The 115,343-nt window shown below is 47.4% G+C and carries 102 protein-coding genes, 1 tRNA gene, 1 other RNA gene and 1 pseudogene (2 of these 105 cut by a window edge); 76 read left to right on the top strand and 29 right to left on the bottom strand.

Annotated features, from left to right (window positions below; genetic code table 11):
- Positions 1-249, bottom strand: the 5' end (the start) of a protein-coding gene (locus tag EOPP23_RS20710; RefSeq protein WP_153767932.1) for a hypothetical protein. The gene continues 441 nt to the left of window position 1, outside the view; the window shows 249 of its 690 coding nt (coding positions 1-249); its start codon is at positions 247-249; its stop codon lies beyond the left edge, outside the window.
- 207 nt (positions 250-456) lie between these two features.
- Here EOPP23_RS20710 and pdxB point away from each other — a divergent pair, with 207 nt between their 5' ends.
- The 8 genes from pdxB to EOPP23_RS20670 all read left to right on the top strand — a co-directional run bounded on the left by pdxB (position 457) and on the right by EOPP23_RS20670 (position 7,498).
- Entirely contained in the window at positions 457-1,602 is a 1,146-nt protein-coding gene (gene pdxB, locus EOPP23_RS20705; protein WP_153767878.1) for a 4-phosphoerythronate dehydrogenase PdxB, read from the top strand.
- A 409-nt stretch (positions 1,603-2,011) separates the two neighbouring features.
- On the top strand, positions 2,012-3,043 hold the full coding sequence (locus tag EOPP23_RS20700) for a methionine ABC transporter ATP-binding protein (RefSeq protein WP_153767877.1): 1,032 nt from the start codon (positions 2,012-2,014) through the stop codon (positions 3,041-3,043).
- Positions 3,033-3,689 carry a methionine ABC transporter permease gene (locus EOPP23_RS20695; protein ID WP_153767876.1) on the top strand — a complete coding sequence of 219 codons (657 nt, stop codon included), beginning with the start codon at positions 3,033-3,035 and terminating at the stop codon, positions 3,687-3,689. Before EOPP23_RS20700 ends, EOPP23_RS20695 begins: the two co-directional genes overlap by 11 nt.
- Before the next feature lie 135 nt (positions 3,690-3,824).
- On the top strand, positions 3,825-4,643 hold the full coding sequence (locus EOPP23_RS20690) for a MetQ/NlpA family ABC transporter substrate-binding protein (RefSeq protein ID WP_153767931.1): 819 nt from the start codon (positions 3,825-3,827) through the stop codon (positions 4,641-4,643).
- Between the two features lie 269 nt (positions 4,644-4,912).
- Positions 4,913-5,548 (top strand): glutathione S-transferase N-terminal domain-containing protein, encoded by a 636-nt coding sequence (locus EOPP23_RS20685; protein WP_153767875.1) that lies wholly within the window; start codon positions 4,913-4,915, stop codon positions 5,546-5,548.
- Positions 5,549-5,713: 165 nt separating this feature from the next.
- On the top strand, positions 5,714-6,193 hold the full coding sequence (locus EOPP23_RS20680; RefSeq protein WP_370514845.1) for a ClpXP protease specificity-enhancing factor: 480 nt from the start codon (positions 5,714-5,716) through the stop codon (positions 6,191-6,193).
- Between the two features lie 95 nt (positions 6,194-6,288).
- Positions 6,289-6,891: an NADPH-dependent FMN reductase gene (locus EOPP23_RS20675; protein ID WP_153767873.1), complete on the top strand. Its 603-nt coding sequence runs from the start codon at positions 6,289-6,291 to the stop codon at positions 6,889-6,891.
- Positions 6,892-6,973: 82 nt separating this feature from the next.
- On the top strand, positions 6,974-7,498 hold the full coding sequence (locus tag EOPP23_RS20670; protein ID WP_194842697.1) for a rhodanese-like domain-containing protein: 525 nt from the start codon (positions 6,974-6,976) through the stop codon (positions 7,496-7,498).
- A 30-nt stretch (positions 7,499-7,528) separates the two neighbouring features.
- Here EOPP23_RS20670 and EOPP23_RS20665 read toward each other — a convergent pair whose 3' ends face one another.
- The 6 genes from EOPP23_RS20665 to EOPP23_RS20640 all read right to left on the bottom strand — a co-directional run bounded on the left by EOPP23_RS20665 (position 7,529) and on the right by EOPP23_RS20640 (position 12,830).
- Complete coding sequence (locus tag EOPP23_RS20665) at positions 7,529-8,146, bottom strand: type 1 glutamine amidotransferase (protein WP_194842696.1); 618 nt, start codon at positions 8,144-8,146, stop codon at positions 7,529-7,531.
- A 257-nt stretch (positions 8,147-8,403) separates the two neighbouring features.
- Entirely contained in the window at positions 8,404-8,787 is a 384-nt protein-coding gene (gene grcA / locus EOPP23_RS20660; protein WP_153767870.1) for an autonomous glycyl radical cofactor GrcA, read from the bottom strand.
- A 356-nt stretch (positions 8,788-9,143) separates the two neighbouring features.
- Positions 9,144-9,716, bottom strand: coding sequence for a BON domain-containing protein (locus EOPP23_RS20655; protein ID WP_153767869.1), 573 nt, complete (start codon positions 9,714-9,716; stop codon positions 9,144-9,146).
- A 20-nt stretch (positions 9,717-9,736) separates the two neighbouring features.
- On the bottom strand, positions 9,737-10,324 hold the full coding sequence (locus EOPP23_RS20650; protein ID WP_153767868.1) for a phosphoheptose isomerase: 588 nt from the start codon (positions 10,322-10,324) through the stop codon (positions 9,737-9,739).
- 273 nt (positions 10,325-10,597) lie between these two features.
- Positions 10,598-10,990: a YraN family protein gene (locus EOPP23_RS20645; RefSeq protein ID WP_153767867.1), complete on the bottom strand. Its 393-nt coding sequence runs from the start codon at positions 10,988-10,990 to the stop codon at positions 10,598-10,600.
- On the bottom strand, positions 10,956-12,830 hold the full coding sequence (locus EOPP23_RS20640) for a penicillin-binding protein activator (RefSeq protein ID WP_153767866.1): 1,875 nt from the start codon (positions 12,828-12,830) through the stop codon (positions 10,956-10,958). Before EOPP23_RS20640 ends, EOPP23_RS20645 begins: the two co-directional genes overlap by 35 nt.
- 147 nt (positions 12,831-12,977) lie before the next feature.
- Here EOPP23_RS20640 and rsmI point away from each other — a divergent pair, with 147 nt between their 5' ends.
- The 23 genes from rsmI (at position 12,978) to EOPP23_RS20525 (ending at position 40,821) form a co-directional block, all read left to right on the top strand.
- Complete coding sequence (gene rsmI / locus EOPP23_RS20635; protein ID WP_153767865.1) at positions 12,978-13,817, top strand: 16S rRNA (cytidine(1402)-2'-O)-methyltransferase; 840 nt, start codon at positions 12,978-12,980, stop codon at positions 13,815-13,817.
- A 65-nt stretch (positions 13,818-13,882) separates the two neighbouring features.
- An RNA gene (gene rnpB, locus EOPP23_RS20630) (RNase P RNA component class A) lies at positions 13,883-14,292 on the top strand.
- Positions 14,293-14,764: 472 nt separating this feature from the next.
- Positions 14,765-15,220, top strand: coding sequence for a division/cell wall cluster transcriptional repressor MraZ (gene mraZ, locus EOPP23_RS20625; RefSeq protein ID WP_153767864.1), 456 nt, complete (start codon positions 14,765-14,767; stop codon positions 15,218-15,220).
- Between the two features lie 11 nt (positions 15,221-15,231).
- The gene (gene rsmH, locus EOPP23_RS20620) at positions 15,232-16,161 is read left to right on the top strand and encodes a 16S rRNA (cytosine(1402)-N(4))-methyltransferase RsmH (RefSeq protein ID WP_153767863.1); all 930 of its coding nucleotides are present in this window, start codon (positions 15,232-15,234) and stop codon (positions 16,159-16,161) included.
- A gap of 16 nt (positions 16,162-16,177) precedes the next feature.
- The gene (gene ftsL / locus EOPP23_RS20615; RefSeq protein ID WP_153767862.1) at positions 16,178-16,474 is read left to right on the top strand and encodes a cell division protein FtsL; all 297 of its coding nucleotides are present in this window, start codon (positions 16,178-16,180) and stop codon (positions 16,472-16,474) included.
- Complete coding sequence (locus EOPP23_RS20610; protein ID WP_153767861.1) at positions 16,471-18,249, top strand: penicillin-binding protein 2; 1,779 nt, start codon at positions 16,471-16,473, stop codon at positions 18,247-18,249. The genes ftsL and EOPP23_RS20610 overlap by 4 nt, the downstream gene beginning before the upstream one ends.
- Before the next feature lie 83 nt (positions 18,250-18,332).
- Entirely contained in the window at positions 18,333-19,853 is a 1,521-nt protein-coding gene (locus tag EOPP23_RS20605) for a UDP-N-acetylmuramoyl-L-alanyl-D-glutamate--2,6-diaminopimelate ligase (RefSeq protein ID WP_153767860.1), read from the top strand.
- Positions 19,850-21,274 (top strand): UDP-N-acetylmuramoyl-tripeptide--D-alanyl-D-alanine ligase, encoded by a 1,425-nt coding sequence (gene murF, locus EOPP23_RS20600; RefSeq protein ID WP_153767859.1) that lies wholly within the window; start codon positions 19,850-19,852, stop codon positions 21,272-21,274. Before EOPP23_RS20605 ends, murF begins: the two co-directional genes overlap by 4 nt.
- 2 nt (positions 21,275-21,276) lie before the next feature.
- Positions 21,277-22,359 (top strand): phospho-N-acetylmuramoyl-pentapeptide-transferase, encoded by a 1,083-nt coding sequence (gene mraY, locus EOPP23_RS20595; RefSeq protein ID WP_153767858.1) that lies wholly within the window; start codon positions 21,277-21,279, stop codon positions 22,357-22,359.
- Positions 22,360-22,391: 32 nt separating this feature from the next.
- Entirely contained in the window at positions 22,392-23,744 is a 1,353-nt protein-coding gene (gene murD, locus EOPP23_RS20590) for a UDP-N-acetylmuramoyl-L-alanine--D-glutamate ligase (protein WP_370514844.1), read from the top strand.
- A complete protein-coding gene (gene ftsW, locus EOPP23_RS20585) occupies positions 23,744-24,937 on the top strand; it encodes a putative lipid II flippase FtsW (RefSeq protein WP_153767857.1) in 1,194 nt (397 codons plus the stop codon). Before murD ends, ftsW begins: the two co-directional genes overlap by 1 nt.
- Positions 24,930-25,997: an undecaprenyldiphospho-muramoylpentapeptide beta-N-acetylglucosaminyltransferase gene (gene murG / locus EOPP23_RS20580; RefSeq protein ID WP_153767856.1), complete on the top strand. Its 1,068-nt coding sequence runs from the start codon at positions 24,930-24,932 to the stop codon at positions 25,995-25,997. Before ftsW ends, murG begins: the two co-directional genes overlap by 8 nt.
- Entirely contained in the window at positions 25,987-27,435 is a 1,449-nt protein-coding gene (gene murC, locus EOPP23_RS20575; RefSeq protein ID WP_228550817.1) for a UDP-N-acetylmuramate--L-alanine ligase, read from the top strand. The genes murG and murC overlap by 11 nt, the downstream gene beginning before the upstream one ends.
- A gap of 11 nt (positions 27,436-27,446) precedes the next feature.
- Positions 27,447-28,451: a D-alanine--D-alanine ligase gene (locus tag EOPP23_RS20570; protein ID WP_153767855.1), complete on the top strand. Its 1,005-nt coding sequence runs from the start codon at positions 27,447-27,449 to the stop codon at positions 28,449-28,451.
- Entirely contained in the window at positions 28,423-29,199 is a 777-nt protein-coding gene (locus EOPP23_RS20565) for a cell division protein FtsQ/DivIB (protein ID WP_153767854.1), read from the top strand. Before EOPP23_RS20570 ends, EOPP23_RS20565 begins: the two co-directional genes overlap by 29 nt.
- Before the next feature lie 70 nt (positions 29,200-29,269).
- Positions 29,270-30,505: a cell division protein FtsA gene (ftsA, locus tag EOPP23_RS20560; RefSeq protein ID WP_153767853.1), complete on the top strand. Its 1,236-nt coding sequence runs from the start codon at positions 29,270-29,272 to the stop codon at positions 30,503-30,505.
- A gap of 58 nt (positions 30,506-30,563) precedes the next feature.
- On the top strand, positions 30,564-31,763 hold the full coding sequence (gene ftsZ / locus EOPP23_RS20555) for a cell division protein FtsZ (protein ID WP_153767852.1): 1,200 nt from the start codon (positions 30,564-30,566) through the stop codon (positions 31,761-31,763).
- 100 nt (positions 31,764-31,863) lie between these two features.
- Positions 31,864-32,778 (top strand): UDP-3-O-acyl-N-acetylglucosamine deacetylase, encoded by a 915-nt coding sequence (gene lpxC, locus EOPP23_RS20550; protein ID WP_153767851.1) that lies wholly within the window; start codon positions 31,864-31,866, stop codon positions 32,776-32,778.
- Positions 32,779-33,170: 392 nt separating this feature from the next.
- Entirely contained in the window at positions 33,171-34,106 is a 936-nt protein-coding gene (locus EOPP23_RS20545; RefSeq protein ID WP_153767850.1) for a M23 family metallopeptidase, read from the top strand.
- A gap of 349 nt (positions 34,107-34,455) precedes the next feature.
- The gene (secA, locus tag EOPP23_RS20540; RefSeq protein ID WP_153767849.1) at positions 34,456-37,185 is read left to right on the top strand and encodes a preprotein translocase subunit SecA; all 2,730 of its coding nucleotides are present in this window, start codon (positions 34,456-34,458) and stop codon (positions 37,183-37,185) included.
- A gap of 139 nt (positions 37,186-37,324) precedes the next feature.
- Positions 37,325-38,542 (top strand): bifunctional glutamate N-acetyltransferase/amino-acid acetyltransferase ArgJ, encoded by a 1,218-nt coding sequence (gene argJ, locus EOPP23_RS20535; protein ID WP_153767848.1) that lies wholly within the window; start codon positions 37,325-37,327, stop codon positions 38,540-38,542.
- Positions 38,543-38,695: 153 nt separating this feature from the next.
- The gene (locus tag EOPP23_RS20530) at positions 38,696-39,664 is read left to right on the top strand and encodes a Nudix family hydrolase (RefSeq protein ID WP_153767847.1); all 969 of its coding nucleotides are present in this window, start codon (positions 38,696-38,698) and stop codon (positions 39,662-39,664) included.
- A gap of 38 nt (positions 39,665-39,702) precedes the next feature.
- Positions 39,703-40,821, top strand: a complete 1,119-nt coding sequence (locus EOPP23_RS20525) for a hypothetical protein (RefSeq protein WP_153767846.1) — start codon at positions 39,703-39,705, stop codon at positions 40,819-40,821.
- 57 nt (positions 40,822-40,878) lie between these two features.
- Here the strand turns inward: EOPP23_RS20525 and yacG are convergent, their stop codons facing one another.
- Entirely contained in the window at positions 40,879-41,076 is a 198-nt protein-coding gene (gene yacG / locus EOPP23_RS20520; RefSeq protein ID WP_153767845.1) for a DNA gyrase inhibitor YacG, read from the bottom strand.
- Between the two features lie 62 nt (positions 41,077-41,138).
- On the bottom strand, positions 41,139-42,047 hold the full coding sequence (locus tag EOPP23_RS20515) for an outer membrane protein assembly factor BamD (protein ID WP_153767844.1): 909 nt from the start codon (positions 42,045-42,047) through the stop codon (positions 41,139-41,141).
- A 322-nt stretch (positions 42,048-42,369) separates the two neighbouring features.
- On the opposite strand from EOPP23_RS20515, the gene rluD reads away from it, so the two are divergent.
- The 5 genes from rluD to EOPP23_RS20490 all read left to right on the top strand — a co-directional run bounded on the left by rluD (position 42,370) and on the right by EOPP23_RS20490 (position 50,068).
- Entirely contained in the window at positions 42,370-43,329 is a 960-nt protein-coding gene (rluD, locus tag EOPP23_RS20510; protein ID WP_153767843.1) for a 23S rRNA pseudouridine(1911/1915/1917) synthase RluD, read from the top strand.
- 1 nt (position 43,330) lies between these two features.
- The gene (pgeF, locus tag EOPP23_RS20505) at positions 43,331-44,068 is read left to right on the top strand and encodes a peptidoglycan editing factor PgeF (protein ID WP_370514843.1); all 738 of its coding nucleotides are present in this window, start codon (positions 43,331-43,333) and stop codon (positions 44,066-44,068) included.
- Positions 44,069-44,140: 72 nt separating this feature from the next.
- Positions 44,141-46,708, top strand: coding sequence for an ATP-dependent chaperone ClpB (gene clpB / locus EOPP23_RS20500; protein ID WP_153767842.1), 2,568 nt, complete (start codon positions 44,141-44,143; stop codon positions 46,706-46,708).
- A 190-nt stretch (positions 46,709-46,898) separates the two neighbouring features.
- The gene (locus EOPP23_RS20495; RefSeq protein WP_153767841.1) at positions 46,899-49,118 is read left to right on the top strand and encodes a DUF748 domain-containing protein; all 2,220 of its coding nucleotides are present in this window, start codon (positions 46,899-46,901) and stop codon (positions 49,116-49,118) included.
- A gap of 146 nt (positions 49,119-49,264) precedes the next feature.
- Positions 49,265-50,068: a Cof-type HAD-IIB family hydrolase gene (locus EOPP23_RS20490; RefSeq protein ID WP_153767840.1), complete on the top strand. Its 804-nt coding sequence runs from the start codon at positions 49,265-49,267 to the stop codon at positions 50,066-50,068.
- Between the two features lie 76 nt (positions 50,069-50,144).
- On the opposite strand, the gene rnt is transcribed toward EOPP23_RS20490, so the two are convergent.
- Positions 50,145-50,744 (bottom strand): ribonuclease T, encoded by a 600-nt coding sequence (gene rnt / locus EOPP23_RS20485; RefSeq protein ID WP_153767927.1) that lies wholly within the window; start codon positions 50,742-50,744, stop codon positions 50,145-50,147.
- Between the two features lie 120 nt (positions 50,745-50,864).
- On the bottom strand, positions 50,865-51,902 hold the full coding sequence (pyrC, locus tag EOPP23_RS20480; RefSeq protein ID WP_153767926.1) for a dihydroorotase: 1,038 nt from the start codon (positions 51,900-51,902) through the stop codon (positions 50,865-50,867).
- Between the two features lie 346 nt (positions 51,903-52,248).
- On the opposite strand from pyrC, the gene EOPP23_RS20475 reads away from it, so the two are divergent.
- Positions 52,249-53,463 (top strand): argininosuccinate synthase, encoded by a 1,215-nt coding sequence (locus tag EOPP23_RS20475; protein ID WP_370514842.1) that lies wholly within the window; start codon positions 52,249-52,251, stop codon positions 53,461-53,463.
- An 87-nt stretch (positions 53,464-53,550) separates the two neighbouring features.
- Here the strand turns inward: EOPP23_RS20475 and EOPP23_RS20470 are convergent, their stop codons facing one another.
- The 6 genes from EOPP23_RS20470 to purM form a co-directional block, all read right to left on the bottom strand.
- Complete coding sequence (locus EOPP23_RS20470; RefSeq protein ID WP_153767839.1) at positions 53,551-53,931, bottom strand: group II truncated hemoglobin; 381 nt, start codon at positions 53,929-53,931, stop codon at positions 53,551-53,553.
- A 69-nt stretch (positions 53,932-54,000) separates the two neighbouring features.
- Positions 54,001-55,140, bottom strand: coding sequence for a membrane-bound lytic murein transglycosylase MltC (gene mltC, locus EOPP23_RS20465; protein ID WP_153767838.1), 1,140 nt, complete (start codon positions 55,138-55,140; stop codon positions 54,001-54,003).
- A 57-nt stretch (positions 55,141-55,197) separates the two neighbouring features.
- A complete protein-coding gene (gene gloA / locus EOPP23_RS20460; protein ID WP_370514841.1) occupies positions 55,198-55,605 on the bottom strand; it encodes a lactoylglutathione lyase in 408 nt (135 codons plus the stop codon).
- 197 nt (positions 55,606-55,802) lie between these two features.
- Positions 55,803-56,546 (bottom strand): DUF3108 domain-containing protein, encoded by a 744-nt coding sequence (locus EOPP23_RS20455; RefSeq protein WP_153767837.1) that lies wholly within the window; start codon positions 56,544-56,546, stop codon positions 55,803-55,805.
- Positions 56,546-57,205, bottom strand: a complete 660-nt coding sequence (gene purN / locus EOPP23_RS20450; RefSeq protein ID WP_153767836.1) for a phosphoribosylglycinamide formyltransferase — start codon at positions 57,203-57,205, stop codon at positions 56,546-56,548. The genes EOPP23_RS20455 and purN overlap by 1 nt, the downstream gene beginning before the upstream one ends.
- 95 nt (positions 57,206-57,300) lie before the next feature.
- On the bottom strand, positions 57,301-58,353 hold the full coding sequence (gene purM, locus EOPP23_RS20445) for a phosphoribosylformylglycinamidine cyclo-ligase (RefSeq protein WP_153767835.1): 1,053 nt from the start codon (positions 58,351-58,353) through the stop codon (positions 57,301-57,303).
- Positions 58,354-58,552: 199 nt separating this feature from the next.
- On the opposite strand from purM, the gene EOPP23_RS20440 reads away from it, so the two are divergent.
- The 4 genes from EOPP23_RS20440 to EOPP23_RS20425 are packed head-to-tail and all read left to right on the top strand — an operon-like array spanning position 58,553 to position 62,468.
- Entirely contained in the window at positions 58,553-59,635 is a 1,083-nt protein-coding gene (locus EOPP23_RS20440; RefSeq protein WP_153767834.1) for a DUF2066 domain-containing protein, read from the top strand.
- 7 nt (positions 59,636-59,642) lie between these two features.
- The gene (locus EOPP23_RS20435) at positions 59,643-60,710 is read left to right on the top strand and encodes an AI-2E family transporter (protein ID WP_153767833.1); all 1,068 of its coding nucleotides are present in this window, start codon (positions 59,643-59,645) and stop codon (positions 60,708-60,710) included.
- Positions 60,711-60,769: 59 nt separating this feature from the next.
- Positions 60,770-61,477 (top strand): DnaA regulatory inactivator Hda, encoded by a 708-nt coding sequence (gene hda / locus EOPP23_RS20430; protein WP_153767832.1) that lies wholly within the window; start codon positions 60,770-60,772, stop codon positions 61,475-61,477.
- 13 nt (positions 61,478-61,490) lie between these two features.
- Positions 61,491-62,468: a hypothetical protein gene (locus EOPP23_RS20425; protein ID WP_153767831.1), complete on the top strand. Its 978-nt coding sequence runs from the start codon at positions 61,491-61,493 to the stop codon at positions 62,466-62,468.
- A gap of 77 nt (positions 62,469-62,545) precedes the next feature.
- On the opposite strand, the gene EOPP23_RS20420 is transcribed toward EOPP23_RS20425, so the two are convergent.
- Complete coding sequence (locus EOPP23_RS20420; RefSeq protein WP_153767830.1) at positions 62,546-62,926, bottom strand: DUF2069 domain-containing protein; 381 nt, start codon at positions 62,924-62,926, stop codon at positions 62,546-62,548.
- A gap of 2 nt (positions 62,927-62,928) precedes the next feature.
- Entirely contained in the window at positions 62,929-63,270 is a 342-nt protein-coding gene (gene arsC, locus EOPP23_RS20415) for an arsenate reductase (glutaredoxin) (protein WP_370514840.1), read from the bottom strand.
- A 164-nt stretch (positions 63,271-63,434) separates the two neighbouring features.
- On the opposite strand from arsC, the gene EOPP23_RS20410 reads away from it, so the two are divergent.
- The 5 genes from EOPP23_RS20410 to EOPP23_RS20390 all read left to right on the top strand — a co-directional run bounded on the left by EOPP23_RS20410 (position 63,435) and on the right by EOPP23_RS20390 (position 69,912).
- Positions 63,435-64,694 (top strand): YihY family inner membrane protein, encoded by a 1,260-nt coding sequence (locus tag EOPP23_RS20410; RefSeq protein WP_153767829.1) that lies wholly within the window; start codon positions 63,435-63,437, stop codon positions 64,692-64,694.
- A gap of 254 nt (positions 64,695-64,948) precedes the next feature.
- Positions 64,949-67,789: a hypothetical protein gene (locus EOPP23_RS20405; protein ID WP_194842695.1), complete on the top strand. Its 2,841-nt coding sequence runs from the start codon at positions 64,949-64,951 to the stop codon at positions 67,787-67,789.
- A gap of 97 nt (positions 67,790-67,886) precedes the next feature.
- On the top strand, positions 67,887-69,071 hold the full coding sequence (gene purT, locus EOPP23_RS20400) for a formate-dependent phosphoribosylglycinamide formyltransferase (RefSeq protein ID WP_153767923.1): 1,185 nt from the start codon (positions 67,887-67,889) through the stop codon (positions 69,069-69,071).
- An 86-nt stretch (positions 69,072-69,157) separates the two neighbouring features.
- Complete coding sequence (locus EOPP23_RS20395; RefSeq protein ID WP_153767827.1) at positions 69,158-69,640, top strand: TlpA disulfide reductase family protein; 483 nt, start codon at positions 69,158-69,160, stop codon at positions 69,638-69,640.
- Complete coding sequence (locus tag EOPP23_RS20390; RefSeq protein ID WP_153767826.1) at positions 69,640-69,912, top strand: acylphosphatase; 273 nt, start codon at positions 69,640-69,642, stop codon at positions 69,910-69,912. The genes EOPP23_RS20395 and EOPP23_RS20390 overlap by 1 nt, the downstream gene beginning before the upstream one ends.
- A 44-nt stretch (positions 69,913-69,956) precedes the next feature.
- On the opposite strand, the gene EOPP23_RS20385 is transcribed toward EOPP23_RS20390, so the two are convergent.
- Both EOPP23_RS20385 and EOPP23_RS20380 read right to left on the bottom strand, forming a co-directional pair.
- Entirely contained in the window at positions 69,957-70,607 is a 651-nt protein-coding gene (locus EOPP23_RS20385; RefSeq protein ID WP_153767825.1) for a lytic transglycosylase domain-containing protein, read from the bottom strand.
- The gene (locus EOPP23_RS20380; RefSeq protein ID WP_153767824.1) at positions 70,570-72,285 is read right to left on the bottom strand and encodes a proline--tRNA ligase; all 1,716 of its coding nucleotides are present in this window, start codon (positions 72,283-72,285) and stop codon (positions 70,570-70,572) included. The genes EOPP23_RS20385 and EOPP23_RS20380 overlap by 38 nt, the downstream gene beginning before the upstream one ends.
- A gap of 149 nt (positions 72,286-72,434) precedes the next feature.
- Here EOPP23_RS20380 and EOPP23_RS20375 point away from each other — a divergent pair, with 149 nt between their 5' ends.
- Positions 72,435-72,851, top strand: coding sequence for an HIT domain-containing protein (locus EOPP23_RS20375; RefSeq protein ID WP_153767823.1), 417 nt, complete (start codon positions 72,435-72,437; stop codon positions 72,849-72,851).
- Between the two features lie 34 nt (positions 72,852-72,885).
- A complete protein-coding gene (locus EOPP23_RS20370) occupies positions 72,886-73,086 on the top strand; it encodes a SlyX family protein (RefSeq protein WP_153767822.1) in 201 nt (66 codons plus the stop codon).
- A gap of 191 nt (positions 73,087-73,277) precedes the next feature.
- Here the strand turns inward: EOPP23_RS20370 and EOPP23_RS21870 are convergent.
- Positions 73,278-73,490 (bottom strand): annotated as a pseudogene (locus EOPP23_RS21870) (cold-shock protein); the annotation flags it as partial.
- A 912-nt stretch (positions 73,491-74,402) separates the two neighbouring features.
- On the opposite strand from EOPP23_RS21870, the gene EOPP23_RS20360 reads away from it, so the two are divergent.
- Together EOPP23_RS20360 and EOPP23_RS20355 are read left to right on the top strand one after the other, a co-directional pair.
- Entirely contained in the window at positions 74,403-74,744 is a 342-nt protein-coding gene (locus tag EOPP23_RS20360) for an HU family DNA-binding protein (protein ID WP_153767821.1), read from the top strand.
- Positions 74,745-75,090: 346 nt separating this feature from the next.
- The gene (locus EOPP23_RS20355) at positions 75,091-76,347 is read left to right on the top strand and encodes an OprD family outer membrane porin (protein ID WP_194842694.1); all 1,257 of its coding nucleotides are present in this window, start codon (positions 75,091-75,093) and stop codon (positions 76,345-76,347) included.
- Positions 76,348-76,445: 98 nt separating this feature from the next.
- Here EOPP23_RS20355 and EOPP23_RS20350 read toward each other — a convergent pair whose 3' ends face one another.
- Positions 76,446-76,766 (bottom strand): hypothetical protein, encoded by a 321-nt coding sequence (locus EOPP23_RS20350; RefSeq protein ID WP_153767819.1) that lies wholly within the window; start codon positions 76,764-76,766, stop codon positions 76,446-76,448.
- 563 nt (positions 76,767-77,329) lie between these two features.
- On the opposite strand from EOPP23_RS20350, the gene EOPP23_RS20345 reads away from it, so the two are divergent.
- A complete protein-coding gene (locus EOPP23_RS20345) occupies positions 77,330-78,271 on the top strand; it encodes a porin (RefSeq protein WP_153767818.1) in 942 nt (313 codons plus the stop codon).
- Between the two features lie 159 nt (positions 78,272-78,430).
- Here the strand turns inward: EOPP23_RS20345 and EOPP23_RS20340 are convergent, their stop codons facing one another.
- Together EOPP23_RS20340 and EOPP23_RS20335 are read right to left on the bottom strand one after the other, a co-directional pair.
- Positions 78,431-79,645, bottom strand: a complete 1,215-nt coding sequence (locus EOPP23_RS20340) for an OprD family outer membrane porin (RefSeq protein ID WP_153767817.1) — start codon at positions 79,643-79,645, stop codon at positions 78,431-78,433.
- Positions 79,646-79,870: 225 nt separating this feature from the next.
- Positions 79,871-81,343: an OprD family outer membrane porin gene (locus EOPP23_RS20335; protein ID WP_153767816.1), complete on the bottom strand. Its 1,473-nt coding sequence runs from the start codon at positions 81,341-81,343 to the stop codon at positions 79,871-79,873.
- A 322-nt stretch (positions 81,344-81,665) separates the two neighbouring features.
- Between EOPP23_RS20335 and EOPP23_RS20330 the strand changes: the two genes are divergently transcribed.
- The 5 genes from EOPP23_RS20330 to EOPP23_RS20310 all read left to right on the top strand — a co-directional run bounded on the left by EOPP23_RS20330 (position 81,666) and on the right by EOPP23_RS20310 (position 86,892).
- Complete coding sequence (locus tag EOPP23_RS20330) at positions 81,666-82,166, top strand: hypothetical protein (protein ID WP_153767815.1); 501 nt, start codon at positions 81,666-81,668, stop codon at positions 82,164-82,166.
- Complete coding sequence (locus EOPP23_RS20325; RefSeq protein WP_153767814.1) at positions 82,163-83,647, top strand: hypothetical protein; 1,485 nt, start codon at positions 82,163-82,165, stop codon at positions 83,645-83,647. The genes EOPP23_RS20330 and EOPP23_RS20325 overlap by 4 nt, the downstream gene beginning before the upstream one ends.
- Positions 83,648-83,813: 166 nt before the next feature.
- A complete protein-coding gene (locus tag EOPP23_RS20320) occupies positions 83,814-84,062 on the top strand; it encodes an FmdB family zinc ribbon protein (RefSeq protein ID WP_153767813.1) in 249 nt (82 codons plus the stop codon).
- 142 nt (positions 84,063-84,204) lie between these two features.
- On the top strand, positions 84,205-85,986 hold the full coding sequence (gene aspS, locus EOPP23_RS20315) for an aspartate--tRNA ligase (RefSeq protein WP_153767812.1): 1,782 nt from the start codon (positions 84,205-84,207) through the stop codon (positions 85,984-85,986).
- Between the two features lie 159 nt (positions 85,987-86,145).
- Complete coding sequence (locus tag EOPP23_RS20310) at positions 86,146-86,892, top strand: YebC/PmpR family DNA-binding transcriptional regulator (protein WP_153767811.1); 747 nt, start codon at positions 86,146-86,148, stop codon at positions 86,890-86,892.
- Positions 86,893-86,936: 44 nt separating this feature from the next.
- Here the strand turns inward: EOPP23_RS20310 and EOPP23_RS20305 are convergent, their stop codons facing one another.
- Positions 86,937-88,394, bottom strand: a complete 1,458-nt coding sequence (locus tag EOPP23_RS20305; protein WP_153767810.1) for a hypothetical protein — start codon at positions 88,392-88,394, stop codon at positions 86,937-86,939.
- A gap of 426 nt (positions 88,395-88,820) precedes the next feature.
- Here EOPP23_RS20305 and ruvC point away from each other — a divergent pair, with 426 nt between their 5' ends.
- Positions 88,821-89,345 (top strand): crossover junction endodeoxyribonuclease RuvC, encoded by a 525-nt coding sequence (gene ruvC, locus EOPP23_RS20300; RefSeq protein WP_153767809.1) that lies wholly within the window; start codon positions 88,821-88,823, stop codon positions 89,343-89,345.
- A gap of 31 nt (positions 89,346-89,376) precedes the next feature.
- On the opposite strand, the gene EOPP23_RS20295 is transcribed toward ruvC, so the two are convergent.
- The gene (locus tag EOPP23_RS20295) at positions 89,377-89,922 is read right to left on the bottom strand and encodes a hypothetical protein (protein WP_153767808.1); all 546 of its coding nucleotides are present in this window, start codon (positions 89,920-89,922) and stop codon (positions 89,377-89,379) included.
- Positions 89,923-90,047: 125 nt separating this feature from the next.
- Between EOPP23_RS20295 and ruvA the strand changes: the two genes are divergently transcribed.
- The 14 genes from ruvA to queC all read left to right on the top strand — a co-directional run bounded on the left by ruvA (position 90,048) and on the right by queC (position 107,531).
- Positions 90,048-90,659, top strand: coding sequence for a Holliday junction branch migration protein RuvA (gene ruvA / locus EOPP23_RS20290; protein WP_153767807.1), 612 nt, complete (start codon positions 90,048-90,050; stop codon positions 90,657-90,659).
- Positions 90,660-90,692: 33 nt separating this feature from the next.
- Positions 90,693-91,973, top strand: a complete 1,281-nt coding sequence (locus EOPP23_RS20285; protein ID WP_153767806.1) for a protein kinase — start codon at positions 90,693-90,695, stop codon at positions 91,971-91,973.
- A gap of 74 nt (positions 91,974-92,047) precedes the next feature.
- Entirely contained in the window at positions 92,048-93,052 is a 1,005-nt protein-coding gene (ruvB, locus tag EOPP23_RS20280; protein ID WP_153767805.1) for a Holliday junction branch migration DNA helicase RuvB, read from the top strand.
- Positions 93,053-93,405: 353 nt separating this feature from the next.
- The gene (locus EOPP23_RS20275; RefSeq protein ID WP_153767804.1) at positions 93,406-96,921 is read left to right on the top strand and encodes a hypothetical protein; all 3,516 of its coding nucleotides are present in this window, start codon (positions 93,406-93,408) and stop codon (positions 96,919-96,921) included.
- Between the two features lie 233 nt (positions 96,922-97,154).
- Positions 97,155-100,397 carry a PAS domain-containing sensor histidine kinase gene (locus tag EOPP23_RS20270; protein WP_194842693.1) on the top strand — a complete coding sequence of 1,081 codons (3,243 nt, stop codon included), beginning with the start codon at positions 97,155-97,157 and terminating at the stop codon, positions 100,395-100,397.
- 118 nt (positions 100,398-100,515) lie between these two features.
- The gene (gene ybgC / locus EOPP23_RS20265; protein WP_370514839.1) at positions 100,516-100,929 is read left to right on the top strand and encodes a tol-pal system-associated acyl-CoA thioesterase; all 414 of its coding nucleotides are present in this window, start codon (positions 100,516-100,518) and stop codon (positions 100,927-100,929) included.
- 73 nt (positions 100,930-101,002) lie between these two features.
- Entirely contained in the window at positions 101,003-101,677 is a 675-nt protein-coding gene (gene tolQ / locus EOPP23_RS20260; protein WP_153767921.1) for a protein TolQ, read from the top strand.
- A gap of 12 nt (positions 101,678-101,689) precedes the next feature.
- On the top strand, positions 101,690-102,133 hold the full coding sequence (tolR, locus tag EOPP23_RS20255) for a protein TolR (RefSeq protein WP_153767801.1): 444 nt from the start codon (positions 101,690-101,692) through the stop codon (positions 102,131-102,133).
- A 5-nt stretch (positions 102,134-102,138) separates the two neighbouring features.
- Complete coding sequence (locus tag EOPP23_RS20250) at positions 102,139-103,020, top strand: cell envelope integrity protein TolA (RefSeq protein ID WP_153767800.1); 882 nt, start codon at positions 102,139-102,141, stop codon at positions 103,018-103,020.
- Positions 103,017-104,393, top strand: a complete 1,377-nt coding sequence (tolB, locus tag EOPP23_RS20245) for a Tol-Pal system beta propeller repeat protein TolB (protein ID WP_153767799.1) — start codon at positions 103,017-103,019, stop codon at positions 104,391-104,393. Before EOPP23_RS20250 ends, tolB begins: the two co-directional genes overlap by 4 nt.
- A 214-nt stretch (positions 104,394-104,607) precedes the next feature.
- Positions 104,608-105,168 carry an OmpA family protein gene (locus tag EOPP23_RS20240; protein ID WP_153767798.1) on the top strand — a complete coding sequence of 187 codons (561 nt, stop codon included), beginning with the start codon at positions 104,608-104,610 and terminating at the stop codon, positions 105,166-105,168.
- 136 nt (positions 105,169-105,304) lie between these two features.
- Positions 105,305-106,090 carry a tol-pal system protein YbgF gene (ybgF, locus tag EOPP23_RS20235; protein WP_153767797.1) on the top strand — a complete coding sequence of 262 codons (786 nt, stop codon included), beginning with the start codon at positions 105,305-105,307 and terminating at the stop codon, positions 106,088-106,090.
- Positions 106,091-106,200: 110 nt separating this feature from the next.
- On the top strand, positions 106,201-106,851 hold the full coding sequence (queE, locus tag EOPP23_RS20230) for a 7-carboxy-7-deazaguanine synthase QueE (protein WP_153767796.1): 651 nt from the start codon (positions 106,201-106,203) through the stop codon (positions 106,849-106,851).
- 8 nt (positions 106,852-106,859) lie between these two features.
- On the top strand, positions 106,860-107,531 hold the full coding sequence (gene queC / locus EOPP23_RS20225) for a 7-cyano-7-deazaguanine synthase QueC (RefSeq protein WP_153767795.1): 672 nt from the start codon (positions 106,860-106,862) through the stop codon (positions 107,529-107,531).
- 86 nt (positions 107,532-107,617) lie between these two features.
- On the opposite strand, the gene EOPP23_RS20220 is transcribed toward queC, so the two are convergent.
- The gene (locus EOPP23_RS20220) at positions 107,618-109,081 is read right to left on the bottom strand and encodes a M81 family metallopeptidase (protein WP_153767794.1); all 1,464 of its coding nucleotides are present in this window, start codon (positions 109,079-109,081) and stop codon (positions 107,618-107,620) included.
- Positions 109,082-109,264: 183 nt separating this feature from the next.
- Here EOPP23_RS20220 and EOPP23_RS20215 point away from each other — a divergent pair.
- The 3 genes from EOPP23_RS20215 (at position 109,265) to EOPP23_RS20205 (ending at position 112,185) form a co-directional block, all read left to right on the top strand.
- A tRNA-Lys gene (locus EOPP23_RS20215) sits at positions 109,265-109,340 on the top strand.
- Positions 109,341-109,469: 129 nt separating this feature from the next.
- On the top strand, positions 109,470-110,516 hold the full coding sequence (gene nadA / locus EOPP23_RS20210; protein WP_153767793.1) for a quinolinate synthase NadA: 1,047 nt from the start codon (positions 109,470-109,472) through the stop codon (positions 110,514-110,516).
- 214 nt (positions 110,517-110,730) lie between these two features.
- Positions 110,731-112,185 (top strand): coniferyl aldehyde dehydrogenase, encoded by a 1,455-nt coding sequence (locus EOPP23_RS20205; protein ID WP_228550816.1) that lies wholly within the window; start codon positions 110,731-110,733, stop codon positions 112,183-112,185.
- A gap of 72 nt (positions 112,186-112,257) precedes the next feature.
- Here EOPP23_RS20205 and EOPP23_RS20200 read toward each other — a convergent pair whose 3' ends face one another.
- Positions 112,258-113,712 (bottom strand): M48 family metalloprotease, encoded by a 1,455-nt coding sequence (locus EOPP23_RS20200; protein WP_194842692.1) that lies wholly within the window; start codon positions 113,710-113,712, stop codon positions 112,258-112,260.
- Between the two features lie 399 nt (positions 113,713-114,111).
- On the opposite strand from EOPP23_RS20200, the gene EOPP23_RS20195 reads away from it, so the two are divergent.
- The gene (locus EOPP23_RS20195; protein ID WP_153767791.1) at positions 114,112-114,342 is read left to right on the top strand and encodes a sulfurtransferase TusA family protein; all 231 of its coding nucleotides are present in this window, start codon (positions 114,112-114,114) and stop codon (positions 114,340-114,342) included.
- 11 nt (positions 114,343-114,353) lie between these two features.
- Positions 114,354-115,343, top strand: partial view of an AI-2E family transporter gene (locus tag EOPP23_RS20190; protein WP_153767790.1) — the 5' portion only. The gene runs 66 nt beyond the window's last position; only the first 990 of its 1,056 coding nucleotides appear in the window; the start codon lies at positions 114,354-114,356; its stop codon lies beyond the right edge, outside the window.

Below are 115,343 nucleotides of genomic sequence, written 5' to 3'. Positions count from 1 at the left end.
TAATTCCTGAGCCGGAACCAGCTTATTCAGCCATGGCACCATTGCATCAACCGTGCCGTCCTTTTTGAGTGCCCAGCACAGAATTTTCATACTGAACAGTTTGCCCGGATTGGCGTCGTTGCTGTAAAGCATTTCCAGACCATCAAACTCTGGAGCCAGCCTGATAATCTGGCTGTCTTCAGGTTCATCAACAGGTTTTTTGGTGAACAGATCAATGACATTAGTGTCGTTTTCCGGCTTCTTATCCATTAATGCTCCGGTCATGTTAGGCAGGGCTACTGATGGAGTTGAAGTGCTGTTGGCCCTGAATGTGTCTATCGGCAAACAGTGGTTTAGGTTTATTGAGTCAGGGATGGAAGTGCTGGAGCTGATGGCTCTGATTGAAAGGTTTGTGTGTGATTAGACAGAACGATAGTATCAGCACTTTGATGTATTCAGAGATACACTGATTTCATTATGAAGATTGTTGCTGACGAAAATATTCCATTGCTCCACGAAACCTTTTCCGGTTTGGGGGAGGTTGTAGCGCTGCCAGGAAGAAGTATTTCACCAGATGATCTGGTGGGAGCTGATGCATTACTGGTGAGATCGGTGACCAAAGTGAATGCTTCTCTGGTGACTGGTTCATCGCTGAAATTTGTCGGCAGTTGTACGGCCGGTGTGGATCATGTTGATGGTGATGCTCTGGCAGAGCTTGGAATCAGTTTTGCCAATGCGCCCGGTTGTAATGCCCGCTCTGTGGTGGAGTACGTTATTTCCGCTCTTGATGTGCTGGCTGAGCGGGATGGCTTTCGTTGGCAGGACAGAACGGTTGGCATTATTGGTAAAGGGCAGGTAGGTGGTCGTCTCTACGGTACGCTGGCTGGACTTGATGTTCAGGTCATGGCGAATGACCCTCTCTGCGAGCAAGTTGAGGGAGTTCAGTTTGTTGAGCTGGAAGAACTGATTCAGCGCTGCGATGTTATTGCTGTTCATACGCCTTTAACTAAAAACTGTGACTTTCCTTCCCATCACCTTATTGGTGAGGCAGAGCTTGATGCAATGAAGCCGGGCACCATTCTGATTAATGCAGGGCGTGGCCCTGTGGTTGATAACAGAGCTCTTCTGAAAGTATTAAAAGCTGGAAAGAATTTGAGTGCGGTACTCGATGTTTGGGAGCATGAACCGGAAGTTGATCCCGAATTATTGGCATGGGTGGATATTGGTACACCGCATATTGCTGGTTACAGTCTGGACGGTAAAGTGACCGGAACCGAGATGGTCTATCAGTCACTTTGTCAGACCTTTGGTTTGCCTGCCCGCGTCCGGTTGGGGGCAATCACTCCAATCCCGGTACTGCGAAAAATGATTTTTACTGAAGATGTGACTGCGGATCAGGCAGCAAGACTGGCCATGCGGGCGATTTATGATATTCGTCGGGATGATGCCAGGCTGCGTCAATCAATGAAGTTGCCAGAGGTCGAGCGAGCCGTTGCGTTTGATGTGATGAGAAAAAACTACGCTGAACGCAGAGAGTTTGGCACTCTTCGAGTCAGGGCGGGGCGTTGTACTGAAGCAGTGCGAAACACCTTGTCGGGACTCGGTTTGCAGTTGGTTGATTAGCGGCTTTGCTGGTTTTCACTGCAGTGTGCGGGTATTTCCACTTAGTACGAATGTGCTTTATATAAGATTGAATCGATGCTTGACTTCGATTCAGGCCTGAATTAATGTTCAGGCCATGCGCTGATTTGTCTTGGCTTGCGGGCGCACTAAAAATTCCGCTAAAAGAAGGGTTTACCGAATTCCGAAAAACCACTCTGTTAGCGCAGGGTGGTTTTTTTTTGCCTTTCAAAAAGAAACCATGAGACAGCTAAACCTGAACTCATGACTTTCCCGGCGCTATCTTCAAGACAAGCTCAGAACCTGACAGAAGAATCTTTGTCAGAAGTAATGACCCGTTTTTATTAAGAATGGCTGTCGTACTTGAACTCATGTACCAGAGTGAATTCAGGAAAAGCAGGCAGGAGTGAAGATGATAGAACTGAAGAACCTTACCAAGGTATTCAGGGCTGGTGGGAAAGAGGTTGCTGCTGTAGACAGTGTTGACCTGCAAGTACCGGAAGGCTCGATTTATGGAGTGATTGGCTCCAGTGGTGCCGGTAAAAGTACCCTTATCCGTTGTGTGAACCTGCTGGAACGACCGACCTCTGGAGAGGTAAAGGTTGATGGCCAGGATCTGACTCAGTTGTCAGAAGCTGAACTGCGCCAGGCGCGCCACAACATTGGCATGATCTTTCAGCATTTCAATTTGCTGAGCAGTCGCACGGTTTATGAAAATATTGCGCTGCCTCTGGAACTGGCAGGAGCGAATCGTAAAGCGATTGATGAAGCTGTTACGCCTCTGCTTGAGCTGACCGGTCTGAAAGATAAGCGTGATAACTATCCGTCACAGTTGTCCGGTGGTCAGAAGCAGCGTGTTGCTATTGCCAGAGCTTTGGCCAGCAAGCCTAAAGTGCTGCTGTGCGATGAAGCCACTTCGGCGCTTGATCCAAAAACCACGCGTTCTATTCTGGCACTGTTAAAAGACATTAACCGTGAACTGAAAATCACCGTACTGATTATTACCCATGAGATGGATGTGGTGAAAACCATCTGTGACCGGGTAGCGATCATGAGTTACGGCAAGTTGATCGAAGAAAACGACGTTGAGTCATTCTTCCTGAACCCTCAAACCGAGCTGGCGCGCGAATTTGTGCGTGATGCGATTAATGAGAAGCCTGTCTCTGAACTGGAAGACAGCTTTCAGCCTGAACCCTTCGCCGGCAGTCGACCTGTCATCCGTATCACCTTTGTAGGTCAGAAAGTAGCGCAGCCGTTGATTACTCAGGCGGCCAGAAAGTTCGAAGTGGACTTTAATATTCTTCAGGCTGATATCGAAGCGGTTCATGGCAACACCATGGGCTTTTTGATGGTAGAAGTGGCAGGTAAAGACGATCAGATTGAAGAAACTCTTAACTATCTGAAAGAGCATGTGCAGGTGGAGGTAGCCGGTTATGTCAGCTGATTCATGGTTACTGCTGGGTAAAGCATTGTGGGAAACCATTTACATGACCATGGTTTCTGGTGGTCTGAGTTTCCTGTTTGGTATTCCTCTCGGTGTGCTGCTTTATGTCACTCGCCCTGGTCGAATAAAGGAAAATGCGGCGCTGAATTCTGTGCTGGGCGCTATTGTTAATGCTGCCCGATCCGTACCTTTTATTATTCTGCTGGTGGCTATTATTCCTCTGACCCGCCTTCTGGTAGGCACATCCATAGGAACGACAGCAGCCATTGTGCCACTGACACTGGCAGCGATTCCTTTTGTGGCTCGTATTGCTGAAGGTGCTATTAATGAAGTGCCGGGTGGTTTGGTTGAAGCAGCTCAGGCAATGGGTGCGACGCCAGTACAAATCGTCAGTCGTGTATTGCTGCCGGAAGCGCGTGCAGGCTTGATCAATGGCATGACCATTACTCTGGTGACTCTGGTGAGTTATTCGGCGATGGCGGGCGCTATCGGTGGCGGAGGTCTTGGAGATCTGGGTATTCGCTACGGCTATCAGCGTTTTGATGGTGTGATCATGCTGGCAACGGTTGTTGTGCTGATTGTACTGGTGCAGCTGATTCAGTCAGTGGGCGACCGCCTGCAGAATCATTACGACCGTAGTCGTTAATTGAAAATCAGGTTTATGCGTTTATTGCCTGTTTCAGGCAGGCAAAAGACGATCAGATATTTATTTACGTGTGTAAACACACTTAACAGATTTTATTCATTCAGAAACTGAATGCATTTATCAGGAGAAGTAGAAATGCTCGCTATTAATAAGCTTAAAAAGTTCGCGGGAAGTTTGCTGGTTGCAGGCAGTGTTGTACTGGCCGGCTGCAGTTCACAAGACGATGGTACTGGTCCACTGAAGGTGGGTGTAATGGCGGGTCCTGAAGCGGACGTAATGAAAGTTGCAGCCCAGATTGCTGAACAGGATCACGGTGTAAAAGTTGAGCTGGTTGAATTTTCTGATTACATCTCTCCAAACGTTGCTTTGGCCGATGGCTCTATCGATGCCAATGCTTTTCAGCATAAGCCGTACCTGGATAGCATGATCAACGATCGTGGTTTTAAGCTGACTGCGGTGGGTAACACCTTTGTTTATCCGATTGGCGCTTACTCTAAAATGCTGAAAAATTTTGATGAGCTGAAGGATGGCGCAACCATTGCTATTCCTAATGATCCAAGCAATGAAGGTCGTACCCTGATCCTGCTGGACAATAAGGGCATCATCAAGCTGAAGGATATTACCAATCTGGAAGCAACGCCGGCAGATATCGCTGAAAACCCAAAAGGTCTGAAGTTTATTGAGCTGGACGCTGCTCAGCTGCCACGTTCACTGGACGACGTTGACGTTGCATTCATCAACTCTACCTATTCCGTACCAGCAGGTCTGCTGCCAAGCCGTGATGCGATTCTGGTTGAAGGTAAGGATTCTCCTTACGTAAACCTGATCGTATCCCGTGAAGATAACAAGGCAGACGATCGTATCACTAAGCTGGTTGAGTCTTATCACTCTCAGGCTGTAGAGAAAAAAGCAGAAGAGCTGTTTAAAGGCAGTGCGGTTGCTGGCTGGAAGTAAGTAAGTAGTACTTATTTAAACCCGGATGAAATTTATTTTTCGTTCGGGTTTTTTCGTATAAGACAGCTGTTTTTGACGGGTCGACAGGTGCAAAGCTGGTGCGCCAAAAGACTTGAGTGAATTTGTTACTGTTACCTTATTGACAAAGTTTGCTAATATAGTGCGTTATTTCCAGTTTCGACCCCATCTGCTTGCTCCTGTTAATACATGGTTTTCAGGAACAGAGCGGGTCGGGAAGTTTTTTCCTTTGCATGAGGCGGGGGTACTGCATGGCTGTAGTTGCCAAAAAGTCATCCATGATTTTTTTCTCGAACCCATCTGACCATTATTGTCACAGGGTTCGCATTGTTCTGGCAGAAAAAGGTGTTGCGGTTGACATTCAGGACGTTAACCCTGATAGCCTGCCGCAGGAACTGTCTGACCTGAACCCATACAACAGCCTGCCAACATTGGTAGACCGTGAGCTGGTTCTGTATGAACCAAGCGTAATGATGGAATACCTGGATGAGCGTTTCCCTCATCCGCCGCTGCTGCCAGTTTACCCTGTCAGCCGTGCCCAAAGTCGTCTGATGATGCACCGCATCCAGAAGGACTGGTGTGCGCTGGTAGACGTAATCATGGATCCTAAGACCAAGGATACGCCTGCGGCCCGTGCTAAAAAAGAACTGCGTGAAAGTCTGCTTTCCATCGCACCTATCTTTGCAGAAAAGCCATTCTTCATGAGTGATGAATTCACTCTGGTGGATTGCTGTGTAGCACCTATCCTCTGGCGTCTGCCAGCAATGGGTATTGAGCTGCCTAAGCAGGGTAAGGCCATTCTGGATTACGCTGAGCGCCTGTTCGAGCGTGAATCCTTCAAAGAAAGCCTGTCTGAAATCGAAAAAGAAATGCGCGATTCTCTCTAGGAGTCCGATTCTGAACGCTTAATTGAAAGGCATCTTTTATGAAGGTGCTTTTTCTTTATTGAGCTTTATGAATGTCTCTTTGGAAAATCGTCGAAATATCTGGCTAGAGTGTTATAGGAAGCAGATTGATTTTCTGCTTTCTGATGTTAGCCCGGACGGAGACAGATGATGACAATGACCAGCAGTCGCCCTTATATTGCCAGAGCCTTTTACGACTGGATTCTGGAAAATGACTGTACTCCCCATATTCTTGTTGATGCGACTCGCAATGGCGTTGAAGTGCCGGGTGAGTTCGTTAAAGATGGGCAGATTGTACTGAACATTTCCCCGACAGCCGTCAGAGCTCTGCATATGGGTAATGATGTTGTAACTTTTGATGGTCGTTTTGGTGGTGAAGCACTCACCATCGTAGTGCCTCTTGATGCATTGATGGCAATCTATGCCAGAGAAAATGGTCAGGGCATGGTGTTTGAAGTTGAATCTTATTCTGAAGCGGATGAGCAGCAGGAAGAGTTTGGTGAAGAACTACCGGGTTTGACAGCAGTTCCTACGGCTTCTGACAGCAGCTCAACTTCAACTGAAGATGACGAGCCTCCAAAACCACCAAGAAATACCGGACGACCCTCTCTTAAAGTGGTCAAATAGTCCATAAAAATAAGGCTGCCTGTAATGGTGGCCTTTTTTTTGGGCGATAGAATAGTCCTCTGAATCTAATAATAATTTCCAGGAATAAGTGTTCTATGAACCTAACCATTATCAGTGGTAGTCATCGTAATAATTCCCAGAGCACTCGTGTCAGCCACATCATGAAAAAGAGAGTGGAAGAACTGGCTCTTTTTGATGAAGTCAATGTACTCGATCTGGCTGATAATCCTTTGCCTCTCTGGGATGAATCTATTTGGGAAGGCAGTGAAGAGTGGAGAACACTTCTGGCCCCTTGGAGAGCTACTCTAAAGGCCAGTGATGCTTTTATAGTTGTGACGCCTGAATGGGGTGGTATGGTACCAGCTGCACTGAAGAATTTCTTTCTGATCTTTGGTGCCATTCAGCTGGGTCACAAACCAGCCATGATTACCTCCATCTCTTCCAGTATAGGTGGTACCTACCCGGTGCAGGAATTGCGCTCCAGCAGTTATAAGAATAATCGTATCTGCTACATTCCCGAGCATTTAATTATTCGTAATGTTGAGTCTCTGATGACGGGTGAAAAGCCGGAAGAAGATGAGTATTACAGTGCCCGTATTGATTACAATCTGAATCTGCTGAACGAATACTCAAAAGCTCTTAAGCTGGTTCGTGATTCCGGTGTGGTGGACCATAAGACCTGGTCTAACGGAATGTAAGTAGAGATTAATCTTCCGTGATTGAATTGACCTTAGCTGAGGTTTATCTAACCTGATGCGAAGGTCAATTTGGTTGTACTGTATGAAATTGAATGCTCTTCTATCTCTTCTCCTGACTGCAATAGTGGTTTTGCTCTCTGGCTGCAGTCACTTTAGGCCTTCCGGTGAGCGTCTGCAGGAAGCGGTCAGTATCAATCTTGCACGTCAGTCTGAAAATGCCGGCTATGGCTTGATCTCTACGGATGAATTGGCAGCGCTGTTTGATCAGAAAGAACCATTCTTGTTAGTCGATGTTCGCAAGCCAGGTGATTTTAGGTTGGGGCATATCCCGGGAGCGATTAATTTCACCTTTCCCAAAGACGTGATCATGTCAGGAGACTGGAGTGATTCTCTGATGAAGGGTGTGACCGAGCAGGACTTCCAAAAGTTGCTGGGTGATAACAAGGGAATGTTACTGATTTTCAGTTGTGGCAGGACGACTTGTGCCAGAGGACATAATGCGGCCATGTGGGCGGTAAGGCTTGGGTACCATAATGTATTCAGGCATCCAGGTGGTGTTGATGCATGGAAAGAGGCGGGTTTGCCTTTTGAAAAGGATGCTAAATAATCAGTTTTTGACTCAATTGAGTCAGCTTGGTTAGTAGCTTTGCTGGTCAGCCCAGGACAGGAAGTTATTAATCAGAACCCTGCCTGTTTCTCCTGAGGTTTCAGGGTGAAATTGAACGCCAAACATAGGGCGGCTTAAAATCTCAATAGCTTCGGTTTCATAGAACTCGGAATCTGCCAGCACTTTCATCTTCTTCGACGGCCAGATGCCTTCGCAATGGTCTTCAGAAAATGCAGGGTTGGCAGGCAGATTCTCAAACAGAAAGTGTTTGTGAAGCGTTCTCACAGGTTCAAACTCTCTTCTTTCAATATCCCGATAAACCCGCCCGCCATGGATAATAGCTAATGCCTGATGACCAAGACAAATACCCAGCGTTGGGATCTCCAGATTTTTAAGAAATTCGAACTGAGCCATCAATGATTGGTGTTTATCCGGGGAGTCTGTGAACAGGTGGGGGCCGCCTGAAATTATTACCGAGTGTGATTGCTCAAAAGGAAAGAGGTTACTCTCGACCAGTTTAATAGTGGTTGTGGGGTGTCCCGAGTCACCTATCAGTGTCACCAGCTCACTAACCTTGCTACTGCCGCAATCAATAATAATGACTTTTTTGTTGTGGCTGTGCTCATTAATGCTGTTGGTTGTCTGCATGGAGTGCCTTTCCATAGAAACCTGATTCTATAAGAAAAACATGAGAAGAAATTTAAGGCAAGAATGGATCGGCTTAGTGGAAGTCAGAGATTCTGAAGGAGAGAGTCATTTGCCCGCTTTTTACGGGCAAATGATAAATCAGACACAGTTTCTGTGTCTGCGTACTTTAAGTACCCGAACATATGAATACATAAGCTATATCCCCGCCACCGGCGGGGATATAGCCATTTAATATTCGATTACGTGCGTTTACACACTTACATTTCGTTAGTGAAAGTACGGGTGATCACGTCGCGCTGCTGTTCTGGTGTCAGGGAGTTGAAGCGAACCGCGTAACCGGAAACACGAATGGTCAGGGATGGGTATTTCTCAGGATTGGCTGCTGCTTCTTCGAGCTTCTCGCGTGACAGAACGTTAACGTTCAGGTGCTGTCCGCCTTCACGAACGGTCTTTTCTTCGAACGCCAGGTCAATATTACGGCTTTCAAACTGGCCCAGAGTTTCCAGGGAAACAACTTCGTCCTGCTTGAATTCGTCAGACTTTGCCGCAACCAGGCGCGCTTCGGAGGCTTCCTCATCCAGCAGCCAGATGGAGTTAACCAAAGCGCTGTTATCGCTGGAGGTGATTTGAATGCCTTTCATGTTAATTCTCTAACCTTTATTGATGTGATTTTCTTGTTGGGGTGTGCAGGCTGCATGTTAGCGAGCGAATTTAATCGCCACTTTTTGCAGGCCTGTTCGGTGAAAAACCAGTTTCATCATATCAATCCGGTTTCGTTGAATAACTAGGTATTGCTACTCTGAATCCAGTGTCGGAATTGGGGTGGGGGCGGTATTTTTACGGGAAAGGTGAAGTAGGCTTTTTAGTAGTGAGCATACTTTGTCCAGCTCGTACAAAGTATGCTCTTTTGGCTTAAAGCAATTTTTTATAAGCCATGTTTCATAAGTCGTGTTTAAAAAGCTGTGTTTGAAAAATAAGTCTGTGAGAAGCGTCGCAGTTACTTGATGTATTCAAACACCTTGATGATTTTCTGAACACCGCCTGTGTTGCGCACAATATCCACCGAAGTTTGAGCCTGCTTTGGGGATACCAGACCCATCAGGTAGACGGCACCTTGTTCGGTGTTGATCTTGATTCGATCTGCATTAATTACTTCACTTTGAATCAGTTTGGTTTTTATTTTAGTGGTCAGCCAGGAGTCGTTGCTCTGTTGCAGAATACTGGCAGGTGCGCCGATGGTCAGCTCGTTATAAACCTTACCCACATGATTTATATCTCTGACAGTAGTTTCTGCAAGGTCTTTCAGTTGACCGTTGGTAACTTGCCCTATCAGCAGGACAGTGCCATTGAAGCTAACTACTTTTACTCGGCTTTTATCGAAAGCCGGGTCCGCTTTCTTAATGTTGACACCGGCGATGGTTTCAATGGTCTGATCGTCTATCCAGTTGCCCCAGGACCTTTCGGTAGGATCGACCTGAATAGGGTCTTCATTGATGGTCTCAATGACCGTTGCGCAGCCGCTCATAAGGGTTAGCAGGCTGACCAGAGCCAGAGTGGTCAGTTTGTTCATAATATCTTCCCTTGAATGAATCAAAAGTCGCCGGAAAAAAGAATCTCGTCAATCAGATCACACAGGCAGTGTGTTACAAGTGTATGAACTTCCTGAATTCGCTGCAGGCTTTGTTCTTCTACGCGAATTTCCAGATCTTCAGACTGGAGCAGTCTCGACATATCGCCACCATTACGACCGGTGAGGGCAATCACCAGAAGGTCGCGGTCGTGAGCGGCCTGAATAGCCTGTACGACACTGGGGCAGTTTCCGGTCGTGGAAATGGCCAGCAGAATATCACCCTGTTGTCCCAGAGCTCTAATCTGGCGAGAAAAAACTTCGTGATAGCTGCTGTCGTTGGCAATGGCGCTGAGTGTCAGGCTGTCACCGTTAAGAGACATGGCTGGCAGAGAAGGGCGTTCTCGCTCGTAGCGGTTGGTCAGCATGGCGGCAAAATACTGGCTATCACCCGCAGAGCCGCCATTGCCGCAGCTGAGGATTTTTCCCTCATTCAGCAGGCACTGAACCATCACTTCCGCAGATTGAGCAATCATCGGCGGCAGAGCTTCGGCTGCGCGAATTTTAGCGTCTATGCTGTCCGAGAAGTGGCGGGTGATGCGTTCATGCATAACTCTTGGTCCTAAAATTTACCGGCATTGTTTCTCAAACTTCCAGCCGAAAGTTGACAGTTTTGGTGGTAATGCTGCTAAAACCTGCAGCAAGTTGATGTCAGCTTTCAAGGTTATTGATCTTACTATCAGTGACGAGTTGTTCTCACCCAGGAAATAACAACATTGTCTGATGAATCAAGGTCTGACAAATCAAAGTCTGATAAATCAAAACCAGAGCCTTAATACTGATGGAGCCAGTGTACTGACATATAGATTCTTATGTCCAAGTACTTACTGAAAAACTCCTTTCAACCATTCTATCGGTTTTTGGTGGTGTTCGTCATTGTTGCTTTGCGCAGAAGTCAAACAGACAAGGTCAAATCGACAGAATCTGTGGCTGAAAGCAGGGTGAGATTGCAGGAAATGCAGAGCGGTTTTTTCCAGTCGACGCTGTTTGGGTGCAGTAATGCTGCCAGATGCACCGCCAAACTCGCTGTTAGTTCTGAGACGAACTTCTATGAATACCAGACTTTCGCCGTCTAGCATAATCAGGTCAAGCTCGCCGTTACGGCAGGCATAATTTTTTGTGACCAGTTGCAGGCTCTGGCTCTGGAGAAAGTTCAGAGCCAGTTTCTCGGCTTGAGCGCCTTTACTGTTCGTCTTCTGCTTCAGTGTCCAGAACATGACTGCTGCTTTGCTTTGGAATAGGTAAAGGCTTCAGACGACCGTTACGGAACGTTTGCCATGGCAGTGAGCGTCGTACCTGTTGGTTACGGTCAATGCTGAGTTGACCGGTTAAACCGTTAACCTGACTGCCTGGCAGGAAAGTCAGTTGCAACAGGTGGGGGTAAATGTTGAAAGCGTCAGCACCAAGAGCATAAAGACTGCCGTAGTTGCCTGTTGCTGCTGGCCAAATAGACAGTACGCTGGATTTTATATCGTTCTGCTCGTAGGGAAGATCCCAGGGCATTACAGGGATGCGGAGCTTATCAAGATCCTGGTTTTTGCGGTCATAGGACCCAGAGTAAGCACTTGAAGTTGAGTAGACAGGTAGCTTGCCAGCAAACTGATAAGCCAGTGCCGGTTTCAGTTGGCGAGCTTCTTCCGGGTAAGACGGAATAAATATCATATCGACATCCTGGCGACGTCTGGCTTCAAATCCAAGCTTTTCACCCAGCAGACGATTCAGTTTTTTGGCTCTCTGTTGACTCTGATTAACCAGTAATAGCTCGCCTGCCAGTTGGCTGTATTGACTGTTTGGCTTGAAACGAATCTCGCTGACAATTTCGCCGTCTTCCTTCAGCCAGGCGTCCTTAAAACTGTCGACGACCTTGTCGCCCCAGCGACTCATGGGGCTGATAATGGCAACACGTTGGTGTCCGTCCAGTCGGCCTCTTTCTGCTACGGCTATGGATTCGTCTTCTGTGGCCAGACCAAACTCATAAAAATCTTCTTCCGGTGAGTCTGTATTCAGGCTATTTAGAGCCAGAATGGTCAAGTCTACCGGTGCAGAATGCTTTAGTAACTCAACGTTAGATTTATCCAGAGGGCCGATGATCATTTCTGCGCCTTCAGCGCTGGCAATCGTCGCAAGAAGACTGACATCCTGTTCAAAGGTATCCATAAAAACCAGTTCTGGAAGGTTGTCGCTACTCTGGCTTTTCAGTTTTTGATAATAGGCGGCGATGATGCCGTCTCTGACTGATCGTCCTGCCTGACCCAGTGGGCCTGAGGTCGGCAGTAAAGCAGCGATTTTCTTTGGCTGTTGGGCCGCTTTGCTCTGAAGCAGGGCAAGGTTTTCGGGAAGGAAGCGTTCAGCAGGGTGATCTTTCCACTGAAGTTTCCAACTGTTCAGGCCGCTGAGCTGCTGGTCAAGGGTGCGCCCGGGGTGATACAGCAGAGCCAGGTCAGCCCAGCCTTTTGTGATGGTGGAAGGTTGGCTAAGTAAAAGTTGGTTGATTCTGTCTTCCGGTGCATTCAGCAGCGTTTTCCAAAACTCGTCGTAATAATCGGAAGGTAGTTCCAGTATGCCTGTGCTGGTGAGGCTGGCCCACTCATCCAAAGCAGCGGTGAACTCGCTGAAGCGGTTATAGGCGATAGCTTTGAGAGTATGAGCGCGGTCAGTGATGGCCGTATTATTGCTATTGATTACAGGTTCTCTATCCAGCCAGAAGAAGATCTGCCAGTTCTGGTTGCTCAGGAAGGCTTGCTGAGCCTGCGCCAGTGCGTAGCGAGCCTGAAGGCTATCAGGAAGGTGTTCGAAGTCGATGCTGTCGAGAATTTCTCTGGCTCTGACAGGGGACTGGCTGAAAAACTGTTCGACGGCCTTGATTTTCAACCGGGCGCTTTCCGGGAAAAGGCTTTGCTCAGCTTTGAATAAAAGATCTTCAGCTGTTTCGGACTGACTCTCGGCAATCGGCAGTTTCTGGCCTGACGGTTTCTGGGGCTGGCTTGAGCAGCCGCTCAATACTGACAGAATCAGTAGCGTAGATATCAGACTGCGGGGAAATAAGTTCTGGCTCATAAATTCGGAGTCAACGACCTGAACGGTTTTTTTAATGGGGACATTGTATATTAATTTTTGTCGCTGGCTCTATTGTTCTGTACTTATCTTTTGTCTTGGGGGGTTAGAGAGTAGACTGCTCAGCATTTTTCTGCGGACTCTAATTTAATGTCTGAATCCATTCTCTATGTGGTCTCAACACCTATTGGCAACCTTGATGATATGACGCCGCGTGGTATTACGGTGTTGAAGGCTGTCGATGTGATTGCTGCCGAGGATACTCGTCACAGTCGTAAGTTAATGAATCACTTCGGTATTGAGACGCCCATGGTACCTTGCCATGAGCATAATGAAGGTTATCAGTCAGAACAGTTGGTGAAACGGTTGGCGGCTGGTGAATCTGTAGCTCTGGTCAGTGATGCGGGTACGCCTTTGATTTCGGATCCGGGCTTTGTTCTGGTCAGAAAGGTCCGTGAAGCAGGCTTCAGGGTCGTACCTGTTCCCGGCTGTTGTGCCTTGATTGCTGCGCTTTCTGTCAGCGGTCTGGCGACGGATCGTTTTTATTTTGAGGGTTTTCTGCCGGCAAAATCATCAGGTCGTAAAAAGCGTCTGGAAGCTATGGCTGCCTATACCCATACCTGGGCAGTCTATGAATCTACCCACAGAATTCTCGATAGTCTGGCTGACTTTAAAGAAGTGCTGGGGGCTGATCGTTATATTGTGCTGGCTCGCGAAATCACCAAGACCTTTGAGACAGTGCTGGCTGGCTCTGTGGAAGAAGTTGAATACATGCTGCAGGAAGACTCCAATCAGTGCCGTGGTGAGTTTGTTGTGCTGGTGCAAGGTGCTGAAGAGGAGAAAAGAGAAGAGGTCGACTCAGAAGCTCGCAAGTGGCTTGAACGACTTCTTTCAGAGTTGCCTCCAAAGAAAGCAGCGGCGATTGTTGCGGATATGACAGGCTACCGTAAAAAGCAGCTCTACGACGTTGCGCTGGAGCTTAAGGGCTGACTTTAAGGTTGTTGGTATTAAACCGGCTTGCAGTCACCACGGGCTTTCAGTAGTATTCGCGGCCTCGAGTTGGCTGGGCAGTCGCTGTTAGTTGATTGGTTATGTTAAATGACTATTCGCTGGTGGAGGAAAGTCCGGGCTCCAACGGGTAGGGCGCCAGATAACGTCTGGGAGGCGAAAGCCTACGGAAAGTGCAGCAGAGAGTAGACCGCCTAAGTCTTCACTTTGGTGAAGGCCGGTAAGGGTGAAAGGGTGCGGTAAGAGCGCACCGCATGACTGGTAACAGTTCATGGCACGGTAAACCCCGCCTGGAGCAAGACCAAATAGGGATCCTACAGGTGTGACCCGCACTGGATCCGGGTAGGTTGCTTGAGGTGTCTGGTGACAGGCATCCCAGATGAATGATTGCCCAAGCCTGTGTGTAACTTGTTATAGACAGGCTGGACAGAACCCGGCTTATAGGCCAACTCGATACTTTTTATCTGAAGCACCTTCCACCATTAATAATTGGAGGAGGGTGTTTTTAGAACTTTTCCACTGGGTCGTTCGGCCTGGTTTCAGATTGTGGATAATCGGTGGTTAACATCAGTTATGCACAGGCTGCATCAAATCCATGAAAGATTTATTCACACTGATTCTCATTTCAACAAGATTCTCTCAATAACTTCCCATCGTATTCTTTCTAAACTGTTTTTCTGTGCTTCATCCCTTGCTATTTATGACCGCGACCAGTCAACAGCTTGACGTTTGAGGTGAAAGCCACGCTTGACGTGGGTTTTGTGGATTTCTATAGTGTGCTTCAGTGGCATAAAGTGGATAAAAGTGGGTTGCAGTGATTTTAATGTGGATAAATAAGGTATGGATGACCGGTTTTCCACAGAGGCTTTTTAAGTGAAGAGCTAGAAGAAGTCATGCAATAAACCTAAAAAGATCAGGGAGTGTGAAGCTTGTTTCGTGGGGTCAATGCCATAAATCTCGACGCCAAAGGGCGTATGGCAATACCTACCCGTTATCGGCAGGTGTTAAGGGATCGCTGTGCCGGAAGTCTGGTAGCGACCATTGATACCGATGAACCCTGTCTGTTGATTTATCCGCTGGATGAGTGGGAAGCGATTCAGGCAAAAATTGAAGCACTCCCCAGTTTTCATCCAATGACCCGCCGAATTCAACGTTTGCTTATTGGCCATGCAACTGATGTTGATATGGATGCCAATGGGCGCGTATTAGTACCTCCCTTGCTCAGAGACTATGCTGGTCTCGACAAACGCAGCATCTTGCTGGGGCAGGGTAAAAAATTTGAACTCTGGGATGAGGGGCGCTGGAATCAGCGGCGCGACGATTATCTTCAGGAAGCCAGTGAATCAGGCGAGATTCCTGTCGAGCTGCAGTCCCTCTCTCTTTAGTGGGTTAATAGATGTCAGAAGTAAAAGAAGATCAGCACATTACCGTGCTGTTGAATGAAGCAGTTGAGGCTTTAGTGGTCAATCCGGAAGGCTTCTATGTAGATGGTACCTTCGGTAGAGGAGGTCATAGCCGGGCAGTTCTGGACAAGTTGTCTGAAGAAGGTCGCTTGCTGGGGATTGATAAAGACCCGCGAGCCATAGCTGTGGCCGATGAACTGGCAGGTAGAGAAAGTCGTTTCAATATCTACCACGGCTCTTTTGCTGATCTGGACAGTGCGCTGGCTGGTCAGCAGGTGGATGGCGTATTGCTGGATCTGGGAGTGTCATCACCGCAGCTGGATAATCCGGAGCGTGGATTCAGCTTTATGCAGGACGGTCCGCTCGATATGCGTATGAATACCACTCAGGGGCAGAGTGCCGCTGACTGGATCAATACAGCAGAAGAGCAGGAAATCAGTAAGGTGATCTGGGAATACGGTGAAGACCGTGGTTCTCGCAGAATAGCCAGAGCCATTGTGCGTGAAAGGGAAGAAGCTCCTATTACGACAACAAAAAGGCTGGCAAACATTATTGCTGGTGTCAGCTTTTCAAGGGAAAAGCATAAGCATCCGGCAACTCGGGCGTTTCAGGCGATTCGAATTCATATCAACCGTGAGCTGGATGATTTGATCGAATGTCTGGATAAGGCGCTGGAGATTTTGAAGCCGGGTGGGCGCCTGGTGGTGATCAGCTTCCACTCGCTGGAAGACCGAATTGCCAAGCGTTTTATTCGCAAGCATGCCAAGGGTGATGAACTGCCGCGTTGGATGCCGGTGACCGAGGATCAGTTGAACAAGCGAATGAAACCTCTGGGCAAAGCCATCAAGGCCAGCAAAGAAGAGGTGGATTCTAACCCTCGATCTCGCAGTGCAGTCATGCGTGTTGCAGAAAAACTGAACTGACAGGCGAGTTCGATAGATGGATTTACAGCCACTGAAAGCTTTGGTTAATGAGTCCAACAAATGGATAGGTTTGTTGCTCATGGCTGTACTCGTATCGGGCGTAGCGGTCAGCTATGCCGGGCATGAAAATAGACGATTACACAATATTCTCCAGCAGGAGCTGGATAAGAAAAATAAGGCTCAGGTGGAATGGGGGCGACTGCTGCTTCAGCAGAGTACTCTTACAGCCCCTGACAGAGTGGAAAAGATCGCAAGGAATGAGTTGGCCATGGAAGTGCCCGGCTCAGACCGCATTCAGGTATTAGCGCCATGAACAGGGAACGTACAAACAGCCGTACTACTGGCAGTAGTCGCAAAAAAGAAGATGAAGAAGTCTCTTTCAAGGGAAGGTTTCGCTTCATCCAGGCTATTTTTGTCATGCTGGGAATCATAGTGACCGGCCAGCTGGTTAATCTACAGATTCTTGATCGCCAGTTTCTGCAGGGCGAGGGTGACAAGCGTTCAGTCAGGAATGAGTCCATCCCGGCTCACCGCGGCATTATTTTTGATCGTAACGGTAAAATCCTTGCTGCCAGTGCGCCTGTTACTTCGGTGTGGGCAGATCCGGTTATTTTGCTGAACAGCAAAGAGCGGTGGTTTGAATTGGCCGATGCGCTTGATTTGAATCGAAACTGGCTGACTCGCAGGTTGAATCAGAAGGCCGCTGCCGGTAAACGATTCCTGCCTCTCAAACGCGAACTCACACCCGAAGAAGGTAAACTGGTTCGTAGTCTGCGCATCAAAGGTATTGTCATCCGGCCAGAACAGAAACGTTACTATCCAATGGGTGAAGTAACCTCTCACTTGATTGGTCTGACCGGACGGGATGATAAGGATGCTGGTGAAATTGGTAAGGAAGGGCTTGAACTGGGTTATGACCAATGGTTGACCGGTTCTAACGGCTCTCGTCGTATTCGAAAGGACCTTCTGGGTAATCTGGTGACAGAAGCAGAGTTGCTGGAAAACTCTCAGCCCGGTAAGGAATTAATGCTCAGTATCGATTCTCGCCTTCAGTATATGGCATATCGTGAGTTGAAAAGCGCAGTAAAAAAGCACAGGGCCAAATCAGGCTCACTGGTTATGCTGGATGTTCAGACTGGTGAGGTTCTGGCCATGGTTAACCAGCCTTCCTATAACCCAAATAATCGTGAAGAACTGAAGTACAGCCGTAACCGGGTTTTGACTGATGCTATTGAGCCTGGTTCAACATTAAAGCCTTTCACTGTCGCTGCAGCATTGGAGTCCGGAAAATATAATCGTTATACCCGTATTAATACCGGTGTCGGCTATATGCGTGTAGGCAGAGATTCAGTAAAAGATACCCATGGTTATGGTGTGATTGATGTTGAAACAGTACTGAAGAAGTCCAGTAACATCGGTGTGACCAAGATGGCTTTGAATGTTGGTGCTGATTCGGTGATGGATATGTTCAGGCGTGTCGGTCTTGGGCAATCACCTGGAACAGGCTTTCCGGGCGAACGTTCTGGTTATATCCCGTACAAAGATCGCTTCAGTGATATTGAAACGGCAACTCTGTCGTTTGGTTACGGCCTGACGGTTACACCAATGCAGCTGGCTCAGGCTTATGCTGTGCTGGGTGCAGGTGGTGTCCTTCGTCCTACTTCCCTGATAAAACGCGATGTGCCTCCAGCAGGTAAGCGTGTTATGCCCAAAGAAGTGGCTGATGAAGTACTGCAAATGCTGGGCAAGGTTGTTCGCAAAGGTGGTACGGGCTGGCGTGGGGCTGTGAAAAGTTATGACGTTGCGGCTAAAACAGGTACGGTCCGAAAAGTCAGTAACAGAGGGTACTCCAGTGAACGTTATATCGGGTTGTTTGCAGGGGTTGCGCCTCTGGAAAATCCAAGAATAGCGACAGTCGTAATCATTGATGACCCGGCAGGTAAAGATTATTACGGTGGTGTTACTGCTGGCCCTGTGTTCTCGAAAGTAAATGCACAGGCATTGAGAGCACTGGGTGTCAGACCACAGAAAGACAAGGTGTTGACAGCAGGTCTGGGTTTACAGAACCCTGCTGCACATATGAATTAAACGAAACATGTAAACGGTGTTTTGTATTGAGTGTGCAGCCCTGGCTTTTGCAAGTCAGGGCTGCTTTGGTAACAGGATGAAGCATGACTTCGTGTCAATTGTTGTCTTTGAATGAAGTATTGGTGGAGCTTGATCAGGCACCACTGAAGACAGACAAACAGATTACCGGACTGACCCTCGACAGCAGAAAGCTGGCCGGGGGTGAGTTGTTTCTGGCAGTACCTGGTTTCAGTGTCGATGGCAGGGATTATATAAGCAATGCCGTCAGTGCTGGAGCCGCCGCGGTGCTGGTAGAAGCAGATGGTTACAACGGGAAGCTAACTGATGGTCATTCTGAAAGCGTCTTTTTTATCAGTGGTTTGAAAGACAAGGTGGCATTTGTCGCTGATCGTGTATTTCGACAGCCTGCAAAGAAACTTGATCTGATCGGTGTGACCGGAACCAATGGTAAAACGTCTTGCTGCTGGTTTATTTCTCAGCTGCTTTCAAAACTGGAAACACCCTGTGCCGTTATGGGAACTATTGGTCAGGGAATTCCGCCAGAGCTGGAGCCTTGCCTGAATACCACTTCGGATGCAGTGGCTACTCAAGGTTTTATGGCTGGGCTGGTTGCAGAGGGTATTCCCGCCATGGCCATGGAGGTTTCTTCCCACGGTCTGGATCAGGGGCGTGTGGATACATTAAGTTTTCAGGTGGGCGTATTTACCAACCTCAGTCGTGATCATCTTGATTATCATCAGACTATGGAAGCTTACGCAGAGGCAAAGGCAAAACTGTTTGCTGATGGTCGTGCTCAGAAAGCGGTGATTAATCTTGATGATGCTTACAGTGAAATCATGCTGGCTGCTTGTGGGTCAGAAACTGAAGTGTTTACTTTTTCTACCTCGGATGCGAACGCTGATATCTTTGCCGAGCAGATTCAGCTGAATCAGAGTGGTGTTAATGCAGTTCTGAAAACCCCCTGGGGTGAGGGTGAGTTAAAGCTCAACCAGATGGGGCGTTTCAGCCTTGAAAATATGCTGGCAGTGATTGGCGCTGTTTGCAGTGTCGGATCTGATTTCCATAAAGTGCTGCAGTTGATTCCCGGGTTGTTGTCCGTACCTGGTCGTATGCAGCGAATCGGTGGTCAGGATAAGCCGCTGGTTATTGTTGATTACGCTCACACCTCTGATGCGCTGGCCAGCGTGCTGAACTCTCTTGCTGAACATGGTTCAGAAAACGTCACCTGTGTCTTTGGTTGTGGCGGTGATCGAGATCGAGGCAAAAGACCTTTGATGGCAAGGGCTGCTCTTGATGGTGCACAAAAAGTGCTTATCACCAGCGATAATCCCAGAAGTGAAGATCCAGAGCAGATTATTACCGATGCGATGACTGCTGTAAGAGAAAGTGATCAGCATAAAGTGACGTGTATTACGGATAGAGCTTCGGCCATTCAGGCAGCTGTTGCTCAGGCGAATAAAGGCGACATCGTTCTGATCGCTGGTAAGGGTCATGAGGACTATCAGGAAATTCAGGGGCGGCGAGTGCATTTTGATGATGTAGAGCAAGCTGAGCAGGCATTGACCGTTTGGCGAGCACCTGCTGTCAATGGAGGTGCTATATGATCCGCTCGTATTGCGCCAGTGAGATTTCTGAAGTCGTTAATGGTCGTGTTGTTGGTGATGATGTTGAGATTGCCGGTATCAGTATTGATACACGAACCATAAAAAAAGGTGATTTTTTTGTCGCTATTAAAGGGCCGAATTTTGATGGTCACGCCTTTGTAGCGAAAGCAGTCGAATCGGGTGCTGCAGCCGTTTTGGTTGATCATCAGCTTGAAGAAGTTATCACTACTCAGATTGTGGTGGCTGATACTCAGCAGGCGTTAGGGTTGCTTGGTCGTTTTAATCGGGACAATTTTAAAAAGCCTCTGGTGGCAGTGACTGGAACGTGTGGCAAAACATCAGTTAAAGAGATGCTGGCTGCGATTCTTTCGGAAAGAGGTAATACTCTTGCGACCAAAGGAAACCTTAACAATGCTTTTGGTGTGCCATTGACGTTGTTTGATCTCACCTCTGAGCATCAAACGGCTGTCGTTGAGCTAGGCACAAGCTCCCCCGGCGAAATTGATTACATATCCAGTCTGGCAAAGCCCGATATAGCCATTATTACCAATGCCGCAGAAAATCACCTGAAAGATCTGGTCAGCCTCGAAGGTGTTATTTTTGAGAAGGGTTTCATTCTTAAGCACATTAAGTCAGGTGGTGTGGCCATTCTGAACAGGGATGACCCCAGTTTTGAACTCTGGCAGCAGCGGGCTGCTGAAGATACGACGAGACATATACGTTCTTTCAGTCTTCAAAATACCAGTGCTGACTGCTATGCCTCGAATATTGTGTCAACTGACATGGGTATGACTTTTACTCTGAATATTAAGAGTAATGAGACTGTGTTACAGAAGTCGCTCACTATTTCATTTTGGGGCAATCATCAGGTTCAAAATGCCTGTTGTGCGGCACTGGCTGCATATTCTGTTGGATTGTCACTGGACATGATTGTCTCTGGGCTGGAAAATGCTCAGCCGTTTCAGAGAAGAGGTTCCCGATATCAGCTGTCAGAAAAAGAGCTGTTGATCGATGAAAGTTACAATGCCAGCCCGATTGCAACGCTGGCAGCCATTGACCAGTTGTCTGACTGTCGTGGTCGAACATTGATGGTGTTAGGCGACATGCTCGACCTGGGTGAGGTGGCGGAAGCCCGTCACCGGGATATCGGAGCCTATGCTCGAACGAAAAAGATAGATGCGTTTTATGGTTTTGGGGAGTTGACTCAATTGTCTGTTGCAGGTTTTTCTGAGAATTCTGCAAATGGACGTCACTTCGCTGATAAAGAATCCTTGTCGAACGCTGCAAAGAAACTGATGGCTGAGTGGCATCAGCAGGATGCGCAGCAGCTGGTCACCATTTTGGTGAAGGGCTCAAGAGGCATGGAAATGTTGGATGTCGTCCGATCCCTGGTGGGATCTGAATATAAAGGAGAGCGCTGATAATGCTGCTCTGGCTGGCGGACTTCTTGTCCCAGTACTACCACAGTTTTGCTGTGTTTAAATACCTGACTCTGAGAGCCATTCTTGGTGTGCTTACTGCACTGGGAATGGGGCTCTGGCTCGGACCTATTATGATCAGGAAGTTGAGCTATCACCAGATAGGGCAGTCTGTTCGTGATGATGGTCCTCAATCACACCTTAGTAAAGCCGGTACGCCTACCATGGGTGGCGCACTGATTCTGATCTGTATAGCAGTCAGCACGTTGCTCTGGGCAAACCTGTCAAACCGCTACATCTGGGTCGTGCTTCTGGTCACTATGATCTTTGGTATTGTTGGCTGGGTAGACGATTACCGTAAAGTGGTAGAGAAGAACTCCAGAGGTTTACCTGCTCGCTGGAAATTTTTCTGGCAGTCAGTAGCTGGTCTTGGTGCTGCGATATTTCTATATACAACAGCTCAGTCACCCGTTGAAACCAGTCTGATCGTACCTTTTTTCAAGAATGTGGTTATTGACCTTGGACCGTTCTTTATTGTGCTGGCTTATTTGACCATTGTTGGTACCAGTAACGCAGTGAATCTGACTGATGGTCTTGACGGTCTGGCGATTATGCCGACGGTGCTAGTGTCTGCAGCGTTAGCTGTTTTTGCCTACGTAAGTGGTCATGCAAACTTTGCTCAATATCTGCTAATTCCTTTTGTTCCCGGCTCCGGTGAGCTGGTGGTGTTCTGCGCCGCTATTGGTGGGGCCGGTCTGGCTTTTCTATGGTTCAACACATACCCGGCTCAGGTCTTTATGGGGGATGTGGGTGCCCTGGCACTGGGTGCAGCATTAGGTGTACTGGCCGTTATTGTTCGTCAGGAAATCGTACTGATTATCATGGGTGGTGTTTTCGTTATGGAAACCGTATCGGTGATTCTACAGGTTGCGTCGTTTAAATTGACTGGCCGCCGTATTTTCAGAATGGCACCGCTTCATCATCATTTTGAATTGAAAGGTTGGCCAGAACCGCGAGTTATTGTTCGGTTCTGGATTATTACCCTGATTCTGGTTCTGATCGGACTGGCATCACTGAAAATTAGATAATAAAAGCGAATAGCGCAGAGGCATAAATAGCAGTGGCAGAAATTATAGGTTCCAGTTGTTCCCGTGTTGTTGTTGGTCTTGGCAAGACCGGGATGTCCTGTGTCCGCTATCTGGCTGGTAAGAAACTGCCTTTTAAGGTGATTGATACCCGGACTAACCCTCCGGGTCTTGATGAGCTCAAGAATGAATACCCTGACGTTCCCGTTCATACTGGTAGTTTTGAGAAGAGCTGGCTGCTGGCCGCTGATGAAATTGTTCTCAGCCCGGGGATTGCTGTTGCTACGCCTGAAATTGCTGATGCTGCTGCAACGGGTGTCAAAGTTGTTGGCGATATCGAGCTGTTCTGTCGAGAAGTGAACAAACCGGTGGTTGCCATCACAGGTTCCAATGGCAAAAGCACGGTAACCAGTCTGTTGGGTGAAATGGCAAAAGCAGCCGGTATCAATGTCGCTGTAGGTGGCAATATTGGTGTGCCTGTTCTGGATTTACTTCAGAATGACACTATTGAGTTGTTTGTACTTGAGCTGTCCAGTTTTCAGCTTGAAACGACGCATTCTCTGAGAGCTACTGTTGCCACAGTGCTGAATCTCAGTCCTGATCATATGGATCGTTATGTATCCATGATTGAATATCATCAGGCCAAACAGCGAATTTATAAAGGTTGCAGCAAGGCGGTGTATTTTAAGCCTGATGCTCTGACAGTTCCTCTGTTGCCTCAGGCCACACCTGCTATCGGGTTTACCTCAGGGCTACCCGATCTGAACGACTATGGGCTGCTGACAGACAGTGACGGCATCTGGTTATGCAAAGGTGTAACTCGTTTATTGAACTGCGCCGAGATGAAGCTTCAAGGCCGTCATAATCAGACTAACGCTCTGGCTGCACTGGCTTTAGGTGAATCTGTAAATATTCCTCTGGAAGCCATGCTCAGTGCTTTGAAAGAGTTTCCTGGCTTGAGCCATCGTTGTCAGTGGGTGGCTGAAAAAGACGGTGTTGTTTGGGTTAACGATTCCAAGGCCACTAATGTTGGTGCTTCAGTTGCTGCTATTGAAGGGCTGGGTGAAGTCATTTCCGGCAAGGTTGTTCTGATCGCTGGTGGTGATGGTAAAGGGGCAGACTTCAGTCAGTTGAGATCCCCTGTACAACGTTATGTACGGGAATTGATCGTCATTGGTCGTGACGGTGAACAGATTGCTAAAACTGTAGAGGGTGCTGCAGATTGCAGTCACGCAGAAGGCCTTGCTGAAGCCATAGACAGGGCTCTGGCTGTTAGTCAGCAGGGCGATACTGTTTTGTTGGCTCCCGCCTGCGCCAGTTTTGATATGTTCAGCAGTTTTGAACAACGTGGCGATCAATTTGTAGTGCTGGTGAAGGAGAAACTTTGATGATTCTCCAGCAGCGGCTTCAGAGCGAATTTAATCTGGGAACCGGTGATTATCGGAGTTCTCTGGATATTCCATTGCTGGGTGCTATTTTCACGCTGATGGTGATTGGCCTGGTTATGGTCAGCTCTGCGTCTATGGAGATCGCTGACAGCCTCTATCAAAAGCCTCTGTATATTATCGTTAAACAGCTGGTTTTTGTGGCTGCCGGAATGGGATTGATGGTTGGAGCTTTGGTGCTTCCTGTAAAGGTGGTACACCGTTTCAGCTGGTTGGCTCTTTTCATGAGTATGTTTCTGCTGTTTGTGGTTCTGTTTACTCGAGAAATAAACGGCAGTACTCGTTGGATACCTCTGGGTATATTCAATCTGCAAGCTTCTGAAGCTGCCAAGCTGATGATTGTTATTTATATGGCAGCGTATCTCGACAGGCGCCTTGATGAGGTACGTACCAAATTCAGCGGCTTCTTCAAACCTCTGGTAATTCTTGGGACAGCTGCCTGCCTTCTGCTTCTCGAGCCTGACTTAGGGTCACTGGTTGTCCTGATGTCTGCGGCAATGGGGATGGTATTTCTGGCTGGTGCCAAGAAGATGCAGTTTGTAGGTATTGTTCTGGTGCTTCTGGCCTTGATTGCTCTGATGATTTATATCGAGCCTTATCGACTGGCTCGTGTGACATCATTTCTTGAGCCGTGGTCAGAAGAAAATCGATACGGCAGTGGTTTTCAGATTACTCAGGCCCAGATCGCTTTTGGCCGTGGAGAGTGGCTTGGGGTAGGGCTGGGTAACAGCCTGATGAAACTCTTTTATCTACCGGAAGCTCATACTGATTTTATTTTTGCCATTCTGGCAGAAGAGCTGGGGCTAATAGGAGCTCTGTTGGTGCTCGCTCTGACCCTGTTTATTGCCTGGCGTGCCTTACAGATAGGTCAGCGGGCAGAGCAGAAAGGCATGCTGTTTCATGGTTTTCTAGCGTACGGAATAGGCTTGCTCTACGGCACCCAGGCCTTGATTAATATGGGGGTGAGTACAGGATTGTTGCCAACCAAAGGTTTGGCGATGCCATTGATCAGTTATGGCGGTAGTAGTCTTCTGATTACCTGTATGGCGTTCGGTTTATTATTACGCATTGATTATGAACGACGGCTGCTAAATGTCGAACAGACAGATAAAGACGGAGGACGGCGAGATGCTTGATCGTCCTACCGTATTGATAATGGCTGGTGGTACTGGAGGGCATATCTTTCCGGCACTGGCTACCGCAGAAGAGCTGCAGAAAAAAGGCTGTGATATTCACTGGCTGGGTACTCCGAACAGTATGGAGGCAGAGCTGGTTCCCAAACATGGTATTGAGATTACTCATATACCGGTGACAGGTTTAAGGGGTAAGGGCATAGCCAGTTTGCTAAAAGCCCCTTTGAAATTAATGGTTTCTCTTTACCGTGTGATGAAAGTTATTCGTCGTATGAAGCCTGTCTGTGTTTTGGGAATGGGAGGTTATGTCACAGGTCCCGGAGGATTGGCTGCGCGCTTGATGGGTGTGCCCTTGATTGTTCATGAACAGAATGCCATTGCCGGCTTTACCAATAAAATATTAAGTAAAATTGCCAGTCGCACGTTAGTTGCCTTCCCTTCAGCGTTTCCGGAGAAACAATTTACTGTGACTGGAAATCCGGTACGAAACAGTATTTCTTGCAGTTCTTTGAATAGAGAGCCAGATGAACCTCTGAAACTGCTTGTAGTAGGGGGTAGTCGCGGGGCAATCGGTATTAATAAAGTTGTACCTGAATCTCTGGCTAAATTGTCAGGCAAGATAAGTGTCTGGCATCAGACCGGTAAAGGTAATGCTGATGAGGCAAGAGAACTTTATGAGAAGTGCGGCGTTAAAGGGCGAGTAGAGCCCTTTATTGATGATATGGCATCCGCTTATAACTGGGCTGATGTGGTTCTTTGCCGTTCAGGTGCTCTGACTGTTTCAGAACTGGCATTAGCGCAAAGAGCATCCATTCTGATTCCTTTTCCTTTTGCGGTTGATGATCATCAGACGGCTAACGGCAACTATCTGGTTGAGCAGGGTGCAGCACTGATGGTGCAACAGAAAAACCTAAGTGAAGAAAAATTGACTGAACTGTTGACTGAATTGTACAACCAGCCAGAAAAGCTGGAGAAAATGTCTGAAGCTGCCGGAAAGGTTGCTCACCCAAGAGCCGCCATTGAAGTTGCGGAACACTGTCTGGAGATTGCCAATGCAAACTGATCACCCAATGTCTTCAGTGGCTGCTGTTCCTGAAATGCGTCGTATTAAGAAAATTCACTTTGTTGGTATTGGTGGCTCGGGCATGTGTGGCATTGCCGAAGTGCTCGGTAATCAGGGTTATAGAATTTCCGGTTCTGATATCAGGGCTTCTGCGGTAACCCAGCGTCTTGAAAGTAAAGGTATTGAAGTCTTTATTGGTCATACCACCGCCAATATTGATGGCTGTGATGTGGTTGTGACCTCTACGGCCGTAGCGGAAGATAACCCGGAAGTGCTGGCTGCAAGAGAACGTCGTATTCCTGTTGTACCAAGAGCGGAAATGTTGGCTGAGTTGATGCGATATCGACACGGCATTGCTGTTGCAGGTACTCACGGTAAAACGACAACAACCAGTTTGATTGCTTCTGTGCTTGGTCACGGTGATCTGGATCCGACATTTGTGATTGGCGGTCGTTTGAATTCAGCAGGAACCAATGCCCGTCTGGGTGCCAGTCGAATTCTGGTGGCTGAAGCAGATGAGTCTGATGCTTCGTTTTTGCATCTGCAGCCAATGCTTTCGATCGTTACCAATATCGATGCCGATCATATGGCGACCTACGATGGTGATTTCGGTAAACTGAAAAAGACATTTATTGATTTTCTGCACAACCTGCCGTTTTACGGGCTGGCTGTGGTTTGTATCGACTGTCCTGTTGTTCAGGAACTGTTACCATTAATTAAACGTCGAACGGTCACCTATGGTGAGAGTGAGCAGGCCGATTATCGTGCCGTCAATATCCAGCAGGATGGTCTGATTACACGCTTTGAACTGCACCGTAAGAGTTGCCCTGAAAAGGCTTTGAATGTTGAGCTGAATATTCCTGGCAAACACAATGTCCTTAACGCTCTGGCTACTTTTATTGTCGCTGAAGATGAGGGCATGACCGATGAAGCCATCTGTGAAGGCCTGAAACAGTTCGAAGGTGTTGGTCGACGTTTTCAGGTGCAGGGGCAGTTTGATGTCAATGATGCCAATATTATGCTGGTGGATGATTATGGTCATCACCCGACTGAAGTTGCTGCAACAGTCAGTGCTATCCGGGATGGTTGGGAAGATAAACGACTGGTAATGGTTTATCAGCCTCATCGTTATTCAAGAACTCGCGACCTGTATGAAGACTTTGTTGATGTGCTTTCGCGCGTTGATGTGCTGTTGCTGATGGAGGTTTACCCGGCTGGTGAAGAAACGATTCCCGGTGCGGACAGTAAGAGTCTTTGTCGCAGCATCAGGCAGCGAGGTCAGTTGGAGCCGGTTTATGTGTCCGGCCCTGATGAAGTTGCAGGTATTCTTGAAGGTATCGTTCGTGATGGCGATCTGGTCCTGACGCAAGGGGCTGGCGACATTGGAGCATTGGCTGGAAAGCTGTCAAATGAGTTCGCTGAAGGCAGGAATATTTAAGGAAACCGATCATGATATACAGTTGTGAACCAAATCATGAGTCTTTTGACCCCAGAGCTTTCGGCAAGGTTGCCGTGTTACTGGGAGGTACTTCTGCTGAGCGGGAAGTGAGTCTGGCATCCGGTGATAGAGTGTATGCGGCACTGGTACGAACTGGTGTTGATGCGGTCATGATAGATCCGGCCAATAACCTGGTTGAACAGCTGGAAAGCCATAAGCCGGATAGAGCTTTTATTGCTCTGCATGGCCGTGGTGGTGAAGATGGCACTGTACAGGGGTTGCTGGAGTTGATGGGCATTCCCTACGCAGGCAGTGGTGTGATGGCATCAGCTTTAGCCATGGATAAATATCGCAGCAAGCTGTTGATGCAGGCAGTGGGTCTGCCAACACCGGATTTTCGATTAATAGAAGATCCGGATCACCTGGAGTACTGTGTTGAAATCCTTCCGGCATTTATTAAGCCGAGTCTTGAAGGTTCCAGTGTGGGTGTGGCAAGAGTTGATCGTGAGCAGGATTTGTATCCAGCCTGGGAAAAAGCCAGTCAGTATGGTTCTTCAGTATTGGTTGAGCAGTTTATTGATGGTCCGGAATTTACCGTGACCGTACTTAATGGCCAGCCTCTGCCAGCCATTAAAATAGAGTCGCAGGAAGAATTCTACGATTACGAGGCTAAATACCTATCTGACGATACCGGTTACCGCTTACCTTGCGGCTTGTCAGAAGGTGAAGAGCAGGAAATGCAGGCTTTAGCCCTGACAGCTTTTGAAACCCTTGGTTGCTCCGGCTGGGGACGTGTTGATTTTATGCAGGACGAAAGAGGTCGTTTCTGGATTCTGGAAGTGAACACAGTTCCGGGTATGACAGACCATAGTTTGGTACCTATGGCAGCTAAGGCAGTGGGGCTGGATTTTGATCAGTTGGTGATGGAAATACTGAAAACCTCGCTGACTGGTGAGCTGTCTGGCCAATGCATTCTAAAGGAATACAGTGCAATTACTGAAACGGAAGAAGTCTGAGAAGAGAGCTTCGGCTTCTTTCAAAGCGAATCGGAACAAGGCAGGGTTCGGCCCACAGAATCTCGCTCGCTGGCAGTTAGCAGGTAAGTATTTGGCTCTGTTTACGGTTATGGCAGGAGTTATCTGGACATGGCCAAGGTTGATGGACTGGGTCAATCAGCCGATAGCACGTGTGGAGGTTCGTTCAGGCTTTAATCAGCTGCAAAGGGATGAGGTAGAAAAAGTACTGGCCCCCTGGCTGGTTAACCGCTTTCTGTTTCTCGATTTACCGGGGATGCAGGATGCTGTAGCTGCTATGCCCTGGGTGAAGAGAGTCAGTGTTAAGCGTGAGTGGCCGGATAAGGTGGTTGTTACTCTGGTTGAGCGTGAAGCCATTGCTCGTTGGGAGCAGGATGGCCTGATTGATGAACGGGGGCAGGTATTCAGGCCCGGTCAGTTGGACAGTTTTGTCGACCTGCCTTTGTTGTCAGGGCCTCAGGACAGAGCTCAGGATGTGATGCAGCAGTATTTGTCGATCAGTCAGCTGTTGCGTCCACTTGGGGTAACGGTCAGTGAGCTGAATTTAAGTAGTACGGATTCATGGTTGTTTAGGGTTGACCATGTATCAGTAAATATTGGTCGAGACCGAAGAATGGCTCGATTGCAAAGATTTATCAGGCTCTTTCACGAGCGTCTGAATGATCGCTGGGAAGATGTGAAGCGAGTGGATTTACGGTATTTAAACGGGGCTTCGGTGGCGTGGAAATAAATAGCAGCAAGATGAATGACTGCTTGTCACTGATGACGACGGTTTTTGAGGTTTTGGGAAGAGTGATGCCATGACATCGGCAAATAATGGAAATTTGATCGTAGGGCTGGATATAGGCACCTCAAAGGTGGTGGCTATAGTAGGTGAGGTCAGCCAGGATGGCCAGATAGAAGTTCTCGGCATTGGTTCTCATGCATCAAAAGGTCTGAAGCGGGGCGTGGTTGTCAATATCGATTCAACCGTGCATGCCATTCAGCGCGCTATTGAAGAAGCTGAACTGGTCACTGGTTGTAAAATTCATTCCGTTTATGCGGGTATTGCCGGTAATCATATTCGCAGTCTTAACTCCCATGGTATTGTTGCTATTCGTGATCGTGAAGTTAACAGTGCGGATATAGATCGGGTGATAGATGCAGCTCAGGCTGTTGCTATTCCTGCGGATCAGCGAATTCTTCATATAGAGCCTCAGGAATACATCATTGACACTCAGGAAGGTGTCAAGGAACCTAAGGGTATGTCCGGTGTTCGACTGGAGGCCAAGGTTCATCTTGTTACCTGTGCAGTAAATGCGGCGCAGAATATTGAAAACTGTGTTCGACGCTGTGGCCTTGATGTTGACGATATTATTCTGGAGCAGCTGGCGTCCAGCTATGCAGTGCTTTCTGAAGATGAAAAAGAGCTGGGTGTCTGTATGGTGGATATTGGTGGCGGTACCACTGATATTGCCATTTTCACTGATGGTGCAATACGACACACAGCTGTTATACCGATAGCGGGCGATCAGGTAACTAACGACATTGCTATGGCACTGCGTACGCCAACCCAGCATGCTGAAGAGCTAAAGATCAAATATGCCTGCTGTCTGACTCAGCTGGCGGGTGCAGATGATATGATCAAGGTGCCCAGTGTGGGTGACCGGCCAGCCCGGGAGTTGTCCAGACACTCTCTGGCTGAAGTGGTTGAGCCAAGATATGAAGAGCTCTTCACTCTGATTCAGGCTGAGCTGCGACGCAGTGGTTTCGAAGAGTTAATACCAGCCGGTATTGTTCTGACAGGTGGCACCTCAAAGATAGAAGGTGCTGTTGATCTGGCTGAAGAAATATTTCATATGCCTGTGAGGCTTGGTGTGCCTCAGGCAGTTCAGGGAATGACAGACTTTGTCTCGAATCCCATTTATGCGACAGGTGTTGGTCTTCTGCATTACGGATTGAAGGAGCAGAAGGAAGGTCGTAAGGAAGCTGTATACAGTAAACAGGAAGAGAATTGGGCTGCCAGAATCAAAAAATGGTTCAAAGGCTCCTTTTGACTACAGATTTATAATGTTTTTCTATTCCTGTTTATAAACAAATTTAAAGGAGAAGGCCATGTTTGAGCTGGTGGATAATGTACCGCAGGAAGCGGTTATAAAGGTAGTAGGTGTTGGTGGCGGTGGTGGTAACGCTGTCTGTCACATGTTGAATAGCCAGCTGGAAGGTGTTGAGTTTGTCTGTGCCAATACTGATTCTCAGGCACTGAAAAAACAACATTTGCAAGCGCATACGCATTTGCAGCTAGGTGCTAATATTACCCGTGGTCTTGGCGCAGGTGCCAACCCACAGGTTGGTCGTGAAGCGGCGATGGAAGATCGTGATCGTATCAGCGAAGTGCTGGCAGGGTCGGATATGGTCTTTATTACTGCCGGTATGGGCGGTGGTACAGGTACTGGTGCGGCTCCTGTTGTTGCTCAGATTGCTCGTGAAATGGGTGCTTTGACAGTAGCAGTTGTCACTAAACCATTTTCATTTGAAGGCAAGCGACGCATGAGTGTTGCAGAAGAAGGCCTGAATGAGCTAAAGGAAAATGTTGACTCTTTGATCTGCATTCCAAACGAGAACCTGCTGCCAGTGCTGGGTCGCGATGTAAGTCTATTGAACGCATTCAGTGCGGCTAATGACGTACTTCTTGGTGCTGTGCAGGGTATTTCCGAATTGATTACTCGCGACGGTTTGATTAACGTCGACTTTGCTGATGTTCGAACAGTAATGTCCGAAATGGGTATGGCCATGATGGGTACTGGTTCTGCCACAGGCAGTAATCGTGCGATTGAAGCGGCCGAGCGTGCGATTCGCAGCCCTCTGCTGGAAGATGTTAATCTGCAGGGCGCCAGAGGTGTGCTGGTTAACATTACCGCAGGCCTGGACCTGTCCGTCGGTGAATTCCACGAAGTGGGCGAAACCGTTAAGGAATTTGCTTCTGACAATGCCACTACTGTTGTTGGTACTGTTATTGATCCGGACATGAGTGATGAATTACGAGTGACTGTTGTTGCTACTGGCCTTGGTGAAGGTGGTGGTAGACAGGAGTCCATGAAGGTTGTTGATGACAAACGTCCAGTGGGAACCCGCAAAGATGGTTCTCTGGATCTTCGCGAACTGGATATCCCTCCCCATCTGCGCAATAAAGCTGCTGCAGCTGTACAGGAGGAAGAGTTGCAAGAGGAAAAGCCTAAGCGACAGCCAGCGTCATCAGCTGAAAATGTAAACTACCTGGATATTCCGGCGTTCCTACGTCGACAGGCAGATTGAGTGAATAACCAGTGACCGGTTGTGTCATATGTAACTTTTGTTACAATAGGTTGTTGCATTCAAATAACAGGGGCCTTTGAGGTCGCGGAATAGCATTATCATGATCAGACAGCGCACCTTAAAAAACATTATTCGGGCTACAGGAGTTGGGTTGCACTCCGGCGAGAAGGTATACCTGACGCTGAAACCGGCCCCTGTAGATACCGGTATCATATTTTGCCGTACGGACCTTGATCCTGTGGTCGAGATTCCAGCCAAGGCGGAATATGTTGGACAGACAACACTGTGTACATCACTCCAAAAGGATGGTGTTCGTGTTGATACTGTAGAGCATCTGCTTTCAGCTATGGCTGGGCTGGGTATTGATAATGCTTATGTAGAAGTCAGTGCCCATGAAGTACCAATCATGGACGGCAGTGCCGGTCCTTTCGTATTCCTGATTCAGTCTGCGGGCATTCAGGAGCAGGAAGCGGCTAAAAAATTCATTCGAATCAAGAAAGAGATCACTGTTTCTGATGGTGATAAGACTGCGACTTTCAAACCGTATGACGGCTTTAAAGTCAGCTTTACCATTTTCTTTGATCACCCTGTGTTCAAGAATCGTTCGCAGACCTCTGCCATCGATTTTTCAAGCACTTCCTTTGTTAAGGAAGTCAGTCGTGCCAGAACCTTTGGTTTTATGCGCGATGTAGAGCAGCTGCGTTCCCAGAACCTGGCTCTTGGTGGCAGTGTTGATAACGTGGTTGTAGTGGATGACTACCGTATTTTGAACGAAGACGGCCTGCGTTATCACGATGAGTTTGTTAAGCACAAAATGCTGGATGCCATTGGCGATCTGTACTTGCTGGGTAACAGCCTGATTGGTCAGTTTGATGGTTACAAGTCTGGTCATGAGCTCAATAATAAGCTGGTGCGCTCTCTTCTTCAGAACGAAAGTGCATGGGAAGTAGTAACCTTTGATGATGCGACGGTTGCACCTATCTCCTATCTTAAGCCAGCTGCCATACCAGCTTAATTAAGAGTTTTCTGATCATGATGAAAAAAAGGCTGCTTTCGCAGCCTTTTTTTTCTTTCAAGGGTGAATTATTTTGATATTTGCTGGTCGATAGCAATGTCGAAGATTTGACTTGAGGCACAGTTAAGAGAATGCAGAGAGCAATAGGGTTGCGATTTTTTGTCGCTGAATGCTAAAGTTCGCCCTCATATTGCCAAGCTCCCTGTCGGGGATTTTGCTTCTTATACGATTGAGCGCTGGATGTGTCTTTCCATCATCGCTTCTGCTGGAATGGAATAGCTTTAATCCGTTATTACGTATAATTGGAATAGTGATCAAAAATAATCGATCACGAGGATTGTTCCAGATGGTTTTTTGGCTGGCTGCGACCTCGGGGAGTACAGGACGCCCGAATGAAAGTAATTGTTGTTAAACAGGATCATTCCAGAACCCGTTCTTTCAGGGTTTCAGGAAACAGGTTGATAGCTTTGGCTGCTTCAGCAATGTCTCTGTGCCTGTTGTTAGGTGGCGGTCTGGCTTATGTAGCAATGAAAACAGACAAAAATTTACTGCTGACTGAAGAAGGTGTTCAGCAGTGGAAAGTTGAATTGGACGAACAGAAAAAGGAAGTCGACGTTGTCCGTCGTGAAGCGGAGCGTCAGATTGATGCTTTAACTTTAAGGCTTGCGGAATTACAGGGTCGTATCACCCGTCTCGATGCGGTAGGAGAGCGCTTAACGGTTACTGCCAAGCTTGATGATGGTGAGTTTGAGTTTGATGAAGCTCCTGCTGTAGGTGGTCCGGAAGAAGTGCCGGGTAGTGAATCCCTCTATGCCAAATCCAGTTTAATAGATGCTATTGATCAATTATCAAAACAGATTGATAGTAGAGAGCAACAGCTTGACTTGTTGCAGGACCTGCTTGAAAACAAGGTTATAACAGATTCTGCCTTTGTTGCAGGGCTTCCTATTCGTAAAGGGTGGCTCTCTTCTCGATTTGGCAGCCGAACTGATCCTTTCACGGGTAAAAATGCCTGGCATTCAGGTATTGATATGGCCGGTAAGCGTGGTTCCGATATTATCTCGGTTGCAGCGGGTGTTGTAACCTGGGCTGGAGACCGTTACGGCTATGGTCTTCTGGTTGAAGTGAATCATGGTAATGGTTACGTTACTCGCTATGCTCATAATCAGGCTTCAAAAGTTAAGGTTGGAGACGTTGTTTCCCGTGGTCAGGTACTGGCTGAGATGGGAAGCTCTGGTCGATCTACAGGTCCCCATGTTCATTTTGAAGTGATAAAGAACGGCAAGAACGTTGATCCTCAGCTCTATATCTACAGAGCAAGCAAATAGTGCCCCCGGGCTGGAAATTGCCAGCCTGCCTCTCTTTCTTTCCTCGTTTCCTTGAAATTCATTCGGCCAGTCCCCATATATTGATCTCGTACCGGGCACTGTGAGTGTTTTTTGTTAAACTCCAGCCAGGGAATAGCGATAAACCTGATTACGTCCCAAATTGTTGATTTTCCTCAATAACGATCATTCCAAGCAGTTGGCATGAAACAGGCTGCCGATTTGTAGCTAATATGGATGAGACTTTTGTGTGATTGTCATAGAATGTTGTGCAATTGTGCGCTTGTCTGCCCCGACAGGATTGTCGGCAGGAGAGACAGCTCCGGAATTTGAGTGAGACTGTAACCAATCTATGTTAGCTACGTTAGTTAAAAAAATTATTGGCAGCCGGAATGATCGCCAGCTGAAACGCATGGGCAAGCTGGTCAAGAAGATCAATGCTCACGAAGAGTCGTTGTCGAATCTGAGTGATGAAGAACTCAGAGCCAAGACTCAGGAATTCCGTGACCGCTTTCAGCAGGGAGAAGAGCTTGATGCTCTGTTGCCTGAGGCTTTTGCTGTAGTACGTGAAGGCAGTAAGCGTTGTCTGGGCATGCGCCATTTCGACGTACAGATGATTGGTGGTATCACCCTTCACGAAGGTCGCATTGCCGAAATGCGTACCGGTGAAGGTAAAACCCTGATGGCAACTCTGTCGGTTTACCTGAATGCGGTGACCGGTAAAGGTGTTCATGTTGTTACCGTGAACGACTACCTGGCTCGTCGAGATGCTGCCGGTATGGGGGTTCTTTATGAATTCCTGGGCCTGACCTACGGTGTGGTTGTCCCACAGCAGTCTCCGGAAGAGAAACGTGAAGCTTACGCTGCTGACATTACCTACGGTACCAACAACGAATTCGGCTTTGACTACCTGCGTGACAACATGGCCTTCCGCAAGGAAGACAAATTCCAGCGTCCGTTGCATTTTGCTGTAGTGGATGAAGTTGACTCCATCCTGATTGACGAAGCACGTACTCCGCTGATTATTTCCGGCCCGGCTGAAGATTCCTCTGAACTCTATAAGCAGATGAACATGCTGGCACCTCAGCTTCAGAAGCATGAAGGTGAGCTTGAAGAAGGCGAAGAGCCTACCGGCCATTATCTGGTGGACGAAAAGACCCGTCAGGTGGAAATGACCGAAATGGGGCATCAGTTTATTGAAGAGCAGCTGCAGAGCCTTGGCCTGCTGCCTGAAGGTGAAAGCCTCTACTCTTCACACAATCTGAATATGCTGCACCATGTGAATGCAGCTCTGAAAGCACATGTACTGTTCACTCGCAATGTTGAATACATTGTCAGCAATGACGAAGTTATGCTGGTTGATGAGCATACTGGCCGTACCATGCCGGGTCGTCGTCTGTCCGAAGGTCTGCATCAGGCGCTGGAAGCGAAAGAAGGGCTGACCATTCAGGCCGAAAGTCAGACACTGGCTTCCACCACCTTCCAGAATTATTTCCGTATCTATGAAAAACTGTCCGGTATGACCGGTACTGCGGATACAGAAGCATTCGAATTGCGCCAGATTTATGGTCTGGATGTACTGGTAATCCCGACTCATAAGCCGATGATTCGTGAGGATCACAATGATCTGGTTTATCTGACCATTGGTGAGAAATACGAAGCCATCATTGCAGACATCAGAGAAAATGTTGAAAAGAATCGTCCGGTTCTGGTGGGTACTGCATCCATTGAATCTTCCGAGTTGTTATCGAACGCTCTGACAGAGGCGAAGGTTCCTCATAACGTGTTGAACGCCAAGTTCCACGAGAAGGAAGCGGAGATCATTGCTCAGGCAGGTAGTCCGGGAGCGATTACTATCGCGACCAACATGGCGGGTCGTGGTACTGACATTATTCTGGGTGGTAGCTGGGAAGCTGAGCTGGCTGCGATTGAGAGTCCAACTAAAGAGCAAGAAGACCAGATTAAAGCCGACTGGCAGTTGCGCCATAAGCAGGTGCTGGAAGCCGGTGGTCTGCACATTATCGGTACTGAACGTCACGAGTCTCGTCGTATCGATAACCAGTTGCGTGGTCGTTCCGGTCGTCAGGGTGATCCGGGTTCCTCCCGTTTCTATCTGTCACTGGAAGACAGCCTGATGCGTATCTTTGCTTCTGATCGTGTTAAGGGCTTTATGAAGGCTCTGGGCATGGAGAAAGGTGAAGCTATTGAGCATCGCATGGTCAGTAATGCCATCGAGAAAGCTCAGCGTAAGGTGGAAGGTCGCAACTTCGATATTCGTAAGCAACTGCTGGAATACGATGATGTGGCAAACGACCAGCGTAAGGTGGTTTATGGTCAGCGTGATGAATTGCTGAACTCTGACGACGTACTTTCAAGCATTCAAGGTATGCGTGAGGAAGTTGTTAGTACCGTTATTTCCCAGCACATTCCGCCAGAGAGTCTGGAAGAACAGTGGGATGTTTCCGGTCTGGAGCAACAGCTGGCTGCCGAGCTGGGTATTGAATTGCCTGTTCAGAAGTGGCTCGACGAAGACGACAAGCTTGAAGAGCACGGTCTGCGTGAGCGCATTCTGGCTGAAGTAGTTGCTGACTATCAGAAGAAAGAAGAACTTGCTGGCGCGGAAGGTCTGAGAAACTTCGAGAAGCACATCCTTCTGCGTGTTCTGGACGACAAGTGGAAAGAACACCTGGCGACTATGGATCACCTGCGTCAGGGTATTCATCTACGTGGTTACGCACAGAAGAACCCTAAGCAGGAATACAAACGTGAAGCCTTTGAGCTGTTCCAGTCCATGCTGGAAGAGATCAAGAACGACACCATTCGTATTCTGTCCCATGTACAGGTTCAGCAGGATGACCGTACTGAGGAAATGGAAGAGCAGCGTCGTCAGGAAATGGCGCAGCGCATGCAATTCCAGCACGCTCAGGCTGAAGGTCTTGAGCAAGATGAAGCCGAACAGGCTCCAGAAGGAGCAGCTCAGCCAGAGCCATTTGTTCGCGAAGGCCGCAAGGTAGGTCGTAACGAACCTTGCCCATGCGGTTCTGGCAAGAAGTTCAAGCAGTGCCATGGCAAGATTGACTAAATACTCAATAGTTTAAATTGAATATTTACCCAAAAAAAGATCGCTTTTATGCGATCTTTTTTTGTTTTTGCTGTATAAGTAGTTTCTGAAGTAGATCAACCTTTTCATCAGATAACCAAGAAAAAGATTGAGGTGAGCCATGGCTGTAGGAGCTGATCAATGGCCGGATATGCATTCGGTAAAAGGATTTCGTCTGGGAACCACCAAGGCAGGTGTTCGCTATCCGGGTCGACGCGATCTGGTGATAATGAACTGGAACCAAGGGTCCTCTGTTGCTGGTGTTTTCACCCTTAATAAGCTCTGTGCGGCTCCTGTTGTTCTGGCAAAGAAGAACCTTGGCAATAGTCCCGAATATTTTGTGACCAATACCGGCAATGCCAATGCTGGAACAGGTCAGCAGGGTATGAAAAATGCTCAGGCAGTGACAGGCGCACTCGCTGAAATGGTTGGCCTGCCGGCAGATAAAATACTTCCTTTCTCTACCGGTGTTATTGGTGAGCCTCTGCCAGTGGATAAGATCTGTGCTGGTCTGCCTACTGCTCTGGAGTCCTTGTCAGGAGATAACTGGTTACATGCCGCTGAAGGTATTCAGACCACTGATACTCGACCTAAGGGCAGCAGTTGCCAGTTTGAAGTTGATGGTCGGACTTATACCGTCACAGGTATCAGCAAAGGCTCAGGCATGATCAAACCTAATATGGCAACCATGCTGGCTTACATTGCTACTGACGTAAATATTGATCAGTCACTTTTGCAGTCTATGTTGCTTGATATTGCCAACCTGTCCTTCAATCGAATTACAGTGGATGGTGACACTTCAACAAACGACAGCTTTATGCTGGTAGCGACAGGAGCTGCTGGTAATGAGCAGTTGACGGGCGTCGACATTGAACTTTTTAAACAGCTGAAAGTTGCTGTTACAGGCGTTGCCAAAGAACTCGCTCAAGCCATTGTTAGAGATGGTGAGGGAGCTACCAAGTTTGTCACTGTGAAGGTTGAAGAGGCTGAAACGGTTGCAGACGCTTTGGAAGTGGCCTACACAGTAGCGCATTCACCATTGGTGAAAACGGCACTGTTTGCCTGTGATCCCAATTGGGGACGAATTCTTGCCGCAGTAGGTCGTGCTGAAATTGACTCCCTTGAGATTGAAAAGATCAATATCTGGCTGAATGATGTTGCACTGATTGAAACTGGGCAACCTGCAACCACTTATACTGAAGAAGCAGGGCAGCAGGTAATGGATGGTGAAGAAATTACTATCAGAATTCAGCTGGGTTCTGGTGTTGTCACAGAAGAAATCTGGACGACAGACCTCTCCCATGAGTACGTTCGAATCAATGCTGAATACCGCTCCTGATTGACGACCTCCCACATCATTACTCAGATCATAGAGTAATGATGTTCTTTCTCCCTCGTGTATATTCTATGAACCCAGATCAATAGCAGTGGCATGATTTCACTGCTATGTTCTTTCACTGCTATTTCGTAATCCAGATACAGGCAGGTCAGAATGACGCAGACTGGTTCCCGTACCATTATTCATGTTGCTGTTGCGGTTATTGTTGGCGACGACGGACGTATTCTTATTGCACGCCGACCCGATGATAAACATATGGGTGGCTACTGGGAGTTCCCCGGTGGAAAAGTTGAAGACTCTGAAGATATCTGTGTCGCTCTGAACAGAGAATTAAAGGAAGAACTTGATATTGAGGCCGGTTCTTTTAAAAAACTGATTGAGATACGACACGATTATCCTGATAAAACCGTATTGCTGGATACCTGGTGGGCCTCAGATTTAAAAGGGATACCTAAAGGGAATGAAGGTCAGGAAATTAAGTGGATTGAACCTGAGCAGTTAACAGAAACCCATTTTCCTCCAGCTAATGTACCCATTGTGAAAGCTGTCTTGCTGCCACACCGCTATATGGTAACAGGGCCTTTTTCGTCCTCAGTTGAAGTGATTGAAAAGGTCAGTCGTCAGTTGGATAACGGAATCAGGATGGTTCAGTTTCGAGCGCCCTGGTTGCAAGCAGCACCTTATCAGCATATCGCACGAGAGCTTCATGCACTCTGCCGTGAAAAAGGCGCAAAATTGATTCTTAAGGGCAGGCCAGAACTGCTACAGGAGTCTTGGTGTGACGGTATTCACCTTCGTTCAGATCAGCTTGGTATCGCCAGTGAAGAGTGGAAGAAAAACAGACGTCCGGGTCAATGGTTGGCAGCATCCTGCCATAATCGCAATCAGGTTGAGCAAGCAGTAAAGGCTGGTGTCGACTTTGTGACATTGTCACCCGTTCGGCCGACCAAATCACACCCAAATAGACTGGCTATAGGTCAGGAAGTTGCTGCTCAGCTGACTGCCGCTTGCCCTGTGCCTGTGTATTGGCTTGGTGGACTTATGTTGTCTGATGAGGAGCTGGTGATTGAGCACGGAGCTCAGGGTATTTCTGCCATAGGAGCGTTCTGGCAACTAAGCTGAATAGTATTATTGCTTTATAGACGGATGCAGGGAAGCAAATGTCTGGACCAGGAAAGATTGGGCAGCCTTCAACATACACTCATGCCTCCAAGAATATTGACTCTGCTGATGTTAATGCCAGTCAGGAAGGTGTTTCGGTAGAGCCAGCTGTTCCTCAGCTCAATAGGGCTCCTTTTAACAACACTAGTGGTGAGACGCTCAGGGATAGAAAAGTTGTCTCTGTCAGTCTCAGAGAAGACAGGCCTCCTATCAATGTAAATGTCCCTTTTAATAGGTTCTGGCAGGATGAAGGGAAAGCGGCCTCAAGCGGAGTTGTCAGTCACAAGATAATGCGAAGGCGTGATAGTACTGACAAAGTGGTCTGGCATGTGAAAACACCAGGCTATGAATTGGGAGGTGAAAAATTTAAGCGTTTTCTGCAAAAAGTTATTTATCTATTTACACGCAAATCTTACAAAGCGAAATTTTATAACAATCCGAAATTACTGGTTCAGCGAGAAATATTTGCAGCAAATGTCTACAGAGCTGTGGTTGGGGCGGGGAATGATTATCAGGTTGAGTACAGTCGTGATGAGAGAGACAAGAGTGACTGTATTGCCTCGAGACATTTATATGATCATAAAGTAGGGGAGTCGTACTTTACTGACAAGGTTTCAAAGCCTGTATTTAATGAGGAAAGGCATCCTGCTGTTGATCTATGTGTAAGACGTTTTTTACTGGGTGATCAGGATTATCTAAAACCGGATAATTACATGTATACCGAATCAAGTGTTCCGGGAAAATCTGACTGGGTCAGTATCGATTTCGGTATGGCGTTTTACAATCATTGTGATCTGCCTGAAGATTGCACATTAGATGAATTCACTGAAATAGTGTTCAGTCCATCGAACTTGCACCGCTTTCAATACCGAGGAAAAGAAACAGTTCTGGATATGTTCGGTAAGGATCTTGAAACACGAAGAGCCTATGCCAAGATAGCTTTGGACAAAATAGCTGACCTTAGCGATGAAGAGATTGAAGAGTTAGGCGAATATATTCATGATCGAAATGCCAGATATATGCTGACGGAAACACTAAAATATAAATGTGATATGGCTCGATGTATTCTCGGAAGGGAAAAAGGTTGGCCCATACTTAACCGGGCCAAAGGTTTTTAGAGCGATAATTTTGAAAAGCAGTAGCTTGTAAACAATAGCTTTCAAAAAAGTAGCGTTTTAGTGGCAGGTTTCAGGATCAATATCTGCAGACATCAAGTCATCAAATGACGGGTTACCAGGGATGGAGTGTTCTTCGTTGGCCCAAGCGCCTAGATCAATCATTTTGCAGCGCTCTGAACAGAAAGGGCGAAATTTATTTTCTTTCTTCCACTCAACTTTTTTTTCACACTGTGGGCATTTTACTGATACAGACATAACGGAATCTTTTATGGCAAAGGCCTTCTCATGAGAAGGCCTGAGTGTAGAAGGAATGAGTTTTATTTGCTGACAGGAGGTTTTGGAGTGACGGTGCTCTGTTTCTCTACCCCGGACTCACCCAGCAGACCAAAGGTCAAGGTGTAGAGTAGGGAAGGGTCAACATCCCCAAAGGATTGGTAACCTGTAAACTCACCACTCTTACCCAGCAGCTTTGATTCCGGGAAGTTTGCTTTCAGAACAATCAATGCTTCTTCCGCTGGAGCAGCCAGACCAAGGTGTTGGTAACCTTCAATCATCACGCCCAGTGCAGCTTCCACTGCCGGAGTCTTCTGCATGTTCTCAACCACATACTTGCCACGATTGACTGCAGCAACATAGGCTTTTCGCTTCATGTAGTAGTTGGCGGCGTGAATCTCATAAGCGGCCAGTCGATTTCTCAGGGCCACCATACGCTGGCGGGCATCCGGAGCGTATTTGCTGTCAGGGTAACGGCTCAGCAATTCACGGAATTCATTGAAAGACTGACGAGCCTGGCCTGGGTCACGCTTGGTGCTGTCCAGAGGCAGGAAGCGTTCAACAATACCCATGGCAGCCGTGTTGGAAGCCAGACCTTTCATGTAGTAAGGGTAATCAGCGTCCGGGTGCTGAGGGTGCAGACGCAGGAAGCGATCGGCCGCCGCTCTGGATGCTTCAGGTTCGGCATTCATGTAATAGGCGTAGATCAGATCCAGCTGAGCCTGCTCGGCAAAAGCACCAAAAGGATAGCGGGATTCCAGGGTTCTGAGGCGATCAATGGCTGTGGTGTAACTGTTGCTATTCAGAGAGTCTGTCGCCAGCTGGTAAAGCTGGGCTTCAGTCAGGTTCTCGGACAGTTTTTCTTTTTCCGGGCTGCTGGAACATCCGGCCAGCACCACAGCGGCAAAAAACAGGCCCAGCAGGCGCGTGAATGGTCGTTTCAATATTGTCATGGTGTTTACAGTTTCCGTACTCCGGATTGTTATCGGAGAGTGTCAGGAAGTCATGCTTCCCGCTTCAAGAACCCATTTAGGTATCTATCACCGGAAAATCCTTCAGGAGGAAATCAGGTTAGCGCATGGGCTGTGATAAACTACCTGTCTTTATATAGAAGTAATTTAAACACAGTCCGCCTGAAAACGAAAAGAAACCGCTTCATCTGAGCCGTTATCGGTACTGTCATTAGTACAGCGGTGTCATATTCAGGTTTCAATGTTTGAGGTTGCCAGTGAAGCGGCAGCTCGTGAAAGCGGACTATGAGGTTGAGTACACTGAATGAGTGAACAGATAGAGCAGCAGGTTGTAGTACCTGATGAGCAGGGCAGTAAAAGGCTGGATCAGGTAGCAGCCAGTTGTTTTCCTGACTTTTCCCGGGCCCGACTGCAAGAGTGGATCAGGAATGGTGATCTGCTGGTCGATGGCAACCGTAAAAAGCCAAAAGACAAGCTGATTGGTGGTGAAACCCTGAAGCTGTCGGTAGAAGTTGAAGACGAAAAACAGTGGCTACCGGAAGATATTCCGCTGGATGTTGTTTATGAAGATGACACTATTCTGGTGATCAACAAGCCTGCAGGTCTGGTAGTTCATCCGGCAGCAGGAAACTATACCGGCACTTTGCTGAATGGTTTGTTGTTCCACTATCCAAATCTTGCTTCAGTGCCAAGAGCTGGCATTGTGCACCGTCTGGATAAAGACACGACCGGGTTGATGGTGGTGGCAAAAACACTGGCGGCTCACACAGATCTGGTGTCCCAGTTGCAGGATCGTTCCGTAAGTCGCGAGTATGAAGCGATTACCATGGGTACGATGACAGCAGGTGGAACGGTGAATGAACCTATCGGTCGTCATCCTCTGCATCGTTTGCGCATGGGCGTGGTGCAAAGTGGTAAACCTTCTGTGACCCATTACCGTGTGCTGGAGAAGTTTCCTTCTCACACTCACGTACGTTGTCAGTTGGAGACCGGCCGTACCCATCAGATTCGTGTTCATATGAGTCATATTCGTCACCCGCTGGTGGGTGATGATTTGTACGCTGGACGACTGAGAATACCTAAAGGCTGTTCTGAAGAAATGGAGCAGGAGTTGCGTGGTTTTAAACGACAGGCTCTGCATGCTCGCAAACTGGGTCTGATGCATCCGGCTACTGACGACTATCTGGAATGGGAAGTTCCAGCACCGGAAGACTTCCAGCAATTACTGTCTGTACTACAAAAATACAAAACCGAGAACGCATAACGTGAAGGGACATTACCTGATACCCGACTGGCCGGTTCCGGCCAATATCAAAGCCTGCGTCACTAAACGGGCTGGTGGAGTCAGTAAAGGTGATTTTGGCAGCTTGAATATGGGGCTGAGGTCAGGTGATGTACCCGAAGCTGTCCTGGCTAATCGTGAGATTGTCAGGTCTGACTGGCAGTTACCAGTTGAACCTCAATGGTTACAGCAGGTGCACGGAACCGAGGTGGTGACAGCGCAGGCTGATGCCATTGAGCGGGAAGGTGATGCTGTCTGGACGGACCAGCAGAACCTTCCTTGTGCGGTGTTGACTGCAGATTGTCTGCCGGTAATTTTCTGCAATCGAGCAGGAACAAAGGTCGCTGCTGCTCACGCCGGCTGGAAAGGATTGCAGGCCGGTGTTCTGGAACAGACTGCTTTTGCTATGTCAGAACCTGCTGATCAGTTAATAGCCTGGATGGGGCCGGCAATCAGCCAGAAGCATTTTGAAGTGGGACCTGAGGTTAGAGCTGCTTTTATTGGTGACAGTGAAAAGGCTGAAGAAGCATTTGTTGCCGGTGAAGGTGATCGCTGGTTTGGTGATTTGTATCAGCTGGCAAGACTTCGTTTAAATACTCTCGGTATAGACGCTGTTTATGGCGGAGGTCTCTGCACGTACTCGGATACAGACAGCTGGTATTCCTATCGTAGAGATGGCAAAGCCTCCGGGCGACTGGCTACTTTGATCTGGATGACTTGAAAAACGATTTTCCTGCCGCCATATAAGAGTTAGAGCTGATAAAACAGCAATGATTCAAGCGGGAGAACGCCAATGCAAGCAGATCGTCTTACCAACAAACTGCAATCCGCTATTGCCGATGCCCAGTCAATGGCTGTCGGTAAAGACCATAATCAAATCGAGCCAGTGCACCTGTTACTGGCTCTGCTTAACCAGCAGGGTGGTTCTGTAAAACCCTTGCTGGCTCAGGTTGGTTTCAACCTGTCAAAACTGGTTGGTGAGCTGGAGCAACTTCTTGATCAGGTTCCGGTCATCAACAGCCCTACCGGTGATATCCAACCTTCCCAGAATACGATTCGACTGCTTAACCTGGCCGATAAAAAAGCTCAGAAAAATAATGACCAGTTTATTTCCAGCGAAACCATGCTGCTGGTGATGATGGAAGGCAATACACCTGTATCGAAAGTACTGAACGGTCAGGGTGTCAGCAAGCAGGCTCTGGAAAATGCTCTTGCTAATCTTCGTGGTGGTGATGCGGTTAATGATGCCAATGCTGAAGATAATCGTAATGCCCTGAACACCTATACCGTTGATATGACCGACCTTGCTGAGCAGGGCAAGCTGGACCCGGTAATCGGCCGTGACGATGAAATACGTCGTATTGTTCAGGTGCTTCAGCGCAGAACCAAAAATAATCCGGTTATTATCGGTGAACCGGGTGTTGGTAAAACCGCCATTGTCGAAGGCCTGGCGCAGCGTATCATCAATGGTGAAGTACCTGATGGTATTAAAGGTAAACGCCTTCTGTCTCTGGATATGGGATCACTGATTGCTGGTGCTAAATTCCGTGGTGAATTTGAAGAACGCCTGAAGTCAGTTTTGAGTGAGCTTTCTAAACAGGAAGGCCAGATCATCCTGTTTATTGATGAACTGCATACTATGGTGGGTGCCGGTAAGGCTGATGGTGCCATGGATGCTGGTAATATGTTGAAACCGGCACTGGCGCGAGGTGAGCTGCATTGTGTGGGTGCTACGACACTGGACGAATATCGTCAATACATTGAGAAAGATGCAGCCCTTGAACGTCGTTTCCAGAAAGTGCTGGTGGACGAGCCCACTGAAGAAGACACCATCGCTATTCTTCGTGGTCTGAAAGAACGTTATGAAGCCCACCACGGTGTAGACATTACGGACCCGGCTATTGTTGCGGCGGTAAAACTGTCTCAGCGTTATATTACTGATCGACAATTGCCAGATAAAGCCATTGATCTGATTGATGAATCTGCCAGCCGTATTCGTATGGAGATGGACTCAAAACCGGAAGAGATGGACAAGCTGGAGCGCCGACTGATTCAATTGAAGATCGAGCAGGAAGCACTGAAGAAAGAAGACGACAGAGCGTCACAGGAACGTTTGTCTCTACTGCAAAAGGAAGTAGGTGAGCTTGAGCGTGACTATTCTGATCTGGAAGAAGTCTGGAAGGCAGAAAAGATTATTCTTCAGGGCTCACAGAAACTTCGTGAAGACCGGGAAAAGCTGCTGATTGCTCTCGAAGCTGCTCAACGTACGGGTGATCTGGCTAAAATGTCAGAAATTCAATATGGCCAGCTGCCGGAACTGGAGAAAAAACTTGAACAGGCTGATGCTGCAGAACCTGGTGAAACTCAGCTGCTGCGTGACCGGGTAACCGATGAGGAGATTGCTGAAGTAGTTTCGCGCTGGACCGGTATTCCAGTGTCAAAAATGCTGGAAGGTGAGCGTGAAAAGCTTCTGAGAATGGAAGACTCTCTGCACGGTCGAGTAATCGGGCAGGATGAAGCTGTTGTTGCTGTGTCCAATGCGGTGCGTCGTTCAAGAGCAGGGTTGTCAGACCCCAACCGTCCAAACGGTTCCTTTATGTTCCTCGGTCCAACCGGTGTCGGTAAAACAGAACTGTGTAAGGCTTTGGCTGAATTTTTGTTCGATACAGAAGACGCTATCGTTCGTATTGATATGTCGGAGTTTATGGAAAAGCATTCCGTGGCACGCCTGCTTGGTGCGCCTCCAGGGTATGTTGGCTACGAAGAAGGTGGATACCTGACTGAAGCTGTTCGTCGTAAGCCATATTCAGTGGTGTTGATGGATGAGGTTGAGAAGGCGCATCCAGATGTTTTCAATATTCTGTTACAAGTGCTGGAAGATGGTCGTCTAACTGATAGCCAGGGCAGAACCGTAGATTTCAAGAATACCGTTATTGTAATGACGTCTAATCTTGGTTCTGATGTGATTCAAACCATGCAGGGCGAAGACTTCGAAGCCCTGAAATCAACCCTGATGGATGTAGTGGGAACTCACTTCCGTCCCGAGTTCGTTAACCGGGTTGATGAACTAGTGGTCTTCCATCCGCTGACTGCGAACCAGATTGAAGGTATAGCTGCTATCCAACTTCAGAACCTGAATAAGCGTCTAGCTGATAATGGTTTGTCGCTGGAGGTTACGGATGATGCTATGAAGAAGTTGGCTGAAGCCGGGTTTGATCCGGTTTATGGTGCACGACCATTGAAAAGGGCCATTCAGCGTCGTATAGAAAATCCTCTGGCTGAGGCTATTTTATCCGGCGAGTATGCCCATGGTGATACCATCGAGGCCGATGTCAGTGAGGACGAGATAACCTTTAACTGAACCTCTGAGAACAGGCAGTTATTGAATGACTGCCTGTTCAAGGCACTGCTTGTTCGAAGTGCTGACTGTTCAAAGAATTGTCTGAATTCTTTCTTTTATTCAAATTTCTTTTTTTTAATTTGTTGCCCTGCCAACTGATCTGTATCGTTATAGCTAACTTCCATGTTTTAAAAACAGAATAACGATCACAATGGTACGTCGCACAATATCAGCGCTGAGCAAGGTCGCTCTGGGTTACTGCCTGCTAGGGTTTGTAATTTTACCTGCTTTTTTACATCTGGCCATTCAGCTTACAGCTCCGCGTTTTTTACAGGAACCGCTGCGCATTGGCGGCATCCTTTTTAATCCGGTGACTCTTAAACTGGATATTCAGACACTCTCTCTGGGTGCTCGAAAGGGACATCCATTGTTCGGATTCAGCAACCTGACGGTTGATCTTTCATGGCAATCGCTCAGGGAAGGAAAGGTTATTCTCGATTTTGTGGATATAGACTCTCCACAGGTTGATATTGAATTGTTGGACGACGGTAGCCTTAATATCACTAAGATTCTAAAGCCGGTTAACAAGTCCGTTGATCAATCTGATGAGGCGTCAGCTGAATCTTCATCGAGTGATAATCCTTTAGGTATTCTTATACATACCGTCTCCCTCGATAGTGGTGCGATTAATTTTACTGATTACGCCAACGCGGGTGATGAAGCCGTTTCCTTTAAGTTGTCTTCGTTTTCTATTAAAGGCGATCAGTTAAGCTGGCCTAAAGGTCAGGGAACGGTTGAACTTGATACCCGGATCAACGATGAAAGTCACTTGTCTGTTAAAGCTGATCTTGAAAGTCAGAACTCAGTAAGTGCTTCAGTAAGCCTTGATCGTTTTTCGCTTACGAATATTCAGCCTTATTTAACCCCATATTTGTACACATCTTTTGATGGTGGTGAATTCTCATCAGATGTTGATTTAATCTGGGATAGAGAGCAAGGTCTGACGGCAAAGGGCAGTACAACACTGTCCAAACTTGATGTTTCGGACAGCCGAACCGAGGATAGAGTTGCTGGATGGCAAGAGCTTGCTATTGAAGGCTTCGACTTTTCACAACAACAATCCTCTTTGGCTATTAAACAGATCACTCTCCTTCAGCTTTTTACCAAAATTGAGTTGGGAGAGCAGTTGAGTCTCAACTTGGCTGAACTGGTAAAACCTTCCGAATCACCTTCTGAAGCGAAGACCAAGGAAAGTTCAGCGCCGGCTTTCACTGTTAATATTGATAGCTTTAAGCTTAAAGACGGCACACTGGATTTTGCTGATCGTTCTTTCAAGCCGGGTTTTGCAGCACCGGTAACCGGACTTAGTGGCGAAGTGCGTAACTTCGACAGTAGTTCACCGAAAAGTATGTCTATTGCACTGAATGGTCGCATTCACAAGTATTCGCCAGTAAATATCACGGCTGAACTTGTGCCGCTGACACCTCTGGCAGAAACGCAGATACAGCTTTCTTTTAAAGATGTAGAGCTGCCCAACCTTACACCTTATTCAGGGCGCTTTGCTGGCTACACCATTGAAAAAGGGCGTATGGATCTTGATCTGGACTATGAGATTAACAATAAGCAGTTGAATGCCAGCAATCGTATTCTGTTAAAAGAACTGGTGCTTGGTGACAAGGTTTCAGGAGAAAATACCACAAGCCTGCCTTTGAAACTGGCCATTGCTTTGCTGAAAGACAGTGAAGGGCGTATATCGGTTGATCTGCCAGTGTCCGGTGATCTGGATAATCCACAGTTTGCTCTGGGACCAGTTATTCGCACAGCAATTACCAACTTCCTGATCAACATTGTTTCTGCTCCGTTTAATTTACTGGCGTCGCTGGTGTCGGGTGATGCCGATGAAATGTCGTCTATTCAATTTGTTCCGGGTTCATCTGCCCCGAACAAAGATCAGGAAGCTACTCTTGCCTCTCTTGCAACTGCTCTGTCTGAAAGACCACAGCTGGAGCTGGAAGTGCAGGGCGCTGCCTTGCGCAGTATTGATGCTCCGGTGATTGCTAAACAGCAATTGTTGGAAGAGCTGAGTTTAAGGTACAGAAAGCAGGCGGGTCTGGCTGATGTTGCAGGCAAGCCTGAAAAGGTTTTAATTCCCGATGAAGAGGCTGTTTCCTTATTAATGGCAATGGTTCAGGAGCGCAGCCTTAAAGCAGGGGCTCAAACCAAAGCAGCACTGACCGATACGCTGATTGAAAACTGGCAGGTTGAAGATGCTGCACTGCGCAGTCTGGCTGTTGAGCGAGCCCGAACTCTGAAAGACAAGTTGGTTGAGAAAGGGCTTAAAGCGCCACGTATTTATATTCTGGCCAGTGATCTGTCACCAAAGGTGGAAGATGGAGAAGTCGTGACTTCTCTGACACTGTCTGCTGATTGACTTCTCATTTCAAATGAAGGGCTGTGGTTTAAACGTGTGATCTGAATACGCGACCACAGCCTCTATCGTAATAACTCTTATGTCTGTAACAATAGAGACGTAGCATACTGACTTTGCCTGATTTGATTGTCACCGAGAGGTTTTGAATGTATCCAGTTGTAGTGTCTGACCTGGACGGTACTCTGCTGAACAGTCAGCATAAGATTGCCAGTCGTACCAAGGAAGTAATCCGTCGTTTAAGCGAGCAGGGCATCAAGTTTGTCTTTGCGACCGGACGACACTATGAGGATGTTAAAACCTTCCGTTCACAGGTGGGTATCGATATGTATACCATCACCTCAAATGGTGTACGGGTTTACAATCCCGCTGGTGAAGTAATTATTCGTCATGATCTTGAGGCCGCTCAAAGCCGCGATATTATTAAGCTTGCGCGCAAGTATGATGACAAGGTGATTCTCAATGCCTATACCGAAGATCATTGGTATGTAGAGCGGGAATGCAAAGAGCTGCTGGCGTTCAGTGAAGATTCCGGTTTTACCTATAGCATTGAAAACCTGGACGACATTCCCCACGGAGAGATCATCAAACTGTTTTTCTGCTCCGAGAAGCATGAAGACATGATAGAGCTGGAACAGGAAATTAAAGCTGTTTACGGCGATACAGTAGCTACGGCTTTCTCATTGCCAACCTGTCTGGAAGTTATGCCTGCAGGTGTTAACAAAGGCTATGCCCTGAACGAAGTTCTGGCGTTGAAAAAGCACACACTGGCAGAAACTATCGCTTTTGGTGATGGTATGAATGATGTGGAAATGCTGAACTCAGTGGGCAAGGCGTTGATTATGGAAAATGGTCAGCAGAAACTGAAAGACCTGCTGCCGAATGCAGAGGTGATTGGCCATCATAATGATGATGCTGTAGCGGAATATCTGGATCAGCAATACAGTAACTAAGTTATCTAAACTGTTTTATCAACACAAAAAATAACCGGGTCATATGACCCGGTTCGTGTATCTGGTGATAGCTGACTTACAACCAGCCGCCCAGATCTTTCCAGCGATTGACGATAGAGCAGAACAGTTCAGCTGTTTTCTCTGTGTCATAGCGGGCAGAGTGTGCTTCACCCTTATCAAAATCAATAGCTGCTGCTTCACAGGCTCTGGCCAGAACGGTTTGGCCGTAAGCCAGACCGGAGAGACTCGCCGTATCAAAGCAGGAGAACGGGTGGAACGGATTGCGTTTGATGTCGCAGCGTTCAACCGCAGCGTTCACGAAGTTCAGGTCAAAGGCAGCATTATGGCCGACCAGAACGGCACGACTGCAACCCTGTTTTTTCACTTCCTTGCGAACCACTTTGAAGATGCTATTCATAGCCTGCTCTTCTTCATTGGCGATTCTCAATGGGTGAAAAGGATCAACACCAATAAATTCGATAGCCGCCTGTTCAATATTGGCGCCTTCAAAAGGCTTGATATGGAAGGATTGAGGCTTGCCCGGATGAACATAACCACTCTCGTCCATCTCGATCACTACGGCTGCAATTTCCAGCAGGGCGTCAGTGGCCGCATTAAAACCACCGGTTTCAACATCGACTACAACAGGTAAAAAGCCGCGAAAGCGGTTGGCCATCAAGTGGCTGTCATCGACCACGGAGTCTCCTTAATTACAGGAATAAGGAGCAACCCTGAAATTGATCCCTGTTTTTAAATAGGGACGTTATTTCAGGGCTACACCCAAGACATTAATAGTTCAATCCTGCAGACGCCAGTTCAGCGTTTCACCTGCACGAAGAGGTTTTACCTGATTGTCTCCCAAAGGGATAGACTCAGGCAATTGCCACTCATCCTTACGGAGAGTGATTGTTTCGGTGTTTCTGGGTAAATCGTAAAAGTCCGGGCCAAAATGACTGGCAAAACCTTCCAGTTTGTCCAGCGCGTCAACGCTTTCAAAAGCCTCGGCGTAAAGCTCCAGCGCTGCCGGAGCAGTATAACAGCCGGCACAGCCGCAAGCGGTTTCTTTGGCATCAACCACGTGGGGCGCAGAGTCTGTGCCCAGAAAGAACTTTGGACTGCCACTGGTAGCCGCTTTCAGCAGCGCCTGCTGATGAGTATTGCGCTTCAGAATTGGCAGACAATAAAAGTGTGGGCGAATACCACCTACTAGCATGTCGTTGCGGTTATAGAGCAGGTGGTGAGCTGTAATTGTAGCGGCCACATTGTTACCGCAGGACTCTACAAACTCTACAGCGTTTGCCGTAGTGATGTGTTCCATCACGATTTTAAGGCTAGGGAAATCAACAACCAGATCTTTCAGGTAGCGATCAATAAATACCCGCTCACGGTCAAAAATATCAATATCGCTGTCAGTGACTTCACCGTGCACTAATAGTGGCAAACCTTGTTCGGCCATTGCTTTTAGAGCAGGGTAAACCTTTTTCAGATTGGTAACACCGGAGTCTGAATTGGTTGTTGCGCCAGCCGGGTAGAGTTTGAGTGCTTTTACATCACCACGTTGCTTGGCTTCAATCACCATTTCCGGTGTGGTGTTGTCGGTCAGATACAGAGTCATCAGTGGCTCAAAAACCTTTCCTGCAGGAACCTGCTGTTCGATGCGATGGCGATAGTCTGCAGCATCGTCAGCGGTCAGAACCGGAGGTCTGAGGTTGGGCATAATTACAGCTCTGGCGAAGTTTCTGGCAGCGGAAGCAACCGTTTCGCTGAGTGCACCTTCGTCACGCAGGTGAATATGCCAGTCATCAGGCCGGGTAAGTGTCAGCTTTATTGTCATTGTTGAATGAATTACCTGTTCCGAGCGCAGGCAGACCATGGCAAACGACGTTGTCAGTCTCGGCAAGGTGGATGAGGTTGCCTGAATTCTGACCGAATCCCATGGCTGCAGGGTAAATGTCGACTCATCCTAGCGAAAAAGCCAGATCGTTGGTAGCGAAAAATCCCTGAAAAGAGAATAATGCCTGCAGGCTTTCTGCCATGGAATCATGGTTGATCAGGCGGATTGCATAATTTGAATAATAATGAATTTATATCCTTTTTATCTGAATAAATATTGATTTTAGTTGTGGCTTGTTTGATACTCCGCAGCAGATAAGAATTGGATCGGGAATCGGGAGTGCTCGGTGAAAGAGATTAATAAAGTTGTACTGGCCTACTCTGGAGGCCTTGATACGTCCGTAATCGCTAAGTGGCTGGCGGAAACCTATGACTGTGAGGTGGTGACCTTTACCGCTGATCTGGGTCAGGGTGAAGAAGTTGAGCCGGCGAGAGCCAAGGCTGAAGCGCTGGGTATCAAGGAAATCTATATTGAAGACCTGCGTGAAGAGTTTGTCCGTGACTTTGTCTTTCCGATGTTCCGTGCCAACACTGTTTATGAAGGTGAGTACCTGTTGGGTACCTCTATTGCTCGTCCGCTGATTTCCAAGCGTCTGATCGAGATTGCCAATGAAACTGGCGCTGATGCCATTTCTCATGGTGCGACCGGCAAAGGTAATGACCAGGTGCGTTTTGAGCTGGGTGCTTATGCGCTGAAGCCCGGTGTTCATGTAATCGCACCATGGCGTGAGTGGGATCTGAATTCCCGTGAAAAGCTGATGGCTTACTGTGCAGAGCACGACATCCAGATTGAGAAGAAGAAAGGTAAGTCACCTTACTCCATGGATGCCAACCTGCTGCACATCTCCTACGAAGGCGACATTCTGGAAGATCCGTGGGCAGAAGCTGAAGACGATATGTGGCGCTGGAGTGTTTCTCCAGAGAATGCCCCCGATAAGCCTCTGTATATCGACCTGACTTATAAGAAAGGCGACATTGTTGCTATCGATGGTCAGGAAATGACACCTGCTGAAGTGCTGACTCACTTGAACAAGGTGGGTGGTGATAACGGCATTGGTCGTTTGGATATCGTTGAGAACCGTTACGTGGGCATGAAGTCCCGTGGCTGTTACGAAACACCGGGCGGCACCATTATGCTGAAAGGTCACCGTGCCATTGAGTCCATCACTCTGGATCGTGAAGTTGCGCATCTGAAAGACGAGCTGATGCCACGTTACGCCAAGCTGATCTATAACGGCTACTGGTGGTCTCCTGAGCGTGAAATGCTGCAGAAGATGATCGACGAAAGCCAGGAATGCGTAAATGGTGTGGTTCGGCTGAAGCTGTATAAAGGTAATGTAGTCGTTGTTGGTCGTAAGTCTGAAGACTCACTGTTCGACGAAAACATTGCTACCTTTGAAGACGACGCTGGTGCTTATGATCAGGCAGATGCCGAAGGTTTTATCAAGCTGAACGCTCTGAGACTGAGAATTGCGGCGAATAAAGGTCGTAAACTGGGCTGATTCTTGTTTTTTATTACGAGATGAAAGCTGTGAGCCTTCCTGATGTTCTTTCAGGAAGGCTTTTCTTTTTATTGCTCGTTTTGAATATCAGTCGTTTCGAATAAAGTCAGCCAGCTGAAACATAGGCTGATTCAACATTTCCTTTACTTCTTCACTGGCGTTTACTCGAATAAGAGCTTCATTCATACACTTCAGCCACTGATCCCGATGGGCAGCATTGATAGTGAAAGGTTTGTGAGGTTTGGTCAGGCAGACTGTAGCATGCTTTTGTTGATACAGATTCGGGCCACCGAGCCAGCCGCTGAGATATTCAAAAAGAGCCTGCTGGATTTTATCCAGGTTTCTGGAGTGCATGGCTCTTATTTCACTGGCTTCTTCCAGCTCATCCATTACCTGATAAAAAGTTATCGCTAACTCTTTTACTTTCGTTTCGCCACCCAGAAGCTCATAAGGAGTTTGGTTTCCCATTTTTTACAGCCTTTGCTTTTATTGTTCTGGCTGTGATTCTAACCTGTGCGGGTTAGTTGGGGGAATGCATCAAACATCACCCTGATAAAAATCTTTCTGTGCCCGGGTGACTTTCTTCAGGTAATTACGAGACTCTTGCCGTGGATGCTTTTTGGTTAGCGCCCAGTAAGCTTCATCCGGTTCCATTCGGTTAAGAATCGCCATGGCTTTTTTGCGATTCGGGTGGAAGGTTTTCAAGACATTGCCCGCGCCACCGTTATAGGCTGAGATAATGGCGTAATGGCGAACTTTCGGATTTCTGATGCTCTTAAGGTAACGGGTTTTCAACAGGTGCAGATAAGCCGTTCCGGTATCAATATTGTTATACGGCTTAAAAAGGTAGTGTTTGCTGGGCTTACCGCTTTTTCGTTTAACTAACTTGAAAACATCGCGACCAGCTGTAGAAGGAATAATCTGCATCAAGCCGTAAGCATTAGCATGGCTGACAGCGTAAGGGTTAAAGCTGCTCTCGGTACGCATGATGGCGTAGATCAGGCTTTCCTTAACGCCGTATCGTTTAGACATCTGTCGTACAATGCTGGCGTACTGATACTGTCGCTTGGTCAGGTGGTCCTGAACCAGATTAATATCGACAGAGTAGACCGTTCCACGTTTTGATGAGCGAGTCGCCAGCTGATTGTCGAGCAGATAGTCTGCAAACCGATCTGCCCGCCATTGCCAGCGAATAGCCTTGCCCTGATCGTCCAGAACCTGCCCGTACAACATGGGTTTTTCACCCACCTGAATGGCCTTGTCACTGAACAGATCGACATTATCCGGGTCATAAGGCGTTAGTAGTGTAACGACGATAGCCTGACGAAGATCTTTCTGGTCGAGGGTTTCAATATGAACCTTACCCTGTTCGAAGTTAACGAAAACACGGGTTCGGTAATTGTTGGTGTACTTAACGTATTCCTTGCTGCTGGCGCTTTTTTCATCGCCCCAGTTTACCTTTGCATGCTTGGCCAGCAGCCTGACCAGCGCTTCAAAGGCAATCACATCTTTCTGAACGCTTTTGGCGGTATTGACGACGTTAGCTACGTCAGCAACAGGGCCGCCGATTTCCCGAATAACGACATTGGTTACATGATTAATAGCCGGATTGCTGGAGCAGCTGACCAGTATGGGCAGAAACAGTGTGAGCAGGCAGAGAGAAAACGTTCTATTCAAGCATTACGTCCCTGTAAATGACCGGAGTAAGCGATTTACGCCGGCCTGATCAATAATTTAGCCTTGCAGACCTTTACTGGCACTACTGGCTTGAATCAATTCAATCTTATAACCATCAGGGTCTTCAACAAAAGCGATCTCTGTTGTGCCGCCTTTTACCGGACCCGGTTCACGGGTGATATTACCGCCAGCCGCACGAATAGCATCACAGGTTGCATAAATATCATCGGCACCCAGAGCGATATGACCAAAAGCAGAGCCCTGATCGTATTCGGTTGTACCCCAGTTATAGGTCAGTTCAATTACCGCCTGTTCGGATTCGTCGGCATAGCCAACAAAAGCGAGGGTGTATTTGTACTCTTCGTTGTCGTGCTTGCGAAGCAGTTTCATGCCCAGCACTTCGGTATAAAAGGTAATGGAGCGGTCCATATCACCGACACGCAGCATGGTATGAAGAAATCTCACAGAAAGACTCCTGAAGGTTAGTGGAGGGTGGAGAATTGAGAGTAAAGTGAGTCTAGCGGATTTGGTTGGTGCTGAACATAAGGGGATAAGCGTTATGCTTTAGTCTCTCTATGTGTGTAGATGTGTGTGTAGACACAGGTAATCAAATGTCTGGCTATCATTTCCCCAGCGTAGGCGGGGAAATGATATATGAACAGTTAAAGACCTTTAACAGGTTTTCCATCCACCTTGCCCTGATCAAATTTAATCAGGTAATCGGAATCATTTTCTTTCTGCAGGAACTGAACAAGGATGTAATCCCAGTCTTTGGCAAACCATATCCAGGTTTGTCGGTCATCATCGTCACGAACAATTTTGACTTTGATTGTTTTGAGCTTACCTGTCCTGGTACTCAGTATTTCCTCACCTTCGATGATGAACTTTCTTTCGTAAACTTCATCGTCGTCTACTACCGGATAAGCAAGGTCGGTTTTTTTACCGGCTTTCAGATCCAGCCTTAGCTGCAGCTGGTAGGAGAGAGGATCCTGAGAGCCCTGTTTGAACTTAACGGTGCTTGTCTCATCTTTTTGCTGCCAGACAGATTCCAGCTTCTTCCAGTTGAAGTTAGCTGTTTTAGCGGGCTTACCACCGATGCCTGAGCGCTTGTAAACGTACTGAACCGGTTGCACCTTACCGTCTTTCAGAGTCAGCTTACTGGTCTCATCAATGTTGATTGACGCAATGACAATAGAGACTTCAGCACCAAACTTCAGTACCCATTGCTGGCGATCCTTCTCAAGGCTTCTTGAACCTGAGCCACTGATACCGGAAACCTCTGCTTTATAATCCGCAAAAAAGGGTTTCAGCTCAGGTTGTTTGGCATGCGCCATAGCGCTGAGCCCAAGAATGCAGCTTGTAACAATAGTTGTAGCAATGGCTGTCAGAGGTCTGGTTGCTTTCATCAATCTTCCAGGTGCTGTTCGCTGATCTGAACTCCCTGTGAGTCCAGAGGCTGTTGATCCAGCAGGATTGTCTGCCCGTTCTGAGTAATTCGACCGCTGACAATCCAGTCTATAGCCTCAGGGTAGACTTTTTGTTCCATGACTTTAACTCTTTCCTCAAGGCTCTCAGCTGTATCGGTCTCTTTGATGACAGTTGAAGCCTGAAGAATAACGGCACCGCTATCGAGTTCTTCCGTCACGAAATGGACCGAAGCGCCATGCTTCTCGTCACCAGCACTTAGAGCTGACTGGTAAGTGTTTAAACCTTTATGTTTTGGCAGCAGGGACGGGTGAATATTGATCAGTCGCCCCTGATAATGGCTGACAAATCCAGAACTTAGAATGCGCATATAACCGGCCAAAACCACCAGAGCAGGGTTGTATTGGTCTATCTGTTCGATAAGAGCCTGATCAAAACTGCTTCTGTCCTGAAACTGTTTATGATCCAGAGCAAGGGCTTCAATGTCTGCTTTTTCGGCACGTTGAAGGCCAAAGGCATCTGGGCGATTAGTGATGGCGGCAACGGTCTGGTATTGATACTTCGACTGCTGATCCAGAATAGATTGCAGAGTGCTGCCATTGCCGGAGAACAGAACAACAATACGGTTATTATCAGTCATGGGTTTGGCTTGTTTTTATAGTGGTGAATTATAGTGTTGAGGATTCCGGAAGCCATGACTAATGAATATAACCATGGCCACCGGATGAACATCAATTAACGATAGACAACCTGGTCGCCTTCACCGGCTTCCATATGGCCAATGATGAAGGCTTCTTCACCCAGTTCATTGAGTCGGGCTACTGCCTGTTCTGCCTGTTCTTTTGCTACGCAAACTACCATGCCAACGCCGCAGTTGAAGGTCAGGTACATTTCAGATTGAGCAATGTTGCCGCCCTTCTGCAGGAAGCGGAATACTTCCGGAATGTCCCAGCTCTGTGTATCAATAACGGCTCTGCAGCCTTCAGGAATAACCCTTGGCAGGTTTTCGGTCAGGCCACCGCCGGTGATGTGTGCCAGAGCGTGCAGAGGCATTTCCTTCTGCAGCTGCAGCAGAGACTTCACATAAATGCGGGTCGGTGCCAGCAGAGCTTCAGACAGAGGCTTGCCATCAACTTCCTGACTCAGGTCTGCTTCAGAGACTTCCAGAACCTTGCGTACCAATGAATAACCATTGGAGTGAGGGCCGCTGGACTTCAGTCCGATCAGTACGTCGCCGTCAGAGACCTTGCTGCCGTCAATAATGTCGGATTTTTCCACGATACCGACACAGAAGCCTGCAAGATCATAATCTTCACCCTGGTACAATCCAGGCATTTCAGCGGTTTCACCACCGGTCAGGGCGCAGCCGGAGAGTTCACAGCCTTTGCCAATACCGGTCACCACCTGCTCCGCAATATCGACGTTCAGCTTGCCTGTTGCGTAATAGTCGAGGAAGAAGAGAGGTTCGGCACCGCAGACCAGAAGGTCGTTGACGCACATGGCGACCAGATCGATACCGATGGTATCGTGCTTGTTCAGGTCCATGGCCAGTTTTAATTTTGTGCCTACGCCGTCTGTGCCGGAAACTAGTACAGGCTCTTTATAGCCTGCAGGAATCTGACAGAGGGCTCCAAAGCCGCCCAGGCCACCCATGACTTCTGGTCGTGAGGTGGCTTTAGCTACATGCTTGATTCGATCAACCAGGGCGTTGCCAGCCTGAATATCAACACCAGCATCTTTATAGCTCAGGGATGGGGAAGCAGTTACTTCGCGGTCGCTATTACTCATTGAGGTGTATCCGCACCATGGATTTTATTGTGGATGGATCGGGGCGCATTCTATCTTAAATAATCACATATTGCCCATAGAGAGCTACGGTAGAGTGAATTAACTGCATTCAGCCCTAACAATCAGGTCAACTTGTGGCAGAATGAAAGGCTGATAAAGTGTTGAAACAGTCATAGCGAAAACTGACACAGCGAATTATATGAACAAAGCCGTTGCTCTAGGTTATCCCCGATATCTGTTAAATCTGGCCGCCATCGTATCGGTTGCCATGCTGTTGATGGTCACGACTCCAGCTCTGGCAGCAAAGGTCGCCGACCTTTATCAGGTGTCAGTACCTGTTACCAGCCAGAATCAGAAAGCAAGGGATGAGGCCTTAGGTAGGGCGCTTTCAGAAATTATTGTGAAAGTGACCGGCCGCAAAGAAGCCCTGGCTCTGCCCGAGATCGAAAGTGCCTTGAGAGAAGCTCAGAAATTTGTACAGAGTTTCAGTTATGATCGCGATAGCAGTCAGTCACCGTCTCAACTGGAACTAAAAGCCCGTTTTGATCCCCGGGCTGTCAATCAACTGCTTCGTGATAATGATCAGGCGATCTGGGATGCCAATCGGCCGGATACTCTGGTCTGGATTGCGGTAGAAAAAAATCGTAAAAGAACCATTGAAAAAGACAATCCGGACTCCGAGTGGACTAATGCCCTCAAATTCACCATGTCCGAGCGGTCGTTGCCCGTAACCTTCCCTCTGCTTGATTTCGAAGATGAGACCACGATTTCCACCATTGATGTCTGGGGACTGTTTGCTGACCGTATAAAACAGGCTTCCAGTCGATACGGTTCAGAATCCATTCTGGCAGGTCGGCTGAGACAAACGGGTGATCGTTATAATGGCCGCTTGATTCTGCTTTTTAAGAATCACAAGGTGGATGCTGAAATTACCGACCTTTCTCCGGAAGAATTGTCTATCGCTGTAGCAAACCTTGTAGGCACAACGCTTTCAGAACATTATGGTGTGAAGTCCGGTTTGATTGATGCATCACCAAAACTGGTTGTCGAGAATGTCCAGTCAACAAAGGACTATGCAGGTGTCGTTCAATATCTGAGTGATCTTACTGCGGTTAGAGATGTTACGGTGACTCGCATTAAAGGTAGCCGTATTGAACTGGAACTGAAAATTGATGGTACTGTTGACCAGCTGAAGGACTTTATTGGACTGGGGCGTAAACTGCAACCCAGTGAAGAGTTGCCTTCAGGTCTGGCTTTAAACTATTTCTGGCAGGGAAACTAGAACGCTCATGACCAGGCAGCAACAATGGATGCTTGCAGGCATCGTACTTCTGGGAGTGGTACTGATCCATTTCGTTGGCGCAGTGATGACCCCTTTTGCCATCAGTATGGTGCTGGCGTATCTGGGTGACCCGCTGGTGGATCGCCTTGAAAAGATGAAACTGTCCAGAGGGCTTTCGGTAACCATTGTTTTTGCCGTCTTCTTCTCGGTGGTTGCTCTTCTGCTGCTGGTACTGATTCCAGCTCTTTTTCACCAGTTAAAAGCTTTGATGCAGCTATTGCCTGCTCTGGATCACTGGTTCCGGGATAATGTCATCCCCTTATTAGTTGAATACACCGATGTTGAACCAGAATGGTTTGATATCAGTCAGGTATTGAAAAACATGGCCAGTGAGTGGCAGCGGGCTGGTGGCCTTCTTGCTCAGCTGGGCAAATCAGTGACCAGCTCTGGTCTGGCTATTGTCGGCTTTTTCGTTAACCTCTTTCTGATCCCTGTCGTAGCGTTCTACCTGCTCAGGGACTGGGATATCATGATGGAACATATTCGTCTGATACTTCCGGTCAATATCGAACCTATCGTCGTAGAACTGGCGGCTGAATGTGATGAAGTTCTGGGGGCGTTCCTGAAAGGTCAGCTAATGGTGATGCTGGCTCTTGGGGTTATTTATGGTTTGGGTCTCTGGTTCGTTGGTTTGCAGTTTGCGCTCTTGATAGGTTTGCTAGCGGGTCTGGTCAGTATCATTCCGTACATGGGCTTTGTGGTTGGTTTTACTACAGCTATTCTGGTGGCCTTCTTCCAGTTTGACAGCTACATCCCATTATTAATGGTGATGGGCGTATTTACGGTAGGTCAGATTCTGGAAAGCTGGGTGTTAACGCCTTATCTTGTGGGAGACCGAATTGGTCTGCATCCGGTCGCTGTTATTTTTGCCTTGATGGCTGGCGGGCAGATTATGGGCTTTGTCGGTATGCTTATTGCTTTGCCACTTGCTGCGATAATTATGGTACTCTTGCGTCACCTGCATCGAAATTACAAGGCGAGCCACCTTTATCATGCTGGCAAGCCGGGGGAGTAAAAGGTGAACGAGACTGCTGTGTATATTAATCACTCGACACTCGTTACCTACTGTTGTCTATGAGTCAACCAGTGCAATTGCCGCTCAGCGTCCAGATAAGGGACGATGCAACTTTCGCGAACTACTTTAGCGGAGAGAATGCCGCTCTGGTCAATATGCTGGATCTTGAAAAACAGGTTCCGGGTATTGAACAGGAGCAGTTTATCTATCTGTACGGTAGTCAGGGTGTTGGTTGCAGCCACTTGTTACAGGCAGCCTGCCATCAGGTTGATAGACAAAATGGACGAAGTATTTACCTGCCCATGCAGGAATTGGTTCATTATCCATCCCAGTTGCTGGAAGGTATGGAACGTCTTCAGCTGGTCTGCATTGATGAAATCAACCAGATTGCTGGTATACCTGAGTGGGAAGAAGCTATCTTTGACTTATTCAACCGTCTCAGGGAATCGAAAACCCGCCTGCTTGTAGCTTCTCATTGTCCACCCAAGGGGCTGGACCTGGAACTGCCTGACCTGGTGTCACGTTTAAGCTGGGGGCTGGTATTTCAGGTTCACCCTTTGAACGACAGTGATAAGGTTGCAGCGCTTCAGTTAAGGGCTCATTTAAGAGGGTTGGATATAGGTGAAGATGTAGCTCGCTATATCATTTACCGCAGTAACCGGGATATGGGGCATTTGTTTAAGATGCTGCAGAAGCTGGACAGTGCTTCTTTACGAGCTAAACGGAAATTGACCATACCTTTTGTTAAACAGGTTATGAACTGGTAACAAGAGACGCCATATGGCAAAACGACAGTCACTCTGGCGAATATTGTTCGCTGGAGTTGTTGCACTTGCCCTTATCTGCAGTGTGCTTTCTGTAACTGTCTTACCAGACTGGTATACCCGCCAACTGATTCATGAAGTGGAACATCAGTCTGGAATAGAAATACTCCCCGTCACATCCAGTTATTCTTTTCTTACCGGCCACCTGCTTTTAACTGACCCTGAGTTGAGAATAACGCCGGGCTTAAGTCTCAAGGCTGCCTCTCTTTCTGCGACCGTTCCCTGGTATGCGGTGATCAGTCAGGATTTCAAACTGTCAGATATTGATATTAACTCCCCGAAATTCGGAGTTGACCTGTACATTCTCGGCCATAAGCCCGCCATGAAGAATCTGGACAGTTTTCTGAACCAGGTGGGGCGTTTCTCTTTTCAAAATGGTTTGTTGCAGGTGCGTGATGATAAACGTCGTGCGCAGCCGGAGGTGTTTCAATTCCACTTCAGCCAGTTACAGTTCTATTTTTTATCCGGGGAAGGCATGTTGAAGCTGGCGGCAGTCGGGCAAGACAATGAATGGGAGTTTAACGGTCGATTTTCTTCCCGGAATCACTCCCTTGTCGGTAGTGCACTTGTGAGTCATGCGTCTTTGGCTGACGTTATTCAGCAGCAGTTCATTACCTGCCAGCATTGTCAGCTATCAGGGCTGTTTCGCTCGGCTCTTTCTGTGACATGGACGCTTGAAGACAGTTTGCAGGTGCAGGGCAGTGGTGTTGTGCAGGATTTTGAATTCAGTAATCAGGATGATGTTGTCTTTGCTGCTAAAGGTCTGGAGTTTAAGCATTATGATTATGCTGGGGGTCGAGGAACCATTGAGCAGCTGATTATCGATGGTATCGCTCAGGGCAGGGGTAATAAGAAATATAAAGGGCTGCTGCAGAGAAGTTTATCGGGCGTTGTAAACTCAATTGAGTTTCAGGATAAGGAGAAAATTAATTAGAACAGTATTGAGGATTAACTGAGCAGTTAATCCCCAATACTTTCTTAACCTGCTTTTCCAGCCAGAGTATGCAGCTATTAATGCTGGTTATTTGCCTTGCCCTGCCAGCGGGTAAACATCATGGCAGAGATAAACAGGAAGAAGCTGCTCAGGGTAAGAATCCATTCATTAATGGCAGTCATGTCAATCCAGACATTGACGACACCGCGGGTAAAATAAATGCAGACAATAAAACACAGCCAGGCAGATGCTCTGGGCTGTCGTTTCAAAAAGCCGTAAACCGGCAGTAGCAGAGGAATAATAGCAATCAGCAGGATTTTCCATACGGAGCCTTCTGGTGGGTCTATCCAGACCACCTTTGCTGCCATTGCAACCAGCAAGGTGAAGTAGAGTGCAACGCTGATTCGATAACAGATATCTGCTTTTTTAAGCAGCTCTTCTTTCTCAGTGGCAGCCACGATCAGAGAATCTCCAGTACAGATTCAGGTGGGCGACCCACTCTGGCAGCATCTTCGGTCACAACAATAGGGCGTTCGATCACTTTTGAATGTTGTACCATCAGGCTGATCTGTTCAGCTTCACTAAGGTCTTTTCCTTTGAAATGATCCTTGTATTCCTGCTCACCTTTACGCATCAGCTGTTCAGGCTTCTTAGCCAGTTTTTTCAGAATACTGGTCAGTTTTTCAACAGTAGGAGGTGTTTCCAGATACAGTACGATTTCCGGAGTGACGCCTTGCTCTTCAATCAGAGCCAGTGTCTGACGGGACTTGGAGCAACGCGGATTATGGTAAATGGTGACCACTGATTGTTTCCTTCAACGCTCGCTGGTTAATTCTCAATAAAATATTCTGCTTATCTTCGCAAGCGTACATTTGAACGGAGAAGGGTACAAGGCGGGTTTCCTTTGGCTCCATAGATTTTGTTATTCTTGGTGTTTGAAATCATTGATGGACTCAGGGAAAGATAATGTCAAAGCCGGAAATGGCAAAAAGTTCTGTTGCTGACAGGCTTCTAGCAGCGGGAGAGTATCTGAAAACAGTGTTTGAGCTGTTTCTCAGGAACCGCAGTCTCGATAATGCCGCAGCGCTGACCTACACCACACTCTTTGCGGTCGTCCCAATGATGACTGTAACTTACAGTGCTTTGTCTGCTATCCCTTCTTTTCAGGGAGTCAGTGAAAGCATTCAGAGTTTTGTGTTCAGTAATTTTGTTCCAGCTACAGGGGAGCAGATTCAGTCTTACCTTGGCAGCTTTTCCCAGCAGGCCAGAAAGCTGACCGGTGTGGGTATACTCTTTTTGGTGGTCACAGCCTTTTTGATGCTCAGAACCATAGATCGCTCAATTAATCAGATCTGGCAGGTTGAACAGGTTCGGCGTGGCGTATCCGGTTTTCTATTGTATTGGGCCATTCTCAGCCTGGGGCCTTTTATGATTGGTGCAGGGTTTGTTCTCACCTCTTATCTGGCTTCTCTGAAACTGGTGTCTGATACCACTGCCTACCTTGGGGTTGATCAATGGTTGCTGCGCCTGATGCCGGTCTTCCTGAGCTCATTGGTGTTCACTCTGCTTTATACCGCAGTGCCTAATCGAAAAGTGCCTCTTAAGCATGCGTTGTTCGGTGCTGTGGTTGTGGCAGTACTGATTGAGCTGGCAAAGGGCGGGTTCGCTCTATTTATTACCCTCTCCCCTTCCTATCAGCTTATCTATGGTGCTTTTGCCGCTGTGCCACTGTTCCTGCTCTGGATTTACATGAGCTGGATAATGGTTCTGTTTGGTGCTGCTCTGGTGCGAGGGCTGGCCATCAAGCAAACACGAGGTGAAGAGCGTTTGCCTGAAGTGTTGGGTGTGCTGGCTGTTTTGAGCGCCTTCAAGACATCCTTTGCCGTGGGAAGCTCACTAAAGCTTGTTGACCTTCATAAGATGGGTTGGAAGCTTTCTTTACAGGATTGGGAATTCTACACCGAAGGGTTAATGGAAGCGGGTCTGATTACCAGAAATGACCGAGCCAGCCTGATTCTTGCTAAAGATCTGGAGACGCTCAGTCTTAATGAACTCTGTCAGCAGCTTGGCTGCCCTATACCGGAGGTATCTGAGTTGCAGGGACGTGACTTACAGAGCCGTCCGGAATGGTTCAGGCAGTCAGTAGAACGATTCCTCGAAGTGAATCGTCAGAAATCGACAGTGCTGGATATTCAGTTGTCAGCGTTATTAACCTCAAAGAGATGACTTCAAAGAAGCCCTGATGTTGGTTCAGGGCTGACTTTTATGGCCGAAATTAACAGCAGAATACTCTTTTGAATGAGAATGCTGCTATGGATTCGTTACCTCCGGTTCCACCCTCTCAACCTAGAAGCAAGCTTGGATTCGTAAACTCTTTTATAGGGCGTTTTAGAAAAGGAGGGAAGGATCGAAAGGTTGAGACGCAGGCATCAACAAAAAATCAACTGAAGAAATCTGCTGCTGGGCCTGCTCTGAGGTCGATGGACTCAATAAAGGCTCTTCATGACTGGAGTGTTAAAGCTACTGAGCAGGAAGCTCTCTTAAATGCTCATGATGACAGTCTTATTAAAGATGAGGATCGGGGTAAACAGCATGTCAAGCGAGTAGTCGCTCTGAGAAAGAGAATATTCAGTATATTGAGACCTTACAATGAGCAGCTGAGCTGGCTTAAAAATGAATCCGGCTTTAGTGCTACAGAACTAAAAGAGTTAAGAGATGCCTTTGCTGAGCTTCAGCAACCAGCGGACAGGTTGAATAGACTGGAAGCAAAGTTGCAGAAGAGCTTAAAGCTGGGAGTGGCGATAGAGGTGTCAACCAGTGAGGCTGATATAAAGCAGCATGTAAATGATTTTAAGAGCAGGCTTGGCAGGTTTAAACAGGTATATTCTCAGAAAACAGAGCAAGGTATTCCAGAAAAACTAGTAGTTGAGTCGCCACCCGAGCCCGTCAAATCATCAGTCCCTGAACCGAAGCAAATAACCTCTGAACAGTTTCGAGAAAAGTTGCAGAATCACGTAGCAACTATCAGTTCTGTTGCTGAAAATCTGAAAAATGAAGGCAGTGAGCGCGCAGTATCTAAAGCAATTCACTTGATAGAGACAATTCAGCTAGAAGCTTCCGGACTACTTTACAGCTATGAAAAGCTTTCAGAAGATGATGTGCGGTTCATGGAAGAATCGGTGAAACTGATAAAAGAATTTAAAGAGCTGATGGAGGTTTTCAAAAAACAGGCTGGGGCAGGAGTTACTGGTACAGCAGAAGCATCCATGCACTCGGTAATGGAACTTAAAAAAGTCGTAGAAAGAGTGCTTGAGTGGGAACCGGGTAAAAAAATGTCGGTTGCATTTGCTGATAGTCAGGCTGTAGCTGCATCAACTCCCGTCAAAAAATCCGAGAAAGCTGAGGCAGTAAAAAGTTTTCTTGCACCCTCTTCTTTAAAGAGTGAGCTGAGAGGTTTTCTTGAAGCTTATAATCAGGCACCAGGGAAAGCTGAAAAGCTCGATGCTTTGCAAGCTCTTGGCCAGCATATGATCGAGCGGAAAGAGCAGTTCGATAGACTTCGACCGTTTCTTGCTATGGTCGCTGACAAATCAGGAGCAGTGGGTGTTGAGCCTGCGAAGTCGCTTGGCGAATGCCAGGAATGGTTATCAACGCTGGCAGGTGATACTGCAAAAATTAGCAGTCTGGAGTTAGATCAGGAGTTTCTGGATGCAATCGCCAGAGCAGATACGACCCTGGTTGCCTTGGAGGCGTTCGATCGTCAGCCACCAAAAGAAATGCTGCAGCTGCTCTCGCGGACTTTGCCTGCCCCACCGTCTCAGTCTGACCACTTAAAAAACCTGATGACTCGACGCGTGCTATCGCAAATGAGAGGTGGGGTAAGTTCTATCCCTCCGTCGCAGATGAAACAGCTGGTTGAACTTCATGAGCGCCGTGGAAATACAGGCGGTGCCATAAGGGCTTTGAAAGCTCATTTAAAACTGAGTTCCGATTCGTTGCAGAGGGCTGAAACGGTTAAGACTCTTACTGACCAGGCAAGTAATCTCGAGGAAATTAGAGCCGTAGGCGCAGCCATTCAGGAATGGGAACGTAGTGAGGGTGATGAGCTGAAATGGGTGTGTGACCAGCTGGATGCTGTTGCCAAAGATGTGAAAATCGAAGACGTCAGAGCTGGATTGAAGGGCCTAGAAGGAATTCAGAAACTGGCATCCGTAAGGAATGGAAAAGATAGAGAGGAAGAGCAGCGTTTTGAGATTTTTAATCAAAGGCTTGACGAAGGTATTCGTAGTTACGTTCAGGAACGTGTCGAGCATAAGACAGTAAAAGAGCATGCTGGGGGGAAGAATGAATTCTGTAAAAAGATTGCGGCAGAATTGAATGCTCAGTTAACAGGTGTCGCCGATGTCAGTGTCTCGATGCACCCTTCAGGTATCAGGGTAGATATCCAGTCACACATTCAAACCCCTCAAGATATTGATATAAAATGCTTCGGCTTGATGAATAGTAGCGCTCCTCTAGCTGGTACGATTGTTAAAACTCTACAAGGAAAAGAGCCATCGGATCTGATGGTCATGGACAAGAAGGCTGGTGGATATTGCTGGATGCCCTGTTCGCAGGCGCGATTGCAAGAGCAGGCTAGAGACCTGTCCGGAAATTATGACCGTTTCAGGAAAGGGCTTACACGAGCAAGGGCTGAAGCCAAAAGTATTGGAAGGATGAAGAAGGCCAGGGGGAAAGTCGGTAGTGCCAGTGAGCACTTCAGGGAGGCTTTGATAAAAAATCCTTTGCCGTCAAAAGTACGAAACAGTTTACCAGCAGGGTTTGATTCCCTGGATAGTTTACCCATGAAGGAAGTAACGACTCAGGTCAGAAATGCCTGCTCTACTATGATGGGGCATCTTAAGTCAGGTGATATAGCTGTTGATACTGCAGCAAATATTATTCCGAAGTTCCTTGAAATAGCGGAACATGCCAGTGGAAGACTAACAGCCACAGAAGCGGTGTTAAAAAAGGACGTTAGCTTAGAGCCTTCTTCGAAATTGAAAACACAGCTATCAACTATTCGTAAGACGTTCAGACCAAAATGGTTTTACAGGCTGACAGGGAATAAGAGGTATAAATCATTCAAACATACCGAGAACCTGTTGGCTGTTTTTAAGCAGTGTCGTACAGCTCCGGGTATGACTGAAGGCCAGCTGGCTGATGCAGTTTTTGCGCTTAGGGGAAAAGGTACAAAGTATTCGCCACAAGTTGATGTTCTGGAAAGTTACTTAAAGCAGTATATGGACTCCTTTGAGCCTCGCGATGTTGAATTGCCCTAGTTTTTATAAGCTAAATCACTGACTGCTCCCGTACGAGTGAGATGATCAGGTAAGATAATTGCCTGATCATCTCACTTTGGAACAGGAGAGTATCTCAATGGTTGTTATTGGTACACCGGAGTCGGAAACAGCAACAAAAGTCTTGCTGTTAGGCTCGGGAGAGCTGGGTAAAGAACTGGTGATTGAGCTCCAGAGGCTTGGAGTCGAAGTAGTCGCTGTTGACCGCTATGCTAATGCTCCCGCCATGCAGGTAGCTCACCGTAGTCATGTTATTGATATGCTTAACGCTGACGACTTACGACAGCTGATAACTGCTGAAAACCCCGATTATATCATTCCTGAAATAGAAGCCATTGCTACCGATGTTCTGGTTGAAATTGAACAGGAAACAGATATCACTGTCGTTCCCTGTGCTAGAGCAACCCGTCTGACCATGGATCGTGAAGGTATTCGTATGCTGGCGGCCGATGAGCTGGGTCTGCCCACGTCGCCTTTTCGTTTTGCCGAATCTGAGCCGGAATTAAAAGCAGCCACAGAAGTAACCGGCTTCCCCTGTGTTGTTAAGCCTGTTATGAGCTCTTCCGGTAAAGGGCAGAGCGTCATGAAATCTGAAAGTGATATTGTCAGCTCATGGCAGTATGCTGTTGAAGGTGGTCGTGCGGGTAAAACTCGAGTGATCGTCGAAGGCTTTGTCGACTTTGATTATGAAATCACTTTACTGACCTGCCGTACACGACAGGGAACTCATTTCTGTGAACCTATCGGCCACCGCCAGGAAGGCGGTGACTATGTAGAATCCTGGCAGCCACAACAGATGACAGCCGCCGCGCTGGCAGAGTCTCAACGAGTGGCAAAAGCCATTACTGATGCTCTGGGTGGTTTTGGTATCTTTGGCGTAGAGCTGTTTGTCAAAGGTGATCAGGTGCTGTTTAACGAAGTATCCCCCCGTCCACACGACACTGGTATGGTAACCCTGATTTCCCAGAATCTGAGTGAATTCGCTCTGCACGCCAGAGCCATTCTTGGATTGCCGGTTAGCAATATCAGACAGTTTGGTGCGGCCGCTTCAGCGGTGATTAAACCGGAAGGTTGTTCTAGTACTATGAAATATTCAGGTCTGGAAGCAGCAATCACTGAGCCGGATACTGATCTGAAATTGTTTGGCAAGCCGGAAATTAACGGTCAGCGCAGGTTGGGCGTAGGTCTGGCATTGGATGAAAATACCGATCAGGCCAGAAAAAAAGCAGCGCGGGTTGCTGCCAGTGTTGAAGTTACCTTTTAACGGTTTTCAGGGGAGTGATTTATAATCACTTCCCTGTGAAGAATACTGTATAAAATAAAACAAACATTCCTCTGGTGAACTCCTGTATGAAGCTGTCCTTCAAAGCACCCTGTAAATCGATTCTGCTGGTGGTTTTATCTGTGCTATTTCTCACTGCTTGTGGTGGACAAGCTGACTTAAATGACAGCAAAGGAAAAGCCATAAATCTCAAAGACTCTAATGGTCGCTGGACGGCTCTGAATATTTGGGCAGACTGGTGCGAGCCATGCCGTGATGAAATTCCTGAACTGAATGCATTGAATATAGATGGCAGGATTCGAGTTATTGGTTATGACTTTGATGGCAGTCAGGGACTGGAACTGCAGAGTAAAATGGCTCGAATGGACATAGCGTTCACCGTGCTCTCGGATTCTCCGCTGATAATGCTGGAGATCAAGGCTCCCAAAGCTTTGCCGGCAACGTTGTTATTGAACCCTGAAGGTAAACTGGTGGATACTTTATTAGGACCGCAGGATAGAATCTCGATCAGCAGTAAAATTCAGGAGCTGCAAGCGAAAGGAGAGGGGTGATGGCGAATCAGTGTCGACGGGCGCTAGTAACCGGAAGGGTTCAGGGTGTCTGGTTTCGAGGTTCGGCTCAACAGCAGGCGAAAAAGCTGGGTATTACCGGTTGGGCGAAGAACCTGCCCGATGGCCGGGTGGAAGTGCTTATGTGTGGTGACGTCGCTTCTTTGGACAGTCTGCAGCAATGGTTGAAGAAAGGACCGCCGCTGGCCAGAGTGGATGATCTAAAGGTTTCTGAAGAATCTCATCAGGCATTTTCAGAGTTTACGACAGGCTGAATTTTAAAACATCAGCCTGTTGCACTTATTGTATTACTCCAGCGTTACTCATTACGCCAGTTTTTATCCCAGTTGTTATAGACCCTTTCCGGATACCAGATCTTGCCAAGGCTGCCATTATAGCGAGCCAGAGCACGGGTCATATTGCCTTTTTCTTTTTCCAGATAGTAACTCAGAATCGTGCTGCCATAGCGCAGGTTGGTGGCAACGTCGGTCAGGTTATCTTCCGGTCGGCCAATCACGTTTTTCCAGAACGGCATTACCTGCATCAACCCCTGAGCGCCAGCAGAAGAGATAGCAAAGCGATTGAAGGACGATTCGGTTTGAATCAGAGCCAGAACCATTTCCGGCGACAGGTCAGCTAGAATGGCTTCACGGTGGATCAGCCTTAACAGTCGCAGCCGTTTTTCACGATTGGGGATAAAAGACTTAAGTCGTCCTGACATATCGACCAGCCAGACTTCAGCAGCAAAGCGGTCAATAAAACTGTCCGCATTGACTGAATCCGTCAGCTGTTCTTTCAGAGCCAGATCGATCTGTTTAGGTTGAGCGGTAGCGAAGCTGGAAGCCAGCAGTGCTGGCAGAACTATCCCTTTGAGGAGATAGCCTGCCAGTGAACTGCCGGTTTTGCTGATGTCAGTGTTATCGACTGAGTTATCAGGCCAGACGCTCTTTAAGAAGGTCTGCAATATCATTGAGGGCAACGTCTTCCCTGTCAGCGGCTTTACGGTATTTGTATTCCACCATGCCTTCTTTCAGGCCGCGGTCACTTAAAGTGACGCGATGAGGAATACCCATCAGTTCCATGTCGGCAAACTTAACGCCAGGGCTGGCCTTACGGTCGTCCAACAGTACATCGTAGCCAGCTTCGGTCAGCTCCTTGTAGAGATTTTCGGCGGCTTCACGGACAGCTTCAGACTTCTCGATCTTCAGGCCGACAATAGCGATCTGAAAAGGAGCAATGCTTTCTGGCCAGATAATGCCACGGTCGTCATGGTTCTGTTCAATGGCAGCAGCCACCACACGGGACACGCCCAGACCGTAGCAACCCATAAACATGGTCACGGCCTTGCCGTTCTCATTCAGAACAGTGGCGTTCAGGGCTTCAGAATACTTTGTACCCAGCTGGAAGATGTGGCCGACTTCGATGCCGCGTTTAATTTCCAGTGTGCCTTGGCCGCATGGGCTCAGGTCACCTTCAACAATGTTGCGCAGGTCTTCAGCACGATCAAATTTCGCATCGCGATCCCAGTTCAGGCCGAAGAAGTGTTTGTCGTCGATATTAGCGCCAGCGCCAAAGTCGGACATGACTGCAACGGTATGATCGACGATCAGAGGAATCTTGATGTCTACAGGGCCCAGAGAACCAGGGCCAGCACCCATAACTTCACGGATTTCTTCTTCGGTAGCCATGCGAAGAGGTGCCGCGACTTCAGGCAGCTTCTCAGCCTTGATTTCATTCAGTTCGTGGTCGCCACGAACCAGTAGAGCAACAAAGTCTGCTTCCGCTTCTTCGTCTGCAGCAACGATCAGGGTTTTGAGGGTCTTTTCAATGGCCAGATCAAAACCTTTCACCAGGGCGGCAATGGTTTTGGTGTCAGGTGTATCAACCAGACGCTTCTCTTCAGTAGCAGCTGCACGTTCCTGAGCAGGCGCTACAGCTTCTGCCTTTTCGATGTTGGCGGCGTATTCACTTTCGGTACTGAACGCGATAGCGTCTTCACCGGACTCGGCCAGTACATGCACTTCGTGGGAAGCATTGCCACCGATGGAACCAGTGTCAGCTTCTACTGCGCGGAAGTTCAAACCAAGACGGTTGAAAATACGGAAGTAGGTGTCGTGCATGTTCTGATATTCAGCAGACAGGCTTTCCTGAGTAGCGTGGAAAGAGTAGGCATCTTTCATCAGGAACTCACGGCCACGCATCAGGCCGAAACGAGGACGGATTTCGTCACGGAACTTGGTCTGAATCTGATACATGTTCAAAGGCAACTGTTTATAGCTGCTCACTTCGTTGCGCATCAGGTCAGTGATGACTTCTTCATGGGTTGGGCCAATAACGAAGTCGCGCTGATGACGATCCTTGATGCGAAGCAGTTCAGGGCCGTATTCTTCCCAACGACCGGACTCCTGCCAGAGTTCAGCGGGCTGCACTGCGGGCATCAGAACTTCCAGAGCTCCGGAACGGTTCATCTCTTCGCGGACGATGTTTTCCACTTTTTGGAGAACGCGCAGACCCATGGGCATCCAGGTGTAAAGACCGGAAGCCAGTTTACGGATCATGCCGGCTCTCAGCATCAGCTGGTGGCTGATGACAACGGCATCGGAAGGTGTTTCCTTGAGGGTTGAGATCAAGGATTTGCTGGTACGCATGTGCTTTGTAATCCGGTTTCTGAAGACGCAAAAAAGGGCATTTTATCACTCATGACGGATAGCTGCTATCGGCAGGTCGCAAAGCCGTCAGGACTTGGATATAGTGCCTCGCCAAAAGGTTTTGAATGCAACCTGTCCAAGGAGTGCTTATGAGTGATTTCAAACTGGATGACCGACTGGAAGCCGACTGTTTCCATCTGGGTGATCTGCCGCTGTGTCGTGTACTGCTGATGAACGACAGTCAGTACCCGTGGTTTATTCTGGTACCGAAAGTTGCGGGTGTGACTGAAGCTTTTCATCTGGATGAAGAACAGCAGCTGCAATTGGCCTGCGAATCTTCCATTTTTGCCGGTACACTGAGTGACCTGTTTGAAGCGGATAAAATGAACGTTGCGGCACTGGGCAATGTTGTCAGTCAGCTGCATATTCACCATATTGTCAGATATGAAAACGATGTCGCCTGGCCAAACCCGGTTTGGGGGCAGAAGCCGGCGAAGCCGTATGATAAAACTGAAGTAAAAGAGATTCGTAAGAAACTGCAATCGCTCTTTGACTGTTTTGAGTAACAAAGAATCGTGATTGATATCAGGAGCCTTAGCCATGCGTGATGAGTTAATAGAGCTGCAAACTCAGGTGGCCTATCAGGAAGATACGGTCAGTCAGTTAAATGATGTTGTGACACGACAGCAGCAGGAAATTGATTTACTCAGAAGGGAAATGGAGCAATTGAAGCAGCAGATGATTTCTCTGTCTACGGCTCCGGAAGGTGGACAGGATGAAGCGCCGCCTCCTCATTATTAGGCTCTGGTGATTAAGAGCCGACTATTAAGTACCCGAACATATGAATTTATAAGCTATATCCCCGCCACCGGCGGGGATATAGTCGTTTAATATTCGATTACGTGCGTCTACGCACTTAAAACGGGCGGATAAAAAAACGGGACTGCAAAAATGCATGTCCCGTTTTTGTAACGACTGATTAACGCTCTACATTATCGGCCACGTGCTGCGGCAATAACATCTTCAGCCTGAAGACCTTTATCTTTATCAACAACGACAAACTCGACACGCTGCCCTTCAGACAGGGTGCGATGACCTTCGCCGCGAATGGCACGGTAATGAACGAACACGTCGTCACCGCTATCACGGGTAATAAAGCCGAAGCCTTTGGATACGTTGAACCATTTAACGGTACCTGTTTCACGGCCAGAGTCGGAGTAGTCGTCATACTGCTCGCCGCTATAGCTGCTACCACCAAGCCCGGAAAGCGCATGGAGCAGAGAGCCTGCAACCAGCAAAATAACGGTCAGCTGATTCAGGTCCATTCCCAGTTCGAGTTGCTGACCAAAAGCGACGGTGGCACTGAGTACTGGAGCAGCGATTAGCAGAATGCTGCCTGTCGTTTGCAGGTAGGCTTTGTTGCAGTGGTAAAGGCTCAGATAACTGCCCAGCAGCAGGTTGACCAGCGCGGCCGTCAGCAACAGCATAGAGTGTGCTGAAATGGCAACAGCTTCGCCAGTGAAAACAGTCAGAATTGACCCTTCAACAGCCAGGGCGGCCAGTGACAGAAGCCCTGTCAACGTGTGAAGTAATTTAAGATGTTTCAAGTACAGTGTCCTTTTGGTTGTTATCATTTAGTGAAAAACAGGCTGGCAGGCCGAAGAAAAAATACCGGCCATCCTCGCACAGAACATCGGAAGTTCATTGTACCCATGTACCAATTAAACAAACGGCACAGCTGAATAAATAAAAGTCTCAACTGTGTGACAGGTTATTGGGAGTAATGTTCCTCATACAGTGAAATCCAACACCATATATTCGCTAATGTAACTCTATAGCGCAACTATCTCAAATCCTATCTATGCCTTGTAAATAAAGGGCTGCAGCAAATGCAGTAATTGCTCAAAAAATGCTCGCATAGGAAAAATACACTTGTTATAGTGATTTCAGATGTTTCAAAAGCCTGTTTTTTCAGGCTCTGTGAGGTCAGGGAAGTAGATGTTCGGTTGTACCGGGCTCGCCTCCTGTGAAGCATTAAATCCGCCTGGTGTAGTGGCAGATCGCATTCGCAACCGCGGAAGTAAATACTACAGGGATAACCATCAGGAGCGTTAAGCATGGCAGCTAAAAAAGCAGCAGCTATCAAGGATAAGTACAGCAAAACCCAGATCGTTTCGGAAATCTCCGAAAACACAGGGCTGACCCGGAAAGAAGTCGGGGCTGTAATGGACGAACTCAGCGAACTGGTTGAACGTCACCTTAAAAAAAGAGGGTGTGGTGAATTCACTCTCCCCGGTCTGTTAAAAATCGTCACCCGTAAAAAACCGGCAACCAAAGCCAGGAAGGGTGTTCCGAATCCATTCAAGCCCGGTGAACTTATGGATGTGCCCGCCAAGCCTGCCAGTACTCAGGTAAAGGTCAGGCCTCTGAAAAAACTGAAGGAATTCGCAACCTCCTAATTTTTTTCTCAAAAATCCCACCCTATAAAAGAGAGGCTTTTTAGTCTCTCTTTTTTTGTTTTAAGACCTTGTGCCAGTAAGTCTGTGGCCGATCAATTATTAATCATTAATATAATAAGTTATTGAATTGTAAGGAAAAATTACACTTATTTTACTTAATGTATTTATTTCATTTGCGGTAACTACTCATTAATATGCGGTCTATCGCATAGAGGGGGTGATGCCAGATTGGGGTTTGGCATCGTGTGAATCGTGCTTGTTGACGATGTGTCTGGTGTAAATGCCAATGACGCGGTTGAGAAGAATCACTCAACATGGAACAGCACTATTTTGGAGTAGTAGAAAAATGAAATTATTTGCCAAGAGCGCACTTTGTGCAGCAGTTGCGACCAGTGTATTTGCTGCTTCAGCACAAGCTGAAACATCTTCTTTTGATCCAAGCCTCGAGCTGACCTATAAAAACTATTACTGGAAGCAGAAGAACAAGGTTGATGCAGAAAAAGGTAAGCCTGAGTACTATCGTGACTCATGGGTTCAGGCTCTGGTAGCTGATTTCGATACCGGTTATATAAATGACTCGATCGGTGCTGTTTTGACCTTTGGTGTTGCAAACAAAATTGATGTAAAAGGCCCGTCCATCACTAACCTGGGCTCAAACGGCAATGCAATCTCCGGCTTTCAACAGGCTTACCTGAAAGGCAAGCACAGCTTTGGTGATGTCGACGTTAAAGCTGAATACGGTGTGAAGAAGCGTGGCTATGAGCTGTACGGTAACTCGGGCTCCCGTATCCTGGCTGCAAGCTCCTATGGTGCAGACCTGTCTGCGGAATATAAAGACCTGAAAGTCTACGGCGCAAGAATTACCGGTGCCAGTAACCGTAACCAGTCTGCTTTTCAGCGAGACCTGGAAATTGATGGTAAGAAAACCAATGTCGTACTGGTTGGTGCTAACTACAAGATCGCTGGCGTAGGTCTGACAGGCGAACACCTGATCGTTAAAGACTACCTGAAGAAAAATTTTGTAAAAGCAGACTACACCTTTGACCTTGGCGGCGACCTGAAGCTGGCAACAGACGTTCGTTACGGACAAGCTAAAGATGGTGGCTCACTGCTGGCTGGTAGTGATTACAAGTCTTCTTTTATCAACACTAACGCTACCTTGAAAAAAGGTGACCTGTTCGTAGGTGTTGGTTATAACACGGTTTCTGACGGTGACTGGAATGACGGTGTTGGTGGTCGTGGTAATGCCGGCTCTTATCCGTCTTCAGCTTCACAGTGGAACGATTACAATAAAGAAGGTTCAAAGACTTACATCCTGACTACAGGTTATAATTTTGCCGGAGTTGGCGTTCCAGGTTTGAGTGCAGACATGACATTTGCAGTCAGTAAAGATGCCAAGAATTATACTGACTATAAAGGCCGTGACTTCATCAGCTATGTTTCCTACAAGTTCGATGGTCAGCTGAAAGGTTTGTCTCTGGCCTGGTTGCACGCTCAGGACAACTATGAAGGTACTGCCAAGTCAGGCAAAGAGGATGATAATATCAAATCCCGTGACCGTTCTAACCGTTTCTATCTGAAGTACACCAAAGCTATCTTCTGATTGCTTAACGAAGAAAAAGCTTAAAAAGAAAAACCCGGACAGTGAGTCCGGGTTTTTTTATGGTTGCAATATATAGGGTGTCGCGGTGCCAATATGGGTTAATTATCGCGATCCATCTTTACCCACTGGGACTTCTCAGCACCGTTGGCTGATGCCTTGATAACGACAGAACTGATTCCACCAACAAAGTTGAAATCAGCACGACCATGATCATTGGTCATTTTTTCAGCTTTAAGCATTCCGCCGTTTGTCATCATCTGAACTTTGGCGTTATCAACAGGCTGACCATCCATATAAACCCTGGCAGTTACACCGTTGAAGTCGTTGGTTGTAGTGTACAAACTCAAACTTCCGGCTTGAGCACTGGCAGCAGCAATAGACAGTACGGCGGCGGAAAAAATATGCTTGATGTTTTTCATGAGAGCTCTCCTTGTCATACGTAATGCATAACAGATTTTAGGTACATCATGGGTTCCAACTGTTTAGCAAGTGGTTTATCTGTGCGACTCTGAAAAAATTTAGAGTTTTCCAAAACTGCTTTAGATCAAAAAAACCACAGTAAATTTGAGAGTAACTGCTTGTGAGGAATCTGCCTGCAAAATGCTGGCGATATTAATGATCAAAGGCAGTAAAAATGGGCTGGCAGGCTTGATTTTGAAGGCGTCTGATAAATGGTGCACAGATGACTTACTGGTCAGCAAAATAAAAAATTGTCAATAAATTATCCTTAACTTACTGAATGCATACATATATTAACTGACTACTTGGACAAGAGTACCTATTGCATTTCGGTTGATACTGTATAAGAATCGATTCCCGTGATAGGGATGGCGGTGCTGAATTGGGGTTAAGCATTGCAATGTAGTTGTTTGTAACAACGTATCCCGCACGAATAACACGGATACTGCTGTAAAGCTTTCTTAAAGTTTTTTACAGAAAGACGCAGCGTATCGAACACCATACTCGGAGTAGGTTCACAATAATGAATTTTTTTGCTAAAAGCGCTCTGTGCGCAGCTGTTGCTTTCGCTGGTACTGCCTCTGCTGACATCAAGCCTCTGAACGCTGACCAGTTCAGCATCGGCGGTGAAGTTACTGCTGGTGGTTACTACGAATCAGAAAAAGGCACAGCTAACACTGGTGCTACCGAGTTCACTCTGAAGAACTCCTACAAGAATGGCGGCATCGTTGGTTACGTTGAAGTTGACCTGAAAGCCAAGTGGGGCCAAGAGCTGGACGGTACCGTTAAGGGTCTTGATCGCGAGATCACTTCCGACCTGGACAAAGCATGGATCGGTTATGACTTCGGTTTCGGTACTCTGTCTTACGGTGTTGAAAACGACACTGCTCTGGACAAGGTTGACGGAAAGGGTGACTTGACTGTTGAGTTTGGTAAGAGCGCTAACGATGCTAGCGACAAATTTAACGTTGTTAAGTTCCAGGGTTCTACTCAGGGCGTAGTATACGGCATCTCTTACTTCGAAAATGAAAAGAGCAAGCTGGCGGCTGACAATAACGACCGTGGCTACAACGGTTACGTTGGTTACGAAGCAGGTGTTGTAAACGTATACGTTGGTCACGAGAAGAAGCGTAACGAGTTCAAGACTACTACTGTTACCGGTAATGCTGATCTGGGTGTTGCTAAAGTAGGTGTTAACTACTGGACTGAGAAGAAGAACAACGACGCTGAAACTACTAAAGGCTACTATGTTTCTGCTGCCAAGTCCTTCGGTGAGCTGACTCTGGCTGCTGGTTACAGCGATCCAAGCAACAAAGCCAAGCACGACACATTCTTCAACGTAAGTGGTGAGTACACTCTGAGTGCTAACACCTACGTTGTTGCTGACGTTAAATTCGGTAAAGAAAAAGCTGATACCGACAAGAAACGTCAAGACGTATACGTGAAGGTTGGTTACACTTTCTAAGACTGAATTGTCAGGTTTAACCTGATATTCAATCAGCCGGATAATCGAAAGGCTATCCGGTTTTTTTACGTTTGTAGAAAAGTAATAGAAGTATATGCAAGGCACAAAAAAGCCCCTGCCGAAGCAGAGGCTTTATAGAGTTAACGATTCTAAAGGGTTTTAGAATACAGAAACTTTGTACTGAACGATTACACGTGAGTCAGTAGTTATCTTGTCGTCAGCAACGTTGTCCTGATCGTTAGTGTTTTTCGCGTATCTTAAACGAGCAGACAGACCTTCAAGCTGAGGAACTGCGTACATCACATCAATGTTGTACTCATTCTCATCACCGCCTTCATAGCTGCCTTTTACATACTTGGCAGAAGCATTCAAGCCAGGAACCATTTCACTGAAATCGTAACCAGCTTTTATGCCCCAGGCTTTCTGGCCTCTGGCATCAAAGTCAGAAATTTGAGAGGCGTTGTAGCCAAAGTGGCCAGTACTGTCTTCACCGCCTGTCCAACTGTCTTCGTATGAGCCCAAGGTTGTGTCCTTGACCTTGGTGTATGCTAAGCCGAGTGATGCGGAGCCTAAGTTGGCACCAACTTTCACGCCGAATGCATTCTGTGAAGTATCACCGGTACCTTGGGCATCTTTGGCTGCACCAATCGCGCTAACCTTGCCATAGTTTGCTGCGAAGTTGAGAGTAGTACCTTCCATTTCGGTAGCAAATGTGGCTTCAATCAGGTACTTCTTGGCAGCATCAGCTTGAGTCGCATAGTCAGCTGCTAATGTCATACCATTTCCGAAGTCGTAGGCAGCGCCAACAGTTTTGACGGGCTCTTTTTCTTCATCTGTGCCGTAGTTTTCAAATCCAGACTGAGTTTTACTGTTACCTTTCTTGGCCCATGCAGCATGAGCGGTAAGACCTTCGTAAGAAACGTTGCCGTAGAAAGCTTCAGTCAGGCTTGGCAGTACACGGCTGTCAGAGTCGTTAAGCAGAGGCAGGTTCAGGAACATACGGCCATACTTCAGTACGCCCATGTCAGCCAGATTGAACTTGATGGAGTAAGCGTTTTTGCCGTAGCTTTTAGCATTGTCGCCATCTTTCATCAGCAGGCCGACATCACTGTCAGCTGAAGCGCCCAGCTTCAGAGAGTAGTATGCGCCAAGATCAACACCAACAACATTTTCAAAATAGCCGGAAGAGTAATCTACACGAATACCTTGAGCCCACTGGTCATTAGAGTCTTTAGCTCCAGTATCAGTAGTGGTGTGCTTGTAGTAATTACGCAGCTCAATATTCAGGCTGGAATCGTCTACAAAAGAGTTGGCTTGTGCCGAAGTGGCGAGCAGGATTGCAGCGCTGAGTGCGCTGAGTTGTGCGATTTTCATTATGGTTCAGCTCCTTGCTGATAGGTGTGTGTTCTGCCCTGACTTCCGTCCTACAATACAACTGAAAATGCCAACGTACTGCGAAGTCTCCCCATAGGGCTTCAATGATTCTTATACAAACAGAAATGGGATGCAAGAGACGGGAGATAGAAAGTTAATATGTGAAATGGCTTCCTTGCCACAGATTCCCTGCTGTTACTTCAACTATTCAGGCGAATAGTCGGATCAGAATACACTGACGGTGTAGTCAACGATAAAACGCAAGTCGGTGGTTTTGTCGAAAGAGTAGCCTTTTTTATCAGTGTTCTTCATTTCGCTGATTTCTTTGTCAGCTTTGTGTTGAGCGTATTGCAGGCTAACGTTCAGACCTTCCAGTTCTTTTTGCTGGAATGCATAGGAAACAGCAAGGTTATGTTCGCTTTCCTTATACTTGCCATCAAAACCTTTCATACCTGAAGCCTTGATATCAGAACCTCTGGTGTAGCTGTAGCTGGCATTCAGACCGGGAACTCCAAGCTTTTCGAAGTTGTAGCCCAGTGAAGCCTGCAGTACTTTTTCACCGTTGTAGTTAAAGTCTGAAATCTGACGCTTGGTCGCATAATCAACATCGTTGAAATCACGACCGGAATCGCTGGCCAGTTGGTAGTCAAAGAAACCCAGAGCACCTTCTCTTTTAGCGTCGACTTTGCTGTAAGTCAGACCAGCAGTGATCATGTCGTAAGTCAGCTTGGCGTTAAGGACATACATCTTGGCGTCCTTGTCAAAACCACTGTCGCCTTTGCTGTACCATGCGTCACCATTTTCCTGAGCTTTGAAATACTGACCTTCGAGGAAGAGGGTAGTGTCTTCATCAATCGGGAAGGTGTAATTCAGGTTGGCACGGTACATCTTCAGGTAGTTAGTACTGGCTGCATAATCAAAGCCTGCACCAATACCGGATTCATGCAGATAGCTACCACCAACGGTGTAGATGTTGTCGATCTTGGTAGCATCTTTATGTCTGCCATCTTTACCGGGCTTGCTGCTGCTGAACTCTTCCATTTTGTCACTGTTATGAACGGAAACCTTGTTAGCCCAGGCACCGTAAACATCGACTTCACCCAGTTTCGCTTCAGCACTGGCACCCTGGAAAGTAGTAGGAATCAGTTTTGATTCGCCGGTCAGCAGAGGTTTGTTAATTTGAATCAGACCTGCGCGAGCCAGTACGTTGTAATTGCTGTCTCCAGCAAACGCCTTGATGTGCGCGAGACCGATTTTGCCAAAGCTGCTTTGATCGGCTTTAGCACTGTACAGACCTTTTTCTTTAACAAAGTTAACTTCGTCTTCTTTAAGGATGCCGGTGCCTGAACGGTTGTCTTTACCAATCAGCTTTAAGCCACCGTAAAGAGAGAAGTCAAAACCAATAGCAGCGCTTTCATTACCGAAGTAACCGGATTCGAAATTGACTTCGATTCCCTGTCCCCAGGCTTTTTCTTTGTTCTGGTTTTTAATTTTACGTTTTTCGCCATCAGCTTCTGTATAGAATTTCTGGTCGAAATTCTTTTTCTGACGATCCTGATAATAGTTTTTCAGTTTCAGACTGAGGTTATGCTCAGTAGGCAGTCCAGCTGGTATTTCGTTTGAATCGGCATTTGAGAAAACCGAGACAGATGAAAGAAGTACAGCAGCACTTGTCGCTGAAATCACGGCAAGTTTCATTAATCAACTCCTTAAGTCGGGACTGCCAGACAAGCTTCTCTGCCAGACAGTCTCTATTTAAAAAGTTGTTAAAAAACAAAATCTTTAAAAAGCAATTGTCTGGAATTTGGTTTTCAGAGCCCTGTTCTTATACAGTCCTTAGTGGTTTATGTTTAGGCAATAGGAGTGATGAAGTAAAACAGTGATTCCAGATTTTGCAAATGACAAAAAAGAATAAGAAGTTAAATAATTAATAGCAGAGATAAAATTAATCTTTTCTTGATTAATGCTCACGGTGAACGAAGGCATATAATAAGCGAATAAGTGATTCAAGGATGATGTAATGGTTGATAAGGATGGAAATAAGTCTAAGGGGCTGAATTCAAACGAATTATGGTCTCTTTTTCTATCAAAAGGTGGAACAGTCAGGCAGCTTAGATCGATATCGGACGAACATTTAGAGTCTATTTATCAGAAGGGATATGGCCATTTTGAAACGGGTCATTATAAAGAAGCTCTGACTATTTTTAGATACCTTGCCATTATGGATCACAGAGAGAGTCGTTACTTTTTGGCGATGGGCTTGTCTCTCAGTCACCTGAATCAGGACTCTGCCGCAATTGCACCCTTAGAGCATGCTACTCGATGCGATAGCCACGACCCAAGAGCGACTCTGGCTATGGTTGAATGTTTTATCAAACTGAAAAATAGACGGCTAGCAGAGTTGGCTCTCAGGGATGCGGCTAGAACATTAAAGTCAGTAAAAGGCTGGACAGAGGAAAGAGCCATTGCAGCCCAGTTACAGAATTTTCTGACCGGCGAAGCCGTTGGAGGAAAGCAATGACAAGTGGTGTGAATCCAAACACAGGGTCTTCTTCAGGTGCTGGCGCAGGTGGAACTACCGCTGTTAGCTCAAGTACGACAAACTCTCAAGTCAGTCAGGGGTACAGTGGTTCTAATTCTGTCTCGAGTACACCGGGTACATCCAATGCTGGAAGCAGTGTTACGCCAGCGGCACCAGGTACGAGCAATGCAACAAGCAGTGATTTGCTGCTAAGGGCTTTTGAAGCAAAGCTTGATGGCTTCAGAGCTTCTGTTCATGAATTTAACCGCCGTTTCAATGTTGATGACCTCTATGTTAATGACACTCAGTCATTACTGCTGATGATCAAAGGCATGATCAGTGATACTCAGGCATTAGCAGGTGCGGTTTCAGTTGATCAGAACTTTGGTACCAGAAGTACGCAGCAAATTCAGCGGTTAATCAGTGCTAACGATGCACTGCCACTGCGTGGCCAAATTGTTACTCGCACTGAAAGCATTGTCACTGAATCAGCAACCAGAGATGGAAAGACTGCCAATCTCAGTGATAAGCAAACCGAACGAACCACGGCTCAGCAGGATCGTGATGATGCTCAGGCTGCCGGTGATACCGATGAAGTCACACGGTTGACCCTGCGAATTCAGCTACTGGATCATGAAATTGCCAACCTGACTTCCGAAGTGACAACACTCAACCAGCAAATTGCCACGATGGAAGCAGAGAATGCAGCCGATCAGGCAGCATTGAAAAGTCTTAATCGTATATTGACTTCAGTCACTGAAGATTTCGTCAATGTTCAGGGCTTGCTGCAAAGAATAAAGCAACGCTTTGATCCGGCAGCGATGGAAACGGGTGAAGATTTGCGAGATGCCGTAGCAGAGCTGAATCAGCAATCGCAGATTGAGGCTGAAAAGAACGCTAAGAAACGGGTTAAAGCAAAAGAACAGGGTGAAAGAATAGGCCGTGATCAGCTCAGTAATGCTCAGCAAGTTGCAGATAATTTGCAGGAAGACGCTTTATCGGTCACCGATTTTTTATCAGAGTCTGATCAGGAAACCCTGAGAGCGGTGTTTGGTCAGGACGAAGCGCTGTTAGCTCAAATCATTGAAGAGCTGAATAATCCCGAGGTGTCAGCGCCTGACTCAGGTGCCGCTGATGGTATCGCTATTGCTCTGAGAGCGACTGTTCAGGATGAAGAGGCTTTAGAGCGAGTAGTAAACCCGGCAGCAGAAAAACAGTATGGCGATAATCTGAGTCTCGAAGGCGCGAGTAATCCTCAAATCTATGCACGTCTCTGGCTGGAAGCGAAAATGAATGAAGGTGCTGAAACCCAAAGCCGGAAAGAAGAAATACTGGTTGAAGGAGCGGAGTCAGAGCAGGCAGCTGATGATTCATTGGCAGAAATACTGCAGGAGTTGCAGGATGTGCCCCTGGATGTTGCAGGTGCTTTGGAAGAACAGCGGAATGCCGCTGCAGCCATCAGTCAAAAAAAACCTATTTAATGCCTCCAGATCAGTCAGAAGCAGTTAATGGCTGACCTTCTTTTCTCTATTACTCTTCAAACCTTGCGAGTTTTACGGTAACTGCCCTGCGGTGTTTTCCGCTTTCCCTGCTTTCAGGTATAATCCTCCGGTTTTGATAGTGGCAAACGAAGGGTAGAGCGGGTCAATGCCAATTTACGAGTATCAGTGTGGAAGTTGTGGCGAAGCTAAAGAAGCCATCCAGAAGTTCAGTGATGCACCGCTGACCGATTGTGAAAGCTGTGGTGAACCTGAGCTGAAGAAACTCCTGAGTGCTCCGGCTTTTCGCCTGAAAGGTGGCGGCTGGTACGAAACTGATTTCAAAGGCGGCAAGAAAAAGAACCTGTCTTCCAGCGATAGCCAGGCTCCTGCCGCGTCGAGTTCCAGTAGCGACTGAGTGTGTGAGCCGCCAGGCTTTTGATTGAGCCACGAGGCTTTTGATAAAGAGCTATTGGCGAAATATTGAATTTATGTCAGATACAGTACGTTAATTCATCGTTTTGTATCCAATCTGAATAGTCCCTGTTTTGAGGTATGTTATGCGCAGCCATTATTGCGGCGAACTGAATCTCTCCCATGATGGGCAGGAGGTTACCCTGTGTGGATGGGTACACCGCCGCCGCGACCATGGTGGAGTCATCTTCCTGGATATGCGTGACCGTGAAGGTATCACCCAGGTAGTTATTGACCCTGACACTGAAGAAGCCTTTGCTCTGGCTGACAAAGCCCGTAGTGAATACGTGCTGAAGATCACCGGTTTCGTACGTCCGCGTCCGGAAGGCACCACCAATGCCAATATGAGCACGGGTGAGATCGAGATGCTGGCCAAGCACGTTGAAGTGCTGAACGAAGCCCAGACACCTCCGTTCCAGATCGAAGGTTACACCGACGTCGGTGAAGACGTTCGTCTGAAGAGCCGTGTGATCGACCTGCGTCGTCCGGAAATGCAGGAAAAGATGATTCTGCGCTCCAAGGTGACCAGTGCTGTTCGTGCTTTCATGGACGCGCGTGGCTTCCTGGACGTTGAAACTCCGGTTCTGACTCGTGCGACGCCAGAAGGCGCCCGTGACTATCTGGTTCCTTCCCGTACCCATGAAGGCAAGTTCTTCGCTCTGCCTCAGTCTCCGCAGCTGTTCAAGCAGATGCTGATGGTGTCCGGTTTTGACCGTTACTATCAGATCGTCAAGTGTTTCCGTGACGAAGACCTGCGTGCAGACCGTCAGCCTGAATTCACCCAGATCGATATCGAAACATCCTTTATGGATGAAGCGCAGATCATGGGTACCACTGAAGAGCTGGTAAGACACGTATTCAGCAAGACCAAGGGTGTTGAGTTCGGTGAGTTCCCTCACATGACTTACGCTGATGCCATGAACCGTTACGGTTCCGACAAACCTGACCTGCGTATTCCGCTGGAACTGGTCGACGTCGCTGACCTGATGGCCAGCGTTGAATTCAAGGTCTTCAAAGGTCCTGCGGAAGATCCAAAAGGCCGTGTTGCTGCTCTGAAAGTAACCGGTGGTGCTCAGCTGTCCCGTAAGCAGATTGACGACTACACCAAGTTTGTCAGCATCTACGGTGCCAAAGGTCTGGCCTGGATCAAGGTAAACGAACTGGAAAACGGCGCTAACGGCCTGCAGTCCCCGATCATCAAGTTCCTGGGTGACGACGTTGCCATGCAGATCATGGAACGTCTGGGTGCTGAAAACGGCGACATCGTCTTCTTCGGTGCAGACAGAGAGAAGGTTGTAAATGAAGCTCTGGGTGCTCTGCGTTGCAAGATCGGTGCTGATCTGAACCTGTACACCAAAGAGTGGGCACCACTGTGGATTGTTGACTTCCCGATGTTTGAAGAAACAGACGACGGCAAGCTGACAGCACTGCACCACCCGTTCACCGCACCTTCCTGCTCTCCGGAAGAGCTGGAAAACAACCCTGTTACCGCACTGTCCCGTGCTTACGACATGGTTATCAATGGCTATGAAGTCGGTGGTGGTTCCGTTCGTATTCACCGTCAGGAAATGCAACAGACCGTATTCCGTCTGTTGAGCATTGGCGAAGAAGAACAGCGTGAGAAGTTCGGCTTCCTGCTCGACGCACTGCAGTACGGTGCACCTCCTCACGGTGGTCTGGCGTTTGGTCTGGATCGTCTGGTTATGCTGCTGTGTGGCACCGACAACATCCGTGACGTTATCGCCTTCCCTAAAACCCAGTCTGCGGCTTGTCTGCTGACTCAGGCTCCGGGTGAAGTGGACGGTAACCAGCTGCGCGATCTGAACATCCGTATTCGTCGCGACCCAGCTTCTGCTACCAGTCACTAACGGGTTTGGAAAGCTGATGATCATGCTCCAGTGTGATCGTCAGCATACAGTGGCGGTAAGTAATTGATATTTATACCGGCCGTTTAGAGATTGTTGAAAACAGTATGTCTTCAATGCTTTTTTACGGTCGGTTTTGTTTTGAGATAGGGGATATTTCCTATGGCAGGTCATAGTAAATGGGCCAATATCAAGCATCGCAAAGCGGCTCAGGACGCTAAGCGAGGCAAGATTTTTACCAAAGTCATTCGTGAGCTGGTCGTTGCTGCAAAGCAGGGCGGCGGTAACATCGAAGATAACCCCAAGCTGCGAGCAGTGGTTGATAAGGCGCTGGGTGCCAACATGACCCGCGACACCATCAATCGTGCTATCGCCCGTGGTGCCGGTGGTGATGATGATTCCAACATGGAAGAAATCACCTACGAAGGTTACGGTGTGGGTGGTATTGCTGTGCTGGTTGAATGCCTGACAGACAATCGAAATCGTACGGTTGCTGAAGTGCGTCACGCCTTCTCCAAGCATGGTGGCAATCTTGGAACCGACGGTTCTGTTGCCTATATGTTTGAACGCAAAGGGCAGGTTTTCTTCGAGCCGGGTCTGGATGAAGATACGCTGATGGAAGCGGCTCTGGAAGCAGGCGCTGAAGATATCGTTATGCACGACGATGGTTCGGCAGAAGTCGTAACCGACTGGACCGAGTTCATGGCAGTGAAAGACGCTCTTGAAACGGCTGGTTTTACAGCGGCAGGCGGCGAAGTTGCCATGATCGCTGAAAACACGACTGAACTGGATGCTTCAGGCGCTGAAAAAATTCTGAAGCTGGTTGACCGTCTGGAAGACCTGGACGATGTTCAGAATGTTTACACCAATTCAGAGATTTCTGAAGAGGTGATGGCTCAGCTGGGCTGATACCTGGCTGATAAATATGTAGCTCAATGCATTGGGCTACATATTTATTGGTTGTTATATACTTTCTTTTTCCAATATTCTTTTTCAGTGCATGCGTCATAATCCGTTAATGCAGGTGTGGCCCAATGCTGCTTGTAAAATCGGTGCTGAATGACATTGATTACTTCCTGAACATTCACATTATATTCTTGCAGTAGCGCTTGCTTATCCTGCAGAGCTGACAGAATGTCTTTTAAGTATGATTGAATGAATGGCGGTGAATCTTGCACGGCAGAATCATCTGTAACTGCATCAAAGGACATTATTATTTGCTCAGCCAGCCCTACATCTGGAAAGGCTCTGTCGCAGAGGTCGTAGCTGTAGCCCATATCACCAAAAGGAGTTTGCTCGAGCTCGTAAATCAGCTTGCTCTTATAGCGTGTCAGTTCGTTTCGATCTTCTAATACATCTTGGTCTGAAAGTGGTAATAGTTGTTCTGATTGGTTGTTTATCACTTTGAGAGCTTGAGCTCCTGCACTAGCTTGTATCTTATGTAATATATGGAATGCCTTTCTTTGGTTCAGAGGTATCGTATTGATTACTTTGGTATGAAACAGGTCATGCCTTAGGGTAAGTGCAGTGCCAGGGTATGTCTGATGGGGGGTGAAGAAGTTGGATGTGCACTCAGGGTGGTAAATGCTGCCTGCATTGTCTCCGTTCAGCCTGTGTTGAATCAGAGCATCCCAGTCCATAGAGCCATAAACCGGAAGAAAGTCAGGCTTTGATGTCAGGTTTGGCAGTTTTTCAAGGAAGCGGTTAATAGAACCGAACACCAGGATATTGTCGTGATAGAAGTGGAGTTCAGGCAAAGCAAGACTCATTACTCCAAAGAAGTAGAGAATTTTGTAACCTTCAAAGCCGGACTTTTTTTCAACACACTTCTGAGACGTTACACTTTCAGCGCACTGCTTAATTGAGCTTTTTAAATCAGCGAAGAAATCTTTGTAAGAATCATCCAGCGTGACAAATGTCAGCCAGTGCCCAAGTTTCTTGCTGAATGGTCCCCTTCCTTTGACTTGAAACTCTTTGGGTAAGTGACTTTTTATTTTCTGATATTCTTCAGACTGTTCGAGCTGGTCAGGACGATAGCGTGTGATCTTCAGAGTGGGAACTGTTTGAGGGGCTGATGTAAAGTGGCTGCTGGCTGTTTTGAAATCACTTTTAATGTGCAGCCAGTCCTGTATTTCCAGGAATTCGTGGCGATCGATCAACTCGTTTTGGTAAGCATACAAAACCAGATTAAAACTGACCTCAGTATTAAACAGAGGGTGCTCCCATAAACCACGTCGAGCGGCATTAACAAGCAATTGAGCTTCATCTGCAAGGTGATGTTGGTGAACTACTGTGCGGATAGGATCATCTGCCAGAGTGTGCTGTAGAAGTTTTTCCTGAAGTTTGTCGGATGCGTGAATATTGAAGCTGGCCAGAGCAATTGCGGCTGATGTTAGTATTATTCTAAGCACTGTTGACCTGTCTGATTAAGTCATATTAATTCTGTTTGATAGCGACTGATGAGAAAGGTTCAATTTTTCGACTCATGCGGGTGTCATGGAGGGGGTGGAAGAACAGAGGAAATAATCTCTTTGTTGCAGGCCTCAAGGGCTGTAAGCCCACACGTTAAAGCCAATCAATAGCATAAACAGCAGGGTGATCAGCCCGGTAATCAATAGTATTGTTCTGTATGTATCTCGCATAACCATTTCCAGATCCTCTGCTGCTTCATCTTAAGTCTCGGCACCTGTATCTCACAGGCCAGTTTGGTAATCCCGTGTTCGTGAATTGTTGCCGTGTGTGTCCCTCTATGGCGCTTCGTGCAGGCTAGAATTCTGTATAAATGTACAGTATTCTGTTTTCAGTACTTATTTTTACAGACAGAGAAAGACGACTGAATGGCCATATTGATGGGCATAGATCCAGGCTCAAGGATTACCGGTTACGGATTGATCGAAGAGGTTGGCAATAAATTACATTACGTTGCTTCTGGTTGCATTCGTATTAAGGATGCGCCGCTGCCTGAAAAGCTTCATCAGATTTATGAAGGTATCAACACCATTATCGAACATTACAGCCCGCAATCCGTAGGGATTGAGCAGGTGTTTATGTCTCGTAATGCTGATTCGGCTCTGAAGCTTGGGCAGGCAAGGGCGGCGGCCATAGTCGCAGCGGTTAATCAGGGTGTGGAAGTCTCTGAATATTCAGCCCGTCAGGTTAAACAGGCCGTAGTAGGCAAAGGTTCTGCGGATAAAACGCAGGTTCAGCATATGGTGAAATCCATTTTGAACCTCAGCGATACACCTCAGGCTGATGCCGCAGATGCTCTGGCCGTGGCGCTTTGTCACTCCCACACCCGTGCCAGTCTGGTTCGAATGGCTGGGGCTACGGGCACTCGAAGAAGGCGTCTGACCAGTCGCTAAATGCCACCTTTAAAGTCGGTGGCGTATAGTCCTAGAAAGGATAAGTACAGAGATGAAAGGCCGCTGTGCAAAGTACCAGGTCCAACAGTTGTTGTGACGAGTAGTTTTTGCGCAACTGGCGCCAGATGCCCGGAGCAATACTGTGCTTATGATGAAGGCAATCGGTAGCAATCAGTAGCAGTCGCTCATGGCGATTCCAGCCGGGAGCCTGATTACCGTCAGAAATCATCTGGATATCACTGTCGCGCATTCCGGTATCCGTAGCGCAGAGGGAAATCTCAGGCAGCAGATGTCTTGCCTGACACAGGTGAGCACTGCGAAGTGCAACCATAGCCCTGTCTCTGAGAGGAATACTGGAATAACCCTGCATATAGCTGGTAAAACTTCGTTTAGGCTTTTCGAGCAGAGGTTTACCTTGATGAGCAGGTTCTTCCAGAGCTGTCAGCAATAACTTCTGGGCTTGAATAAAGGGAATGGGAATAGCTCCGCCTTCAATGGCCGGGTGGTATTCACTGGCCAGTCCTGCTTCGGGAAGCAGCTGCCAGAGGCACTCCAGAAAGGGTTTCAGTTTTTTCATGCGGACTTCGCTCGCTTATTGTTTGATTCTTAGAGAGCAGGCGGGGTTAGTTGGTTCAAGACTAACGTTGTTATGTCAGTGCTTCTGACCGTCTGGTCAGGGCTTTGAAAGATTCGGGAAAGGATATGATTGGAAGAATTCGAGGCGTTCTGGTTGAGAAACAGCCTCCTCACCTGATGGTGGAAACCAATGGTGTGGGCTATGAAGTGGAAGCGCCTATGTCGGTGTTCTACAAGCTGCCAGAGTCGGGTGTTGAAGTGATGCTCTATACCCATTTTGTGGTCAGGGAAGATGCCCAGCTGCTTTATGGCTTCAGCAGTAAGGATGAACGAGAGCTGTTTCGAACCCTGATCAAGGTTAACGGTGTAGGCCCCAAGCTGGGGTTGACGCTGCTTTCAGGTATTGAGGCAGAAGCGTTTGTTCGCTGTGTTCAGGAAGGGGACAGTGCCACGTTGGTGAAGTTGCCGGGTGTTGGTAAGAAAACCGCTGAACGTCTTATTGTTGAAATGAAAGATAAGCTGGATAAGTGGCAGTCAGCCCCGCTGCTGGATGGTAAACCACTGATTGCCGGTGGTGAAATGGCTGCAGCAGCCCGCGATATCGAACAGGAAGCCAGCTCTGCACTGGTAACTCTTGGTTATAAGCCGCAGGAAGCGAGCAAAGTCATCAGTAAACTTTATAAAGATGGTATGACCAGTGAAGAACTGATTCGTCAGGCACTAAAGAGCATGATCTGACGCTGGCGGCTTATTTCTTGTGCAGGGTTACCGATGACTATGGAAAGAGTCTTCAGTGGCCCTGATATGCCAGTTACCCTTCCTCCCTCTAATGGGCCGGTAAACACATCTCTACGCTCACGAATCAAGCAGCGGGTGCAGCGTTCAGCACTCTATCGCTATTTTATCGTGAAACCCCTAGCGTTCTTTCGGACACACCTGATTGGCAGGTTTACTCGTAACAGCGATGGCGCTATCAGGGTGGAAAAAAACATTTTCTTCCGCCGACCGGAAAAAGTATCTGTGAAACCACCAGGAACAGCTCCTCATACTGACCAGCCAGACTCAACGCTTGAGGCTACTCCCGAGGATATGGAGGTTTATCAAGGTCGATCCCCCAGACTTATAAGCTTAAAGAAACTTCTGGGTAAAGGGGGCAGTGGCGAGGTCAGGGAAGTTGATACTTCGGAAGGAACCAAGGCTCGTAAAACCTTGAAGGAGGGAAAGAAAAGTAAAGAACTGGATGATGAATATCGAATCCTGAAAGAGTTAAATCACCCCAATATCCTTAAAGTTGATGAAATAGATCCTTCAGAGCCCACTGTCGCTATTAGTGAGGATGAGGAAACCGAGCCCGGTTTTGTCATGGTTGACGAGGTTGATATGAATGCAGTGGCTGGCTTGCAAATGGACAAGGCGGATAGCTCATTACGTGATGCCGTTGGAAAACTGAATAGAGCTGAGGCTCTTAAATACGCCCGACAACTGACGGATGCTCTTAATTATCTGAATGGTCAGGGAGTGGCCTGGTTGGATATCAAGCCAGATAATATTCTGGTCAAAAATAGAAAATTACTGCTGGCGGATTTCGGTGGTGCTGTGAAATTTGAGCCTGGAACCGCCATCAATTTGAAAAAGCCCGGAACAGGCTTCTCGACAACTTCTGTCTACAGTTCCCCAGAGCTTTGGGGGAATTATCTCGCCAAACAAAAAACATCAGATCTGGATGCCTCAAAATGCATGAGCTGGTCGCTTGGCATAACACTGGCTGAACTGCTGACTGGCGAGCGGGTATTTAGAAAACAGCACGTGATGAAAGCGGTTTCTGATAAGCCTGCTTTGGATGATAAAGATCAAAAGGGCAGTAAAAAGAACTACAAGCCGGTTGGTGATATCCAGTATCAGCAGGTTATTGAAAGCTATCTGGCAAAACATGGAGGAGTTCTTGGCGAGCAAGTTGTGCAGCTGCTGAGTTCACTATTACAACCAGAGCCCTCAAAGAGAATGTCACTTTCAGACGCAATGAATGTGCTTGAACGCCTGCCAGACAGGTAGAGCTAGTAAGGTGCACCTGATTTTACTATGGATAGCTAAATGGTAACCTTGATGTATTACTACAAGGCTTTGACATGATAGAAGCAGATCGATTGATATCTTCCTCTGAGCGCCCCGTTGATGAGGTGCAGGATCGGGCTATTCGTCCAATTAATCTGGAAGATTATACCGGGCAGCCAAAAGTCCGGGAGCAAATGGAAATATTTATTCAGGCTGCCCGTAAGCGTGGCGATGCTCTGGATCACACTCTTATTTTTGGCCCGCCGGGATTGGGTAAAACAACACTGTCTCATATTCTGGCCAACGAAATGGGCAGTAATATACGCTCAACGTCGGGTCCTGTGTTGGAAAAAGCCGGTGATCTGGCTGCACTTCTGACCAATCTTGAGCCTAACGATATTCTTTTTATTGATGAGATTCATCGTTTGAGTCCGGTGGTTGAAGAAGTGCTTTATCCAGCCATGGAAGACTACCAGCTGGATATTATGATTGGTGAAGGCCCTGCAGCCCGATCCATCAAGCTGGACCTGCCTCCATTTACTCTGATTGGTGCAACCACACGAGCCGGTTTGCTGACCTCTCCCCTGAGAGATCGTTTTGGTATCGTTCAGAGACTGGAGTTCTACAACATTAAGGATCTGACGCATATCGTTAGCCGTTCTGCCAGTATTCTTAGTGTTGGTATTGAAGAGGAGGGTGCGATAGAAATCGCCCGTCGCTCTCGAGGTACACCGCGTATTGCCAATCGTTTGCTCAGACGTGTTCGTGACTACGCGGAAGTGAAAGGCGACGGTCTGATCAGTAAAGAAATAGCTGATACCGCTCTGGATATGCTGGATGTTGATGCCTGTGGTTTCGATCATATGGACAGGCGGCTTCTGCTAGCTATGATCGAAAAATTTGATGGCGGTCCGGTGGGTGTTGATAGTCTTGCAGCGGCGATCAGTGAAGAGCGAGATACTATTGAAGATGTACTGGAACCCTATTTGATTCAGCAGGGTTACATGATGAGAACGCCAAGAGGAAGGGTGGTTACCAGGCATGCATACCTGCACTTCGGTTTGGATTATGAAGAGTAGTCTTCGGAAGTAAAAACGTTTATTTAGCGGTCGTCATTTTCCTGTCTGTGTCTGGTCAATGGCGACCAGACATTAATAATTAGAGCTTATATTCACTTATTATAAGTGCATTGAGCCAGCCTTTTCAGTTGTTACCCGTCTTTCGCATTTTTCATTATCTACACAGTCCCTCACTTATCAACTATCTTCAGTGTCCAACTGATACCAATGCGTATCTGTGTCAGGGCTTGCAATGGCTCATGGACTTCTGGATGAAACATCGTCGTATAAAGTCTTCACTCTCCAGCATAATCAGAGCACTCTGTTTTGGACTGCTAGTGCTTTTGTTCAGCGCCAACAGCTCAGCTGGAAATTTGAAAAAAATAGAGCAGCTCTATAGAGGGCTACTGAAATTAAGTGGAGATCAGGGTTTTAGAGATTTCGTTTCCAGCTTAAGTCGTGATCAGCACGCAGTAAAACCGGGTAAGCCCTATAGAGTTGTAATTACCAACCCATCCGAGCTTTCGGGAGGTGTTATTTCCGGGTTGTTGGTTTCTTTTGATCCGGACAACTCCGGAGGGGCCATGGACACGCCGGCTCAATCTCCTTTGCATGGAGGCTGGAGCTCTGCTTCACCCTTTCCAGGCCCTTCTTCAGGGAATGCAGGCGCTGGTGGTCATGCAGGCTCAGGAGTGGTGACGGGCTATCAGTATCTGGCAGGAGAAGGAGTAGATTCCTCGAAAAGGGGGTTGAGGATGGGGTTTCTTGAAATGACTCCGGCGCACCGTAATCTGCCAGACATTTATCTGAAGATCAGAAAATCTCTAGCTTCTTCCACTCGCTTTAAAACGGGCAGAGATGGCGAAGCTCTTTTTATCTCTATTCCAGTTCCCTCGGATGGTCTGCCATACCCTCTCGAATTCGAAATCAAAGTCGGTATGGCTTCTCTAAGTGGCTTGGAAGAATTGATCGATATCGACAGTGAATATCCAGCTATAGCATGGCAATGCACCGATCAGGAGACTGTAAGCCAATTCCTGGATGATTTTGAGCAGGGGTATTTTCCGGATAGCGCAGCAGACAGTGAGTGGGTAGATGTCGAGCTGGGTTCAGGTATTTCCTCCCAGGTGACTTGTTCCGCTTACTTTTTGCGCTCACTTGCTATTAAAAGAACTCTGATGACCTGTGATTCTCTGGCTCAAGCCAAGCAGGTCATCATAGCTGCAATGGCTCATATATTGATTCTGAAACTGGTGGGTATTCCTGTTGCTCCAATCAGGTATACCTATGTCAGAAACAAGACGACAAGAATGTATGCGATCTATGCGCTACAGCGAAGATATGACTCAAGCCAGTTTGCGGATAGCATCTTGACTGATTCTCAAGTGACTCTTGATGAGAAGAAAAAGCTCATTGACCAGATGCTTGAAATGCTGCAGAAATGTGATTCCTATAACGCAACTCAGGCTCTTGAAAATAATGAAAGTGAAAGCGCTTTTACAATAGCGATTGACCCTAATTTTCCGAATTTTTGTCAGCTTGATGAAGGCCTCTTTTCCGCAGACTTTTCGCCCTTCTTTATGATGGTAACAGGTGATTTTTTACGAGCAAATCAGTTTGTCGTAGACATGGAAATGCCTGGGCGAGCTGAGCTTTTTCGTTCAATGTGCAGTAATCCGTTAATGACCCATACATTTTTTCTGACTATGTTGTGGCGGGAGTGGCAGAAGTATCAAATCATAAAGCTAAAAAATGATGAAGGCAGGCTCGTGGATGAGGTGACTGCCTCTTTGGCTGAGATTATGCAGGAAGTGTATGACTACGCACTGGAAAGAGTGAATGGTCTGCCGCATATTCGGGTGGCTATCAGAGAACTGGAAGAAGTTGCTGCTTTTGACCGCTGCAGAGCAGAGCAGGCAAGTATTTGTCGTTCTCCCGCTGCTCGTTTGTTGGAGTTGATGCAAAACCCGAGGGCAAGAATGTCATGCTGGTATGCAGAGGCCTGCAGGAGACATCATCGGATCCAGTCCCTGTATTCCAGAGTTTTTGACCCGGAGGAGGAGCTTCAAAGACTGCAATCTGCGTGCCCATGGCCGTTTAGTCATGAAAGTTATTCTACTTATTTGAGTGCGCTAAGGGGGATGGTAGAAGCCGCTGAAGATACGGATAGAGAAACGCTATTAGGCGCCTTGCACTATCAGGCGGGCAATATACCGGACAGTAATATTCGTATACAGTCCTCTATTGTGGAGGAGTTAGGAACACAGATTACCGAGAGGTTAAGCAGGAAAAAACAACCAATAAATGCAGGGAATTCTTCAAAAGGTGTTGATCGTAGTATTCTCAGTGATCATGAACAGACACTTTTTTTTCAATACTCACTGAATATTCGCTTTATTGCTGATGGGGTAAGGGAGGGAACACTAACTCAGGCTCTTATCTCTGCTATAAAAAACTGGCTTTCAAAAAATGACCTGTCAGAAGATTTATTATCTTTCCTGGACGACTCTTCCACAAAAGGTATGAGGCTTGCCAGTGATCCTGTTCCTGTATTTTTGAGGTCATTGGCAGAGCACCTGCGTATTAACTTTGACGTTATTCTTGTCTATCCTGACCGTAGACTTCAGCCTGCAGCCGTCAGATATACCTTTAGCGGTAAAACAGTTTCAATCAGTCATTTAAAGAACTATGAATCCATACGTGACCTGGCGAGAAGACCGAATGTTTTGTTGCTGTCAAGTCGACGAGTAGGTAACGATCAGCCAGCTACTGCAGGTAACTGGAGCAATATTGAGCTGGCTGAAGAGGCTGAAGCCGAGAGTGAAGTTCCGGCAAGTAAAAGAATAAAGGTCGAGCCATCTGAACCAGAAAGTCTGGCTTCCCTTCGGCTTCAGGGCATGAGCGCCGTTTATATTGCTGGTGGACGTATCAGAACGGGGGTCGCTTGCGCATCAGCTCAAGAGTTGATTATAAGGGTGATCACTGCTGCTACGAATTATCTGGATACAGGACATATCAGAGATCTTCCCTGGCGGAATGTGGAGGCAGCTATTTTAAGCAGGCTACCAAAAAACTTGGTACACCGGTGTGTCGATGTACCTTCAGGCAGTATGCTATCGGTTCAACAATTGATGATCGCTTTTCTGGACTATCTGCATCAGACAAACAGGTTCAGGAACAGAAAGATCCAGTTCATCAATATTGTGTTGCCTGCTATAGATTCAACGTTGGATAGCCCAAGGTTTGCGATCTGGACTTATGGTCGGAAGGGTAAGCATCTTTATGAAGTTAGAAAGCAGTTTCTGTACGGTGTAAATGTTGAGGAGATTGTTCAGCAAACCAGCCAGCAAAATGGAATTGCCTTTTTTGTCGATACACCAGCGACACCGGTTGCCAGTTTTTTAGCTCCTGCAGGTGAGCAGGCTGTGGAAAACTGGTGGCTTATGACTTCTGAGCCTTCTGAAGACTTCGATCTTGCTCAACACTCTTTACCCGACTCTCAGGCAGTGATGGGTGATTTTTTGCCTCCAGGTGATTCAGGTCACTTCGCACCATTTGAAGTATTACCCAATTCACAGGAGGTTGGATTTGGTGGGCAGACGCCTCCTGATGCTGGAGAGGGAGCTGCTGAGGACGGTGATACAAGTCATACACAGTCCGTTCAAAACGAAGATGAGTTTCAGCCAAACAACCAGGATGATGATAATGAGCTATCACCTGTCATAAGAAATAAAGACATTCGAAACAACGGAGGTATGGGAAGAAAAAGAGATGCTACTTCGTTTGAGCTTAATGTTCTTGATGCTGGTGAGGAGGCATTATGGGTCTTGCCAATCATAATGGGCTCTTATTTCGGGCAGATAAAAAAAACAACGCATAGTCCCTGGTAGTCTGAGCTAATATTAAAAAACCTTGAAATTAAGATAATTTAGAATCCAAACTGACTGTGTCAGTTTTTCTGAAGAATCTGGGTTAATTCAATTATACGTCTGGCTAGACACGGGTATTTAAAGGGCTGTGTCTGAAGTATTCAGAAAATATGTCAACATCAATCAGGCAAAAAATCACGCTTTTTACTTTGCTGCCTGCAGTATTTTTTTACTGCCTGGTAACAGTAATCTTTTTGTACTTCAGTTTTCGTGAAGCCTCTTATGAAATCAGCCGGCACCATCTTGAGCAAAGTTTGCATTTTGCTTCAGTGATTGATGGCAATATAAAGGAGTTGGCTGCGGGTACCGCAGCTCTTGCAGCCAGTCTGGAGCATCAAAGTTCTTTGGTTCATCAGGAAGTGAATAGTGAAGTTCTGACGTCGTTTATCTTTAATCACGCATTGGTCATTGGTGCAGGTATCATTAGTAGGGCAGATCAAAGTCTGGATAAATACTGGAAAAAGTATGCTGATGTGCCACTGCTTAGTCAGGAGAAGGAGATAATATCTGATATAGATGAAAGTGTTTTAATTTCTATTTTGACCTCCAGAAATAAAGCGGCAAGCTGGTTTACTTCAAAAGAGAGTAAAGATGAAAAGACGTTCAGAAGCAGTCTTCTTTACCCTTTGGATCTTGATAATGAGCGTTTTATTTTAAGAATAGACGTTGATGGCTCAAGGTTAATAGAGCCTTTACAGTGGAAGGATGAAAAAACCCGGTTGGTATTACTTGATCGAAACGGGGTGTTGATCTACGCGAATGGAATTACTTTTCCAAAAGTCAGGGAGCTGGATGAATTTATACATGTCGCACCTTGTTGGGCTCATAGTAAAATTAATATTTCAGGTCAGGACTATCTTAAATTTACAGAGTTCTTTACAACGCCAGTCAGTGATTCTGGTAAAGATGAACCGTGCGGTATTTTAAAAGAAGCGGTCAGTAGAGTTACTCTTCTTGGTCAATCAATTAATTTCAGAGTATGGAGTCGCAATTACAAACGATGGGTTACAGCAACGCCTATCCCTTCTACGGGCTGGTATTTCAGTATCAGTATTCTTGAAGATAGAATAATGGGACCTGTCTATGATCAGGCTTTATTGAGTGTCAGTCTTATTGGGTTGGCACTGATGTTAACGCTTGTCAGTTTATGGGCCGTATCAGGGAGAATTACCAAACCCCTGAACCAGTTGAAGATAAAAATGAATGAGTATGCGGGTCACTTTGACAGGTTTGAGTTTGAAGATTCTAAAAATGAAGTTGTCAGTTTGACTCGCAGTTTTAAAAACTTACAGCAAAGGCTGGTTGATAGGGAGGATAAACTGCAGAAAATCAGAGTCAGTAATATGGGGCATCTGGCTCAGCAGTTAAGAGGTCACTACTTCTATTTTAATTTCAATGTGAAGGGCGATATTGTCTATGTCAGTCCTTCGATACAATCTGTACTTGGGTATTCTCCTGACGAGTTTGCTGGCTCGTTTAATCGTTTTCTATCTACTGATTCAATTAACGATGACTTTGACCAAAAGATAAGGTTATTGGTTTCCGGAGCCTCGGAGGATGCTTTTGAAGTTGATATGAGTCATAAAGACGGCAGTAGTCGTCGGGTTGAGTTGTTTTGCACTACCTGTATGGACTTGCCAGATCGTGGTCAAATAATAGAAGGGATGGGGAATGATATTACCGAAAGATCAAGGGATTCAGCCCAATTCCGACAGCTGATTTCTTCTGCTCCCGATGCCACGATTATTACCAATGAAGATGGCATTATCAGTTTGGTTAATCGACGTGTTCTGGAGCTTTTTCAGTTCAGTGAAGCCGAGCTGATAAATATGCCTCTCGATATTCTTATTGCACCTGAGAGCCGCAAGAGTCTCCAGTTACTGACAAAATATTCAAAACAGCAGCGACAGAGCTATTGTCTGGATAATTATCTGACCGCAGGTCTTGATCAGAAAGGTCTGGTTTTTCCAGTAGAGTTATCAAGTAATGTGTTGGAAGTAGAAGAAGGGGTGTTGGTTTCCATTGTCATTCGAGACATAACAGAACGGAAAAAAATCGAATCAGAATTACTTTTAGCGAAGAGAAGCGCTGAACAGGCCAGCCAAGCTAAATCAATGTTTCTTTCTAACATCAGCCATGAGTTAAGGACGCCAATGAATGGCGTTCTAGGTTACGCACAGCTGCTGTTGATGGACAAAAAACTACCAGAGACGTCACGGAAAAATCTTCAGGCGCTTGAGGAGTGTGGGTTGCACTTGATGACCTTGATTAATGACATACTGGACATAACCAAGATCGAATGCAGTGGTGTTATTCTCTCACTGCAGCCGTTTCTGTTGAAACCAACACTGAATATGGTTATTGCCAGTGTCAGACATTTTGCGTCAGAGAAGGGGGTTGAATTAAAGCTGCTGGTGGACGCCAATATACCCGCAGAAATCATTGCTGATAATATTAAATTACGACAGGTGTTAATTAATCTGACAGGTAATGCAGTTAAGTTTACTCAGGAAGGTGAGGTTGTTCTTACCGTTTCACTACGAGAACAAAAAATACACTTTTCTGTGAAAGACAGTGGTGTAGGAATCCCTGAAGTTCGCCAGTCTGATCTATTCAAACCATTTACCCAATTACATAACGATTCATCAGTTAGTGGTACTGGTTTGGGATTGGCGATCAGTTACCGGCTGGTAAAAGCGATGGGGGAAGAAATTCGAGTGGTCAGTAAAGAAGGAAGGGGGAGTGAGTTCAGTTTTATGATGCCTTTCTCTCCGGTGACAGAGAGCCTGGCTGTAATGCCTCCTCATACCGATGTTGTTGCAGAAGAGCTGTCTTTGAAAAATGAGAAATACACTCTGCCCCATATTCTGGTCGTGGATGATTCTGAAGCAAACAGGAAAATGCTTACCCAGGCTTTGCAGAATGAGGGGTATAAGGTTGATTGTTGTAATGATGGTAGTCAGGCAATTGAGCTATGTCTGGAAGAGCGTTACGACCTTGTATTAATGGATTTGAAAATGCCTGGAATTGATGGCTATGAGGCTGCCGAGAAGATACTGAACAATGCAGCAGCTCATCATCCGAGTATCATTGCAGTGACAGCCCAGGCCAGTTTAGAAGTTAAGGAACGGGTAGAAAAGGTGGGTATGGCTGATTTAGTCAGCAAGCCCATTATGTTTTCAGTATTGTTTGGCAAGATCCATACACTTCTTGTTAAAGAGGGTAATGAAAATTGTGGTTCTGAGGCCTGGTCGATGGATGATGTTTGCAGAAGTAAAATTGTAGAACTACTGGAGACTGGCGATATTGAGTCTCTTGAAAAGTTGGCGATCCTTTGGCAACAGCAAGGCATATATGGTGGCTTGTCTAATAAAATTATTAAACTGTGCCATGGTTTTGAAATAGAGAAACTTGAGAAGCTGGTGGCTGGAATTTAAACCTCTTTTAAAATTGATTATTCAGTAGGTTTGATGAAAGTGACAGGCTCCTAGGGACAGGCACTTAAAAAGCATGTCACAATTATTGGTAAATTATGGCAGTTTAGAGAGTATCGCTGTGAGTGCGGATAGCCCTTTTACGATTAATGTTCGTGTTTATTATGAGGATACCGATGCCGGAGGCATTGTCTATCATACCAACTACTTGAAATTCATGGAGCGGGCCAGAACCGAGTACCTTCGTGCAACAGGTTATGATCACCAGCAGCTGCTGGAGCAACAGCGTTTACTGGTGGTGTCTGATGCCAGAATTAAATTTCGGCGCCCGGCAAAACTGGATGACCTTTTGATGGTAACAGCAAAAGTTGTTGAGGTAAGAAAAGTAAAACTAACCTTTCAGCAAAATGTTTATTTGGGGAACGAATTGCTTTGCAGTGGTGAGTTTGTGGTTGGCAGTATTGACAGTGAAACCATGCGACCGGCAGCAATTACAGAATCCTTACGGAATAAAATAACGGGCGTCATAAACTGACCGATTTTTGGTGTTATAGTCGGTTTGTATTAATTTTTTTGACTACACAAGCGAGGCTTCTGTGACGGAAAGCATGTCAATCTGGTCTCTGGTCAGTAATGCCAGCTGGATCGTAATTCTGGTTATGTTGTTGCTGGTGCTGGCATCCATCACCTCCTGGGTCATGATTGTTCAAAGGGGTGTATTAATAAGAAATGCCCAGCAACACATGCTCTCTTTTGAAGATCGATTCTGGTCCGGTATGGACCTGACACAACTCTATCGTGAGCTGCAGGATGAACCTGCCCCTAATGGCCTTGAACAGATCTTTATCTCTGGCTTTAGAGAATTCTCACGTCTTCGCAGTCAAGGCACCGAAGACGCTGATGCCGTTATGGAGGGAAGTCAGCGAGCCATGCGCGTGGCTATCTCCCGTGAGCAGGAAAAACTGGAAACCCATTTGCCTTTTCTGGCGACTGTTGGTTCAACCAGCCCTTATCTCGGTTTGTTTGGTACCGTTGTTGGTATCATGAATGCTTTTCGTGGTCTGGCTAATGTTCAGCAGGCAACGCTTGCTTCGGTAGCACCGGGTATTGCAGAAGCATTGCTGGCAACGGCCATTGGTTTGCTGGCAGCAATTCCTGCTGTTGTCGCCTATAACCGCTACTCCGCAAAAGTGGATGCCTTGCTGGCCAGTTATGACACCTTTGCTGATGAGTTTGCGAGTATTCTGCACCGTAAAGTGCACAGTCGATCCCGTTCAGCCTGAAGGAGTTGACCTATGGCTCAACGAAGAGTTCGACGCAAACCCATGTCAGAAATCAACATGGTGCCGTTTATCGATGTCATGATGGTGATGCTTGTGGTCTTTATGATCAGTGCTCCCATGTTGACGCAAGGTATCAAGGTTGAATTACCGAAGACGTCCAGTAAACCGATGCCCCTGCCGGATGATGCCAAGACACTGATTGTGTCGGTACAGTCTAATGGTGAATACTTTATTGATGTCGGTTCGGATCATGAAAGTGCCAGCAGCCTTGATGCAATAAGAACGAAGGTTTCCAAGATTCTATCGGCCAGCCCACAGACTCAGGTTCTGATTAAAGGGGATCGAATGGTGGACTACGGCTCTGTGGTTGAACTGATGTCAGAGTTGCAGAAGGCAGGTGTAGAAGACGTCGGGTTGATTACTGATCCGGCTGCCCTCAGTGAGGGAGCTGGATAACAGTAATGAAGAGTTCTCAGAAAAGAAAGGCTGGCAAGCTTCGACAGCCACTGCTGGAAAAGCCTCTGCTGAAAAGTGCCATTTTCCGTGGTTATGGGTTTCCTATTCTGGTTTCTGTGCTACTTCATGCTTTGGTTGTCGTAGTCTTGTTACTTAATTGGTCTGATCAGGAAAAAGTGGTGATTGCGCCACCAAAGTCTATCAAAGCCAGTGTTGTGGAAATCACCCAACCAAAAATAAAACCTAAGTCACAGGTTCAACCCTCAAGGGATGACAAGGCCAGCAAGCGAACTGACGATCAGGCTAGAAAAAAACGACTGGAAGATCGACGTCGTAAAGCCGAAGAAAAACGAAAGAAAGAAATTGCCCTGAAGCGTCAGAAGGACGCTCGTGAAAAAGCTCAGCGTGAAAAGGAAGAAGCTGAGCGTAAAGAGAAACTGCGCCAGAAAAAGCTGGCTGAAGATAAACGACGCAAGCAGCAGGAAGCGCAAAAGCATAAAGATCAGGAAAGGCTTCGAGCTGCACAGGAGCAAAAAGCGAGAGAGTCTGCTTTGCTGGCAGCGGCTGAACAGGAAGAAAAAGACCTGTCACAGGCTGACTATTATACTGGTGTGCTGAGAGGTCTGGTTGCTCAGCAGTGGAATCGGCCACCCAGTGCCCGAAATAATATGCTGGCCGTAGTTCAGCTGAAGCTGTCGCCTTTTGGTGACTTACTGTCGGTCAGGCTGGTAACGGGAAGTGGTGATGAAGCTTATGATCGCTCTGTTATTCAGGCGGTAAAACTGGCCGCACCGTTTCCCGAGTTGAAAAAACTCGAGCGACGGGTGTTTAATAACTACTTCAAGACAATTAACTTCAGGTTTAGGCCAGAGGATCTGGTGAGATGATCAAGGCAATACACAGGACAGGCTCCTTGAGAGCGAAAGACACCATCGTCCGTTTCTGGCTGCTGGCAGTGCTGGTCAGCTTGCAAATATTTACGTCATCGGCGCACGCAATACTGACTATTGAGGTGACGCAGGGTAATGACAAGGCAGTAAAGGTTGCGGTTGCACCCTTCAGTTGGGAAGGCGAGCGCCTGTTGCCTGAAGACCTGTCGGGAGTGGTAGACAATGACCTCAAACTGAGCGGATTGTTTGCGCCAATACCGAGAGCGGAAATGCTGAGCTTTCCGTCAAAAGCATCCGATGTGGTCTACCGTGACTGGAGCCTTCTGGGAACGTCCTATCTGGTGACAGGCCGTATTACTCAGAGCGGCAGCATCTACGATGTTTCCTATCAGCTATACGACATTACACAGCAAAAACGTATCGCTACAGGGCGTTTTCGAGGTGTTGAAAGTCAGTTGAGAAATCTGGCGCATCGAATCAGTGATGCGGTTTACCAGAAAATTACGGGTATCCCCGGTGACTTTTCGACACGGATTCTTTATGTGACCGCCAAACGCTGGAATGTTGATCGTACAGACTACCGTCTCAATTATGCTGATGCGGACGGTCAACGACAGCGTGAAGTGGTTCGTTCCCGTGAACCTATTCTTTCTCCTGCCTGGTCTCCTGATGGCAGCAAGGTTGCCTATGTTTCTTTTGAATCAGGAAGACCTGCTATTTTTGTTCAGGAACTGGCAACTGGCAAGCGTGACAAGGTAACCGGCTTTAGGGGGCTGAACAGCTCGCCAGTATTTTCACCGGACGGTAAGTGGCTAGCATTGGTGTTATCCAAAGGTGATAACCCGGATATTTATGTGAAGAACCTGGAAACCGGAAAACTGAGCCAGTTAACCCGGTCCTTCTCCATTGATACTGAGCCGGACTGGATGCCTGATGGCAAGAGCCTGATCTTTACTTCCAACCGTGGTGGCAGTGCCCAGATTTACCAGTTGGGTGTTCAGCCACAGGCTGACGGCACAATGACGGCGGACGATAAGCCGGTGCGACTGACCTTTAAAGGTAGGTTTAATGCTCGAGCCAAGGCATTCCCGGATGGCAAATCTATTGCCATGGTTCACAAGGGTAAAGGGGCGGCTGACTTCAATATTGCCGTATTAGATCTTGATACTAATCGCCTGAGAATGTTGACCTCTGCAAGACTGGAAGATTCTCCCAGTGTTTCTCCTGGTGGTCGTCGTCTGATCTATGCTGTTCAGGGTGGCGAACAGGGTGAACTGGGTATTGTTACTGCTGATGGGCGAGTGAAATACCGCCTGCCTTCCGCTGAAGGTGACGTCCGTGAACCGGTCTGGGGTCCGGCCAGAGATTGATGCGAATGACTTGATTTGCTGCGGGAATTTTCGAAAAAGCTGATAATTGTCTCTTATTTCGGTTTTCCGCAATAAATCTTCTGAAGCCTATGGTATTCGGGCTAGTCCGCAGTGATGAGTTCTGATACTGTACTGCATCAGTCATTAAATATAATTCTTCAGCCTATGGCTGTCAGAGAAACTGACTTACGAATTTGAATAATTGGAGCTTGTCATGCGTTTTGCCAATTTTGTAAAGGCTGCCGCCCTGTCTGCAACTGCTTTATGGCTGGCAGGCTGTGCATCTACTGGTGGTCAGAGCACGTCCGGTGTTGATAAAACCGATGGTGCTAAACCAGTTGAAACCATTATTGAAGTTAAGCCGGTTCTGGACCCTGCGGTTCAGGCTGTTATTGATACCGGTGTAGTAAAAGCTACTCCTGAACAAATCGGTAAACTGCTGAATAAAACCACGTACAACTTTGCTTTTGATAGCTCCAAGTTGAAAGATCTGGATTACAAAGCTCTGGACGTACAGGCCGCTTACCTGAACTCCCGTGAAGGTCGTGGCAAGCAGATCATCATTCAGGGTCACACCGATGAGCGCGGTACCCGTACATACAACCTGGCTCTTGGCGAGCGTCGTGCTAATGCCGTTAAGAACTACCTGGTTGCCAAGGGTGTCTCTGCTGGTCGTATCGAAGTGATCAGCTTCGGTTTCGAGAAGCCTCTGGACCCTGCTCACACAGAAGCAGCCTGGGCTAAGAACCGTCGTGCACACATCGTGACCAACTGAGTCTGACTATTTTTCAGACTTCAGTACCGTTAATTCGGTACTGTTAGTTCAGTGCAATAAAAAATGCTGCACCCAGCCAACGCTGGCTGCAGCATTTTTTGTTTAAGGCATTCACATTTAGAAACGGAAAGACAACATGCATCTGAAACATATGCTGGCAACGGTTGTAATGATGAACTCAGCTATTGCTCTGGCGGATGTGCCTGTTGTGGATTCTCAGCCGGCTGGCAGCAGAGTGGTTCAGACGATTGCTGTGGCTGAAGCTGCAACAGGGTCGACAGGGACTGCGCATATTCTGAATCTGCTTGATGAGCTGAGACAGGAAAACATGACGTTGAGAGGTCAGCTGGAAGAGCAGGCGCATCGCATTAGACAGCTGGAAGAAGAAAATCGAGACCGTTATCTGGACCTGGATGACCGTATTTCCAAACTGGTCGAGCAGATGGAAGGTAGCAGTGGCAGTAAAGCATCCATTGAAACCAGAGTTCCTGCTGCGCTATCTCAGCCGACACCGAAAAAGAATTTCCAAAAGAATGTTCAAGAGGAATCACTCGTAGAGCAGCAGGCTTACCAGAATGCTTTTGAGCTGATAAAAAACAAAGAGTTTGGTAAGGCTCTGGCAGCGATGAGGCAGCTGCTGAAGGATTACCCGAAAGGTTCTTATGCGGATAATGCGTTGTACTGGTTGGGTGAGATTCAAATGGCTCAGGGTAAGTACGCTGAAGCCATGGTTGACTTTAAATCTGTAATTACTGATTTTCCTGCCAGCTCAAAAGTGCCGGATGCAGGGTATAAGCTTGGTAAGGTTCTTGATCTGCAAGGCAAGAAAGCAGAGGCTAAAAAACAGCTGGAAGGCGTTGTTGCCAACCATCCGGGTACCGCCGCTGCACGATTGTCCGAAACCTATCTGAAGAATATTTGATCCATTTTGATTGACGGCTGTGTAAAGTTGCACAGTCGTGCTTCGCTCAAAATTGTCCTCATTAATAGGTACTGCTAGTATTGCCCGCCTTGATCACAGGCGAGCGTTACATGACGGCAGAAACCCTAAGAATTACTGAAGTTTTTTACTCGTTGCAGGGTGAATCCAGAACCACGGGCTTACCAACGGTATTTGTGCGCCTGACAGGTTGCCCGCTCCGTTGCACCTGGTGTGATACTGAGTACTCTTTTCACGGTGGTGAGCGAGTTTCACTGGATGATCTGGTTGAACAGGTGGTGGGCTATGGCGCTCGTCATGTCTGTGTCACAGGAGGTGAGCCACTGGGACAGCCGAATTGTCTGCCCTTCATGGACAGATTGCTGGAGAAAGGGCTGGAGGTTTCTCTGGAAACCAGTGGTGCCATGGATGTATCAAAAGTCGACGAGAGAGTGGTAAAGGTGTTGGATCTTAAACCACCCGCTTCTGGTGAAAGCCATCGTAACCTCTACGAAAATATTCAGTACCTTAGCAGAAACGATCAAGTGAAATTTGTTATTGCCGGTCGTGATGACTATGACTGGTCGGTGAGTAAACTGTTGGAATACAACCTGACAGAAAAAGTGTCAGATGTACTTTTCTCTCCGGTTAACGATCAGCAGTCTCCTCGGGATCTGGCTGAATGGATTCTTGCTGATCGATTACCCGTACGTTTTCAGATTCAGTTGCACAGAGTAATCTGGGGCGACAAAGCAGGCGTTTAAGAAACCTTATGACAAAGAAAGCTGTAATTCTGTTATCCGGTGGTCTGGATTCCGCCACCGTTCTGGCGATGGCCAAAAATGAAGGCTATGAATGCTACACCATGAGTTTCGACTATGGTCAGCGTCATTGTTCAGAGCTTGAAGCGTCTAAAAAAGTCTCTAAAGCTCATGGTGCGACCAGTCATAAAACTGTGCAGCTGAACTTGCGAGATCTTGGTGGTTCAGCACTGACAGACGACAGTATTGATGTGCCGGAAGAAGTGGGTGAGGGCATTCCTGTTACTTACGTTCCTGCGCGTAATACCGTATTCCTGTCTCTGGCATTAGGTTGGGCTGAAATTATGGGCGCCAGGGATATTTTTATCGGTGCCAATGATGTCGATTACTCGGGTTACCCTGACTGTCGTCCAGAATATCTTCAGGCTTTTGAAACTATGGCTAACCTTGCTACCAAGGCTGGCATCGAAGGTGATTGCTTTCATATTCGAGCCCCTCTACTGAAGTTGAAGAAGTCCGAGATTGTTCAGGAAGGCACAAAGCTGGGGGTTGATTACGGTATCACGGTCTCCTGTTATCAGGCTGATGATGAAGGCAGAGCTTGTGGCGCTTGTGACAGCTGTCATTATCGTAAGCTGGGTTTTGAGCAGGCTGGTCTGGTTGATCCAACCCGTTATGCCTGAGTACAACACTCTGAGTGTGCAGACACGTGTAATAGAATATTGAGTTGCTGTTTGCCCACCTGCGGCGGGCAAACAGTTCATGAATTCTACGCCTGATTAAAGGGGTAGAGTTTGTCTGGTCGGTGTTTAAAGGGGAGTTTGGCATAATCCGAAGTCGTCACACCTTCACCGTCCAGAAGAATCTCTTTCTCGGTAATGACTCTAAAGCTGGCTCTGTGATGGATGCGGCTTTTGAGCAGAATATATTTATGCTGTTCAGGGTTGATGCCGCAGGCTATGAAAATACCCCTGTCCCAGGGTTCAATATGACGTGATGTGACGATAATAGTCATATTGCTGGTTTTAAAAACCGCTGTTGGGCCCATATTGATTTCCAGTCCGTTATACATCTCTCCCTGAATTTTCCAGCGCCCATCGGTGAGTGTTTTTACTTTGCCGGTAAGTGTCAGTGGTTTTCCTTTCCTCTTTAGTGCGGGCAGGTTGTGTTTTCCGCCCAGCTCAACGGTAATGGGTTGATCTATACCGGCCACTTGCATCAGCTGAACCGCTGCAGGGTCATAGACTGCAGCGACAATAACGTCTTCCAGACCCTTCGCCAGAACCGCTTCGATAACCGTCATTACATCTTGTGTGCCGCCAGAGCCACAGTTATCCGAGTGATCAAGTAATAGTACGGTGTCTTTCTGGCGTTGAGCCTTGTTCAGGTTCTTGGAGATAGGGTAGTGCTGATAGATAAAGTCAGCTCGCAGTTGCCATGCTTTCTGCATGATTTGATCAAGCACTTGTTCGGCAAGTTCAGCGTGACCATCGCTGATCACAATAATCGAAGGAGTGACGTCAGGGGTGTCTGAGTGGGGAAAACCGCCAAAGAAACTGATATCGAGAATATGTTCCGATTGTTCGAGCGTTCGACAAAGAGCCATAATGTTTTTAAAGGGCTCATCATCCGTTCCCTGTTTCAAGGTATGGGAAACCAGAGGTATTTGACCAAAACTCATCACTGGTTCGGTTTTTCCTGCCATAAAATCCAGCAGTAAAGTCCCTGCTCTAAGGCCTGTTTCACGAATATCCGTATGTGGATAACTGTGATAACCGCAGATCACCGTGGCGTTGTCGACTATCTCTTCACTGATATTGGCATGAAAGTCTAATGAAACGGCAACAGGAAGGTCAGGGTATGCCTGTCGGATTTCCTGAAGGATTTGACCTTCAGCATCAAGAGTCGATTCTGTCACCATGGCGCCGTGAAGGTCGAGCATCAGGCAGTCGTGACGATCAACACGACTGACGATTTTTTCTTTAAGCTGCCAGTAAGTTTCATGATCACTGGGGCCGGAAGGCATGGCTTCGGCAGCAAGAGGGGTGTCCACTGTAAAGTTGTGCTGCTGTGCCAGTTCGAGGTAGCCCGCTATGGCTGAGTTGGTATTATTCAGTCTCGCAGCGACCTGCTCATCTTCAAGGTAGGTCCATTGCTGAAACCGGATGAGATCAGTTTTAATGGGAGAAAACGCATTGGTTTCATGTTTCAGCATGGCCAGCAGTGCATGCATGGTGCCACTTCCATTGATCGGTTGAGTTTGGTGTGACGACTCTCGCAGCAAACAGAGAGCGCACCCTAGTGATAGCTGACAATCAGCGGCTTCGCCAGTGATAAGGGTAGGTAAAAGTCGCAATAAAAAAGCAAGGCGAAAGGCTTGAAACTTTTTCTGGTGAGAGTAGTATTTTGCCGCGTCGGGTCGTTAGCTCAGTTGGTAGAGCAGTTGGCTTTTAACCAATTGGTCGTAGGTTCGAATCCTACACGACCCACCACTTCTTCTTTGTACTTCTCCTCTATTTTTCTTCATTTTAATAAGCCTGCTGCCTGTTTTCTTCGTTTATGATAGAATTGCCCGCAATTTGCGTAACCGTTGTCTTTAAAGAGACCGTCAAACAGATTTTATGAGTGTACTGACTGATAAAGAGTTTGTCCGTGGACACCTGCAGGGTGGCCAGGTCGAAACTCTGAGCGAAGCAAAAGAAGAGGCCCTGAAAGAACGGGTCAAAGAGCTACTGAAGCAGAAGAATGCTGTTCTGGTGGCGCATTATTATACTGACCCTGTTGTTCAGGCTCTGGCAGAAGAAACCGGTGGCTATGTTGCCGATTCTCTGGAAATGGCCCGGTTTGGTAGTCGGCACGAAGCTGACACGCTGGTAGTTGCCGGTGTTCGTTTTATGGGCGAGACATCCAAGATCCTCAGTCCGGAAAAAACCGTTCTGATGCCAACTCTGGAAGCAGAGTGTTCTCTGGATATTGGCTGTCCTGTCGATGAGTTTTCAGCTTTTTGTGATCAACATCCTGATCGTGAAGTGGTGGTTTATGCCAATACCTCTGCTGCTGTAAAGGCAAGAGCCGACTGGGTTGTTACCTCCAGTTGTGCGGTGGATATCATTGAGCATCTTATGGATCAGGATAAGAAAATTATCTGGGGTCCGGACAAATACCTTGGCAGTTATATTCGCAAGAATACCGATGCCGATATGCTGCTCTGGGATAGCAGTTGTATTGTTCACGAAGAGTTTAAAGCCAAGGGCATTGAAGACGTTAAAAAAGTCTATCCAAATGCGGCTGTGCTCGTTCATCCGGAGTCTCCGGACTCGGTAGTGTCAGTAGCGGATGTGGTGGGTTCTACCAGTCAATTACTGAAAGCCTCTGTCGAGATGCCTAACGATACCTTTATCGTGGCAACCGACCGCGGCATTTTCTACAAGATGCAGCAGGCTTCCCCTGAAAAATCTTTCATTGAAGCGCCAACTGCTGGTGAAAGCGCAAGCTGCAAGAGTTGTGCGCACTGTCCGTGGATGGCAATGAATTCGCTGGAAGCTCTGGTTCAGTGTCTGGAACAGCCAGGTGAGCTGAACGTGGTTGAGGTAGACGATGCGCTGCGAGTTAAATCCCTGATTCCTCTTCAGAGAATGCTTGATTTCACTGCTTCAATGGCAGGTTGATTCAGCCTTCTTTATTAACCCGGTTCTGATCCTGAGCCGGGTTAACTTAAGCCCTTAAGACACCTTTCTCATTTTCTCCCTTCATGTCATCATTTCGGACGATTCTCGCTCATTCGAATCGGAATACTCTCGACCTCAACACTCTCGATTTCAATAATGCGCGAAATGCGTCAGAACAGTTCCCCGGATAAAAAAATAATAAGAGGATGGTTTGATGACAGTTCAGGAAAAAATTGATACCAGCTCCATTGAAATGATGGCTGTGCTGGAACGCCAGAAAAGAGCCTGTATTGATACAGGTGTTGTCAGTGAAGAAGTTCGTATCGATCGACTGAATCGTCTGCTGGATCTGGTGCATGATAATGCCAGTGATCTGGCAGACGCACTGTCAGCGGATTTTGGTCATCGCTCAAGACACCAGTCATTGATGGCGGATATATACGCGTGTATCGAATCGGTTAAATACACCCGTAAGCAGATCAAGGGCTGGATGAAGCCGGAAAAGCGTAAAGTGGCTTTTCCGATGAATATCCTGGGTGGTAAAGCGCAGGTTGAATACCAGCCAAAAGGTGTTATTGGTATTCTGGGTACCTGGAACTTTCCGGTTAATACCGTCATCACACCACTGGTTGGCGTATTCGCGGCTGGTAACCGTGCCATGATCAAGTTCTCGGAAGTGACGCCTGCAACTTCGCAGCTGCTTCATGAGTTGTTCAAAAAGTACTTCAGCGATGATGAGTGTGCCGGTTTCGTCGGTGGTCCTGAAGCAGGTGCCGCTTTTGCCGGTTTGCCTCTGGATCACCTGATCTTTACCGGTGCGACCAGTATTGCCAAGCATGTCATGCGTGCGGCTTCTGAAAATCTGGTGCCAGTGACACTGGAGTTGGGTGGCAAGTCGCCGGTCATTATTTCCCGTGATGCCGATCTGGAAGAAACCGTTCTTCGTCTTGTCAGCGGTAAAGCTCTGAACGTCGGTCAGGTGTGTCTGTCTCCAGATTATGTGTTTGTGCCGGAAGATATTCGTGAAGACTTCCTGCAGCTGATGATCAAAACAGTTTCTGAGCAGTTCCCGGATATGTTGAAGAATCCAGACTACACGTCTGTGGTTAATGAGCGTCACTATGAGCGTCTGCAAAGTTATCTGCAGGATGCTAAAGACAAGGGTGCCGATGTTCGTGAAATCAATCCGGCCAATGAAGATTTCTCTCAGCAGGAAGATACCTGCAAGATTCCTCTGACTCTGATTGTTGAACCTGCTGATGATTTGAAGGTGATGCAGGATGAAATATTTGGCCCAATCCTGAATGTGAAAAGCTATCGCAAGCTGGATGACTGCCTTGATTTTATCAATGACCGTCCACGTCCTCTGGCGCTTTACTACTTTGGTAATCCGAAGAGCAAGGAGCTGCGCAAAGTTTTGGATAACACCATTTCAGGTGGTGTTACCGTGAACGATGTGATGGGTCATATCGGCTGTGAAGACCTGCCGTTTGGTGGCGTTGGTGACAGTGGTATGGGTAACTACCACGGTTATGACGGTTTCAAGACTTTCAGCCATAATAAGGCTGTTTACACTGCACCGAAAGTTAACCTGCCAAAGCTGGGTGGCATGCTGCCTCCATATGGTGAGAAGGCGGATAATAACCTGAAGAATATGATCAAGAAATAACTGATCGTAGAATAAAAAGCCGGGGCAGTTACAGAGAGTGACTACCCCGGCTTTTTTGGTTATGTGTTTTTACTACTGACCTTTCTTTAACTTGTCCTGATATCGTCGTACTTCAATCAGTTTGCTTTCAATCTTGGCTTTCAGTGAGTAATTCTCTTTGGCCATCTCGTAAGCGTATTCAAGGTGTTGAATGGCATCGTCAAGATTGCCTGCAAGAAAATAATACTCTGCCCTGGATTGATGCAGGCCCAGAATATCCTTGGCTTGTCCCTGAACTTCTGCAAGGTCATACCAGATATCCGGATCATCAGGTCGTTGCCTGCTGAGCTTCAGAAGAATTTTCTCTGCACTCTGATATTTCTTCATGCCGGTCAGGATGCTGGCTTTCTCTGCCAGTAGCGGGTAGTAATCTATGTGAATTTCCAGAGCCTTATTGATGCGTCTAAGAGCTTTTCTGGCCCTGCCTGATTTTGATTCAAGCTGTGCCTGAGCCATGACCAGTGACAGGTTGTTAGGGTACTTTTTCAACAGAGGTACCAGTGCTTTCTCTGCTGATGAATAGTTTCGAGACTTGATATCAGCTATGACCAGACCGTAGCCGGAAACATCCGGTGAGCTACTGTGGCCGGTTTCCAGCTCTTTCTTCAGCTGGCGAGCATATTGTGCGGGGTCAGCAGCGCTTAATACCAGCAAACGCATGCGGGTGAACTGATAATCAAGGCTGTCGGCGCGACCTTTGCGCGGTAACTGTGCAGCTCTGGCTTTTGAGTCAGCAATACGATTGTCGGTCACCGGGTGAGTCAATAAAAACTCCGGTGGGCGACTCTGGTATCGACTGGACTTGTTCATGTTCTCAAATATTTCCGGCATCGCCTGAGGATCAAAGCCTGCTTTCGCCAGGGTTACAATGCCAATATTGTCTGCTTCCCGCTCAAACTGGCGGCTGAATCTTAGTTGACTGCTCTGGATGCCTGCGACCGTTGTGGATAAAGCTGCGACACCGGCATCACCGCCACCGGCTGCCATCAAAATAACCGAGGCAAGAATAGCGGCGGCAGTCGGCAGGCGCTTGTTGCGTGCATCTTCAACGTTGCGGGCATAGTGACGTTGGCTCAGGTGAGCCAGTTCGTGAGCCAGTACTGCAGCAAACTGACCTTCAGTGTCGGCATGGAAAAACAGCCCGGCATTGACGCCTATAATGCCGCCGGGTGCAGCAAAAGCGTTCAGGTTGGGGCTGTTGATCACCATGGTGCTGAGTCGATGGTCGTTAATGTCACTGAACTCGGCCAGGCGATAGATCAGGCGCTCAAGGTAGGATTTTACTTGTGGATCACTGATGGTTCTGGTGCGACTGCGTAGATATTTCAGGTAGGTCTGACCCAGCTCGTATTCCTGTTGCGGCGAAACGATACCGGACGTCGTATCTCCCAGGCTGGGCAGTTCGACGGTTGATGCTTGTGCTTCTGCTGAATTCAGGCTGAGCCATCCGCTCAGCAGGGCTGCCAGCAGGAAACCCGGTTGTTTCATAGAATATCCGTACTCCGGTAATAAGTGTGTAGACATACGTTGTCGAATATTAAATGGCGGTTCTCCCAGCTATGGTGGGCAAACCGCTTATGAATTCGTATGTCTTGTTACTTACTATTAAGTAATCAGTCTAGTAAGCAATCAATCAGCGATACACTGTAACTTTATAGTGTATCAGCCTCAAACCACTACAGGGACTTTACAAGCTATCGACACAATTGATGCAAATGCAGTAATAAGGTGTCTGTATCTTTAATGCTAGCTAGGCGCTATCTAAAGGGGGGGAATCCTTGAGCCCCGGATTGTTTTCTGTTCTGATGGGTGGTTTAAGCATAACATCGAACAAGGTCAGGCAGAACGTCTGGACTTTGCCGTCATCAGGGGAGATGCGTCATTACCATGACAGAAGTAGATCTTGAGCTCGACCTGAAAGGGATGAGCTGCCCCCTGCCGTTGCTGAAAGCAAAGCAGGCCATGAGCAAGATGCAGTCAGGACAGGTGATCAGGGTAGTAGCGACCGATCCCGGTTCGGTGAGAGACTTTGCCAGCTTTGCCAAAATAAGTGGCCATCAGCTACTGGCCTCTGAAGAAGACTCCGGTGTTTTCATTCATACCCTGAAGCTTAAATAAGGAAGTTATTGATGAAGGATTTCATAAGGGGATGGTTGCACCGATACCTTTCTGATCATGAAGCTCTGGTACTGCTTTTAATTCTGGCTTCAGGCTTTCTTGTCATTATCTTTATGGGGCAGATGCTGGCGCCAGCTTTGGCAGCATTGGTTTTAGCTTACCTGATGCAAGGTACAGTGAACTGGCTGCAGCATCGAAAGTTACCTCATATTCTTGCCGTCAATGTTGTCTTTATCATCTTTATGGCGTTGATGTTTGCGGCCGTTTTTGTGCTTGTACCGCTGGTATGGCAGCAGGTGACCGGGCTTTTGAATGAAGTGCCATCGATGGTGCGGGAAGGTCAGAAGCTGCTGAGAGAATTACCGGAACTGTACCCTGCCTTTATTTCGGAAGATCAGGCGTTGATGGTTGCTGAAACCATCAGTGGTCATCTGGCAGGCTTTGGTCAATGGGCGCTGTCTTTCTCTATCTCCAAGCTGCCCGGTGTTGTAGGTATCATGATCTATCTGATTCTGGTGCCGATTCTGGTGTTCTTCTATCTCAAGGATAAAGATGAGTTGCTGGGCTGGGTTGGAACTCGCCTGCCAACACAGCGTCGTTTGATTCTGCAGGTAGCTGACGAAATGAACGAACAGATTGCCAACTACATTCGTGGTAAGGCGATCGAGATTCTTATTGTTGGCGTAGTCAGCTTTATAGCCTTTGCCTATCTGGGACTGAACTATGCGGTATTGCTGGCTATTCTGGTGGGGCTGTCAGTGGTTGTTCCTTATATTGGTGCGACGGTTGTAACCATTCCGGTCGCCATTATTGGATTTTTCCAGTGGGGCGGCAGTCAGGATTTTATGGTACTGATGATTGTTTACGGCATTATCCAGGCGCTGGACGGCAATGTGCTGGTGCCATTGTTGTTCTCTGAAGCTGTGAACCTGCATCCTGTGGCAATTATTATCGCAGTACTGGTATTCGGGGGAGTCTGGGGTTTCTGGGGTGTATTCTTC

Source organism: Endozoicomonas sp. OPT23, assembly GCF_009653635.1.
Lineage (GTDB): Bacteria > Pseudomonadota > Gammaproteobacteria > Pseudomonadales > Endozoicomonadaceae > Endozoicomonas_A.
Note: the sequence above shows the minus strand (reverse complement) of the source record. Positions and strands in the feature narration are given on the sequence as shown.

Bases quoted from the DNA above. Each gene is read 5' to 3' on its own strand.
- pdxB (WP_153767878.1), top strand. From the start codon at position 457: ATGAAGATTGTTGCTGACGAAAATATTCCATTGCTCCACGAAACCTTT.
- EOPP23_RS20700 (WP_153767877.1), top strand. From the start codon at position 2,012: ATGATAGAACTGAAGAACCTTACCAAGGTATTCAGGGCTGGTGGGAAA.
- EOPP23_RS20695 (WP_153767876.1), top strand. From the start codon at position 3,033: ATGTCAGCTGATTCATGGTTACTGCTGGGTAAAGCATTGTGGGAAACC.
- EOPP23_RS20690 (WP_153767931.1), top strand. From the start codon at position 3,825: ATGCTCGCTATTAATAAGCTTAAAAAGTTCGCGGGAAGTTTGCTGGTT.
- EOPP23_RS20685 (WP_153767875.1), top strand. From the start codon at position 4,913: ATGGCTGTAGTTGCCAAAAAGTCATCCATGATTTTTTTCTCGAACCCA.
- EOPP23_RS20680 (WP_370514845.1), top strand. From the start codon at position 5,714: ATGATGACAATGACCAGCAGTCGCCCTTATATTGCCAGAGCCTTTTAC.
- EOPP23_RS20675 (WP_153767873.1), top strand. From the start codon at position 6,289: ATGAACCTAACCATTATCAGTGGTAGTCATCGTAATAATTCCCAGAGC.
- EOPP23_RS20670 (WP_194842697.1), top strand. From the start codon at position 6,974: ATGAAATTGAATGCTCTTCTATCTCTTCTCCTGACTGCAATAGTGGTT.
- EOPP23_RS20665 (WP_194842696.1), bottom strand. From the start codon at position 8,146: ATGCAGACAACCAACAGCATTAATGAGCACAGCCACAACAAAAAAGTC.
- grcA (WP_153767870.1), bottom strand. From the start codon at position 8,787: ATGAAAGGCATTCAAATCACCTCCAGCGATAACAGCGCTTTGGTTAAC.
- EOPP23_RS20655 (WP_153767869.1), bottom strand. From the start codon at position 9,716: ATGAACAAACTGACCACTCTGGCTCTGGTCAGCCTGCTAACCCTTATG.
- EOPP23_RS20650 (WP_153767868.1), bottom strand. From the start codon at position 10,324: ATGCATGAACGCATCACCCGCCACTTCTCGGACAGCATAGACGCTAAA.
- EOPP23_RS20645 (WP_153767867.1), bottom strand. From the start codon at position 10,990: ATGTTCTGGACACTGAAGCAGAAGACGAACAGTAAAGGCGCTCAAGCC.
- EOPP23_RS20640 (WP_153767866.1), bottom strand. From the start codon at position 12,830: ATGAGCCAGAACTTATTTCCCCGCAGTCTGATATCTACGCTACTGATT.
- rsmI (WP_153767865.1), top strand. From the start codon at position 12,978: ATGTCTGAATCCATTCTCTATGTGGTCTCAACACCTATTGGCAACCTT.
- rsmH (WP_153767863.1), top strand. From the start codon at position 15,232: ATGTCAGAAGTAAAAGAAGATCAGCACATTACCGTGCTGTTGAATGAA.
- ftsL (WP_153767862.1), top strand. From the start codon at position 16,178: ATGGATTTACAGCCACTGAAAGCTTTGGTTAATGAGTCCAACAAATGG.
- EOPP23_RS20610 (WP_153767861.1), top strand. From the start codon at position 16,471: ATGAACAGGGAACGTACAAACAGCCGTACTACTGGCAGTAGTCGCAAA.
- EOPP23_RS20605 (WP_153767860.1), top strand. From the start codon at position 18,333: ATGACTTCGTGTCAATTGTTGTCTTTGAATGAAGTATTGGTGGAGCTT.
- murF (WP_153767859.1), top strand. From the start codon at position 19,850: ATGATCCGCTCGTATTGCGCCAGTGAGATTTCTGAAGTCGTTAATGGT.
- mraY (WP_153767858.1), top strand. From the start codon at position 21,277: ATGCTGCTCTGGCTGGCGGACTTCTTGTCCCAGTACTACCACAGTTTT.
- ftsW (WP_153767857.1), top strand. From the start codon at position 23,744: ATGATTCTCCAGCAGCGGCTTCAGAGCGAATTTAATCTGGGAACCGGT.
- murG (WP_153767856.1), top strand. From the start codon at position 24,930: ATGCTTGATCGTCCTACCGTATTGATAATGGCTGGTGGTACTGGAGGG.
- murC (WP_228550817.1), top strand. From the start codon at position 25,987: ATGCAAACTGATCACCCAATGTCTTCAGTGGCTGCTGTTCCTGAAATG.
- EOPP23_RS20570 (WP_153767855.1), top strand. From the start codon at position 27,447: ATGATATACAGTTGTGAACCAAATCATGAGTCTTTTGACCCCAGAGCT.
- ftsA (WP_153767853.1), top strand. From the start codon at position 29,270: ATGACATCGGCAAATAATGGAAATTTGATCGTAGGGCTGGATATAGGC.
- ftsZ (WP_153767852.1), top strand. From the start codon at position 30,564: ATGTTTGAGCTGGTGGATAATGTACCGCAGGAAGCGGTTATAAAGGTA.
- lpxC (WP_153767851.1), top strand. From the start codon at position 31,864: ATGATCAGACAGCGCACCTTAAAAAACATTATTCGGGCTACAGGAGTT.
- EOPP23_RS20545 (WP_153767850.1), top strand. From the start codon at position 33,171: ATGAAAGTAATTGTTGTTAAACAGGATCATTCCAGAACCCGTTCTTTC.
- secA (WP_153767849.1), top strand. From the start codon at position 34,456: ATGTTAGCTACGTTAGTTAAAAAAATTATTGGCAGCCGGAATGATCGC.
- argJ (WP_153767848.1), top strand. From the start codon at position 37,325: ATGGCTGTAGGAGCTGATCAATGGCCGGATATGCATTCGGTAAAAGGA.
- EOPP23_RS20530 (WP_153767847.1), top strand. From the start codon at position 38,696: ATGACGCAGACTGGTTCCCGTACCATTATTCATGTTGCTGTTGCGGTT.
- EOPP23_RS20525 (WP_153767846.1), top strand. From the start codon at position 39,703: ATGTCTGGACCAGGAAAGATTGGGCAGCCTTCAACATACACTCATGCC.
- yacG (WP_153767845.1), bottom strand. From the start codon at position 41,076: ATGTCTGTATCAGTAAAATGCCCACAGTGTGAAAAAAAAGTTGAGTGG.
- EOPP23_RS20515 (WP_153767844.1), bottom strand. From the start codon at position 42,047: ATGACAATATTGAAACGACCATTCACGCGCCTGCTGGGCCTGTTTTTT.
- rluD (WP_153767843.1), top strand. From the start codon at position 42,370: ATGAGTGAACAGATAGAGCAGCAGGTTGTAGTACCTGATGAGCAGGGC.
- clpB (WP_153767842.1), top strand. From the start codon at position 44,141: ATGCAAGCAGATCGTCTTACCAACAAACTGCAATCCGCTATTGCCGAT.
- EOPP23_RS20495 (WP_153767841.1), top strand. From the start codon at position 46,899: ATGGTACGTCGCACAATATCAGCGCTGAGCAAGGTCGCTCTGGGTTAC.
- EOPP23_RS20490 (WP_153767840.1), top strand. From the start codon at position 49,265: ATGTATCCAGTTGTAGTGTCTGACCTGGACGGTACTCTGCTGAACAGT.
- rnt (WP_153767927.1), bottom strand. From the start codon at position 50,744: ATGGCCAACCGCTTTCGCGGCTTTTTACCTGTTGTAGTCGATGTTGAA.
- pyrC (WP_153767926.1), bottom strand. From the start codon at position 51,902: ATGACAATAAAGCTGACACTTACCCGGCCTGATGACTGGCATATTCAC.
- EOPP23_RS20470 (WP_153767839.1), bottom strand. From the start codon at position 53,931: ATGGGAAACCAAACTCCTTATGAGCTTCTGGGTGGCGAAACGAAAGTA.
- EOPP23_RS20455 (WP_153767837.1), bottom strand. From the start codon at position 56,546: ATGAAAGCAACCAGACCTCTGACAGCCATTGCTACAACTATTGTTACA.
- purN (WP_153767836.1), bottom strand. From the start codon at position 57,205: ATGACTGATAATAACCGTATTGTTGTTCTGTTCTCCGGCAATGGCAGC.
- purM (WP_153767835.1), bottom strand. From the start codon at position 58,353: ATGAGTAATAGCGACCGCGAAGTAACTGCTTCCCCATCCCTGAGCTAT.
- EOPP23_RS20440 (WP_153767834.1), top strand. From the start codon at position 58,553: ATGAACAAAGCCGTTGCTCTAGGTTATCCCCGATATCTGTTAAATCTG.
- EOPP23_RS20435 (WP_153767833.1), top strand. From the start codon at position 59,643: ATGACCAGGCAGCAACAATGGATGCTTGCAGGCATCGTACTTCTGGGA.
- hda (WP_153767832.1), top strand. From the start codon at position 60,770: ATGAGTCAACCAGTGCAATTGCCGCTCAGCGTCCAGATAAGGGACGAT.
- EOPP23_RS20425 (WP_153767831.1), top strand. From the start codon at position 61,491: ATGGCAAAACGACAGTCACTCTGGCGAATATTGTTCGCTGGAGTTGTT.
- EOPP23_RS20410 (WP_153767829.1), top strand. From the start codon at position 63,435: ATGTCAAAGCCGGAAATGGCAAAAAGTTCTGTTGCTGACAGGCTTCTA.
- EOPP23_RS20405 (WP_194842695.1), top strand. From the start codon at position 64,949: ATGGACTCAATAAAGGCTCTTCATGACTGGAGTGTTAAAGCTACTGAG.
- purT (WP_153767923.1), top strand. From the start codon at position 67,887: ATGGTTGTTATTGGTACACCGGAGTCGGAAACAGCAACAAAAGTCTTG.
- EOPP23_RS20395 (WP_153767827.1), top strand. From the start codon at position 69,158: ATGAAGCTGTCCTTCAAAGCACCCTGTAAATCGATTCTGCTGGTGGTT.
- EOPP23_RS20390 (WP_153767826.1), top strand. From the start codon at position 69,640: ATGGCGAATCAGTGTCGACGGGCGCTAGTAACCGGAAGGGTTCAGGGT.
- EOPP23_RS20385 (WP_153767825.1), bottom strand. From the start codon at position 70,607: ATGATATTGCAGACCTTCTTAAAGAGCGTCTGGCCTGATAACTCAGTC.
- EOPP23_RS20380 (WP_153767824.1), bottom strand. From the start codon at position 72,285: ATGCGTACCAGCAAATCCTTGATCTCAACCCTCAAGGAAACACCTTCC.
- EOPP23_RS20375 (WP_153767823.1), top strand. From the start codon at position 72,435: ATGAGTGATTTCAAACTGGATGACCGACTGGAAGCCGACTGTTTCCAT.
- EOPP23_RS20370 (WP_153767822.1), top strand. From the start codon at position 72,886: ATGCGTGATGAGTTAATAGAGCTGCAAACTCAGGTGGCCTATCAGGAA.
- EOPP23_RS20360 (WP_153767821.1), top strand. From the start codon at position 74,403: ATGGCAGCTAAAAAAGCAGCAGCTATCAAGGATAAGTACAGCAAAACC.
- EOPP23_RS20355 (WP_194842694.1), top strand. From the start codon at position 75,091: ATGAAATTATTTGCCAAGAGCGCACTTTGTGCAGCAGTTGCGACCAGT.
- EOPP23_RS20350 (WP_153767819.1), bottom strand. From the start codon at position 76,766: ATGAAAAACATCAAGCATATTTTTTCCGCCGCCGTACTGTCTATTGCT.
- EOPP23_RS20345 (WP_153767818.1), top strand. From the start codon at position 77,330: ATGAATTTTTTTGCTAAAAGCGCTCTGTGCGCAGCTGTTGCTTTCGCT.
- EOPP23_RS20340 (WP_153767817.1), bottom strand. From the start codon at position 79,645: ATGAAAATCGCACAACTCAGCGCACTCAGCGCTGCAATCCTGCTCGCC.
- EOPP23_RS20335 (WP_153767816.1), bottom strand. From the start codon at position 81,343: ATGAAACTTGCCGTGATTTCAGCGACAAGTGCTGCTGTACTTCTTTCA.
- EOPP23_RS20330 (WP_153767815.1), top strand. From the start codon at position 81,666: ATGGTTGATAAGGATGGAAATAAGTCTAAGGGGCTGAATTCAAACGAA.
- EOPP23_RS20325 (WP_153767814.1), top strand. From the start codon at position 82,163: ATGACAAGTGGTGTGAATCCAAACACAGGGTCTTCTTCAGGTGCTGGC.
- EOPP23_RS20320 (WP_153767813.1), top strand. From the start codon at position 83,814: ATGCCAATTTACGAGTATCAGTGTGGAAGTTGTGGCGAAGCTAAAGAA.
- aspS (WP_153767812.1), top strand. From the start codon at position 84,205: ATGCGCAGCCATTATTGCGGCGAACTGAATCTCTCCCATGATGGGCAG.
- EOPP23_RS20310 (WP_153767811.1), top strand. From the start codon at position 86,146: ATGGCAGGTCATAGTAAATGGGCCAATATCAAGCATCGCAAAGCGGCT.
- ruvC (WP_153767809.1), top strand. From the start codon at position 88,821: ATGGCCATATTGATGGGCATAGATCCAGGCTCAAGGATTACCGGTTAC.
- EOPP23_RS20295 (WP_153767808.1), bottom strand. From the start codon at position 89,922: ATGAAAAAACTGAAACCCTTTCTGGAGTGCCTCTGGCAGCTGCTTCCC.
- ruvA (WP_153767807.1), top strand. From the start codon at position 90,048: ATGATTGGAAGAATTCGAGGCGTTCTGGTTGAGAAACAGCCTCCTCAC.
- EOPP23_RS20285 (WP_153767806.1), top strand. From the start codon at position 90,693: ATGACTATGGAAAGAGTCTTCAGTGGCCCTGATATGCCAGTTACCCTT.
- ruvB (WP_153767805.1), top strand. From the start codon at position 92,048: ATGATAGAAGCAGATCGATTGATATCTTCCTCTGAGCGCCCCGTTGAT.
- tolQ (WP_153767921.1), top strand. From the start codon at position 101,003: ATGTCAATCTGGTCTCTGGTCAGTAATGCCAGCTGGATCGTAATTCTG.
- tolR (WP_153767801.1), top strand. From the start codon at position 101,690: ATGGCTCAACGAAGAGTTCGACGCAAACCCATGTCAGAAATCAACATG.
- EOPP23_RS20250 (WP_153767800.1), top strand. From the start codon at position 102,139: ATGAAGAGTTCTCAGAAAAGAAAGGCTGGCAAGCTTCGACAGCCACTG.
- tolB (WP_153767799.1), top strand. From the start codon at position 103,017: ATGATCAAGGCAATACACAGGACAGGCTCCTTGAGAGCGAAAGACACC.
- EOPP23_RS20240 (WP_153767798.1), top strand. From the start codon at position 104,608: ATGCGTTTTGCCAATTTTGTAAAGGCTGCCGCCCTGTCTGCAACTGCT.
- ybgF (WP_153767797.1), top strand. From the start codon at position 105,305: ATGCATCTGAAACATATGCTGGCAACGGTTGTAATGATGAACTCAGCT.
- queE (WP_153767796.1), top strand. From the start codon at position 106,201: ATGACGGCAGAAACCCTAAGAATTACTGAAGTTTTTTACTCGTTGCAG.
- queC (WP_153767795.1), top strand. From the start codon at position 106,860: ATGACAAAGAAAGCTGTAATTCTGTTATCCGGTGGTCTGGATTCCGCC.
- EOPP23_RS20220 (WP_153767794.1), bottom strand. From the start codon at position 109,081: ATGCATGCACTGCTGGCCATGCTGAAACATGAAACCAATGCGTTTTCT.
- nadA (WP_153767793.1), top strand. From the start codon at position 109,470: ATGAGTGTACTGACTGATAAAGAGTTTGTCCGTGGACACCTGCAGGGT.
- EOPP23_RS20205 (WP_228550816.1), top strand. From the start codon at position 110,731: ATGACAGTTCAGGAAAAAATTGATACCAGCTCCATTGAAATGATGGCT.
- EOPP23_RS20200 (WP_194842692.1), bottom strand. From the start codon at position 113,712: ATGAAACAACCGGGTTTCCTGCTGGCAGCCCTGCTGAGCGGATGGCTC.
- EOPP23_RS20195 (WP_153767791.1), top strand. From the start codon at position 114,112: ATGACAGAAGTAGATCTTGAGCTCGACCTGAAAGGGATGAGCTGCCCC.